Raw genomic sequence first — 109,221 nt, 5'->3', positions numbered from 1 at the left:
TCGAGGGCGCCTACCGGCTGTTGCCCGAGGTCGAGCTTTCAGCCGCGCAGCGTGTGGTGGAAAGCAAGTTCTACGGACCGCTGCTGCTTGCCAAGCACGGAGCGCCGATGCTGCCGCCGAGCGGCTCGCTCACCTTCGTCTCGGGCATTGCCGCCTACCGGCCGGCGGCGCGCGGCGCGGTGGTCGCTGCGGTCAACGCGGCGCTGGAAGGGCTGGTGCGGGCTTTGGCCGTCGAACTGGCGCCGATCCGCGTCAACGCCGTCTCGCCGGGCTGGGTCGACACGCCGATCTGGGAATTCGTCGCCGGCGACAGGAAGGCCGAGACCCTGGCCGCCATGGCCGAGCGGTTGCCCGCGAGGCGCGTCGGAAAGCCGGAGGACATCGCCGATGCAATCCGCTTCCTGATCGGCAATCGCTTTACGACGGGAGAGACACTGCATGTCGAGGGCGGGCACCGGCTGGTGTGACGGGCGCGAAGCCCTTCCCCATCGCCGTAAGCAGTACCTTCAGCGCCGGTGGCTGGACGCGCCGACGACGCCAAGTCATCACGATGTCGGCCGAGCGGACCGGACCGGGCCAGGTAAGCTCGGCGACCTCGCCGCGCTCAATCGCGGCGGCGACCGCCAGCCGCGGCACCAGGCCAAAGCCGGCGCCTGCAGCCACCAACCCGGCAATGACGTCGATGCTGCCGACTTCGGCCGCCAACCTCGGCTCGCCCAGGCCCGTTTCGGCAAAGGCCCTGTCGACCATGGCGCGGTAGACGCAACCGGTCTCGGTGGCGACGAAATGCCTTTCGGCCAGCGCCGCCAGATTGATGTCCGCCCGGTTGTCGCCGAGCGGCGCGATCAGCGCCAACGGCTCGGCCCCTACGGCGCGCCTCGCAAAGCGCTGATCCGGCTTACCGGCGTCTTCAGGCTCAGGGGATCGCTCGAAGCAGAAGGCGACGTCTATCTCGCCGTCGCCCAGCCGGCGCAGCAACTCGCCGCTGCCGGCGATCCGGAGCTTGATATCGATGCCGGCGTTTGCGGCGCGGAAACCGGCGAGCCACGGAGCCAGCCTTGCCGAGGCGATCGTCTCCAGCGCGCCGATCGACAGGCTGCCGGCCGTCCGAGTTTTGATGGCATCGATGGCGGCGCGCGCGTCGTCGGCGAGCGCCAGCAAATCCTCTGCATAGGGTTTCAGCGTCTCGCCCGCCAGCGTCAGGGTGAGTCCCTGGCGCGAACGGATGAAGAGGCTGGCGCCAAGTTCGGTTTCCAGCGCCTGGATCTGGTCGCTGACGCTTGACTGGGCGAGATTGACCTCCTGCGCCGCGCGCGTGACGTTGCGGGCGCGCGCGACCGCGAGAAAAGTCTTCAGCAGCCTGGGGTGCATCCGGCGGACGGCGCTACTGCAGTTGCGGCTTCTTCAGGAAGGAATTGCGGTCGGCGGATTTGACGCGCAGCCAAGTCTCGCGGCCGTCACGCACGACGCGCAGCGGGATTTCCGAGCCGGCCGGATTCTGCCAGAGCTTTCTGTAGAAATCCGCCAGACCGTCGACCTCGCCGTCTCGCACGTCGGAGATGATGTCGCCCTGACGCAGGCCCGCCTGGGCGGCCGGACCGCCTTCCGCCACGCTCATCACCACCACCATGCCGTTCGACTCGGCCGAGAACGCACCGAGCCACGGGCGCGGCGCCTTCGCCGCCTGGCCGCGCTTGATGAGATCGTCGAGGATCGGCGTCAAAAGGTCGATGGGCACAACCATATTGATGTCGGCGATCTCCCCGGCGCGGCTCATCTGCAGGCGCAGCGAGCCGACGCCGAGCAGCTTGCCGTCGCGGTCGAACAGCGCCGCTCCGCCCCAGGACGGGTGCGCGGGCGCGGTGAAGATCGCCTCGTCGATCAGATATTCCCAGTAGCCGGCGAATTCCTGCTTGGTGACGATGTGGGCGTCGACCTGCTGGCCGATGCCGTCGGCGAGCGTCACGGCATCGCCGATATTGGCCTTCCTGGCACTGCCGAACTGGACCGCCGGCAGACCGAGCGGCGCCAGCGCCTGGACAAGGCCGAAGCCGGTCTCCTGGTCATAAGCCAGCGCGTGCGCCGCGACCACGCGGCCGTCCTGGTCGGTCAGCCACACTTCCTCGGCCTCGGTGATGAGATAGCCGATGGTGAGCACAAGGCCGTTGTCGCGGATCACCACGCCGCTGCCCTCGCGGCGCGTGCCCAGCGCATTGGCGGTGAAAGCGTCGTCCGGCACCATGGCGCGCACGGCAACGACGGAGCGCGAAATTTTCCCGATGGTCATCGATCCATCCTGCATTGCGGGTCTTCGTCTATTAAGTATGGCCGGAGGCGCGCGGCGCAAGGGCCTTCGTCGTTCTCCCCGTGGGAGAAGGGAAGCCCTGCATGCTGGCACAAGCGCTAGTTCAACGAAGATTGAACTTTTTTCTTTGACGCGCGCGCAACCGCACCTAAGTCTATCGCCATCAGCAGACGTCGCAGTTCTCCGAACCTACAGGGCCTCCGCACATGGACGAATATATCCCGCCGAAAGTCTGGACCTGGAACAAGCCGAATGGCGGCGAGTTCGCTTCGATCAACCGGCCGATCGCGGGCCCGACGCATGAGAAGGAGCTGCCGATCGGCAAGCATCCGCTGCAGCTCTATTCGCTGGCCACGCCCAACGGCCAGAAGGTGACGATCATGCTGGAGGAGCTTCTGGCGCTCGGCCACAAGGGCGCGGAATACGATGCCTGGCTGATCAAGATCGGCGATGGCGACCAGTTCGGCAGCGGCTTCGTCGAGGTCAACCCGAACTCGAAGATCCCGGCGCTGATGGACCACAGCGAGCCGAAGCCGGTGCGCGTGTTCGAGTCAGGCTCGATCCTCACCTATCTCGCCGAAAAATTCGGCGAGTTCCTGCCGACCGAGCGCGCGGCGCGCGCGGAAACCTTTTCGTGGCTGTTCTGGCAAATGGGCTCCGCACCCTATCTGGGCGGTGGCTTCGGCCATTTCTACGCCTATGCGCCGCAGAAGATCGAATACGCGATCGACCGCTTCGCCATGGAGACCAAGCGGCAGATGGACGTGCTCGACCGCAGGCTGGCGGAGAGCGAATACCTCGCGGGCCCCGACTACACCATCGCCGACATTGCGGTTTGGCCCTGGTATGGCGGGCTCGCCAAGGGCCGCAGCTACAACAACGCCGCCGAGTTCCTGTCCGTGCACGAATACAAGAACGTGCAGCGCTGGGCCGACGCGATCGACGCGCGGCCGGCGGTGAAGCGCGGGCGCATGGTCAACCGCATGTCCGGCGATCCCGCCTTCCAGTTGCGCGAGCGCCACGACGCCAGCGACTTCGAGACGAAGACGCAGGACAAGCTGCAGGCGGCGGAGTGAGGCGTGAAGCCGCGGATCTCTCCCCACAAGGGGAGATCCGCTGTCACTGGCGCCCTGCTACCTTCCGTAAGTATACGTCACCGTCGCCTGGCCGAGCGCGGAGCTCTTCGCCGCCACCGAGACCATCTCCGGCAACGGGTTGGCTGGTATGCGAAGCGTCTTGTCTCCCAGCGCGTAGAGCGTGAAGACATAGTGATGGTCGCCGCTGCCGGGCGGCGGGCACGGGCCGAAATAGCCGGCTCGGCCGACGTCGCCTTTGCCCAGCACCGCGCCCTTGGGCATGCGCTTGCCACCTTGCGCGCCGGCGCCCTCGCGCAGTCCCTTGGCGCTCGCCGGGATGTTCCAGGCCAGCCAATGCCAAAACCCTTTGCCGCCGTTTGCATCGGTGTCGAACATGGTCAGCGCGTAGCTTTTCGTTCCGGCCGGCGGATCCTTCCAGGCAAGCGCGATCGAGACGCTCTTGCCGCCGCAGCCGGCCTTGTCGCCGAGATATTTCGCATCCCATTTGCCGTCGGAGACCGACGGGCTGGAGATCTCGAACGCCTGCGCCTGGGTGGCTAAGGCGATGAGGACAAGCATGGTGAAGCAGACGCGCAAGGTCATTTGATCCTCCCTGGACAACACAGCGTAGCGCAAAAGCGGCCCGAAAAAGGGCAAGCCGGGGCGACCGCCTGCCTGGACAGCGAAAAAGCCCCGCCGGTGGAGGCCGTCGGGGCTCTTTCGTTCGGCCATTGGAGGTGGGACCCCACGGCCGGGTCGATCCAGGGGGTGTTGGATCGGCCGCGACACTAGCCGAGAAATCGGCCGCGCGGACAATCACGCCTGCGCACTACCAATCACGCCTGCGCGAGACGGCGGTGATTGAAGCTTATCCCCGCAGCAGCTTTGCCAGTCTCGGCACGCCTTCATTCACAGCGCGGTCGTCGGCAAGGGTGAAGGACATGCGCAGCGTGTTGCGGCCGGTGCCGTCGGCGTAGAAGGCGTTGCCCGGCACGAAGGCGACGCGCGCCTCCTTGACCGAGCGCGCCAGCAGTTCGGTGGCGTCGGTGCCTTCCGGCAGCGTCAGCCAGACGAACATGCCGCCGTCCGGGCGGCTCCAGGAAATGCCGTCCGGCATGTTGGCATCGAGCGCGCCGAGCAGCGCGTCGCGTCGTTTGCGGTAAGCGCCGATCAGCTTGTCGACCTGGGCGTCGAAAATCGTCTCGGCGACGCGGTGCATGACCATCTGGTTGATCGAGGGGCTGTGCAGGTCGGAGGCCTGCTTCATCAGCACCAGCTTTTCCACCACATGGCGCGGCGCGCACACCCAGCCGACGCGCATGCCCGGCGACAGGATCTTCGAGAAGGAACCGCAATAGAGCGTGCGCGCATGATCGATGCCGCCGGAGCGGGCGCAGTCGAGCGCCAGGATCGGCGGCACGCCTTCCCCGTCATAGCGCAACGCGCGATAGGCGGCGTCCTCGATGACGGCGATGTCGAGCTCGCCGGCAAGGTCGAGCACCGCCTCGCGCTGCTTGACGTCCAGCGTGTTGCCGGTCGGGTTGGCGAAATCCGGCACCAGATAGGCGAATTTCACCTTGCCGCCATTTGCGGCGGCGGCAGCGCGATAGGCTTCCGGCGTCATGTTGCCGCCGGCGGTGTTCAGCCGGTCGTAGCGCGGCTCGTAGGCATTGAAGGCCTGCAACGCGCCGAGATAGGTCGGCCAGGTGACCAGGGCCGTGTCGCCGGGTGACAGGAACAGCTTGCCAAGATAGTCGAGCGCCTGCTGCGAGCCGGAGGTGATGAAGATGTTGCCCTCGTCACATTGAACGCCGAGCTTGGCCATATAGGCGGCTAGCCATTTGCGCAGCGGCAGGAAGCCTTCGCTGACCTGGTATTGCAGCGCGGCGCCCGCCTCGGCGCCACCGAGCACGGCCTGATAGGCATCGCCGATCGCTTCGGCGGGAAACAGCGACGGGTCCGGGATGCCGCCGGCGAAGGAGATGATGTCCGGCTGGTCGAGCAGCTTCAGCAGCTCGCGGATTTCCGAAGCCTTCATGCGCGAAGAGCGCGAGGCCAGAAGGTTCAACAGGGTCAAGGCGCACCTCCCGCAGTGCTTATTTAGGTCAGCTTCATTGACCTATTATCAGGCCGCGCCTTTCGCGTGAATACACAAAACGGTCATGGCGCATCGTCGAGGCGACATTTGGCCCACAGATTTTCGCGAATACTAATCAAAGGTCGGCCATCGGCTTTCGGCAGATGCCGGATTGTCGTTATATTAGAAATGGCGCATATTACAGCAGGCCGGAGCCTCGCACCGGTTGAACCGCCCGTTCGCCAGGACTGCCCGAGCGGTCCACAGACAGACCAGTCATATGCCAGGAGAGAACAGGCACGTCCGTGCTGCCCGCATCATTGGGCGGCCGAGGCAGTGATATTAGGAGGAGAGTCCCATGAAGGTTACCATATTGGCGACTTATGAGCCCCACGCCGCCAAAGGGCTGATGCAAGGATCGAACCGTGAGGTTGCGATCGCAGCGCTGTTTGAAAGCGTGGGCGGCAAGGTGAACAGCCTGATGTTCACGCGCGGCCTCTATGACGTCATCGTCAACGGCGAAGTGCCGGACCAGATCGCCGGGATGGGGATGACGCTCGCGGTGCGGGCAAGCGGTTCGGTAAGCGATCTCGTCGTCCTCGAAGAACTCGACATGAAGGCTGTGATCGCGGCTGCCAACAAGGCAGCCGGCGCCTACAAGCCGGCCGGCTGATATCTCATCGAACGGAGGAAGCCATGACCGCCTACAACGTAGTCCGCTTTCGCACCAAGCCAGGTAAGGAGAACGCCTTCGTCGAAGCGCATGAAAAGGTCTCGCTGAACGCCAAGGGCTTTCGCAAGGGCGCCCTTATCAAGACCGGCGAGCGCACATTCTGCATGGTCGGCGAATGGAACGACATGGACAGCCTCGCCGCGGCGCGCCCGATGATGATCGGCATCCTCGATACGTTCCGCGATATGCTCGAAGACCTGGGCGGCGATCTCGGCGTGACGGATCCGGTGTCCGGCACGGTCGTTGCGGAAATATAGGCTGAAGCCGGCGCCGTCCGGCGCCGTCGGCACCAAGCGCTGCGAGAAGGCGGCCGCGCTGGCGTGGCGCCCTTGCGTCCGGCTCAAAACGGCAACCGAATCTCGTCGTCCTGAGCGGATTGCGGCCAGCCGATATCCTTGCGGATCTCCGGCGGCAGCTCGTTCAGTTCGCGCGTCGTGCGGCGGCGCTTGCTGGCCTGCGCGAAGGCAGCGCGGATCCGGTTAAGACTTTTGAACATCAACGGCTCCCATAAATCAGCGGCGCAAAACCTGCGCCGCCCATTCACCCGGCGCCGCTTTTGCGATGCGTCTGTAACCAGTCGATTGCGCGCGAACGGTGAAATGCTTCACGAAACCGAGGCCGCTTGAAACATATGCATGCAAATTAATTTAGGGATCGGGCGTACGCCCTGCGCGCCAGTCGCAGGCCTGTGTGGCCTGCAACGTCAGACGCTTGGGCTTATTGCCCGATGTGCCGATTGATGTCCCGCCGAGAGGGCGGCGCGCTCTACTCCGGGGCCTGCGAATCCCCGGAAATGACCCCTCGCGGCGGTCTGCGCCGAAAGCCGGCCTTTGCGGACGAGCGTCGGCTTTGCGTATTCTTTCTTCATGGCAATGTCCCCAGCCGCGCGGAAACCTGCGGCATCGGACATGACTGTCAGCGACGGCCGGCCGCCAACACCTTCCCGCCCCGCGCCACTTCCCTGCCCGCGCGATAGACCGTGCGATCCTTCGGCACCGCCACCACCGCTTCCGGCACATGCTCGGCCTTCAGCGCGACGAAATCCGCTTTGGCGCCGACGGCGATGCCGTAGCCTTCGAGCCCCAGCGCCCTGGCGCCGGCATGGCTGACCACGTCATAGGCCGCTTCCAGTTCCCAATCCTCGTAGAAGCCCGAGCGGTAGCCGATCATGTTGGCGCGGTTGAGCATGTCGCCATCGCCATAGGGCCACCAGGAATCGCGGATGTTGTCGGAGCCGGCAAAAACGGTGACCCCCGCCCTGCGCAGCGCCGCCACCGGCGGGAATGGATGATCGCCGGGCGCGTTGGTCATGATGGCGACGCCGGCGGCGGCGATCCGCTCGGCCGCGCCGGCCAGCGCCTCGGCGGAAATGTCGCCCAGCCCGTAAGCGTGGCTGACGACGACCTTTCCCTGCATGCCCGATGCCGTGGTCCGGGCGGCGATCTCCTCGATCTCGAACAGTCCGAGCGTGCCGCGGTCATGCAGGTGGATGTCGATACCGGCGCCGCGCTTTTCGGCAAGGCCGAACACCACATCGAGATGGCCCTTCACATCGCGGTCGAAGCTTGCCGGGTCGAGCCCCCCGATCAGGTCGCAGCCGAGCTTGAGCGCCTCGTCGAGCAGGTCCGCGGTGCCTGGCGAGGACAGGATGCCGCTCTGCGGGAAAGCGACGAGCTGGATGTCGATCAGGTCTCGGTATTTCTCCCTCACGGCGAGGATAGTCTCCACATGCTTCAGCCCGACCGCGGCGTCGACCATGACATGGCTGCGCATGACGAGGCTGCCATTGCCGACGCAGAGCTGGAGCTGGTGTCTCGCCCGCTCCGCCATGGGCGCCGCCTGCTCGAGGTTGCGCATCTGGAAGGCAACCCGCTCGCGCACGTCGAAGCCGTTGGCGCAGGGAATGTGCGGGCGCCAGACATCGCCGTAGAAGGAGGTGTCGAGATGGATGTGGCCCTCGACGAAAGCCGGCAGGACGAGCTGGCCGGCGAGGTCGATAGCGCCGGACGGCGGCGTGACCGTATTGGCTGCCGGCGCTATGGCAATGAAGCGTCCGTCGGCCACGGTGAGGTCAGCGACCGTGCCGTCGGCGAGTTTGGCGTTGAGAAAATGAGTCTGGTTCACGATGCAATCCCTTGAAAAGGAAAGCGTCAGTCGTCGCCGCTCGGGCGGACGGGGTCAATGCGGCAAGGGATAGAAACTGTTTCACCCTTGCTTTCTCCTCCGTGTGCAGGAAGGCAAATGCTGCCGCCGCCATATACCGTTTTCGCGGAAGTTTCAGCGGGCGGCAAATGTGCCATGGTGGAGCCTGCGGTATGAGGCCGCCGTGGTCGACGCGGACGCCCAAGCACATCCCCAACAATGCGCCCCCAACGGCCGCGTCGACCATGCACGGAAACGGCAACGGCGACCTTGCCCTGGGTCGCCGTTTTTTTCTCAGTCGGGTTTTCGATCAGCTTTGGGTGCCGGCGTATTCGGCGACCAGCAGCTCGTATTCCTCGAAGGACGGCAGCGCTTCGTAGCTGTGCACGGCCGATGTCGCCGCCCAGGGCAGTTTCTCGGCCGTCCAGGTCTCGATGAAGGGGGCGAACCAGGCGTGCTCGTCGAGCATGGTCGGGCGCAGGTTGACGAACCAGTCGATCCCTTCCGGCCGCGTGAACATCCAGGTCATGCAGTAGCCGCAGAAATAATGTTTCGACGGCCCGTGCAGACCGCCGACCACCGGCTCGCCCTTGGTTACCTCGAAACCTTCCGACGGGATCGCCGCGCTCAGCGAATAGGCGCTGGACGACATCGACTGGCAACCGGTGCAGTGGCAGGCCATGGTGAGCAACGGCCTTGCCGAGATCCTCAGGCGCACGCGACCGCAGCGGCAGCCTCCTTCGGCAGGCAGGGAAAGACTTGGCAAGATGGGCTCCTTGAGTCGGGGTACTTCCCTCCCCCGGTGAGAAGATGGCCCGGCGCGCATCGCCGAGACGGATAGGGGAAAGGAGAAGGCATGCTCAGCCTTCGGTCAACTCCGCCGTCGTCATCATCCGAACCCCCTGCTCCTCGAAGGCCTCATTGTGGCGGGCAATGATGTCGGGCGCCTTTTCCTCGTCGCTGTCCAGCGTCGAATGCGCGTCGGAAACCACGGTCACGCCAAGCCCTTCGGCAAAAGCGCCCTTCACGGTGGCGGCGACGCAGAAATCGGTCTGGGCGCCGATGAGCACGACGTCTTTCGCGCCCTGCCCCGCCACCCATTCGGCGAGTTCTGGGTTGGAAAAGGCATTGCCAACACTCTTGCCGAAGGTCGGTTCGTCGGCGGCTTGATCGAGCAGCGGCCATACAGGCCAGCCGGAAGCGCCCGGCGCCAGCGGATCGCCTTCCGGCCCGTCATGGCGGATAAACGCCACCTTGCGGCCGGAGCGACGCGCCCAGTCGATCAGCCTGCGGGCGCGCTCGGCGATGGTGTCGGCGTCATGGATCGGCGGATCGAAACGGCCATCGAACATGCCTGTCTGCAGGTCGATGACAATGAGCGGCGCGGCGGCGGAGGGGGCTGCGTCTGGCATTGGCGCGAAGATAGCGTGGGTGGGGGGCGGGTCAAGGACGAGGCAGGAACCAGCTGGCGGCAACTTGCGCCAACAAGTATGCAATTTTCAATTGCATTTATAAATCACTACAACTAACGTGTCCGTGTTCGTCTCCATGCAGCAGAAGTTTTGGGATTCGTGGCTCGCCTCCCTGCCCCGATCACAAGACCGGAGATAACGAACTCGACGGACGGTGCAGCCAGATGGGGGCGCCTGGCTTTTACGACACCAGCGGCATCGGGCCCTTCAGCGCCTCCGCCAGCGCATCGCGAAAGACCGCGATCGGTCGCGCCAGCCTGCCGGCCGGCGGGCGGTGGAGCAACCAGCAGCGGACTTGCGGCTTGAAGCCGGGGCAGTCGACCACCTCGACAGCATCGCGCCATTGGCTGCCCGACAATGCGCCGGGCGTGACGACGCCGATGCCGTGGCCCCGCGCCACGAGCGACATCCTGAGATCCGCGCCCTGCGCCTCGACGCCGACATGGAAAGGCAGCCGCGCCACCTCGAAGCGGTGGCGGATGAACGCGCGGAAACCGCAGCCGGTTTCGTTGAGCACCCAGGGGTAGCGCGCGAGATCGTTGAGCTCGGCCGGCTTCGGCACGCCGAGGCTTGGCGAAGCCACCAGCAGCACCGCCTGCACGCCGAGATCGTCGCCGACGAGTTCCGGCGGCGGCGCGACGCCCTCGGCCAGACAGACGGCGACGGCGTCGATCTCGCTGTGCAGCACCTGCTCCACCAGGCGCGGCGACAGGCTGGAGGTGATCTTCAGCGTCAATTGCGGGAAGGCCGCGCGAAGACTGTCGAGCGGCTCGGACAGCGCGCTGGTCGACAGATAAGGCATGATGCCGAGGCGGAACTCGCCCCTCACCTCGCCGGCCGGCGAGACGCCCGCCTTCAGATCCTCCAGCGAGCGCAGCACGCGGCGGCCATGCTCATAGGCCTCGCGGCCCGAGGCGGTGGGCTTGAGCGGCTTCGACTGGCGGTCGAGCAAAGGCGTCGCCAGCCGCTCCTCGAGATTCTGCACCCGGCGCGTCACGCCGGGCTGGGTCAGGTTGAGCCTGGCCGAAGCGCCGACGATCGAGCCGGTTTCGACGACGGCGACGAAGGCCTCAAGGTCATGGATATTCATGCGCATCTCGCATAATCATTATCAGATCATTTCAATTGTAGCATTATGATCGTTCCGAATAAAGTCCTCACGAAATATGCAGACAGCGAGGACTTTGTTGATGCACGGCACACACAACGCGCCATTGGCGGAACGGCCAAGCGAGGCCGTCAGCACCATCACCCGCTCGCAGACGCTGCTGTTCGCCGCTTCGGTCGGCATCATCGTCACCAATCTGTTCGCGCCGCAGACGCTGGTCGGGCTGATCGGGCCCTCGCTCGGCGCCGCGGCGTCGGAAAGCGGCCTGGTCTCGATGGCCACGCTGTTGGGTTACGCCGCCGGGCTGTTCTTCCTGGTGCCGTTGTCCGATCTCATCGAGAATCGCGTGCTGGTCCTGCGCATGCTGTGCGCGGCCGCGCTTTCGGCGGCGGTCGCTTCATTCGCGCCGTCGGCCGCCTCGCTGCTTGCCGTGCTGTTCGCGCTTGGCGCGGCCTGTTCCTGCATCCAGGTGCTGGTGCCGGTCGCGGCCTCGATGGCGCCTCCGGGTCAGGACGGGCGCGTCATCGGCGACGTGATGAGCGGGTTGATGATCGGCATCCTGTTGTCGCGCCCGATCGCCAGCCTGGTCGCCGACACCTTCGGCTGGCGCGCCTTCTACGGCATCAGCGCCGCGGCGCTGGCGCTGCTCGCCGTCCTGCTCGGCTTGACGCTGCCGAGGCGGAAGCCGCTGGCGCATGCGAGCTATGCGGGGCTCATCGCTTCGCTGATCGGACTTCTGGGAGAAGAACCAGTGCTGCGCCGCCGCGCCTTTACCGCCAGCCTGGTGATGGCGGCTTTCAGCGTGTTCTGGACGGCGGTGGCGCTTCGCCTCTCCGCTCCACCCTTCAATCTCGGCCAGAAGGGCATTGCCCTGTTCGCGCTGGTTGGCGCCGGGGGCGCCGCTGTGACGCCGATCTTCGGCCGCGCCGGCGACCGGGGCTTTACGCGCTCCGCCACGATTCTGTGCCATCTCGTGCTGATCGCGGCGCTCGGCCTCGCCGCGTGGGCCGGCGCTGGGGCCGGCGCGACCAAGGCCGGCGGCGCGTGGCTGCCGCTCATCCTCATCGGCGTCAGCGCCGTGCTGCTCGATATCGGCGTCACCGGCGACCAGACGCTGGGCCGCCGCGCGGTCAACCTCCTGCAGCCCAAGGCGCGGGGCCGCATCAACGGACTGTTCGTCGGCATTTTCTTCATCGGCGGCGCGATCGGCTCGCTGCTGGCCGGCCTCGCCTGGGCCTGGGGCGGCTGGAACGCGGTGTGCGCGGCGGGCGCTGTGTTCGGGGTGGCGGCGCTGATGGTGGATTGGGTGGAGTAGCGCCTCTCCTTCTCCCCTTGTGTGCTACCCGATTCCGCCCGTCACAACATAGGCTCCGCCGACTGTCCCGTCCGGCAACCTCACAACGGCCGTGACGATCGAGCCGTAGGATCCACGCCAGACGCTATGGAAGCCTTGATGGGTCGCGGCCTGCACCACGATCCGACCGGTGTAGCGTTTACCGCCGGCCTGCATGATCACCGGCTCGCCGTTGACGTGAATTTTCACGGCGTTCGGCTCCGCCCTGCCCGCCTCGATCTCCAGCGCGATCGTGATCTCGTCCATGTCACCGCCGTGGACCGTTTCGGCAGTCAGCTTCAGGGCGAGCGGCGCATCGCCGGCACCACTCCTCACACCGCTGTCCGCCGCAAACACATCGTCCGCCAGCGGCGGCGTGCGCGGCGGGGCGGTGCGGCGCTGGGTGGCGCGCTCATAGTCGCCGGCAAACCTCAGCAACGCTGTGTCGTCATATGCCTTGCCGGCGAAGGTGAGGCCAACCGGCATGCCGATATCGGCCATGATGCCCATCGGCACTGTCACGGTCGGGATGCCGAGATGGCGCCAGACGAGATTACCGTTGGCGACCCACGTCCCGTTACGCCAGGCAAGCCGGGCGGAAGCCTCGTTGACGTCGGCATCGGCCGGGCCGACATCGGCGACCGCCGGCAGCACCACGGCATCGAGCTTGTTGGCATCGAGCCAGTCCTCGAAGTCGGCACGGCGCGTTGCCTCCAGGCCCTTCAGGCCTTCCTCGATGGTTGGAATATCTTCCAATCGCGCCACACCCCGCTTCGCGCGCTCGACATAGTGCGCCAGATCGAAATCGGCTTCGCCGTAACGGTCGCGCAGCGCGCCCGGCGGCTGGGGGAAGATCTTTGCGCCATTGACCGAAGCAAGATCGAGGATGGCCGGATCGGCATTGGCGCGCAGGAAATCGTCCCACGACCAGACGGACAGATCCCAGATCTCGCGCTCGGCGAATTCCGGCGGCACGAGACCACGGTCGACCATTGAGCGCGCGCCCGGACGATCGCGCTCGTAATTGGAGACGACGGGGAAATCGACCTCGACCACTTCCGCGCCGAGCGCTTCCAGGTCGCCCGCCGCCTGCCGCCAGAGCTCCAGTACCGAAGCGCGCGTTTCGATCGGCCTGTCGGCGCCCTCATCCTTGCCGATATACATTCTGGGTACGCCGACCCGCTTGCCCTTGAGCGCGCCTTGCAGAGGAAGCGCGGTGTATCTCGCCGGCCTGAGCGCCGAGGCTTTCGGGATATCCACCCAGGGCTGCATGCGCCAGAAATCGCCGCGCGTCTCATTATCGTCGGCGACGATCACATCGAGCAGTTCCAGCATGTCGGGGACGCTTCGGGTATGCGGCACCACCACATCCATGGTCGGCACCAGGGGCCAGTTGCCGCGCACCGAAATGACGCCGCGCGAGGGCGTGTAGGCGACGAGCGCGTTGTTGGAGGCTGGCGCGCGCCCGGACGACCAGGTTTCCTCCCCGAGCCCGAAGGCGGCGAAGGATGCAGCGGTCGCGGTGCCCGAGCCATTGGACGAACCGGAAGCGAAGGCGGCGGTGAGGAAATCCTTGTTGTATGGGCTTTCGGCGCGGCCATAGACGCCGCGCTGCATGCCGCCATTGGCCATCGGCGGCATATTGGTGAGGCCGATCAGCACCGCGCCCGCGGCGCGCAGCCTGGCAATGGTGAAAGCATCCTCGTTTGCCGTGAGATGCTCGAAGGCCGGCGAGCCGGCGGCAACCGTCAGTCCCTTGGCCTTGTAGCTGTCCTTGGCGGTGTAGGGGATGCCGTCGAGCGGCCCGAGCGTCCTGCCCTCGCGGCGACGCTGATCGGACGCTTCCGCGTCCTCGAACATGTCCGGGTTGAGGATGGGGACTGCGTTGAGCGCGATGCCATGACGGTCGTAACGGGCGATGCGCCTGAGATAGGCGGCGACCAGCTCGACGCTGGTGACGGTGCCGTCCTCCAGCGCGCGGCGCAGGTCGGCGATCGAGGCTTCGACGATATCGAGGCTGGGCATGATGGCGGGCGAATTCCTTTGCGACGACTACGTTCCGTCACACCCATCTGCCTTGCCGGGCATCTCCCGCGCAAGGGGAGATCGGATGGCGCAGCCGCTTCGCCAATCGCCGCGCCCCTAAACTCCCAGCACGCCCTTCACCCTCTCCCGAGTATAAGGCAGATCGTAAATCCGCTTCCCCGTGGCGTTCCGGAACGCGTTGGCGATGGCGCCGGCGGTTGGGCCTTGGGCCGCTTCGGCGACGCCGAGATAGGGCGCGCCCGGATCGTCGATGACCTGCACCTCGACGCTGTCGGGCACCGCGCTGAAACGCAGAATCGGATAGGTCGACCAGTCCGGACTCAAGATGCGCGTCCGATCGAAATGCACGGCCTCGTAAAGCGTCCAGCTCAACGACTGCAATATGCCGCCTTCGGTCTGGTTGACGATCGAATCCGGGGCGACGGCCTCGCCGCAATCGACCGCCGCGACGACGCGCGACACCTTGATCGCGCCGCTGTCGCTGTCGACGTCGGCCTCCAGCGCGATGGCCAGATAAGCGGCGTGGTTCTTGTATTTGGCGAAGGCGAAGCCACTGCCCCGGCCCGCCGGCAAGGGATCCTTCGACCAGCCGAATTTTTGCGCCGCGACCTCGATCACCTTTCTGGCGCGCGGGTCTTTCAGGTGGCGCAGTCGGTATTCGACCGAATCGGCGTTCGCCGCCAGCGCCAGTTCGTCCATGAAGCTTTCGATGGAGAAGACGTTGCAATAGGCGCCGAGGCTACGAAGCGCGGAAACGCGCACCGGCATGTCGGCGACGAAATGCCAGTTCACGCGCTGGTTGGGCACGTCGTAAAGCGGGATAGCGTTTCGGTCGCCATTGCCAAGGGGAGTGATCTCCATCTTGGCGGGATCCGGCGCGAAATGCCGCGCCATCAGCCGGCCGGCTATCAGCGACCCGGCGGAGCCCGGCCGCGTACCGTGGCTGTTGCTCCACAGATCGTAGTGCCAGTTCACGATGTTGCCGTTCTGGTCGAGCGTCGCCTCCGCCCTGGTCAGCATGGCGGGTCCGTAGGGTTCCCACAGATGCTCCTGGTCGCGCATCCACTGCACGCGCACCGGCTTGCCCGGCACTTTCTGCGCGATCAGCGCAGCGTCGGCCGCCGCGTCGTCGGCGCCGTTATGGCCATAGCAGCCCGAGCCTTCCGTGTGGATGCAGCGCACCTTTTCTTCCGGCACGCCGAGCATCTGGGCGATCGCCTTGCGGTCGGGATAGACGCCTTGCGTGTGCGTCCACACCGTCGTCAGGCCATTGTCGAGCATGGCCACCGCGCTCGACGGGCCAATCGAGCCATGCATCTGGTAGGCGCGGGTGAATTGCGCGTTGAGCGTCCTGGCGCCCGGCGCGTCGTCGGCGCCGACCGAGGTCACCGTGCCGACCTCCGATACGGATTTTTCGAGAAAGGCCGGCAGGTCATGTTGGTCGGGAAGCGCCGGCTGCTCCTGCCATTTGGCGACGCTGGCCATGGCGCGCATGGCCTTCACCGCTTGGAATTCCTGCTCGGCGACCACGGCGAGGAAATCGCCGTCGCGCACCACCGCGATGACGCCAGGCATCGCCTTGACGGCTGCATCGGCGAAGTCGGTGAGCTTGGCGCCGTAGCTCGGCGGACGCACGACGCGGGCATGCACCATGCCCGGCGGCCGCATGTCCTGCACATAGGCATTGCCGCCGGTGACCTTGGCCGGGATGTCCACCCGCGCGAAAGGCTTGCCGATGGCGTGGTAGGCGGCGGGCGGCTTGAGCTTGGTGTCGGCCGCCGCGTCGATATGCAGGAAGTCGGCCGAGACCAGTTCGCCATAGCTGGCCTTGGCGCCGTTCGGGCCGACGATCGCGCCCGCCCGCGCCTTTAGCGCCTCGACCGGCGCACCGAGCTTTTCGCTGGCCTTGGCGATCAGGATCTGCCGCACCTGAGCCGAGGCATAGCGGATGGCGGTGCCTGAGTTCTGGATCGTCTGGCTCCCGGCGGTGTAGCCTTCATTCGGCGTCAGCGCGGTGTCGGCGGTGATCAGCCTGATCGCCGCAGGCTCGACCTCGAGCTCCTCGGCCGCGATCTGGCGCAGCGACGTCTTGGTGCCCTGCCCAAGCTCGGCTTTGCCGGTGAAGACGGTGATCGAACCGTCGGCGTCGATGCGTATCCAGGCGTCGAGCGAGGGCGTATCGGCCAGGCTGCCGGGCAGTTTCGGCTTCGCCGCCGGGGCGCCAGGCACGGTCGGTACCTCGCCCTCCTGCGCCTCGGCCGGGATGGCGAAGGACACGACCAGCGCGCCGGCTCCCGCCAGGAAGCCGCGGCGGGTGACGTCGGGAGGCAGGTTCTGTGCGTTCATCATCCCCTCCCTGTGGCGGCGGCCGGCGCCATGGCGTCGGCGGACTTGCCTTGCATCAGGTCGCGGGCGCGGGCCACGGCGCGCAGGATGCGCATATGCGTGCCGCAGCGGCAGAGATTGGGCTCCAGCGCCTGCCTGATGTCGGCGTCGGCGGCATCGGGTTTTGCCTCGAGCAGCGCCTGCGCCCGCATCATCATGCCGGCGATGCAATAGCCGCATTGCGCCGCCTGTTGTTCGACGAAAGCTTTCTGCATCGGTCCGGGGTCGTCGATGGTGCCAAGACCCTCGACCGTCTTGATCGCGCGTCCCTCGACCAACATGGCCGGCGTCAGGCAGGAAAAGACCGCCTTGCCATCGACCATCACCGTGCAGGCGCCGCACTGGCCGAGGCCGCAGCCGAACTTCGCGCCGTTGAGCTTCAGATCGTTGCGCAGCACATAGAGCAGCGGCGTCGCCGGATCGACATCGATGTCGTGCGAGGCGCCGTTGACGTTGAGTTTAACCATCAGTCGTTGGCTCCTACATTGTCCGGGCCGCGCTCGATGCCGTCCGAAGGCCGGACGCTGACCTGGTATTTGCCGCTCCTTGTGTCGGCGGTCTTCGCCTTCGCATCCGCCCATGCCGGTTTCCGGGCATAGGCCTCGCGCAGATAGCCGAGCAGATCCGCCACCTGATCGTCGGTCAGCGTCGCGGCGAAGCCGGGCATGATCGGGCTCTCCCGGCCGCTGGCCGCCGGCAGACCGAACAGCACGACGTTGATCGCGTTCTGCGGATCGGCCGCAGCAATCGTGCTGGAGAGATGGAAATCGATACCACCGAAAGGCTGCGGGCGGCTGCCGTCATGGCATGTGGCGCAGGCCGCCTGGTAGATCGCGCCGCCGCGGCTTGTCGGGCTGCCGGTGGTGGCGCTGGCCGGTATCGGCGTGCCGCCCTGGTCGAACGAAAGCTTCTTGCGGATGTCCTCGGCTGCCGCCGCACGCTCGGGCGTCGGCTCGCCCATCCGCGAACTCAGGTAAGTGGCGATGGCGCTGATGTCGGAATCGGGAAGCCGGCCGAGATTGCCGGTGACCTCCGCCATCGGCCCGTTGGCCACGCCGTGATCGACATGCCAGCCCTGGCGCAGATAGGCAAAGAGGCTGTCATGCGTCCACGGGATGGGCGCGGAGGACGATGCATCGAGCGCGAAGGCCTCCCAGCCCTCCGCTTCGCCGCCTGCCAGATGCGCGCCTTTCCGCTCGGCGCCGAGCGCGTTGCGCGGCGTGTGGCAGGCGCCGCAATGGCCAAGCCCTTCGACGAGATAGGCGCCGCGGTTCCATTCGGCGCTCTGCGCGGCATCCTCGCGATAGGCGCCCTTGTCGAAGAACAGCAGCTTCCAGCCCGCCAGCACGAAGCGCAGGTTGAGCGGGAACGGCAAGTCGTTGGCCGGTCGCCGGTTCTCAACCGGCCGGCGTGTCATCAGATAGGCGTAGAGTGCCTTGTTGTCCTCGTCAGACACCAGCGTGAAATGGTCGAACGGGAAGGCCGGATAAAGGTGATCGCCGTCGCGCTCGACGCCTTCCCGCATCGCCCGACTGAAGGCGGCTTCCGACCAGCGGCCGATGCCGGTCTTGGGGTCGGGCGTGATGTTGGTGGAATAGATGGTACCGAATGGCGTCGGCACCGCCAGCCCGCCTGCGAAGGACTTTCCGCCGGGCTTGGTATGGCAAGCCGTGCAGTTGCCGACCGAAGCGAGCACTGCCCCCTTCTCGATCAGCGCCTGGTCGAAGGAGGCGCGCTGCGGCGGTTCGATCGGGTCGATCGCCGGCTTCCAGGCATAGGCGGCAAAGCCCGCCAGGCAGACGACAATGAGGATGAGAACGCCGATCCAGAAGCGTTTCAAGGAAGGGCTCCTTGCGCAGGACACGGCAGCAGTCCGGGACATCCGGCCATGCCGTTATCGGCATGAACTAGGCTCGATGAGCGGTGCGTCAATGACAGCCGATGCCGCCCACAAAGGGGATCACGCGCTCAGCTGCCTCCACAAATCGCCTGCGCTATTCCGGCGCCCCGGCAAACAGCACCGTGCCGTCGCCTCCCGCCGCCGGCCAGTCTCGGATGGTGCGGTCGATGCCACCGGTCAACAGCGTGCCGTTGGCGGCAAACGCCACCGAATATATTGGCCCGGTGCCGGGGTCGAACTCGGCGATTTCGGCGCCGGTGTCCATGTTCCAGATCCGCGCCGTGCCGTCGAGCGATACCGAGCCCAGCCTCTTGCCGTCGGCCGACAAGGCCAGCGCATAGACGGTGCCGGAATGGCCGTCGAAGCGCCGGACCTCCTTGAAGGTGTCGAGGTCCCAGAGTTTTATCGTGTAGTCGCCGCTGCCGGTGACGGCGTGGTGGCCGTCGGCAAGAAAGACCGCGCCATAGGCGCCGCGGTCGTGGCCGTGCCAGCTGCGCAGCTGCTTGCCCGCAACGATATCCCAAAGCTTCAGCTCGCCGTCGATGCTGCCGGTGAGCGCCCTGGTGCCGTCGGGCGAGATGGCGACGGAGCTCACCGACCAGTCGTGGCCCGGCAGCACGTGCAGCACCTCGCCTTTCTCCAGGTCCCAGACGACGACGGAGCCGGTGTCGTGACCGCTGACGGCGCGCTTGCCGTCGGAGCTGATCTTCAGCTGCCTGACGCCGCCGTTCGCCCCGGACGAGAAGACGTGCAGCACCGTGCCGTCGGAGAGCTGGCGCAGCACGATCTCGCCGTCGTCGCCGGCGGTGAGCGCGGTCTTGCCGTCGGGCATGAAGAGCGCGCTGCGCGCCATGTCCTTCTGCCGGCCGAGATCGCGGATCAGGCGCTTGCCGTCGACGTCCCACAGCTTGATCATGCGGTCGGTGCTGGCGCTCATGATCTCGTGGCCGTCGGCCGACACCGCCAGCCAGACCACGGCGTCGCGGTGGCCTTCCAGCGCGGTCGGTTGGGCCGGAGGCGCCGGTGGGGGCGGTGCTACGGTTTCAGCCGGCGTGCCGGGCGCAAGTGCTGTCAGTTCGGTCGACTGTGCAGGTTGGACAGGCGGCGGCGTGGACGCGGCCGGCGGCATCGGCTGGGCGGGAGCCGTGGCCGGCTCGGGCAGCGCGGGCGTCGCAGCCTCTTCCTGTGCCGGGGCGGCCGTGGCTGGCTCGACACTCACTTCCGGCGTGATTGGTCTTGCACTCGTCTCCCGCTCGGGCTTCGACTCGGATGGCCGAGGCGCCGGCTGCGCCGGCGCGGTGACAGTTTCCTTCGCCGGCTCGCTGTTCGCCCTCGGCGCTCGCCATGGCCCGAACTGGTCGGCGACGATGACGATCAGGGCCAAAAGCGGCAAGGCAAATGCTGCGCGGCGCAGTCGCGGATGGCCCGCCGGCGCGATCTCGGCGTCGCGGCCAAACAACGGGGCGGCCGGATCGTGCTTGGCAGCGCCCGGCAGCAGGCCGGCGAGGAAAAGCAGCCCGGCAAGAACCGACAGCACGCCCGCCAACCCGAAGACCTCCAGGCGCGCCGGTGCCAGCGGTTTGCCGCCCAGCGCTGGATAGAGCTTGGCGAAACAGACGACGCCGACGACCAGCATCGCCAGCGCCAGCAACCTGTCGGTCGATCGCTTCATCGGTCTTCCCCGCCCTTTGCCGCCGCTGCCTCCGTAACAACGTGGAGGCGGCAAGCGGCCTGGGCATCATAGCCGAGCCTGCGGCCCAGGCTAAGCGGAAGACATCACATAGCTCCGCCGGTTATATTGGCAGCGGCTGGCCGATCTGTGAGCGGAAAGCCACACTCCCAAAGAATAGATCGGCCTGATAGCCGGCTTGATTGACAGGAAGGAACCTCATGCCATCATCCGAGCGGGATTTTCAGGAGCGCTTGGCATGAAGAAGACCTATGAGAAGCCTTCCCTGGTAAAAAGAGATCGGCTTTCGTCCGTTACTGCGCAGGTGGCGCCCTCCACGACTCCGCCACCCGTACCCTGACCGATTGTGGGCACCGGGACAGCTTTCGAGAGTCTCTAGCAGGCCAGCTAATGCGAACCGGCTGGGGTGAATGAGCAGCCCAACCTGAGATGTCGTTGCGGCGCGGCCGTTGCTGAGGAAGAGCTGGGCCGGGCCGTCCGCGTGACATCGCCCATTCACCTCCCCTTGCCGGAGAGGGTCAGGAGTTTATTTCCACCCAGACCGGCGCGTGATCGCTGGGGTTTTCCCCTCCCCGCACCTCGCGGTCGATGCCGGCCGCTTCCAGCTTTCGCGCGAGCTTCTTCGACAGCAATATGTGGTCGAGCCGCAACCCCGCATCGCGCGGCCAGCGGTTCCGGCGATAGTCCCAGAAAGTGTAGAGCCGCTCCTCCTTGGGAAAGACCTTGCGTAGTGCGTCCGTCCAGCCCTGGTCGATCAACGCCGCGAAGGCGGCGCGGCTTTCGGGCTGCACCAGCGCGTTGTCGTCATAGGAGCGCGTCTGGTAGATGTCGCGCGGCTCGGGCACGACGTTGAAATCGCCGGCGAGCACCACCGGCAGACCGGTGTCGAGGAGTTCGGCCGCATGTGCCGCGAAGCGCGCGTGCCAGGCGAGCTTGTAGTCGAACTTCGGCCCCGGTTGCGGGTTGCCGTTCGGCGCATAGAGGCAGCCGATGATGACGCCGTCGACCGCCGCCTCGATGTAGCGGGCCTGGCGGTCGGCGTCGTCACCGGGCAGCGCCTCGCGCGTCAGGACGGGTTCGGCGCCGCGCGCCAGGATCGCGACGCCGTTCCAGGTCGGCTCGCCCTTCCACACCGCGCCATAGCCGGCATTGGCGAGCTTCGTCAGCGGGAACTGGGTGTCGCGAGATTTCAGCTCCTGCAGGCAGACGACGTCCGGTTTTGCGCGCGCCAGCCAGGCGAGCAGGTTATCCAGCCGGCTATTGATGTTGTTGATGTTGAAGGTGGCGAGTTTCATTTGCGGATGCCGCCGCTTCGCGCTTCGTCATCCTCGGGCTTGACTCGAGGATCCATGCCGTGACCGTCGCCGCGGAACACGGCGGGGCAGAATTCTAAACCATTGCGACGCCTTAGCGTTACGGCAATCCTAGGGTCTGCGCGCGTCGCTTCGCTCCTTGCTCCGCCCTAGGATGACGACCGAGATGGACGTTCTATCCACGCCCTCACCGTCTCCGCCACGGTCTTCAGATGGTCGCCCGTCGAAAATCCCGAGATTGCCTTGCGCGGCTTCAAATCGTGGTCGCCGTCCTCCAGCCAGATCACCTCTATTGCCGAAGAAAGGCCGTAGGTCGCAACTTCTTCCTTGGTGCCGAACTCGTCGCGGGTGCCTTGAAAAATCAGCGTCGGCGCCTTCAGGTCAAGGAGATGCTTTGTCCGCAACTGCTCCGGCTTGCCCGGTGGATGGAACGGGTAGCCGAGGCAGACCAGCCCGGCGATCTCACCCTTGGCGAACATCTCGTCGGCGATCATCGAGGCGACGCGACCGCCCATCGACTTGCCGCCGATGATGAGCTTGCCGGTCACGCCCCTGGCGCGCAGATCGGCGATCGCCTTGACGTATTCCGGGTTGACCGTCTCGGCGCGCGGCGGCGGCTTGCGGTGGCCGTAGCGACGCGCGGCCATGTAGTGAAACTCGAAGCGCGCGACCTGGAAGCCGGCGGTGCTGAGCGCCTTGGCGGTGGCGGTCATCGAGGGCGAGTCCATCGACGCGCCGGCGCCGTGCGCGAGCAGGATGGTAACGGGGGCGGTGTCGAAGCCATCGAAGAGGAAGTGGGTCGTCATAGGACCGTTCTCGGCGCGGCGGCGAAACTGCTGATCTCCCCCCTTGTGGGGGAGATGGCCGGCAGGCCAGAGGGGGGCGCGAAGGAATGCCGACTTCTGCCTTTGTAAGATGACAATTCTAGAGGTCGTGGCAGCGAGCCGGTTAGAGGCCGGCGGGACAGCGCCCCCCTCTGTCCTGCCGGACATCTCCCCCACAAGGGGGGAGATTGGCTGTCGCGAAGGCCTTCGCCAACCATCTTCACCCCGCCGTGCGCGCCATATGCAAATCCACGAACTGGATGCCCTTCTGCGCCAGCCTTGCCCATTCGGACTCCGCGTCCAACTCCAGATAGCGCACCCACAGCCGGCGGGCTTCCATCAGATCGCCCGCATCGAATTCCAGCCGAGCCAGATTGAACACCGGGTCGGCATAGGCCTTGTCGAGCGCGATCGCCTTCTGCAGATGGCGCCTTGCAGACGCCACCTTGCCCTCGTCGCTCATCAGTCCGGCGAGGTTGAACCAGGCTTCGACGAAGCCAGGATCGAGCTTTATCGCGCGGGCATAGTCATGCGCGGCTTCGGCAATCCGGCCGGCGCTGCGCAGGCAATTGGCGCGGTTGAAGGCGGCAATCGCATCCTTGGGATCGATCGCCAGGCAGCGCTGGTAGCGCGCCGCCGCATCGTCGTGACGCCCCTCCTCTTCCGCGATCTCCGCTTCGGCGAAGAGCTCCTCCAGCGTGTCGTCTTCCGGCGAGCCGAGATCGAACAGCAATTGGCCATCGAGCTCGCTCGTACCATCGTCGAGATAGATCGCGTCCGGGCGGCCATGCTGCGAGCCGAGATTGAGCGATTTTGCCGTGAGCGAGGCGACCGGGCCGGAGCGATGCACCGAGCGCGCGATCGCGCCCCAGCTGGCACCGCTGGCGATCAGCCCGGCATATTTGCGGGCCAGGATCAGGTCTCGGAAGGAGTAAGGTTCGCCGTCATGCTCGAAGGCGTCGAACAGCGACAGCAGGTCGAGATCGTCGCCGGCAAGCCGCGACTGATCGACGAGCGATTGCCTGGAGAGCGACGAGGCATCGGGCGCCTTCATCAGTCCAAGCAGGCGCAGGAAGCCGTTCTCGCTGATGAGTTGGCGGCCTGCTTCGCGCTCCGCCTTCACACGGCGCTCGATCTCGGCATCGCCGGATTTCGCCGCCTTGGCGAGAAGCGCGCGGCCGAACACGATGTGTGTGGTGCGGCGCGTGACGCCGCGCCTCAGCTCCGCATGGCGGCGCCCAACCTCGCGCGCGGCGAGCCGCAATGGAAAGGCGGCCAGCGCGCCGACGACGCCGAAGACGGCGCCGGGAACGATCACTGGCCCAGCATTTCCCGTCACTTCTTGCTCTTGCCGACGGCCTTCAACAGGTTCGCCTTCAGCGGGTTCTCAGGCGCGCCGCCCGCGGCCGCCTTCTTGGACGGCTTCGCCGGCGCTTCCTCGGCCTTGCTCTTCGACTTGGCCGGGGGTTTCGCCTGCTGCGACAGGCTCGCCTTCAGCGCATCCATAAGGTTGATGACGTTGCCGCGCTCGGGCGCGGCCGCGATGATCGGCTTGTGGCCCTTCAGCTTCTCGCGGATCATCGCCATCAGCGCCACCTCATAGCGATCCTCATAGTTCTTCGGATCGAAGTGGGTTTCCTTCTGCTTTATCAACGCCTGGGCCAGCTCGAGCATTTCCGGATCCGGCTTGCCGGCCGGAATGTTGCCGAAATATTCAGCCGTGCCGCGCACTTCATTGGGGTTTCTCAAGGTGCAGACGAACATGCCGTTCTCGCGCGGGCCGATCGTCACCACGCGCTCGCGGCTGGAGAGCACCAGGCGGGCGATCGCCAGCTTGCCGGACTTGCGCATCGCCTCGCGCAGCACGACGAAGGTCTCCTCCGCCATGGCGCCGTCGGGCGCCAGATAATAGGGCGCGTCCTGGTAGATGACGTCGACCTCGGCCTCGTCGACGAAGGCCTCGATGTTCATCGTGTGGTTGGATTCGATCCTGACCGCGTCAAGGTCGGCATCATCGATGATGATGTACTGCTTGTCCTCGTACTCGTAACCGCGCACGAGGTCCGAACGCTCGACAAGCCCAAGCTCGGGATCGACCGGTTTCATGTTGATGCGGTTGTGCGTCTTCTTGTGCAGCTGATTGAACGAAATGCGCTCGCTCGCGCTGGTGGCCGGGTAAAGCCGGACCGGACAGCTGACGAGGCTGAGCTTGAGGTAACCTTTCCAACTTGCCCTGGGCGCCATGATGAACTCCTACGCGGCCATGCACTGACACTATGTTGGAGCATGGTCTTCCATGCCCTTCGCAGCGCTTCGTCCGGAGGACGATCGAGGCTGCGGAAATCCTACACCGACCCCTAATGGTACAACCGAATTCCTGACGAAGTGTTTTTCAGGCGGGGGTTTGCGCGGAGGATAATTCAAATTGTAGGCAGCGTCGATGGAGATAGCGCGGCCCTTTCGTCGCCCCGCGAAAGCGGGGGCGAGGAACTAGCGCTCGAACACTGGCAGATCCCTAGCCGCCTCGTCGATCTCCGCCCAGGGATCGCCCGACGTTTCCAGCAATCCCGGCAGCGAGGCGTAGTTCAGGTCCTGCGGGGCGTCGATCGTCTCCAGATCCGCCCAACTCACCGGGGTCGAAGCCGGCAGATTGGTGCGGGCGCGAAGCGAATAGGGGGCGGCGGAGGTGTGGCCGCGCGCGTTGCGGTGGAAGTCGATGAAGATGCGCTTCTTGCGGTTCTCCTTACCCATCGTGGTGGTGAAGGTGTCCGGCGCGCTTGCCGCCAGCAAAGTGGAAATCGCGCTCGAAGCCTGGTGCAGTTTCTTCCAGTTCTGCTTGCGCGTCACCGGCACGGTGATGTGGATGCCCTTGCCGCCCGAGGTCTTGGCGAACGGCACCAGTCCGAGACTCTCCAGCCCGCCTTTGATGTGGACGGCGGCCTCCACCACCTCGCGCCAGGAAATTCCCTCGCCCGGGTCGAGGTCGAAGACGATCTGGTCCGGCTTGTCGAGTTTTGTCCGGTGCGTGCCCCAGGTGTGGAATTCGACGACCCCGAATTGCGCCAGCGCCAGATAGCCCTTGGCGTCCTCGACCGAGAGATAGGTTTTTGTCTCGCCCTCCGAATTGGTGCTTTCGAACACCGCCACCGAAGGCGGCATGCCGGTGAAGGCGTGGCGCTGGAAGAAGCAGTCCTGCGGCTTGCCGGTCGGGCAGCGCACCAGCGACACCGGGCGACCGATGATGTGCGGCAGCATGAAATCGCCGACCAGCGCGTAGTAGACCGCGATGTCGAGCTTGGTCGGCCCGGTCTTGCCGAACAGCCGGCGCTCCGGATTGGTCACCCAAATGGTGGCGAGATCGGATTCGGCGATCAGCCGCTTGCGCTTGACCGCCACCGGCGTGGTCAACCCGCCGACGTCACGCAACCCGCGAAAGACGCCGTGGCGAATCGCGTTGTCGCCGGTGCGGTTCGAATAGCGGACGCGGGCCGACAGCAGCGGCTTCACCCAATGCATCTCGCGCATGATCTCGCGCGGCACGCCTTCGGGCGGGCTGGCGCCGGCGGTCAGCCGCTCCAGCCGGGCGAGCAGATCTCGCGCCATCTCGCTGTCGAAGCCGGTGCCGACCTTGCCGCGATAGTGCAGCTCGCCATTTTCGAACTCAGCCATGCCGAGGGCGGCAAGCCCCTCGGCCCGGTCGGACACGGTGTAGCCGGCGATGACGAAATCATCCGTCTTTTGCGCCTTCGTCTTGGTCCAGCTCTTGGTGCGGCCGCTCTGGTAGATGGCGTCGGCGCGCTTGGAGACGACGCCTTCCAGCCCAAGGTCCGACGCCTGATCGTAAAGACCCTGCCCGTCACCCTCGACATGGTCGCTGTACTGGATGGCGGAATTGGCGGGCTGGCCGGCTAGCAACTCGGCAAGCAGAGCCTTGCGCTTCTTGAGCGGCGCTTTGCGCAGGTCCCACCCGTCGAGATGGAGCAGGTCGAAGGCGTAGAAATGCAGCTTCGAGCCGGCGCCTTCGGCCAGCGCGTCCTGCAGCAGCGCGAAACGCGAGATGCCCTTGTCGTCGAGAACCATGATCTCGCCGTCGATGATCGCCTGACCGACCGGCAGCCGCGAAAAGGCCTGCGGGAGATCGCCATAGCGTTTCGTCCAGTCGATGCCGCCACGGGTGATCAGCCGCACCTCGCCGTCCACCACATGCGCCATGGTGCGGTAGCCATCGAACTTTATCTCGTGCAGCCAGAGCTCCGGCGTTTTCCGCGAGGGGTGTTCGCCGCCCGGCGGCTCCGTCACCTGGGTGGCCAGTTGCGGCTCGATGCGTGCAGGCGGATCGCCTTTTACCGCGCCGGGGAGCGCGCCGGGCTTCAGCGAACCACGCTTTGGCGGCAGGCGTTCCGTCCTCTTCGGCAGCGCCACCAATTCCTCGATGCGGCGACCGGACTTCACGCTCTCCGGCCGTGCCTCGAGGATGTCGAGCTTGGTGTCGGAAGCGAGATCGCGCTCCTTGAACAAGAGCCAGTTCTTCTTGTGCTCGTCCTCGCCGGGCTTGGGCTTCAGCCGGGTCAGCATCCAGCCGCCATTGAGCTTTTGCCCGGCCAGCCGGAACTTGAAGGCGCCGGTTCTGAGGCTTTTCTCGACGTCCTCCATCGGCGCCCAGGTGCCGGTGTCCCAGACGATCATCGGCCCGCCGCCATATTCGCCTTCGGGGATGACGCCCTCGAAGTCGATGTATTCGATCGGATGGTCCTCGGTCTCGACCGCAAGCCGCTTGTCGGCCGGGTTGAGCGACGGCCCACGCGGCACGGCCCAGCTCTTCAGCACGCCGCCGATTTCGAGGCGGAGATCATAGTGGTCGGCGGTGGCGTGGTGCTTGTGCACGACGAAGCGGTTGGAGGCGTCGGCGGCGGTGCCCCCTGCAGGCTCGGGGGTGCGGGAGAATTCGCGCTTGGCGCGGTAGGGTTTGAGGCTGGCGGGCGGCATCGGTTAGGTGCCAACGCGCAGACAGGGCAATGGCAAACGCCTTGCTCCTTCGCGCCCCCCTCTGTCCTGCCGGACAGTCCGGCAGGACAGAGGGGGGCGCTGTCCCGCCAGCCTTGCCGTTGTCATGCTTAGTCGCTCAATCGTCAATCGCCGGCGTCAATTCCAGCTCGGCGGGCGTCAGCCCCTGCTTGAGCTGGCTCAGCCGAAACTCGTCGACCCAGTAGGCTTCGCCGTCGACCAGCACGCGGGCGCTGTAGGAGCCGCCGGAAAAGCGCTGCGCGGTGACATAGACCTTATGGCGGTCGAGAGCGGATTTCACCGCGGCACGGCGGGACTTTTCTCTGGCGACGGGACTGGCCATGGCTTCACTCGAACACGATGCCGCAGAAGATGCGGCTGCCCGTAAGCATGGCGGAGAGCGGAATGTGAGTCAATTTATCGACCAAAGCCGCTCAGCCACCCGAGCGCAGCCGCCGCCAGCGCTGCATGATTTCCTGCGCGAGTTTGAACAGGCGCGGGTTGTCACGCACGAGGGCGACGCCCCGGCCACGGTATTTGATGGCCTCGCTCGCCGCCATGCCCTTCAGCGTGATGCCGTAGCAAAGCTCGGACAGAACCGACTTCACCGCGCCCATATGTTCCTTGTAGCTCTGGTTGCCGACCGACAGGTCGAAATAGTCGAAGCCGGCGCCTCGCCCCCATCTGATCAGTTCGCCCATGATGCAAAGCCCGGGCGAAACATTGGGAACCGCGGCCTGGTCGATCGCGATCAGCAGCGCGTGCAAGGTGCCGAGATGGACCGCCAGATACTGGACCGCGACCATCACGTCGCCGGCGCGCAGGCCGAAGATCCGCACGGAGCCGTCCGTCAGGCCGCGTTGCGCAGCCTTGCGATAGAAATCGACGACCGGTGGCTGCGCCATCAGATCGAACCGGCCGAGCTCGCGAAACCGGCGGAGCCGCATGTCGACCAGCTTGCCGAAGATGGAGTCGACAAGGGCCGGCGTGTCAGCTTCCACCAACGCCAAGCCGCCATTGCGATCGAGCCGGCGCAGGTCCTTGTTGAGCGCCTTGACGAAGGACGGGCGGCAAATGCGCTTGACGACGGTTTCGGCGTCGCCGTCCATGGCGATGCCGTAATGCGAGTGGATGGAGTCGCGCGCGGGCGACAGCAGCGCCAGCGGATTGGCGACGCCGCCGACCTCTTTCGGGATGCCGGCGATGTGGATGCGGTCGGCCGGCGGCAGCACGGACAGCACCGCCGCCCACGCCGCCTCGGCGGATTGCCTGGTCCAGGGTGTCGCGTCGACGAGCAAGGGCGCAGCATAGTCGCACACGCCGCAGCTCAGCCATTCGATCACCCAATGGTGGAAGGCGCGGCGCCGCATCAGCGGCACGAGCATCCTCGGCTCGCCCGTGCCCGCATCCCTTACCTCGACGATCGCAAGGTCGGCTTTTTGCGGCAGCAGCCCTTCGACGATCCCCTCGGCCCAGGCGAAATGCTGGTGGCCGGTGCACACGCCCGTCGCCTCGAGACGCAGCCAGAGCGGCTTGACCGTTTCGAGGCTGGTGTGCAGCTCGGCCGCGTAAGCGGTGGCGGCGCCGGCGGCAGGCGGCGCGGCCTCGCCGTCGACCAAGCCCGTCGTCATCGCGGCCATCGGCATTGCCTGGCTTGCCACGTCATTCTCCTATCGTCTCTGCACGGCGAGCGTCGCCGCGCGGCGCCAGGCGCCGACCATCGTGGGGCGCTGCTCGCTCGGGTGCTTGAGGTTCCATATGCGATTGGCCGCGAAATACCATGAGGCCACGAGCACGAAGATCTCGGACACCGCGGCGCCTGCCAGCGACCATGTCGACGGCGCGATGGCCAACAGGAGCCCGATCGTCGCGAGCCCGACGATCGCGCCGGCCATGGTGATGAAGGCGACGATGCGGAAATCGCCGACGATCTCGAGAACCACGCGCGGCATCACATAGGCCATGATCGGCACGAAGTTGGCGATGGCGAAAATTCCGATCAGTCCGACCGAGGCATGCTGCAGCGTCTGGGATTTGATCATCGGCAAGACGACCAGGACGCCGCAGCCATAGGCCAGGCTGCCAACACCCATGACGAGCGCCCAGATCTTGGCCTGCGTCCATACGCGGTCGAACTCCTTATTGCGCACCAGCTTTGCAAGTTCCGGCTGTGTCATGTTCGAGAAGGCAAGGCTGGAAATGCGCAGCGGCGCAAACAGCACCAGCACCGCCGCAAGCGGCGCGTAAGCGGCAGGCCCGGCGATGCCTGCGACCAGAAGCGCCAGGGATTGCCCCTGGATGTTGGTGGTGGTGGCGCTGAACCCCGACCAGCAGAGCTGCGGCCAGAGCTTTGCATAGCGCCGCCAGGTCGGCGCACGGAAGGAGATGCGCAGCCTGCGGCGCGCCAGTCTCACCAGCACGGCGATGCCGACGATATTGGCCGCGGCAAGCGCATAAAAAGTGGCCTGGAGCGTATCCGTGAAGAACCAGATCGCCGCCCCTGCGAGGGCGATGCCGGCAATCGTGAACACGGCGTCGCTGATGGAGACGACGAGCTGCATGCGACGCGCGAAGAATGCCGTGCGCATATGGCTGCGTAGCGACCAGGCGCAGACGAAGCAGGCGGCGCCGATGCCGCTCGGCTCGCCGAGGAGGCGCATCAGCAATCCCGTGCCCAGCCCCATCAGCAGCGCAACCACCAGCGCCGCCGATCCGAAGGTCACGTCATGGGCGTCGACGCCGGCTCTGTTGGTGCTCTTGCTCATCCATATGGTGGCCGGAACGGCTGTGAGCGAGCGGATGTAGGACAGGCCGACGCCGCCCATCACCATGGCGAGGGCGAAGAGGCCGTAGCCTTGGGCCGACAGAAGATGCAGCAGCGCGATGTTGAGAGCGAAATGGAAGCCGCTCTGCATCGCCTCGCCGCCGATCATCAGCATGAGGCGCCGCACCAGATGGGCCGGGAAGGTGAACTTCACGGGCTCGTCTCCGCCTCGCGGGCAATGTGCGCCCGCCCCTGCCGCGGCGTTGCCGCCTTCAGCTTGTCGGCCACGATCGCCACGATCGCGGCGGCGGCGATATGTTCGCTGAACACCGCCTCGTAACGCGCCCGGCCGGCGGCGGCGTAGCCGCGCCAGAGCTCCGGCCGTTGGATGATCTCGCTGAGCTTGCTGGAAAGCGCCTTGGCGTCGCCGGGCGGCACATGCCAGCCGGTCTCGCCGTCTGCCACCACCTCAACCAGCCCGCCGGTCGCCGACACCAGCGGCGGCCGGCCCCAGCCCATCGCCTCGATGGCGACGCGACCAAGCGACTCCGGGCGGCGCGACGGCACCGCCACGATATCCGCCCAGCGGTAGTGGTCGGCCGGGTCGGAGACGAAAGGCAGCACCTCGACATGCCCGGTCAGGCCCATGCGCCCGACCAGTTCCGCCAATGCCTGCTCGCGCTCAGCGCTTTCGAAGGCGCCGCCCACCAGGCGGACCTCGACACGGTCGCGCAATTCCGCCGGGAGCGAGGCAACCGCTTCGAGCAGCACTTCCTGCCCCTTGATGCGGTTGACGCGGCCAAGCAGCAGGACTTTGAGCGGCCGGTTGCCGTCATAGGTCATCGGCAGGGCGGCGGCCGGCCCGGCGACGCCGTTGTAGACGACATGCGTGCGCCGTCCCTTGGCATCGACGGCCGGCGGGTCCCCGAAGGTGGCGCGCGTGGCCCGCGAGTTGAAGATGAGGTCGGCCTTGCTCCAGCGCATCAAGGCGACGAGCACCTTGCGCAGGATGCCCTCGGGAATCTCGTGGATGTGCAGCAGCGCCTTGCGCGGCAAGAGACGCGCGGCCAGCGCATAGTCGGCGATGATCGACGTATTGATATAGGTCAGGTCGCTCCCGCGCATGCGCCGCCAGGCGCGCCAGAGCGCCGCCGGCAACCGCGCCATTTCGACGGTGGCGAGCCTGAGCATCGCCTGGCGCCTGAGCACCCATAGCGGCTCGAACACGATGCGGCTGGCATGCGGCCTGAGGATATCGACGATCGGCCCCTCACGCGGCAGCACGACCTCGATATCGGCGGCCGGAAACGCCGCGCGCAACGCGGCCACGCTCTCCGCGAAGCTGCGATCCGAACCATAGAGCTCATAGCCCTGATGAACGCAGGCAATGCGCATCACTCTCTTTCCACCTTGCACCCCGAGCCCGCTCAGCACCGGACCCTTCAAGCGCGGAAGAACTTCATGCCAAATCCGCACGCCGCTCTACCCAGCGGTGGCCACTGCAAGCCCTGGAGCAAGGATCATGCCGGGTTCCTGAACGCCCTGCTGCGACCTCGGAACCCGGCCGTGCCCCGTATCGGTACAGATACGTCGCGAAAGTTGACCGATAATGAAGCAAGCCATGCCGTCTGAAGAGAAATTTTACACCTTCATGCGAGTATTCACCCTGGGGGTACCCCTGGCACGGAAGTTGCTGGGCGGTCATTGACATAACGCAACCATGACCGGATCCCGGGGAATCCTTTATTTTGAAACCGGAACGACCTTCCAACCCGATCGAAAAGCCTTCGATCCTGATCCTGGGGACACGTGGCATTCCGGCTTCTCACGGCGGCTTCGAGACCTTCGCCGAGCGCCTGGCGCTCTTCCTGGCCGGGCGCGGCTGGAAGGTCGGCGTCTACTGCCAGAAGGAGGTCGAGCGCGTCGGCCAAAGGGTGACGAGCGATACCTGGCGCGGCATCGAACTCATCACCATCGAGGTCGCCTCCAAGGGTCCGCGCGCGACGCTGGAATTCGACTGGCAATGCGTGCTCGACTGCGCCCGTCGGCCGGGCGTCTGCCTGGTGCTCGGCTATAACGGCGCGATCTTCCTGACCTGGCTCAGGCTCATGCGGCGCAAGATCATCACCAACATGGACGGCATCGAGTGGCGGCGGCCGAAATGGGGTCCCGCGGCACGCAGCTGGTTCTGGCTCAACGAATGGATCGGCGCCTGGCTCTCGCACCGGCTTGTCGCCGATCACCCGGCGATCGCCGATCACCTGGCGACAAGGCGGCCGCGCAGCGCCATTGCGACGATCGCCTATGGCGCGGATCCGGTGACCTCGGCGCCGGAGGAACCCATTCGCGCGCTCGGGCTCGAGCCCGGCAAATATCTGGTCTCGATCGCGCGGATCGAACCCGACAACAACATCCTGCCGATCATCGAAGCTTTCCGCCGCCGCGATCGCGGCGACATGAAGCTGGTGGTGCTCGGCACGCTCAACGACGAGATCCCCTATCACCGAGCGGTGCGCGAAGCGGCAGGCTCGGTGGTGATGATGCCGGGCGCGATCTATGACCAGGCGGTGGTGAAGGCGTTGCGCTACCATGCGCGCGCCTATATGCACGGCCACACTGTGGGCGGCACCAATCCCTCGCTGGTCGAGGCGCTGGCCGCCGGCAACATGGTGATCGCGCATGACAACCGCTACAACCGCTGGGTCGCCGGCGAGGCGGCGATCTATTTCAGCGACACCGAGAGCCTGAGTGAAAGGATCGACGAAGCGCTGGCCGACGATACGCTGGTGGCGCGCTGCAGCAAGGCGGCGCGGACCCGCGCCCGCGAAGCTTTCCGCTGGGAAGACGTTCTCAGCGCCTATGAGAAGGAAGCGCTGCGGCAGCTCGGCGTTGCCACCCCCGCGCCGGCGAAAGCCGACCGCGCCAAACACGCATGACCGGCTGGTCGCGGCGCCGCATCCTCGGGGCGGCGCTGGCCGCGGCGACGACGCCGCTGGCGACGGCGATTCCGCCGCTTGGATCCCCGGCGCAAGCCGCAGCCGGCGAGTGGCGTTTCAGGCGGGGCGTCAACACCTGGCCGTGGTTCGCGCTGACGCGCGAATATCCAGCACCACGCACCGACTATGATTGGCCGCCCTTCCAGTCTCAGCGGCCGGTGCCGACGCCGGCCGACCTCGCCCGGCTGCGCGCCAGCGGGCTCGATTTCATTCGCCTGCCTGTCGACCCGGGTCCGTTCCTCGCCGCCGATGCGGGCCAGCGCGCCGAGCTGATGGACATGCTCGACGCCGCGGTCGATGCGGCCCTTGGCGCCGACCTCGGCGTCATCGTCAACGTGCAGGCCAATGGCGCCACGCATTACTGGAATCCCGAGCGCATGTATTCCAGCACTGCGGCGCCGGAATTCGAATCCTATCGGACGCTGGTCAGCGAAATCGCCGAGAGCCTGCAGAGCAAGACGTCCGGCATGGTGGCGCTGGAGCCTGTCAACGAGCCGCCGCAGGACTGTTCCTCCGGGGCATGGCCGGCCGTGCAAGCCTCGTTGCTGACGGACGCCAGGGTTTTGGGGCCGAGCGTGCCGCTTGTCGTCACCGGCGGCTGCGGCTCGATGGTGCGCGGCTTGACAGCGCTCGATCCTGCGCCGCTGGCGGATTTCGAGCCGATCCTGTTCACCTTCCACTTCTATGAGCCCTATCTTTTCAGCCATCAGGGTGCGCCATGGATGCGCGAGCCGGTCTACCGGGCACTGAACAACGTGCCGTGGCCGGCCTCGGCCGGCTCGCTGAAGCAGACTCTAGCCTCGGTCAGGGCAAGGATGGCCGAGGACACAGAGAGGTCCGAGGAGGCCAAACGCGCAGCCTATGAAGAGACCGAGCGCGTGCTGAAAGTCTATTTCGACGCACAGCCCGACCGCCGCTTCATCGACGGCTATCTCAAGCAGGTGAGCGACTGGGCGGACACCCATGGCATCGCGCACGAGCGCATCATCATGGGCGAATTCGGCGCGCTGCGCACCGATTCCCGCTACACCGCCGCGCCCAATCCCGACCGCGCCCGCTACATCGCCGATGTCCGCCAAGGCGCCGAGGCAGCCGGCTTTCCCTGGGCGTTCTGGGACCTGTTCGACGGCATGGGCATGATGGACGACACAACCCGCGCGCTCGACCCGGCCATGATCGAGGCGCTCGGGCTGAGGATGCCGCCAACTTGATTTGTTGAATCACCAAACCGCTTCAATGGTTTGGTTTTATGAGAGAACGGGCCGAAGCGGGTTTGGTTTTCCAGGCATTCTGTTTTCGGCCCTCGCCGGGCGATAGAGCGCCAGCGCGATCACCACGAATTTGGTCATCAGCGTCGTCTTGGAGGCAATGCTTTCGGAGGTGTTGAGCAGGATGAGCCAGCCCAGCATCGGCAGCCAGATGCCCGGATGGCAGCGGCGCGCGACCTCGTGCATGAACAGCGCGAAGCCGAAGAAGATCAGGAGCGTGAAGAAGGCGCCCTGGTAAAGCGTCAGGCGCAGGATCGGATTCTCGATGCCCTGCTCCAGGCCGCTGATGCGGCGCATGCTGTCGAGCAGGTCGACATCAGGCCCGACGATCAGGTCGCGCAGCTCCAGATGCCTGAAGAGATCGAACATCTCGACGCGGGCATTGGCGCTGCCGCTGTCGGAGACGAAACGTTCGAGCAGCGCATCGAAGAAGCCGTAATAGCCGGCGAGCGCGATCGCCAGCGGCAGCAGCGCGGCGAGCATGATCACCAGCGCGGCGCCCAGAAGGTTGACGCGCCCGGTCCTGAGCTGCGCCAGGCCCTGGATGAGCAGATAGACGCCACCGAGCAGGATCGTCAGCACCATGCCCGAGCGGCCGCCGAAGGCGACCAGGGCGCAGAACTGCAGGCCGACAAGCGCCAGCCTGAGCGCCGCCGACAGGGAACGCGAGCCCGAGAGCAGCGACAGCACATAAATCGACGTGACCGTGGCATTGGAGAGCGGATGGCCCTGCAGCGCGGTGGAGCGCAGATCGTTGACGAACACCGCGCCGTCGAACCTGTAGGGGAACACGAGATGCTTGGTGCCGAACTCGAACAGCGCCAGCAGGGCATTCACTGTCATGACGGCATGGATGACAAGCCGCAGCCAGGCAAAGGTCTTCTCGTCATCCTCGCTGAGCAGCAGCACGAGCAGCGCGGGCGCGACGAAAGTATCGATCATGCCGGCCATGCCGGGACGCTGCCTGAGGATGACCACGAAGAGAAGCACCGTCGAGATCACGGCCATCAGCATCGTTGCCGGCCGCTTGTTGGTGACATGGACAGCATAGCCGATCGGATTGCCGAAGGTGCAAGAGCGCCAGACGAAGACCAGCACGAAGAGATAGGTGGACGGATGGATCTTGCTCAGCGGGCTGCCCTGCAAGCCGTCGTAGTTGTAGCCGGCCAGCCACAGCATGCCGCCGGAGATGGAAAACAGAAGCAGCACCGCCACGATGATGCCGAGACGGGTCAGCGTGTCGACCGGGACAGTGCGCGGGCCCGCCATGCCATAGCCCGGAGCCGGGACAGGCCGGGCAGGCCCCGCCATGATCGAGGCCATGTCAGGCCGCCTCGTCGACCAGCATGGCGCCGGTCGGCAGCCGCCCCATGACAGAGACCGCTTCGGAAGTAGAGGCGACGTCGCGCATCGGCGTTGCGTTCAGCCTGGCCACGAGCAGTATCTCGTCGGCCATGGCGACCAGCGGCAGGACATTGAGATCGTCCGCCAGCGCGCCGCCGTCGACGACGACGAGCTCGAAACTGCGGTTGGCCTCGGCCAGCATGCGGTGGGCGAAATAGAGCGCCTGGGCTTCCTGGAACACCGCGGTCGGCCGGCCCCTGCCGACCAGCGCCACCGAAGAGCCGGGCGCGTAGCGGCTGACCGCCTCGAGCGGATACTCGCCACGCAGCACGTCGAGCACGCCGGGCTGAGGGTCCTTCTGGCCCTTGCCGGCATTGATGTCGATAAACAGCACGCGACGCCCCCTGGCCGCCGCGGCGTTGGCGAGCTGCCACGCAACCCTCGACCGCTGCGCCTTGTCCTCGGGCGGCGACGCCACCAGGATCGAGGGCACCAGCGGCCAGTCGGGCGGGCGCCTGGTGGCGGCGGCGATGCGCTGCAGCGCGAGCCCGGCCACGGCATCGGTCTTCTGGGCGGAGCCCGAGCGGCGGCGCCCCCTGCCCGGCAACACGCCCAGCACCGGCGCCTCGATGGCCGACTGCATCTGGTTGGCGGACAGCACGGTCGGCGACAGATATTCGGCGATCAGCGCCATGCCGACGCCCAGCGCCAGCCCGCCGAAGATGGCGCCGAAGATAAGCAGCCCCTTCGGCGGCCAGCTCTTCTTCAGCGCCGGCATGGCCTGCGAGATAATGCGGGCGTTGGTGCTGTTGACACTGGTCTGCTCGCGCGTTTCCTGGGCGCGCTGCAGATAATTGGCATAGACGGTGCGCACGGCATCGAGGTCACGCTGCAGCTCGCGCAGCCTGACCGATGCCTGGTCGGTGTCCAGCGACTTGCCCTTCAGCGACGCGACCTTGGCCTCCAGTTCCTTCTGGTTGGCCAGGGCGCGCTGGTAATCCGTCTCGGCGGCGGCGACGAGGCGGCCGAGCTCGCGGGAAATCAGCTTGCGCAGGTCGCTCAGCTGCTGCTGCGCGGAAATCATCGAGGGGTGGCGCGGCCCGAGCGCGGTGCCGAACTGCGAGATCTGATCGACGAGCGTCGCCTCCTGCGCCCTGAGGCTGGCGATCACCGGCGAGCGCATCGCCTCCGACGTCGCGTCCGGCGCGCTGCCCTGACGGCGCAGCTGGTCGACCTGCGCCTTGAGCTGCGCGGTGCGCGTCTGGGCGGCGGTCAATTGCGTGTTGAGGTCGGTCAGTTCCTGGTCGCTCACCAGGTTGCCGGCCGCCATCACCATGTTGTGCTCGGCCTTGTATCTCTCGACCGCGTTGGCGGCCTGCTCGACGCGCTTGCGCTGGTCCTCCAGCCGGGCGCTGATCGCCTCGGAGGCGTCGGCGGCGGCCTTCGAGCGGGCTTCCGCCTGGTCGTCGAGATAGGCCTGCGCGATGGCGTTGGCGAGTTCAGCCGCCAGATCGGCGCTCTTGGCGGTGATGATGATGTTGAGGACCAGCACCTTGTCGTCGCGCTTCACCGCCAGGCGGCGGCGCAGCGCGTCGAGCGTCTCAGCCGTCCTGTCGCCGTCGCCGGAGCCGAACAACATGCCGAGCCAGCCGCCGAGCCCGCCCTGCCCGTTGAAGTCCGGGTTCTCGGTCAGATTGGTCGCCTTGATGGCGCGCAGCAGGACGCCGTTCGACTGAGCCACGCTCACCTGGCTTTCGACCTGGGTGATGCCGCCATCGGGAGAAATGCGGCTCGGATTGACGTCGTTGGTGACGACCTGGAGGTCCTGCGGATCGATGATGATCTGCGCCGTCGAGGAGTAGAGCGCCGGCGTCAGGAGGCTGTAGACAAGCGTCAATGCGGTGAGCAGCGCGGTGACGGCGAGGATCAGGAAACGGCGCCGCAACAGGATACGACCGAGATCGCCAAGCTCGACCGTGGCGTGCGCAGGCGCGTGCACATAATAGGCCTGCGCCGGCGCAATCGCCTCCGGAGCGTTCTGCTGAGGCACCATGAGCAGGGATGGTTGCAAAGGTCGCTCCGACAACGCTCCATCGGCCGGCAAGGATGAGAATGCGGCGTTGGCCTAGCTATTCCCGGCAACGATTAAAACACTGTTAATTATGTTCATAAATTGATGCCGCGCTGGCACGAAGTTTGCACTTACACAGTAGAATTTAAGTGCAGCCTAGATTGGAGACATCGTGCGCATGCGGCGGAAGCTTGACCTGGCCAGCAGGGCCGCCGGCACCGGATATGGGGCGTACGGGGATCGGCCATGCGCCTGACCCTGCGCCTCAACGGCGATTGCGTGCGCGCTTTCCATGTGGCGCTAGCCGAACGGCTGTCGCGGCTGCCCGGCGTGGAGTTTGCCGTAGATGCCCGTCCGGCGCCCGGCGGTGTGCCGCGCAGCGCCGAAGCGCTGTTCCAGCTTGAGACGCTCATCCATCGCCTGCCCACCAATGGGACGGCAAAGCGTGTGCCGCTTTCGACACTGGCCAGCCATGCGAGGCCATCGGCGCCCGCCGATCTCACGATCGATCTCGTCGGCGATATCGAGCCGCAGGGCCGACGGGTCTGGCGCCTTGCCTATGACGGCATTTGCGGCGAAGAGGCCCTGCTGGCGCTGATCCTCGCCGGCCGCACGCCGCTCGTCCGTCTGGAACAGAACGGCGCGACGGTCTCCGAGGGACGGCTCGGCACCGAATATCACGGCATTGCGCTGGCCTCCTTTCAGGACATGCTGGCGCGCACCGCCGGCCTGATCGTCGCGGCGGTCAACGGCGCCGCGCGCTCGTCGCTTCCGGTGTTGCCCGAACCGTCGTCGGAGGCGCCGGCCCCCGCCATGCCGTCGGCCACGAAGCTCGGCGTGCGGGCGGCCAAGGCGATGGCGCGCCGCATCGTCCAGCAGATCTACCACCTGTGCTACAACGCCCCGCATTGGCGAGTCGGCTGGCGTGAGACCGGCGGCAAGGACCTGTACGAGCTGCGCGCCCATCCGCGATCCGGCTGGCGCGATCTGCCGGACGACGGCAGCCGCTTCTACGCCGACCCGTTCCCGGTGCTCCATCGCGGCCAGGTGACGTTGTTCGTCGAGGATTACATCCACCGCACCGGCAAGGCGATCCTGTCGGCGGTGGCTTTCGGACCTAACGGACCGGCGGGCACCCCAAAGCCGGTGCTGGAACTGCCCTATCACCTCTCCTACCCCTTCGTGTTCGAGCGTGACGGCCAGATGTGGATGGTGCCGGAAAGCTCCGCCAACCGGACCGTCGACCTCTACCGCGCCACCGCCTTCCCGGGCGGCTGGGTCAAGGAAGCGACGCTTCTGTCGGACATCGTCGCCAGCGACGCAACCCTCACCGAGCATGGCGGGCGCTGGTGGATGTTCGCGACTGTGCGCGACGGCGGCGGCGCCTTCTCGGATCAGCTGCATCTGTGGTCGGCGCCGGATTTCCGCGGACCCTGGGCGCCGCATCCGAAGAACCCGTTGCTGATCGACGTCGCCTCGGCGCGGCCGGCGGGCCACATGGTCAACCGCGGCGGCCAACTTTTGCGCCCGGTACAGGACTGCCGCAGGAGCTACGGCGCCGCGCTTGGCATCGCGCGTGTAACACAGCTTGACGAGAGCGGCTTCGAGCAGGTCGTCGAAACGATCCTCAACCCAGGCGCCAGCTGGGCCGGCCGCAAGCTGCACACGCTCAATGGGGCGGGCGGACTGGAATTTGTCGATGGTTCGGCAATGGCGCCGCGCTGGAAACGCACGCAGAGGCAGGACCCCATGCCCGCGAGCGGTGGAGAAAAGACATGAGCATCGCAGAGGATCGCGAAACGCCTGCCGTACCGGCCGGCCGGACAGAAGTCGAGGTGGCGATCGTCGGCGCGGGACTCGCCGGAACCGTTCTGGCGACAACGCTCGCCAAGGCGGGTCGCAAGGTAGCGCTGGTCGACCCGCATCGCATCCATCACGACGAATTCCGCGCCGAGAAAACCCGCGCGGAGCAGATGGCGCTGTTCGAGAAGCTCGGGCTCGGCCCGGTTTTCAGGTCGCTCGTCACGCCGATGACCGATCTCCATGTCTTCCGCTTCGGCCAGCTGTTCGAGCGCAAGCAGACCTGGGAATACGCCTTTTCCTACGCGCCGCTGGTCAACGGCCTGCGCGCGGCGTTGCCGCCGCAAGTGCCGCTGACGGTAGGCAAGGTCGCCGAAGTCTCGACCGGACCGGACCGGCAGCGCCTGGTGCTCACCGACGGCTCCGTCATCGAAGCCAGGCTCTTGGTGGTGGCCACCGGTTACAGCGAGGCGGTACGGCGCGCTATCGGCGTCGAGCGCATCGAGGAATCGAAGGCGCATTCGCTGTCGATGGGGTTCGATTTCGCGCTCTCGCCGCAGGAATTCGGCCTGCAGTCCCTAACCTTCTACGCAAGGCGGGTCGCCGATCGCATTGCCTTCCTTACCATTTTCCGGATCGGCGAGCGGATTCGCGCCAACATGTTCGTCTACCGGACCGTCGCCGATCCGTGGGTGCGGGCGTTCCGCGAAAACCCGCAAAAGATCCTGCTCGAACTGATGCCGGAGATTGCCGCGCGGTGCGGCAACTTCGCGATCGCCAGCGAGGTGGAAGTGAGGCAGGTCAGCCTGACGACGACGCAGGGACACCGCCGCGACGGCGTCGTCTTCATCGGCGATGCGTTCGCCACGACCTGCCCGGCACAAGGCGACGGCATTCACCGGGTGCTCACCGATGTCGATCGCCTCACGGCACACATCCCCGCCTGGTTCGCAACGCCCGGCATGGCAGCCGACAAGATCGGCGCGTTCTACGACGATCCGGTCAAGATCGCCGCCGACGAAAAAGCCCTGCGCGCCAGCATATATGCCAGGCGGATCACCACCGAAACCGGACTGGAATGGCGGCTGCGCCGCCTGCGCAACAACACCGCGCGGCGGCTGATGATCTTCGCCCGCCGGTTCCGGGAGGCGGGAAGGCCGAGCGACGCCGCGCCTGGGTTAACAGGAGCTGCTTTCGACCGCACAGACAAGGCAGGTCAGGAATTGACCGCCGGGCCGCGCCTGGGACCATAATCGTGAGTGAGCTTACGAATCCGTAAGTCGCGGCCCCCGGCAAAGCTGATCTAGTTTCACGATTGAGCAGTGTCTCCTGCTCGGCGGGACAGCACTCCCGTCGCATCAATGGCCCGCTGCCGCCTCGATTGGTTCGGCAGCGGGCTGTCGCCAGGCGGCCAGCACAAAGCGCATTAACCTAATTTTTCGTTGCTACCTGGCTCGCGCCTGAGTTGCTTGAGATTGTTTGTACCACCTAAGATATATTCACGGCATGAGCTGTGGAGCGCAAACATGAACATCCTGCAGGATCACGAAACACCTTCCGTCAAGGCTGGTTCGGTCCAAGCCGAGGTGGCGATCGTCGGCGCCGGGCTGGCGGGCACGAGCTTGGCCGCGGTGCTGGGCAATGCCGGCCGAAAGGTGGCGCTGATCGACCCCCATCTGGTCCATCACGACGAGTTCCGCGCCGAGAAGATCGGCATGAAGCAAATGCAGGCGTTCGAGAAGCTTGGGCTCGGGCCTGCTATCAGGCCTTTGGTCACGCCGGTGACCGGCACCCATGTCTTCCGCCTCGGCCAATTTTTCGAGCGCGAACGGAAATGGGAGTTCGGTTTCTCCTACGGCGCGCTGGTCAATGGGATGCGGCATGCCTTGCCGGCGGAAGTTCCGCTGACTGTGGGCAAGGTTGCCGAGGTCTCGACCGGGCCGGACCAGCAGCGCCTGGTTCTCGCTGACGGAACCGTCATCGAATCCCGCCTTCTGGTAGTGGCCACCGGCAACGGCGAGGCTGTGCGACGTGCCATCGGCCTGGAGCGTATCGAGGAATCGAAGGCGCACTCGATGTCGATCGGGTTCGACCTGGCGATCACGCCACGGGAATGCGCCTATCCGGCGATCATCTGCTATCCTCGGCGGCCGGCCGACCGGATCGCCTATCTCAGCGTCTTCCCGATCCGCAACCGTATGCGGGCAAACCTGTTCCTCTACCGTACCGTGGCGGAGGATTGGACGCGAGCGTTCCGCGAAAATCCGCAAGCCGTGCTTTGCGAGGTGATGCCCGAGGTGGCCGCGCAATGCGGAAATTTCGCCGTTGCCAGTCCCATCGAGATAAGACAGGTCAGCCTGACGACGACCAGGGCGCATCGCCGCGCCGGGGTCGTCGCCATCGGCGATGCGTTCTGGACGACATGCCCGACGCCCGGTGTCGGCATCAACCGCGCGATGACGGATGTCGACCGGCTCGCTTCGACCTATATTCCCGCCTGGCTGGAAACGCCCGGCATGGACGTGGACAAGATCTGCGCCTTCTACGACGATGCCGTGAAGGTAACCACCGACCAAGCCGGCATGCGCTCCAGCATCTACGCCAAGCGGATCACCACGGAGACCGGGCTCGAATGGCGGCTGCGCCGCCTGCGCAACAACACGGCGCGTCAGTTGATGATCCTTGGCCGCAAGATAAGCCGCGAAGAGCTGCCGGCGCCGAGCGCGGCGTAAGGCGGAGATCCCAAGCGCAGACAGGTTGGCCGGGAAAGCACCCTCTCCGCCTTGCCGGGCTTTCGTCGTTCGAAAGCAGTTGGCTTCCCGTTCGCTTTGCAAACCGCTCCTCAACCCCGCGAGATTGGCTGTACCATCGCTTCGCCCTATCTTCAGACTCCAACGAGGACGAAGACCATGACCCGCATCCGGGCGATGACGAGGAGCGACCTGGTCGAGGTGTCGCGGCTGCTCGGCCAATCCTGGCGGCGGACTTATGCGCCGATCATGGGCGACGAGACCGTGGCCAGGCTCTCCGACGAAAGGCATGCGCCGGAAAAGCTCGCGGCCGAGCTCGACGACGAGGACAAGATGTCCTTCGTCGCCGAGCGTGCCGACGGCTCGATCGCCGGCTACGCCATGGCGGCGATGGACGCTGAGGGCGACGTGACGCTGGAGCGGCTCCACATCGAACCGCAGACGTTCGGCAGCGGCCTCGCGGTCGACCTTCTGCATGCGGTGCTTGCCGCGCATGCCGGCGTCCCGAGCATCGCGCTGGAAGTGGTCGAGGGCAACGAGCGCGCAATCGCCTTCTACCGCAAGCACGGCTTCGAGGTGGTCGAACGCCGGGAGGCGGCACACGGCGTTGGCGGCCACGCCTCGCTGATCATGCGCCGCATGCTGTCGATGGCTTAGATCAAGCAGCCGCCCGCATGCGCAGCGCCTGCATTACGCTGTCCTCGAAAACGCCCGGCGCCCTGCCCGCCTCGGCCAGTTGGGCCGCATCCCAGCTTCGGCTCAGACTGCCATCGGCCATCAGCACCGCGCGATTGCAAAGCGCCGGCACCGCCTCCACCACATGGGTCGAGACGATCGCGGCATGACGGCCGCTGACGCAGAGCGCGGCGATGACCCGCTTCACCTCCCAGGCGGTAACCGGGTCGAGGCCGTTCAACGTCTCGTCGAAGATCAGAAGCGGAGGCCGGCCGAGAAGCGCCGCGACGATCGCGACCTTGGCACGCGTGCCGAGCGAATGTTCGGCGATCGGGCGATCCATCCAGCGATCGAGCTCGAGCCGCTCTAGAAGGTCGGCGCCCGGCAGATCGTTTGGCGCGCCGCCGCGGATCGAGGCGACGAGTTCGATATACTGGCGCCCCGAAAGCGTCGCCGGCAGTTCGTGCGGCTCGATGGCGAGGCCGAAGCCGGCCTTGGCACGTTCCGGCGCGGCGGCCAGGTCGACGCCGCCGATCGTCACGCTCCCGCCGAGCAACGGGATCTGGCCGGTGATCGCCCTGATCAGCGTAGACTTGCCCGAGCCATTGGCGCCGAGCAGGCCGAGTATATCGCCCCGGCGGAGCGAGAGATCGATGCCGCACACCACGGCGCGCCCGCGATAGCCGGCGCTGAGCCCGTTGACGGCGAGGACTTCAGCCATTGCGATACCTCTGTCGGGTTCGGTGCCACAGGAAGAACACCAGCGCAGCCAGGCCGACCAGCACGGTGCGGCCATATTCGAGCGTCTCGTAGCTGGCATAGGCGAGCGCGCCGGCGAAGCTCAGCATGGCGACGAAGGGCGCATTGAGGAAATAGGCGCCGAACACCGCATAGGCGCCGTTCAGCACCAGCAGCCAAAGGCCGCTCGCGACCGGCACGGCCCATGCCGACGGCTCGGCCGCGAGCGCCGCGCCCGCCGGCAGCAGGAAGAAGGCGAGCGACAATTGCAACGGCAGCCGCACCAGCCGCAGCCACACGCGGCTGAAGCCGATGGGCGCCGTGCGCAGCACCGGCGAGCCGAGCGGCTGGCAGCGCAGGCTGAGCATGAAGACGAGAATGCCACCCGCAAGGCCCGCGACCGCAGCCGGCCCGGCCGTGCGGCCGGCAAGGCTTGCCCATGCGCCAAGGATCGCCGCGACCGCGAGCAGCAGGCCGGCCGCGGCGAGCTTCCATGACGGCCGCAAAAGGCCGCCCGGCAGTTTCCAGGCCCAGCTCGAAAGCCAGCGCGGGCGCGCCCGGTCGAGGCGGCGTAGCCAGGGCCTTCCAGCCGGCGCCGCTTCACTTGCAGCCTCATCGATGAGAAGGTATGGCCGACGCAGCCGCCAAAGGGCGGCCGTGCCGAAGCCCAAGGCAAACAGAATAGCCGACCCCAGGCTCCAGGCCGCCGGCAACGGCTTTCCAATGACGGCGCAGGCGAAGGCGACCGACGTGGCGATCGTCAGCGTGAGTGGAAGACCAAGCGCGAAGGCTCCCGCCGCCGCCATGCGACGACGCTTCGCGGCAGCGAGCGGCAGCGCCTTGAGGAAGGGAGCAAAGGCGCGGGCGAGGCAAAGCCCCGACGTCGCATTGCCGGCCAGGCATCCCAGCGCGGCGAAAGTGATTGGCAGCCCGAGCACCCATAGAAGCTGGTCGTCCCGCAGTTTCGGTGCCGCGGCATGCAGAGCAATGACGATATCGGCGATCGCATAGGCCAGCAGCCCACCGCCGCCGAGCCCGATCCAGGCCAGATCGCGGCGTCGCGTGGCGCGCAGCCCGGCGACGAGCTCGCGCCAAAGCAATATCAGGACAAGCCTGTCGTGCCGCATTGGTCCCTTCACCACTGTGGATCGCCAGGCAAGGATGGCGACGATTGCGCCGTCAATAGGGCCAGCGCTGGACGCTTTGTCTCCCGGCCCTATAATTTAGCCGGATTGAGAATTTGGTCGGAGAGAATTGATGAGCCTCGGCAAACACAAACTCGGCAGCCAGGGGCTCGAAGTCTCGGCCATCGGCCTCGGCTGCATGGGCATGAGCCAGGCCTACGGCCCGGCCGACGAGGCGGAGTCGATCGCGACGCTGCACCGGGCGATCGAGCTCGGCTGCACCTTTCTCGACACGGCCGAGGTCTACGGGCCGTTCGTCAACGAGGAACTGCTTGGACGCGCGCTGCAAGGCCGGCGCGACCAGGTGACGATCGCGACGAAATTCGGCTTCCGCATCGTCGATGGCAAGCAGTCCGGCACTGACAGCCGGCCGGACCATATACGGGAGGTGGTGGAAGCTTCTCTGAAGCGGCTCGCCACCGACCGCATCGATCTGCTTTACCAGCACCGCGTCGACCCCGCTGTGCCGATGGAGGATGTCGCGGGCGCGGTCGGCGAACTGGTGACGCAGGGCAAGGTGCGCTTCTTCGGCCTGTCGGAGGCGGGCATTGCCAACATCCGCCGCGCGCATGCGGTGCATCCCGTCACAGCTCTGCAGAGCGAATATTCGCTCTGGGAGCGCAATCTCGAGCCCGAGATCATCCCGGCGCTGAAGGAGCTCGGCATCGGCCTGGTGCCGTTTGCGCCGCTCGGCCGCGGCTTCCTAACCGGCGACGTCAAGCGCGCGGAGGACTATCCCGAGGGCGATTTCCGGCGCGGCGACCCGCGCTACCAGGGCGAGAATTTCGACCTGAATGTCGCGGCAGCGGCCGCGGTGCGCGACATCGCCAACGCCAAGGGCGTCAAGCCCGGCCAGATCGCGCTCGCTTGGCTGCTCGCGAAGGGCCTGGATTTCGGCATTGACATCGTCCCGATCCCCGGCACCAAGCGGCGAACCTATCTGGAGGAGAACGTCGCGGCGGCCGACATCACGCTCGACGCCACCGAGATGCTGGGGCTCGATATGGCGCTGACGCCCGACAAGGTGTCCGGGCCAAGGTATAACGAACGGACGATGTCGCTGGTGGACCGGTAGGCGTTATCCAGCCCAGCCTACTTCTTCTTGCAATCCGCCATCGCCTCCATCGCTTTCCTGGCCTCCCCCTCGCTGGCGTATTTCTTCTTGCCGAGGTCGACGACAAGCGTGCCGTCGGGCTTCTTCGGCACGATCTCGCACTGCTTCGAGACCGCATCCCGGGCGACCCAGTATTGCTCGGCCGCCAGAGCAGGCGGGCTGACGCTGCCAGTGGCGAGGATTGCGACGGCGATGGTGCGAACCATTGCGGATCTCCATGGTTGGACCGCGAAGCAGGGCGGCGCCGATGAGGCGACCCCGACACGCTGCCTTTGGAGAACGCCTTGTCCCACGGCTGTGTTCCGGTGGCTCAGGCGTGCGAATGCGGATCGATGCTGTAAGGATGCACCGGATAATCCGGGCCGATCGCCTCGCTGACGCGCGCCATCCAGGCACCGACCGCCGGATAGTCGGCAAGCTCAAAACCGCAATCTTCTGCGCGGTGGGCGTAGGCATAAACAGCGATGTCGGCGATGGTGAGCGCGTCGCCGACCAGGAAAGGCGTGTCAACCAAGCTGCGCTCCAGCGCGCCAAGCGCGCGCGCGCCCGCTTCGCGCTTGCCGGCAACCAGCGCCTGGTTGCGCTCCAGGCGGCCGGTCAGCGTCCAGAAACGCAATGAGCCGATGACCGGCTCGACATAATACTGCTCGAAGAACAGCCACTGCATAACCTTGGCGCGGGCAAGCCGGTCTGCCGGCAGATAGGACGTGCCTTCCGCAACGAGCACGAGAATCGCGTTGGATTCGGCGATCGCCTGGCCATTCTCCACGGCGAGCACCGGAACGGCGCCCGCTGGGTTGAGCTTGAGGAAGGCTTCAGTTCGGCTCTCGCCTTCGAAGATCGAGACGATGCGGGTTTCGTAGGCGACGCCGAGCAGGCCGAGCAGGACGCGAACCTTCCAGGCATTTTGCGAGGGGAGATAGTCGTAGAGCGTGAGCATGGAGTGGTCCTCGGTGTGGTGGGATGGCTTCGCATGGGGTGGCGGGATGCGCCACCCGATTCAAGCATTCGCGGCCCAACGGCGAAATTCGGGGCGAGGCCCCCCTGGCATGCCGGCCATCTCGCCCGCAAGGCGAAGATCGGCATCGACGCTTTGCCCTCACCGCGCCGCAATATCCTTCGCCACTGCCTGCGCCTCGATGCCGATTTCGCGCAGCAGTCCGGTGACGGGGTTATAGAACCCGACGAGATAGACGCCGAGTTCCGTCGCGCGGGCGGTCACGCCGCTTTTGCCCGGGCTAAGCTCCGCCGGCAGGAAGGCGTCATAGCCGGGGCGGTAGCCGGTGGCGAAAATCGCCGCGTCGAATTTCTTCTCGACGCCATTGGCGAATTCCGCGCCATCCTCGGTGAAGCGCGCAATGTCCGGCGCGATGCCGATCCGACCCTGCTTGATCGCCGCCACCGTGCCGACATCGATCACCGGGATGCGGCCGGCATCGATCCCTTGCAGGATGCCCTGCTTCGGCCGCACGATGCCGTACTTCTCCAAGCGGCCCAGCGCCAGGTCGAGGATCTTGGGAAACATCCAGTCGTTCAGCGCCCGCGGCATCGGCCGGCTGGCGATGCCCACCATCTGGATTGGCACGCCGAACAGCTGGCGCGGCACGATATGGACGCCCTTGCGCACCGAGATGGTGGGGTGAGCGCCGCTTTCGGCCAGATCGAGCGCGATCTCCGCGCCCGTGTTGCCCATGCCGATAACCAGCACGTTCTTGCCGACATAGGGTGCGGCTTCCGTGTAGGCGGCGCTATGCAGCACTTTGCCCTTGAAAGCTTCGATGCCGGGGAAGCGTGGTGTGATGGGCTCGGCATTGTTGCCCGTGGCGACGACCACCTTGCGGGCATTGAAAGGGCCGGCATCGCTCTCGACCACGAGCTTTCCGCCCTCACGGCGGATGGATTTCACGGTGACGCCGAAGCGCGGCCTGAGCCCGAAACGCTTGGCATAGGCGTCGAGATAATCGACCACTTTTTCGCGCGGCACATAGCGCGGGTGGCTCTTCGGGAACGGCACGAAAGGCAGCGACGAGAAGGACTTCACCGTGTGCAGGTGCAGCCGCCGGTAGTGCCGGCGCCAGGAGGGCGCAACCTCGTCGGCCTTTTCAAGGATGATGAAATCCTGCCCCGCCTGTTTGAGGCAGGCGGCGACTGCGAGCCCGGCAGGCCCGGCGCCGACGATGACGACATTGGTGTCCAAAGACCTCTCCTCCCGCCCAAGCGGCAAAAGCTATGACGGGAGGTGGCCGGGCGACAAGTAGGGAGAAGCACCTAGAGGACGTCGCTGCCCCTACTCCATCGCACCGGGCGTCTCGGGCTCGTCCTCGGGCGGTTCGAGGATCTCGATAAGCTTCGCCACGCGGGTGCCGGGCATGGCGTGGCCTTCATTGACCAGCGCCTCGTCGGCGCCGATCCAGGCGAAGGCCTCGCGCAGTTCCTCGAGGCTGGCGCCGGTGAGCGCGATGTCGGCAATGACGGCCTCGTCGACCGGTCCAAGCACGGAAATGATCTCGTTGCGGGTCATCTTGTCCTCCCCCATAGGTCGGGATGATTGCCCAAGGAAACGACCGGCGGGTGGAGCAGGTTCCGATAAACCGCTTGCCGGCTTCTTCCGAACGAGGCCCAATGCTATGGCTCGCCCATGAAGCCAGCCCTCCTCCTTGCCGCCCTGCTCCTGTCCACGCCGGCCCGCGCAGACTGGAAGCCAGTCGAAAAAATCGACACCTATGCCGTCTCGGGCCAGACGGCAGAGCAGCTCTATCTCTCGATCGGGGAGAAAGGCCCGCTGATCGGCACGGCCGGCAACGCGCGGCGCGTCATCGCGCATACTTTCTTCAAGCTGACATGGCAGCGCGATTACCAGCCGCAAGGCAATGCCTGCGTGCTGAAGACGGCGCGACCGAAGCTCATCATCACCTATACGCTGCCCAAGCCGGCGGGGAAACTCGCGCCCGCCTTGCAGGCGCGCTGGGACATATTCGCCGCCGGGCTGATCGCGCATGAGAAGGTGCACGGCGCCGGCATCGTCGACATGGTGGACAAGATCGTCGCCTTCAGCACCGGACTTACCGCCGAGAACGATCCGGGCTGCAAGAAGGTCAGGGCCGAGCTGACGGCCTATCTCGACCAGCTCTCCAAGGCCCAGCGCCAGGGCAGCCGCGACTTCGACACGAAAGAGTTCGGGCAAGACGGCAACATGCTGAAGCTGATCGCGGCGTTCCTGGGCGCTCCGCCTAGAAACTGATCTCCACCGCGGCGGCGCTTCGCTTGGCCTCGCCGTGGAACACCGCCTCGATGTTGTTGCCGTCGGGGTCGAGCAGGAAGCAGGCGTAATAGCCCGGGTGGTAGCGGCGTTCGCCCGGCGCGCCATTGTCCTTGCCGCCGGCGGCGAGCCCCGCCTGGTAGAAGGCATCAACCATGGCGCGATCCCTAGCCTGGAAGGCGAGATGATGGCGGCCTGTGAGCACGCCGAGCGCCGCGCGGCTGTCGGCGCTGGAGACGAACAATTCGTCGGCCCAGAAATAATCCCGCGCCTCGCCGCCGATCGGGATGCCCAGCACTTCGAACAGGGCGCCATAGAAACGCCGGCTGGCCGCAAGGTCGCGCACCACGAGCTGGATGTGGTCGATGAGCCGGCCGCGATAGAGTTCCATGAGAGCGTTCTCCTCGTTGCAGCGGTTCAATCTAGAAGGGCCCACAGTCCGGTCAACGTGGGTGCGGAATGCTGCTGACAATTTGAAGGCCGGCGAGTCAGCGCGCCCAAGCAGGCGGCGGTCGCTGGCCCAAAAAAATCCGGATAAAAAATGCAACCGGATTTGTAGGATCGGCTGCCGCCCCGGCGTCCTTAGGACGCAAGCGGAGCGGTGGACTGGAAAAACCGTGCCGCATCAAACAGGATGCCTTACGGCATGGAGCAGAACCATGAACCATTCCTATCGTTGGGTCATCGTCGCGGCCGGCGCGCTGATGACCTGTGTGGCGCTCGGCGCCATGTTTTCGCTGGCGATCTTCCTGGAGCCGATGTCGCTCGACACCAACTGGTCGCGCACCGGCATTTCCAGCGCCATGACTTTGAACTTCCTGGTCATGGGCCTCGGCGGTTTCGCCTGGGGAGCGATCTATGACCGGGTCGGCGCCAGGCCCGTGGTGCTTGCCGGTGCCGTGCTGCTTGGCCTGTCTCTGGTGGTGGCGAGCCGGGCCACCTCGCTCATCGTCTTCCAATTGAGCTACGGCGTCATCGTCGGATTGGCGGCCAGCGCCTTCTTCGCGCCGATGATCGCGCTCACCACCGCCTGGTTCGACACCAACCGAAGCCTCGCCGTCTCGCTGGTCTCGGCCGGCATGGGCGTGGCCCCGATGACGATCTCGCCTTTCGCGCGCTGGCTGATCACCGCCTATGACTGGCGCACCGCCATGTTCGATATCGGCGTGATGGCCTGGGTGCTGCTGCTGCCCGCCGTCTTCCTGGTGCGCCAGCCGCCGGCGGCGGTGGCGGCGAGCGACGGTGCGCCGGCGCCCGTCACCGACGATCCCGGCATGAGCGTCGGCCAGGCGCTGTGCTCGCCGCAATTCATCGTGCTGGGCTTGACCTTCTTCGCCTGCTGCGCGGCGCATTCGGGCCCGATCTTCCACATGGTGAGCTATGCCATGTCCTGCGGCGTGGCGCCGATGGCGGCTGTGTCGATCTACAGCGTCGAGGGGCTGGCCGGGCTCGGCGGGCGCGTGCTCTACGGCGTGCTCGGCGACCGTCTGGGCGTCAAGCCGGTGCTGGTGGCCGGGCTCGCTATTCAGGGACTGGTGATCGCCGCTTACCTCACTGTCGGCCAGCTCGAGCAGTTCTATCTTCTGGCCGTCATCTTCGGCGCCACCTATGGCGGCGTCATGCCGCTCTACGCCGTGCTGGCGCGCGAATATTTCGGCCTGCGCATCATCGGCACCGTGCTTGGCGCGGCCACGATGCTCTCAAGCCTCGGCATGTCGCTTGGGCCGCTCGCCGGCGGCATGATCTACGACGCCACTGCCAGCTACTATTGGCTGTTCATCGGCTCGGCACTGATCGGGCTGGGCGCGGCCGGCATCGCCATTGCCTTCCCGCCGCAGCCAAGCCGGCAGAAGCTGCAGATGGCGTAAGGAGCCTCGTTCCTCGCCTCCGCCAGGCGGGGGCGAGGAACTTGCGGGAGATCGGACGCTCAGCCGGTCCCCGTGCCCGTGCGAACCGCCTCGCGGTCGCTCTCGTCGCGTTTCACCCGCTCGTCGGAAATCAGCACCACCGGGCATGGGCTGCGTCGCAGGACGCCCGTCGTCGTCTCGCCGAAGATCAGCTCCTCGCCCTGGCGCCGTGCCACGCCCATGACGATCAGCACCACGTTGCGGCTGGCCTGGCGGGCAATGGCATCGGCGGCGGCGGCCCTCGAGCGGATCGCGGTCTCGATCTCGACGCCATAGCGGTCGGCGAGCGCAACGATATCCTTCAGCACCGCCTCCCTGCGGCGATGCGAGACGGTGTCGCGCGGCTCCTCGCGGCCGGCACGGGCGACATAGAGCATCTTGACCGGCGCGCCGGTGACGGCGGCGATGGCCAGGGCGAGCTCGGCGCCGCGGCGGGCAACCGCCGTGCCGTTGACCGGCACCAGTATCTTGCCTGAATCCGGGCCGAGCCGTGGGATCTGGCGACCTGCCGTCGCCGGCTTCAGGACAAGACAAAGCGGACCGTCGAAGGAGCCCGTCACCTCGTTCAGCCGATGCGAGAAAGCGCCCTTGGAGGTGACCGCGCGGCCGAGGCCGACGAGCAGCATGCCGTAGCCCTTGCGCGCCTCCTTGGCGACAGCCTCGGCCGAAAGCACTTCATGCTGGCGGCGGGTGACCGGCGCTTCGCGCACCGGCGTCTCGTCGGATTTCTTGGCCGCCTCGCGGCTGTCCTCCGCACCTTTCTCCATCTCTTCCAGATGCAGGCCTTCCGTCGGCTCGGCATCGATCTCGCCGCTGGAATGCAGCACCGTCGTCGGCTTGCCGGCGCCGATGACGCCGGCGAGATAGGCCGCGAAGCGGCCGACCACGCCCTCGTCGACCACCACCAGCAGCCGCTCCAGATTGGCGACGAAGCCGCGCTGGTCGATCTCCTCACGCTCCAGCCGCTTCTTCTCGGCCTCGCCGATCGGCAGCCGGCCCAGTGCCCAGCGCAATGTCGGCGGCATGGCCAAAGTGGTGATGACCGCCATGGTGACGATCATGGTGAAGAGGTTATGCGACAGCACGCCCATCGACAGGCCGATCGAGGCGACGATCACTTCCGTCGAGCCACGCGCATTCATGCCGCAGCCCACCGCAATGCCCTCGGCGCGGCTCATGCCGGCGACCTCGGCGCCGATGAAGGCGCCGCCGAACTTGCCGATCGAGGCGATCACCACCAGCGCAACCGTGAGCAATGCAAGCTGCGGATCGGCCAGCACGGTAAGGTCGGCCGACAGGCCGGCGACGCCGAAGAACACCGGCATGAACAGGGCCGTGATGATGCCACGCAATTGCCCTTCGATATGGCGCGACAGGATCGGCGACTCGCCCACCAATATGCCGGCGACGAAGGCGCCGAGCACGGTGTGGACGCCGATCAGATCGGTGATTAAGGCCATCACACCCATGATGGCGAGGATGACGGTGACCACCGCGTATTCGGAGCGGAAGGTGTCGTTGGTCCAACGGATGGCGTCGAAGACGATGCGGCGTCCGAGCGTGAAGGAAAACGCCATGAAGAGGGCGACGCCGGCGATGGTGAAGGCCAGGTTGCCGATCTCGATCCGTCCCTTGGTAGCGATGCCGATGGTGATGGCGATGATCACCCAGCCGATGGTGTCCTCGATTATGGCCGAGGAGACGATGACCTGGCCGAGGTCGCGGCGCATGAAGTTCATGTCGCGAACCACCATGGCGACGATCTTGACCGAGGAGATGGAAAGCGCGGTGCCGAGGAACAGCCCGGCGACGATGCGCTCGCTGCCCGCGGCAAGCAGCGTGTCGGGCATGAACTGCGCGGCTATGAAGCCGAGCGCGAAGGGCACGGCCACGCCCGCGGCCGAGATGGAAAAGCAGGCGCGGCCGACAGGGCGCACGAGCCGCAAATCCGTCTCCATGCCGGTGAGTAACAGCAGCATCAGGACGCCAAGCTGAGCGATGGCGTTGATCATCGATTTCTGCGACGGGTCGCCGGCGAAGATCAGCCGCTCGGCCGCCGGCCAAACCCAGCCGAGCAGCGAAGGCCCGAGCAGGATGCCGCCGATCAACTGCCCCATCACCGCCGGCTGGCCGAGCGTCTCCAGCACTTCGCCGATGCCGCGGCCGACGACCAGGAGCAGGATCAGCTCGGCGACGAAAATTCCCTCCGAAGACATGCCGGTCTTCTCGGCGGCGAAGGCGATGGCGGGTATCAAGGTGAGCGCCGCGGCACCAACCGCAATCCAGACCGACAGCGACCGACGCCGATTGAGCATTTTGGACAATTTATGCACCCCTCATTCCTCGCACCGGCACAACGGTTTGGCCAGAGGATCGGTTGCACGGGGGTATGCCAGCCGTTTGCGCGCCCCTCTCCGTCGCTTCGCGGCACTCCCCGCCATTGGCGGGGGCCAGGAAAGCTCCCTACAATTCTAATCAAATGCCACCGCCGATCTTTGCTTCCCGGTAAAGCGACTCGACGATGTTGGCCGCCAAGGCGGGGCAATAAGGAGAAGCTAATGAAAAGCGACTTTGCCGCCGCCCACCTCCACCTCGACCGGGCATGCCACTATCTGCGTGGCGACGATGAAACGAGCCGCGCGGCGCTTGCAGCGCTCGACCTTGTGATCGAGGCCGTGGCGGCCGCCCAGCATGCCAGGCCGATGGCTGACGTGCTGCCCTTTCCGCGGCGCGCGAATGGCGGTCTCCCCCCGCTTGCATCCTGACTTATCCGCCTGAAAAGGCGGGAACATTCCGGCTGGCCGCACGTTGTAGAAATCGGGGTGTGGCCGGTCGATATCAAGGCGAGGACGGCCGGCCATGACGGTGGGAGGCGCATGGCAGAATGTCCCAGACAAAGGCCGCAAACTCCACTGGTGCGGCGGTGGCAAAGTCGCCAGAAGCGGCTGCGCCGGCAAGATCCACAGAGAAGGCAGCACCGCCGCGGGCGTCCGACACGCTGGCGCTGAAGCTCAGCTCTTCCGAATTCACCACGACGCTGTCGCATTTCCATCGTGCCGAGATCGCCCGCATGGCCGGCTGGCGCGACCGGCTCGACCGCACCAGCAACTGGGCGATCACCGTGGTGGCGGCGATGCTGTCGGTATCGCTGTCGACACCGAGCGCGCATCATGGCGTGCTTTTGTTCGCCATGTTGCTGATCACGCTATTGTTGTGGATCGAAGCGCGGCGCTACCGTTTTTTTGACGTCTACCGCGCCCGCGTGCGGCAGTTCGAGCGCTACTACTTTGCCCAGATCTTTTCGCCGCAGCCGGACTATGCCTCCAATTGGCTCGCCATTCTCGGCGAGGGCCTGCGCTCGCCGCGCTTCCTGATCACGCAGCGCGCGGCGCTGATCCGCCGTCTGCGCCGCAACTACATCTTCATGTACACGATCCTGCTGCTTGCCTGGATCCTCAAGATCACTACGCCAAGCTTGTCGCGCGAAGGCTCGCCCATCGGCTTCGGGGCATCGCTCATCGACACCTTCAGGGTGGCGACGCTTGGGCCTATCCCGGGCGTCGTCGTCGTGTGCGGCGTGGCCGCCTGCTATCTCGCGCTGCTTGCCGCCGCTTTCCTGATCCGCGCCGATGACGGGGAGCTGTCTTTCGGCGACGTGCATGTGTGAGGGACAACGTAAGCCCCTCGGCCATGCCTGATGCAGCGCGCCGCGGGATCACAATCCCGGCGGCCTGACAAAGCCTTCGGTCAGCCGCGTCAGCGCCTTGGCGGTGGCGAGCAACTTCATGTCCGAATGCCGGCGGCCAACGAGCTGGATGCCGATCGGCAAGCCTTCGCGATCGAGGCCGACCGGCATGACGACGGCCGGGTGACCCGACAGATTGAAGCGGCAGGCGTGGCTGAGCGCGCTCCAATAGGGCGTCTCGACACCGTCAACCGGAATCGGCATTCCCATCTCCCGGTGGCGGAAGGCGGTGCACATCATCGCCGGACAGACGAGCACGTCCCAGTCGCCGAAGAAACGCTCCCAAGCGTAGATGAATTCGTCGCGCTGGTTGAGCGCCTCCAGATAGACAGACAGTGTGGGAGAGTTCTCCGGCGGTGACTGGAAGGCTTGCGAGTACCAGGTGATGAAATCGGAAAACAGCGCCCGCTCGGCGGTGAAATCATGTGACGGCAGGGCTTGGCCGAGCCTTGCACCGCCAATGTCGATCGCAGCGGCAAAACCGGCAATCGTGTCGGCAATATCGCGAGCGGTCGGCACGCCGGGGAATTCCGGCGCGAAGGCTACGCGCAGCCGGTCGAGCGGCGGCTCCGGCTCCTCGTCCGTCTTCACCGGCGGCACTTCGGTGTCGAGGCCGTCTGGACCAGCGATGACGCGGTGGGCAAGGATGAGATCGTCGACGTCGCGTGCCAGCGGCCCGATGTCGAACAGCAATCGAAAGCTGCGCGGCATGTCGGGTGGATCGGCATAGCTGCCGGTGATGGGCACCGAAGATTGCGTCGGCTTGAAGCCATAAATGCCGCACAGATGCGCCGGCACTCGGACCGAGCCGCCGGCGTCACTGCCGATCTCTAGCGGCGTAAGTCCCGCGGCGATCGCCGCCGCCGCGCCGCCGCTGGAGCCGCCCGGTGTGCGCGTGACATCCCAGGGATTTTTGGTGCGGCCGAAGATCGAATTGACGGTCTGTAGGTCGCGCAGCCGCGACGGCACATTGGTCTTGCCGATGATGATAGCGCCGGCCTTGCGCAGCCTGGCCGCGACTGTGCTGTCGGCGGTCGGAACATAATCCGCCCAAGCTGTCATGCCGACCGTGGTGCGCATGCCGGCCGTGGCGTGACCATCCTTCAGAGTGACCGGCACACCGTGAAGCGGCCCGATGGCGTCGCCCCGCGCGATCGCCTCATCGGCTGCCCTAGCGCCGCCGCGCGCGGCCGTTTCGTCGAGGGTGACGATGGCGTTGAGGACTGGGTTGACGGCGGCGATCCGCTCCAACTGGGCCGCCATCACCTCGGTCGCGCTGACGCGGCGCTCACGGATCGCCGCCGCCAGTTGGGTGGCGGTGAAAAAGGTGGTGTCGGCGGCAAGAGTGGCGGTCATCTGCGGTTCCTCCCTGGTCAGGGGAGTAAGGCAGTAGGGCAGTAAGGCAATAGGGATCGGTCGTCAGCGGATTTTCCCTACTGCCTTACTCCCTTACTGCCCTACTGCCCGCCCATCTCCTTCTTGAAGGTCTCGAAATCGACCTGCATGCCGTTGAAGATGGTGCTCCAGTGGCGCGTCAGCGCCGCCATGGCGACGGCCTCCTGGATCTCCTCGTCGGTGGCGCCGGCGTGCTTGGCGTTCTCGGTGTCCGACCAGATGCAGTAGCTGCACGGAATTTGGGCGGCGACCGCCAGCGAGATCAGCGACTTCTCCTTCGGCGTCAGCGCCGTCTTGTCGCTGAGCTCGATGGCCTTGACCTCGGCCCAAGCGCCGGGCAGACCGGCCTTCGGGAACTGTTTGACGAAGCTCGGCACGCCGCCCATCGTCGACTGGATATCCTTGAGGGCGGCGTCGTAATCGTCGGCGCGAGCGAGAAGCGGGGTGGCGAGCATGGCGAGCGAGCCGAGAACAACGGCGCGGCTCAATCTAACTGTGAAAAAAGCAAACATCGGGATTCCTCCTTGCTTTGGTTGACGCGCCGGGAACCGGCCGCGTGACCCAAAAAGGATGATGTGGCGGATCGAAAAGTTCGCCGGGCGTGCGAACTTCACGAAGATGTCATTCCTCGAGGCGCGGCGGCCGTTCGGAGGTGTGGACGCGCATGAGGCGCACCTGGCGCTCGCCATGGACCAGGACGATGGCGAAGCTCGGCGGACAATGGAACGGGTTCTCCGGCGGATTGACGAAGTCGCCCTCGATCACGGTGACATTGGCGCTGGCCAGCGCCCGCACCGGCTCGTGGCGAACGCCGGCACTGACATCCTCGTCGATGGCCTCGCCGAAAAGGTGACGCCCAATGCCACGCGGCCCGTCGGCGAAGGCGATGTCGAGATCTTCGGCATAACGGGCAAGCACCCGCTCCTTGCCGCCGTGCTGCAGCGAGCGGTATTCCTCGGTGTAGAAGGCCAGCCGCTCGGCCACCAGCCTGTGGTGCTCCCTGTCGGGCAGGCCGGCCGATGCAAGCAGCAGTTCCGAAAGCCTGATCTTGGCGTCGGACAGCCGGCTGCGCACAGTGCCAACCGGCACGCCCAAGATGGCGGCAATCTGCTCATAGCCTGGCGAACTGCCGAAATAGCGCAACATCACCGTGGCGCGTTGCATTTCCGGCAGATGCGCCAGCGCCGCCCAAACCCAGTCGCGCAGGTCGCGACTTTCGATACGACTCTCGATGCGCTCCTCGTCGGCGAGCTCGCGGAAGGCACGTCCGGTTTCGGCCGGCCCGGCGCAGGGGCGACGGCGGCGCAGCGTCATCAGGCAATGGTTCCTGAGTATCGAATGCAGCCAGCCGCCGACGGCGGCGGGATCGCGCAGGCCGTCCAGTCGGGCGAGCGCGGTCAGGAAGGTATCGTGGACCGCATCCTCGGCATCGCCGGTGTAGCCCAGCATGGACAAGGCGATGGCATGGAGTTGCGGGCGATAGCGCTCGAACAAAACGCCGAAACCATGTGCCTCGCCAAAGCGCGCAGCCATCACCAGAGCCGCATCAGGTTGGCCCCGGGAGGAATTAGAACCAGCTTGTCCCATAGCCTGATCCCCTGCCCTGATCGCATCACAAAGAACAGGATGCCGTGATGGATCGGAAAGTTCGGATTCCTTCGTCCATCGACTCGAACTCTTCTAATTCAACGACAGAACCGTGCGGAACTCCTGGGTCGTGTTGCGGCTCGGATAGGGGGCGTCCGGCACGGGGACGCCGAGATGGGCGCAGAGCGGCGCCCAGCCGTCGCCGAGCTTGTGGACAAGCAGACGCTCGGCAGGCACGGCTTCCAGCACCGCTTCGACATTGGCCTGGTAGACGGCGATCGCATGGCCGCGATCCTGCGGCCGTCCGCCAAAGACCTGCTTGGAGACCAGCGCGATGCCCAGCGATTCCTGATCCGTGCTGCCGGCGATGACGGGCAGGATCGTCTTTTCGAAACTCTCCCACCAGATCTCGGGCGAGCGCCAGGTGAGGATGACGCGCGCTTGGGGATAGACGCCGATCAGTTCGCGCCAGTAATGCGCCGAACGCCAGTCGACGCAGGATTTGTATCCCGCGAAGAGCTGGGCCCAGTCGGGCGCGCCGCCTTTGGCCAGCGCCCGCCAAAGCCGCTTCTGCTCCGCATGCGCCATGACCTCCGACATATGGTGGCAAGGACCGAAGCCGAGCATGGTCAGCGCCTCACGCATCGAATCCGTGCCGGTCCGGCCGAAGCCGGTTCCAATCACCATCAGCGACATTGCTTACCCCTGCTCCGCTTCTCCCCACCTTCAAGCGGTTGCGGTCAACCTCCCTGGACCACGAGCCGGAGGCGGTTGCCCTCCGGATCCGCGGTCGAGATAACGCGACCATCCCTTTTCGCTTCTATGTCAGCCGCTTCGAGCCTGTGCTCCACGGCGGCGAGCTCCTGTGCCGAGCCAAGCTCGATGGTGAAATGGTCGAGGCCGGCCGCACCCGGCGGTGGCTCGCGCAGCTCGTCGCGCGCCCAGACGTTGAAGGCGATCATATGCGCGCGGCGCTCGGTGCCGCAGTCGAACATGCCGAAGCTCCGGGACTGGATATGCGGCCTGAAGCCAAGCACGCCGAGATAGAATTTCATCAGCATCTCGGGCGCGCGGGCGCGCAAATGGATGTGGCCGATGAAGGCGTCCCGCGCCATCTTGGGCTCGACATGGCCGGAATTGCCGAGGTCGCGCAGCAGACCCGACACGTCCAGCGGCTCCAGTCCGGAATGCGCGCTGCCGTCGACCGCGATCAGCGACACGCGGCCGTCGGGCGAGACTTCGCGGCGTAGCAAGCGTTCAGGCGTGTCGAAGCATATCTCGATGCCGTTGCCGGACGGGTCGGAGACGTAGAGCGATTCCGAAACAAGGTGATCCTGAGCGCTGTATCGCAACCCCGATGCTTTGAGGCGGGCGGCTGCATGCGCCAGATCGCGACGGCTGGTGACGTGGATGGCGACATGGAAGAGATCGCGCGACTTCTGCGGTAAGGCGATCTCGGCCCCGTCATGGAGCACGATCAGCGTCCGCCCGCTGGCGCCAAGCTCCGCCAAGGCGGCGTTTTCGCCAAGCAGCGCCAACCCAAGGGCGTCGCGCCAGACATTCAGGGATGCCGGCACGTCGGTAACCCTGAGATGGACCGGCCCGAGACGGGTCAGTGGAGACAGCAATCCTTCATCCATCGTCGTCTGTCCGATTGCGGCCTATGGCATATTAGCTGTTAACGAAACGACTGTCGCGCTCCAAGTTCGGGTTGACCCCTTCCCGGCGGGCGGCGACTATTGCGACGGCCGGTTTTCTGGAAGTGGTTCAGCAGGAGGAGATCGCATGGACGAGACCGAACAGTGGCGCAACATGGCGAGCGCGCCGCGGGACGGCAGCCGCATCCTGGTGACAGTGCGCTCCTCTGAGCAGGGACCGGCCGAAGTCGACATGGCCTACTGGTCGCGCGCCGACCAGTTCGGCGAGGAAGGTTGGCGGGCGTCGGACTCCTCGCCCGGCCGCATCGTCGAATATGCCGAGCCGGAGCTCAGATGCTGGATGCCGCTGCCGAGCGCCGGGCGCGGTTCGATGCCAAGCCCCTGGGAAGGCGACGACGTGCCACTGGTGGATGGGGAAGGGATCTAGCGGCGCGGCCCTTGGCGATTGGCGAAAGCCGCGGCGACTGCCAATCTCCCACCTCGCAGGGGAGATTGGCAGCTTCGGCGCCGGCTCCTTTGTCAGGGCGCTAGAACAAAAACGCCGCCGTCGCCGGGTCCGGTCCGGTGCGGCCGTCGGGCGAATCCAGGCCACGGATGGTCTGCATGTCGCCCGCGTCGAGCTCGAAGCCGAAGACATCGAAATTGCCGGCGATGCGCTCCTGGTGGATCGATTTCGGGATGACGATCAGCCCTTCCTGCAAATGCCAGCGGATGATCACCTGCGCCACCGACTTGCCGTGCTTCTTCGCCAGCGTCTCCAGCGTCGGATCGGAAAGCAGCCGGCCGCTGCCCAGCGGGCTCCAGCTCTCGATATGGATGCTGTGCTTCTTGTGGAACTCGCGCTTGTCGCGCTGCTGAAAGCGCGGGTGCAGTTCGATCTGATTGACGACGGGTGTGACACCCGTCTCGCCGATGATGCGCTCCAGATGGTCCTGGTTGAAGTTGGAGACGCCGACCGACTTGATGCGCCCGGCCTGCTTTAGCTCGACCAGCGTCTTCCAGGCCTCGACATATTTGTTTTGGCTGGGCACTGGCCAGTGGATGAGGAAAAGATCGATCTGGTCGATGCCGAGTTTTTGCATCGTTTCGTCGAAGGCGCGCAATGCCGCGTCGCGCTGATGCGCGCCGTTGCGCAGCTTGGAGGTGATGAAGAGCTCGCTCCTCGGCACACCCGCCGCGCGGATTGCCTCGCCGACGCCCTCCTCGTTGCGGTATCCCTCGGCGGTGTCGATGAGGCGATAGCCGGCCTCGATCCCCCAGCGCACGACTTTTGCGGTGATGTCCGGATCGACCTGCCAAACGCCTAGACCGATCTGCGGGATGGTCGAGCCGTCGTTGAGTTTGAGCTGTTCGGGCATGGGAGGTTCCTTTTGGGAGGGAGGATGGTGCCGACTATGTAGGCCGGGGGGTGGGGAATGCCAGTCGTGGAAATGTTGGCGGGACAGCCCCCTCTGGCCTGCCGGCCATCTCCCCCGCAAGGAGGGTGATTGGCAGCTTCAACACCTCAACCTCTCGCCCCGAACCGCAACCCATCCATCAGCAGCTTCACCAGCCGTCCTGAGCGCTCGCGCCAGTCGGGCGTGTTCGGTGCCGAGTAGATGCCCCCCAGCGCATGCATCACGTCGGAGGCGTCGACGTCGGCGCGGATTTTTCCCGCGGCGGCGGCGGCCTGGACGAGGCTTCGCATGGCGCCGGAGACGCGCCCCGATGTGTCGGAGAACAGCGTCGAATTGGTGGTGAGCAACAAGCGCAGGCTGGTGGCCAGCCCGCGCTTGGTGGCGATGTAGTCGACGAAGCGCTGCATCCAGAGCTCCAGCGCCACATCGGCCGGGTGCTCGTTGGCGAGTTCCTCGGCCGCATGGCAGAGCCCTTCCACCTCGCGGCGGTAGACCACCTCGACCAGATGCTCGCGCGTCGGGAAATGGCGGTAGAGCGTGCCGATGCCGACCCCTGCCCGCCTGGCGATCTCCTCGAGCGAGGCATCGACGCCGTCGCTCGCGAACATTTGCGCCGCCACCTCGACCAGCCTGTCGCGGTTGCGCCGCGCATCGGCGCGCAACGGCTTTTGCGCGGGCGCGTCACGCGGCGCTTCGGCGGCCATTTCCTGCTCGGGCACTTTTTTCTCCACCAACGCAATATGGGGGGTTGAACCAAGGCTGGCCAGACCCCAGTTAGATAAACGGAGGCACCTCCGTTTTAGTGGAGTGCTTTTATCATATAACCAGGGGAAGCGGTATGTCACGTAGAGAAGGACGAAAAGCTCTCCCTGGCCGCTGGAGTGGGGCGCCGGAACTGCTGATCTCCCCCCTTGTGGGGGAGATGGCCGGCAGGCCAGAGGGGGGCGCTGTCCCGCCAGCATCTCAGTCGATGACCGGCGCTCCCTCCCGGCAGATTTCTCTCCGCGAGCATAAATCGCAAACGCCTTGTTCCTTCGCGCCCCCCTCTGCCCTACCGGGCATCTCCCCCACAAGGGGGAGATTAGCAGCTTCCACGCCTTGCCCCTACCCTGCCAAGCCCCATTTCCATCCGCCTAGCGTCCAGCAATCGGAGCCCGACGCCATGACCAGCCAAATTCAGACCATCATTGATCCTCCCGAAGACGGCCATTTCAGGAATGGCCTCGCCACCAACGGCTCAACCCCCAGCCCCACAACGCTCTCCCTCCACCTCACCATCAACGGCCGCGACCATGCGCTCGATGTCGAGCCGCGCGTGACGCTGCTCGACGCTTTGCGCGAGCGGCTGCACCTCACCGGCACCAAGAAAGGCTGCGACCAGGGCCAGTGCGGTGCCTGCACAGTGCATGTCGACGGCGAGCGCGTGCTGGCCTGCCTGACGCTGGCCGCGCAGGTCGAGGGCCGCTCGATCACGACCATCGAGGGGCTCGCCGACGAGGACGGCACGCTCAACGCCGTGCAGGCGGCTTTCCTCGATCAGGACGCCTTCCAGTGCGGTTATTGCACGCCAGGGCAGATCATGTCGGCGGTGGCCTGCATCCGCGAGGGGCATGCCGGCTCCGACGAGGAAATCCGCGAATACATGGCCGGCAATCTCTGCCGCTGCGGCGCGTATCCGAACATCGTCGCCGCCGTCCGCCAGGCCGCACAGGAGCTGCGCCCATGAGAGATTTTTCCTACCTTCGCGCCGATAGCGTCGAGGCAGCACGCAACGCCGCCGCCCTTCCCGGCGCCATGCTGCTCGCCGGCGGCACGACGCTCATCGATCTCGCAAAATGCGGCGTCGCGGAACCCGCCACCGTCATTGACATCAGCCATATCGAAGGGCTCAACGCCATCGATGTCACCGCCGACCGCGCTTTGATCGGCGCGCTGGCGAAGATGAGCCATGTCGCCGACCATACCGAAGTGAAGAGCTTTTTTCCGGCGGTATCGGAAGCACTTTGGCAGGCCGCTTCGGCGCAACTGCGCAACATGGCGACCATCGGCGGCAACCTGATGCAGCGCACGCGCTGCCCCTATTTCCGCGACCCCGCCAATTTTCCGGCCTGCAACAAACGCGCGCCGGGCAGCGGCTGCTCGGCGATCGGCGGCGTGACGCGCGGCCATGCGGTGCTCGGCGTGAGTGAGGCGTGTATCGCCACCTATCCGGGGGATCTCGCCGTGGCGCTCGTCGCCTTCGACGCCGAGGTCGATCTCGGCGAGCGCAAGCTCAAGGTCGAGGACTTCTTCCTGGCCCCTGGAGCTACCGCCGAGCAGGAGCACGACATCCGCCCAGGCGAGGTGATTACGTCAATCGAGATTCCCGGTTCGGCGGCGGCCCGGCGCTCAACCTACATCAAGGTACGCGATCGCCAGTCCTATGAATTCGCGGCCGCAAGCGCTGCGGTCGGGCTGGAGCTCGAAGGCGACGGCCGCACCATCCGCGACATCCGCGTCGCACTCGGCGGCGTCGCCACCAAGCCGTGGCGAGCGCGCGCCGTCGAGGACGCGCTGAAGGGCAAAGCGCTCGACGAAGCGACGATCCGCGAGGCGAGCGAGCTCGCCATGGAGGGCGCCGTCGACCATGGCGCCAACCACTACAAGATCGCCTTGGCGCCGCGCGTGATCGCGCGCGCCATCCTCAAATTGGGAGAGACGGCATGACCGTTCATGACATGAAACACGCAGCGTCGGACAGCGCCCGCCTCGAAGCGGTCGGCGGACGCCTGTCGCGCGTCGACGGCCCGGCCAAGATCACCGGCGCGGCGCATTACGCCTTCGAGCAGCGGCTCGACGGGCTGACGCATGCGGTGCTGGTCGGCGCGACCATCGCCGCGGGCAAGGTGACGGCAATCGACGCGCGCGCGGCCGAAACCGCGCCCGGCGTGCTAGCCGTGCTGACGCCCGACACGATCATAGAACTGAAGGGCGCGTCCGACTGGCTGGGCAACCCGCCGTCGCAGCCGACCTATAACCCTCTTGCCCGCGAGATCACCTTCTCCGGCCAGCATGTCGCGGCGGTGGTGGCCGAGACCTTCGAGCAGGCGGTGGCGGCGGCAGCGCTCGTCAAGGTCTGGTATGACGAGATGCCGGCCATCGTCGACCTCAGCGACGGCAAGGCCGGCGACGGCATCCCGATCGATGCCATGACCAAGGAATGGGGCGACGCTCAAGCCGCCTTCGCCGCGGCGCCGGTGCGCATCTGTGTGGCCTACAACACGCCGCGCGAGTTCCAGGCGGCGATGGAGCCGCACGGGCTGATCGCCCGCTGGGAAGGCGACGAGCTGACCGTCTGGGAGCCAAGCCAATGGCTGGACGGCATGGCGCGCACCTATGCCGAATGGTTCGACATTCCGTTCGAGAATGTGCGGCTGGTCTCGCCCTATATCGGCGGCGGCTTCGGCTCCAAGGCGCTGGCGCTGGCGCACAGCGCTGTGGCGGCGGCCGCGGCCAGGATGCTGGGACGGCCGGTGAAGCTGGTGCTCAACCGGCCGCAGAATTTTACGTCTTACGGCGGCCGCGCCGCAACGCGTCAGACCGTTGCGATCGGCGCCGACAGGGATGGCAAGATCCAGTCGATCGTCCATCGCGGCGTCAACGAGACGGCCGTCGACGGCATGTGGGTCGAGCCGCTCGGCTCCGTCACCTCGATCATGTACGCCACGCCCAATTTCTCCTCGAAGCAGAATGTGGTGCGGGTCAACACGGTGGTGCCGGGGGCAAAACGCGCGCCGGGCGAGAACCCGAGCGCCTTCGGCATCGAATGCGCCATTGACGAGCTCGCTTATGAGCTTGGGCTGGATCCGCTGGAGATACGGCTGATCAACTATGCCGAACAGGATCCGTATGCGAAGAAAGCGTGGTCGACGCGCCAGTTGCGCGAAGCCTTTGCCGCCGGTGCGGAAGCCTTCGGCTGGGCCAGACGTTCGCCCCAGCCGCGATCGATGCGCGAAGGCCGCCAGCTCATCGGCTGGGGCGTGGCGGCCGGCACCTATCCGGTGCGGCGCGCCCATGGCGAGGCGGTGGTGAAGATCATGGCCAACGGCTCGGTCGAGGTCGAAAGCTCCTCCATCGACATGGGCCAGGGCACCTACACGATCCTGGCGCAGACCGCCGCCGAGAAGCTCGGCGTGCCGGTGGAGAATGTCTCGGTGAAGCTTGGCGACTCGCATTTCGCCCGCGCCGGCGTCACCGGCGGCTCGCGGCTGGCCGGCGTCATGACCGGGGCCGTCTACACGGCGGCGGGCCAAGCCCTGGACGAGCTGATCGGGTTGGCGCTCTCCGATCCGCGCTCGCCCTTCCATGGGACGCAGGCGAACACGCTGCAAGTGCGGAACGGCCGCATCGCATCGCCACGCGGCGAAGGACCAGAGCTGTCGATCGCCGAGCTCATGAGCGCCCTCGGCCGCGACCGGATCGAGGCCAAGGGCGACACACTGCCGGCCAGCACGACGCCGGAGGAGCGCTACGCAAATTACACGACGATCGCCAAGTCGATCCCACACACCGAGGGCGACTATTCGCGCCATTCCTGGTGCGCGCATTTCGTCGAGGTCAGGGTCGACGAGGATTTCGGCACTGTGCGGGTGTCGCGCGTGGTGTCGGCGCTTGATTCCGGCAGACTCTACAACCCCAAGCTGGCGGAGAGCCAGTGGAAGGGCGGCATCATCATGGGCATCGGCCAGGCGCTGCTCGAAGAAGGCATCGTCGACCGCCGCCGCGGCCGCATCGTCAACGGCAATTTCGCCGACTACATGCTGCCGACCAATGCCGACATCCCGGATATCCAGGCGATCTCGGTCGGCATCCCCGACCCGCACTCCTCCGCCCTCGGCGGCAAAGGCGTCGGCGAGCTCGGCATCGTCGGAGTGGCGCCGGCGATCGCCAACGCGGTGTTCCACGCGACGGGGAAGCGGGTAAGGGATTTGCCGATCACGCTGGAGAAGTTGATCTGAGGGTGGCGCCGCCGAAGCGCGTGATCTTCCTTCCCGTGGAAAGATCGGCAGTTCCTGGGACGGAGCCCGGAACCCGTCCTGCATCGCCTGCGTTTGCCGTCGAGCACTCCAAGAATGGAGATCAACGATGGCAAGCGCAGCCGACCGCGATCCGCGGCACCATACGCAGAAAATGCAGAAAGCATTCCAGGAGATTCAAAACCACCTCCGGGAAGACATCACAAAGGTCGATGAACCCCAGCTGAAGGCAATGTTCGAAACGTCGGCGGAAGTCCTGGGCGGGCTGATCAAGGCATTCAGGGACTATGAGCAGAAAAATGAGGCAGCCTGGCGGTAGGCCGGCCAGAGCAATTCCAGGAAAGCTGCGAGCGGCTTTCCGTAAAACAAAAAGGTAGTGCGTTTTGCCGTTTCCATGAAACGGTGAAACGCTAGACTGCTCACACGGTCACGAAAAAAGGCAAGACGATGTCCACGACTGTAAATGTCCGATACATGGTCAACGACGTCGACGAGGCCCTGGCCTGGTACACGAAACACCTGGGGTTCACGCAGCTTTCCAACCATGCGCCGGCCTTCGCGGATGTCACGAGGGGAGCGCTTCGGCTGCTCCTCAGCGGTCCGACCAGCTCAGCGGGCAGGCCGATGCCCGATGGCGAGCGGCCTGGCCCAGGGGGTTGGAACCGCATCCACCTGATCGTCGAGGATCTCGCGGCGGAGGTTGCCCGGCTGCGTGACGCGGGCCTCAGCTTCCGCAATGAAATCGTGAAGGGGCCGGGCGGTTCCCAGATCCTGCTTGTCGATCCGTCCGGCAATCTGGTGGAGCTGTTTCAGCCCGCCCAGTGAGGATGCCTATCGCTGCAAGACAGCGGAGCAGCGTCTCTCGATCCACGCGACGTGGCAGGCCTGATCGTGCCAAGACAAGTTCATTGCTGTTCTGGACAAGAATTCTTGAAATATCACCGAACCGGCCGGCGGGTCGAATCGGCGCGCCCCCCCGATCGCAGCGATCGGAATGGAGCCAACGGTAAAGCAGCCGATCTCAAGGAGAGATCAGCCGCTCATTTTCTTCGCAATCTACAGCGCAAGCTCTCCCTACCAATCCAAACCGAACACCAGCTTGCCGAAATGCAGGCCGCCGGCGGCCATGTGGGTGTAGGCTTCGGTCGCCTCGTTTTGTGAAAACATCTTGTCGACGACCGGCTCGATCCGGGCGGCGCCGATGGCGCGGGCGGCGTCGCGCAGGTCTGAAACCGATCCGGTGTTGTTGCCCACAACCTTCAGCGCCTTGATGATGATCGGCAGCAGGTTGACAGTCGTCTCGGCGCCGGTAACGAAGCCGATGGTGAACAGCGTGCCGCCGGGCGCGGTGGCGTTGACGGCGCGCGCGAAGGTGGCGGCGCCGCCTGTCTCGACGACGAGGTCAGCACCGAGGCCATCGGTCAATTCCAGCACCTTGCCGTCCCAGTCCGGCGTCGAGCGGTAGTTGATCAGGTGATCAGCGCCGAGCGCCTTGGCACGCTCCAGCTTCTCGTCCGAAGACGAGGTGATGATCACGGTGGCGCCGGCCGCCTTGGCGAGTTGCAGCGTGAAGATCGAGACGCCGCCGGTGCCGAGGAGCACGACGACGGAGCCCGGTCCGACATCGGCGGCGCGGATCGCGTTCCAGGCGGTGGTGCCGGCAATGGGTAGCGTCGAGGCCGCCTCGAAGGAGAGATGCGCCGGCACCGGCACGATGGAATTGGCCGGCAGGGCGACATATTCGGCGAGCGATCCGGGCAGCGAGATGCCGCGCATCTGCCTCATCTCGTAGGGCCGCGGCCGGCCGCCGATCCAGCGCGGCTTGGCATGCGCGACGACGCGGTCGCCAACGGCAAACGTGGTCACGCCCTCGCCGAGCGCGACGATCTCGCCGGCGCCGTCGGCGACAGGTATGAGCGGGAAAACCGGTCCCGGATAGTTGCCGCTCGCTACGGCGACGTCGACGAAATTGAGGCTCGCCGCGCGCTGGCGGATCAGCACCTCGCCGCGCTGCGGTTCCGGCGTGGCGACCTTGGCGGCGCGGAAGGCGTCGAGCCTGGGCTGGCTGAGTTCGATGGCTTTCATGAGTTCTCTCCACGGGGGGTCGATTGATGGGTTGAGTGAACCTATCCGCTGCGTTATGCCTCGATAATTGTCAGCTTTCGCATTTGAATATTGCAAATGATGCAGCAATCAGTTGAACCCTCCGCCTTGGCCGAAATGGCCGCCTTCGCGGCCGTCGCCGAGGCGCGCTCCTTCACCCGGGCAGCGGCGCGCGTCGGGCGCGACGCGACCATCCTGTCGCGACGGCTGCAATCGCTGGAAGAGCGGCTGGGGGTGCGGCTGCTGCACCGCACAACGCGCAACGTGTCCCTGACAGAGGCGGGCGCGGAATTCCTTGTGCGCGTGCGCGCCATCCTGGCTTCTGTCGACGAGGCCGAAGCCGCCGCCTCCGCCCATGCCGGCGGTCGGCCGCGCGGGCTGCTCAGGCTGGCGCTGCCCGGCACGTTCGGGCGCATGTGGATAGCTCCGTTCCTGCCGCAGTTTCTTGCCACATTCCCGGAAGTGCGCATCGAGGCCGAATTCTCCAACCGTTTCGCCGATCTCGTCGCCGAGAATTTCGACGTCGCCGTGCGGCTGGGCAGCCTCGAGGATTCGCGTTTGGTGGCGCGCAAGGTGGCGACGCGGCGCCGGCTTCTCTGCGCCGCCCCTTCCTACCTCGCCCGAAGGGGCCGGCCGGAAACGCCGCAGGCGCTGCTCGAGCATTCCTGCCTCGGCTTCACCGGCTTCCAGACCTTTCCGGCCTGGGAGATGACCGACCGCGAGGGACGGCGCGTGCGCGTCGAGGTTTCGGGACCGCTGGTCAGCGACGACGCCGAGGTGCTGGTCGAGGCCGCCGTGCAGGGCCTCGGCCTGATGATGAGCACGGACTGGCTGGTCGGCCGCGAGCTCGCCGACGGCCGGCTCGTGCCGATCCTGGAGGACTGGACCCTGGCCGACGAGGGCGCGGTTTATATCGTCATGCCCTCGGCCAAGGGTCAGGCCGCCAAGATCCGCGCGTTCGCCGACTGGATCAGCAAGCGCTTCGCGCCGGAGCCGCCGTGGCGGCTGTGACTTGCCGATCGAGCTGCTTGAGGTGAGCCTCACGCGCTCGCACGCCTTTGCCAATTTCGTTATGATCGAGCTACCACTGCGGGGGAGCGATCATGAAAGGCGTATCTGCAACATTCATCCTGGCACTGCTCACCACCCTCCCCGCCCATGCCGCCTCCTGCCAATGGTCCGCCAAGATGGAGGAGGACGAGGGCGGCAGCGTGATGACGGCTTCGGTCTGCGGCGGGCCGAAGGGCGATGCGCATCTGATGCTGGCCTGCTTCGACAAGCCGATGCTGAGCTACGACCTCGGCCCAGCGGGCGGGCAGCTCGAACCCGGCATCAGCGATTCCTTTACCTTCAAGGCCGGCGACAAGAGCCTGACGAAAAAGCTCGAGCTCGAGGCGATGTACAACTACTTCACCACCGAGTTCTCCGGTCCATCCGACCCGCTGCTGGCGTTGTTGCGTGGGAAGGGCGACGTGACGGTGTCGGCCGCGAAATATGGCGAGGCGAGCTTTCCGCTGAAAGGCTCCGGCGCTGCGATCGGCAAAGTGCTGGCCGAGTGCGGCAAAGATTCGGGTAGCGGGGCGGATTGAGACGGAGCGCCGGCTCACCCCTTGCAAGGAGATCACGCGCGCCCATTGGCGAACTCCGCCGTCGCGTACCATATGATTCCCTGCCGGCGATGATTGTCCTCGCGACAAGCGTGATCGATCCCAAATATGCCGGCCAGGCGGTCCAGCCCGGACCGCCGGCGCTCCTCGCGAGGCCCGCTGCGGCATCGCGCGACCCACCAGAGGCCGCGACAAGGAGCTATTCCGATGAATCCGATCACCCTTTTCCTCACCGCCGTCTTCGCCCTCGTCGGCGCCGGCATCGGCGCGCTGGCCGGACCATGGGCTGGCGCTCCCTTCTTTGTCATCGCGGCGCTGATCGCCGCCTCGCTGAAGATGGCCAACACCTGGCAACGCTTCGTGGTCTTACGCGCAGGCAACCTGCTTGGCGTGCGCGGCCCCGGCCTGTTCATGATCGTCCCGGTCCTCGACAATGTCGTGGCCGTCATCGACCAGCGCATCCAGACCACGGCCTTCAACGCCGAGGAGGCGCTGACCAGGGATACGGTGCCCGTCAATGTCGATGCGGTCATCTTCTGGCATGTGCATGACGCGCGCCAGGCGGCGCTGGAAATCACCAACTACCGCGAGGCGATCGACCGCGTGGCGCAGACCTCGCTGCGCGAGATGATCGGCTCCTCGATGCTGTCCTCGCTGCTGTCCGACCGCAGGGCGGCGGATGAGCATCTGCGCGACGTCATCGGCGCCAAGACGGCGCAATGGGGCATCACGGTGATGTCGGTCGAGATCCGCGATGTCGCCATCCCCGTCGCGCTGCAGGACGCCATGTCGCGCCAGGCGCAGGCCGAGCGCGAGAAGGAAGCGCGTGTCATCCTCGGTTCGGCGGAAGCGGAAATCGCAGCCAAATTTGTCGAGGCGGCCACCACCTATGCCGACCATCCGGCCGCACTTCAGCTGCGCGCGATGAACATCATTTACGAGACGACCAAGGAAAGGGGCGCCACCATCCTGATCCCGACAGGACTGGTGGACAGCCTCAATCCGGCAGCGGCGCTGGTCCAGGCGGGCGTGCTCAAAAACGCGGCGTAAAGAGAGACTACCGGTGTCTCCCCTTCAGCATGAAAAATCCGGTCCAGCCTGAGCGTCATTGCCCACCTGCAGGACCGGATTTTCTACGCTAGACGATATCTCAATAGTCGGAGCCGCCCTCGACGACGACCGGACGATGATGATGCCGGTGAATGGAACTGGTGACGACGACCGTGTCGTCACGGCGGTGATGGCGGTGACGCCAGGCGCGCTCGCCATTGTCGTAGAAGGCGACGGTGCCGTGATGGCGATGATGCAGGCGGTGGCCCTCGTCATTGATGACGACTGCCGGCCGGTGGTGATAGTAATGCCTGTGATGTGTCCTGACGACGACATCGGCCTCGGCCGCCGAAGCGACGGCGGGTGCGGCGACGCAGAGCGCCAGGGCAGCAAGAAGCACTGTTTTCATTGCTCTAATCCTAATTCCTGAAATCATCCCTTCGCCGGGGTAAACCGCTAGTTGCCGCTTTGGTTCCGGGCTGACATGCGCCCGATGCAGCACGAATGCGGGCCGAGCCAGAGCGGCTGGCAACCGGGCTCAGCCGCCCCGCTGGCGCCGAAGCGCGACATACCTCAGGTAGGTTATTGCCGCGGCGTCGCAGGCGCGGCGCCCGCCGCCGTTTGCCTCGATCATCGTCTTGGCCAGCCGCGGCGGCAGGCCGTATTTGCTGGCGAAGAAGGCCGGCTCGTATGGCTGGTCTTCGGCATCATCTGTCGGTCTATCGAGGTTCATGAGCGCTCCCTGTCGACGGCGCGCGAAAATTGGCGCGCTTGCCAATGCGAAGCCCTGGCTTTGGTTGCCGCGCTCGGTCCTCTTCGCACGCCGGCCCGACCTCAGTCCGGTGGGTTTTCAGACCGTCGCCCGATCGGTGGAACGAAGGGGGTTCGGCGCTCGTTTGCCGGCATCGAATCCGCAGCATCACGGCTGCCAACTGGAGCAAAGGACATGAATGACGACCGCAACAGCGTTCTGGAGGCGCGCTGGCTTCTCGCCGTGCCGGTATCGATGCTGCTCACGGTGCTGATAGCCGGGCTATTGCTTGGGTAGGCGGGGATGAACCGTCTTCTTTTTCGCGCCGCCGATTTCCTGTCACGCCCGCCCGGCTTCTACACCATGGTCGTCGCGATGGTGGCCTGCACGCTCCTGGTGCCGTTCGGCCTGACCAATGTCGTGACTTATGCCTTGTCGGTGGCGGCCATCATCATCACCGGCGTTGTCCTCATCCAAGGCTACCGGGACACCGCGGCCATCCACGCCAAGCTCGACGAGATCGTCATCGCGCTTCGCCAAACGCGCAACGACGTGATCGGGCTTGAGCATGCGGAGCCGCATGAGATCAAGTCCAAACTGACGGAGCTGGAAATGGAGGCCGAGCGCCTTGCGGCAGGCAACAGCCTGGGCGACGCGATAAGTGAAGCCGGAGCCGCGGTGGGTGGGGGTTCGTTGGGGTAGCCGAGGCTCCGGCTGAAGGCGGAATGGGCACCGCCGCAAGGCAAAGATAGACCTCACCAGCGACGGCGAAATTACGCGATCGCGGAAGCATTAAATTTCGAAAGCCATCCCGATGCATCGCAATCACCCGGATCGATGGAACAAACGCCCGGCGTCGCCGTTTGCGGGGATGGTTATGTTCGCACCCCTCGACATGCACGGCGAGAAGCGCGCCGATCTGCACCGGGCCGCAAGGCTGTCGCTGCTTCATGACCGCGTGGTGAAGCGCCTCGACAAGGTCGACCATTCCGCCGATCTCGTCGAGATGGCCGCAGCCGCTTTCGTCGAAGCCACACATCGGCCGGCCATCTTCGTTGCGTCATTCCGGCCAGGCGGGAAACCTGAAACGGCGGCTGGTTGGACGCTCGGGCTGTAAGCTGCAAATGGCGGGTGAACTGCTCAATGAGGCCGCGCGTTGCGTTCCCTGACCAGATCGCGTGTCCTCAACTCTGCATAGACCGCCTCGCGATCCCCGCGGTATCGTCCGAGCAATCTCATTGCCTCGTCGCGTTCCAGACGCCCGAGCTTCATCATGAAGCGAAGTTCACGTTCCGGAATGAGAGGCATTTCCCGCCGCCGCCACCATGTTTCATGCATCGCTTCGACCTCCCGCTACGCCAACTCGACAGTCCGGCGGAACCGCTACCGTCCGCCTGTGAAGACGATATAGACCATCCATGCATTGGCCTGAGTGACACTGCCCACACTTCTCAGCTTCGGCACTTGCATTTGTTAGGAAGTCTCCTTTTCTCCAACAGCCCCCGTCGGTATCCTGTGCCAGCGGCGCACCGCCGGGTGCCAGAGATCAGGCGCTGCGGCGCGCGCTCCAATTCCCCAGCAATGCAATCGCTATTGCAGCCGCCACCAGCCCCGCCGCGATAGCAAAGGTCATTTCCGCCCCGTGCGCGGCGGCTCCCGGCGGCGCGCTTGCGACATCCTTCGCTCCCACGGCGAAAGCGAACACCGCCCCCATCACCGCCGTGCCGCTGACGAGACCGAGATTGCGCGAGAGGCTCAGCATGCCCGACACCAGGCCGCGCTCGTTCTGGTCGACATCGGCCATGACGGCCGTGTTGTTGGCCGCCTGGAAGAGCTGGTAGCCGGGCGTGAGCAGGATGATCGCCGCCACGTAGCCCGCAACGCCGAAGAGACCTGGCAACGCGGCGAGCGCGGCGCAGCCGGCGGCCATCAGCGCCAGCCCCGCAACCACCATCGCGGCCGCGCCAAAGCGGTCGACGACGCGCCCGGCAATGACGCCGCAGAAAGCCGAGATGACTGGGCCGATCGACAGCACGGCGCCGGTCGCCGCTTCGCCGAGGCCCAGCGCCCGCGACAGGAAGAACGGGCCGACGACCAACGTCGCCATCATCACCGTCGAGACCAGCGCGTTCATGGCGAGGCTGGGCGCCAGCACCGGGTCGCGCAACAGCGCGGGCTTGATCAGGGGCGACGCCACTTTGGCCTCGACACTAACGAACAGCCCCGCACCGACCAAGGCTATGCCGAGCAGCGCCACGTTCAGGCCGCCGAAATGACCGCGCCCCATGGTCATGGACAGCGCGTAAGCGGCAAGCGTGGCGGCGAGCAGCAGTGTGCCAAGCGTATCGAAGCGGTTGCTTGCGGTTGCCGCCCGACGGACGATCCGCGCAGGGTCGCCGGCGGGCATCGCCGCTGGAAGGAAGCGCCAAGCGGCAAGCAGCGCGACGGTGCCGAGTCCGGCGTTGACGAGGAAGATCGAGCGCCAGCCGAGAGCAGCGATCAGCACGCCGCCGAGCGAGGGCCCGAGCGCCGTGCCGATCGCCGACATGGTGCCGAGCAGTCCCATGGCGCTGCCGGTGCGCTGCTTCGGCACCGTCTCGCCGACGAAGGCGATCGTCAGCGCCATCATCACCGCCGCGCCCAGGCCTTGCGCGGCGCGGGCGGCGATCAGCACAGCCAGCGACGGGGCGAGCGCCGCGGCAAAGGAGGCGGCGCTGAACAGCGCAAGGCCGACAATCAGCAGCGGCCGGCGGCCGACGAGATCGCCGACGCGACCGACGCTGACGATCAGCGCGGTGATGGTGAGCAGATAAGCGAGCACCACCCATTGCACCGCCGCAAAGGACGCGGCGAAGGCCATGCTCAGTGTCGGCAGCGCGACATTGGCGATGCTGGTGGCGAGCGAGGAGACGAGCATGGCAAGCGACAGGCTGGCCAGCGCCCACGCTGTCGAATGGCTTCTGGGCGCACCGCGTGTTTCAGCAATGTCGGCCATGATCTCTTCTCCGTCGATTTGAACTTGCCGGGAAGATAAGCGTGGGAGTGACATGGCGGAACGCGCAGCATTTGCACTTGAGCAGTGCATCGGACGCCATATCTCCTTGACGGATCCGTGCTATGGTCGCGCCATGTCGCGGCCCGATCTCAACCTGCTCGTCACTCTGGATGTGCTGCTTGCCGAAGGCAGCGTTGCCCGAGCCGCGCGGCGCCTGAAGCTCAGCCCCTCGGCGATGAGCCGAGCCCTGGCGAGGCTGCGTGCCGCGACCGGCGACCCGCTTCTGGTGCGCGCCGGGCGCGGCCTGGTGCCGACGCCGCGCGCGGTCGAGCTCGGCACGCAAGTCGGCCGGCTGGTGAAGGAGGCGGAAACGATGCTGCGACCCGCCGAGCGGCTCGACCTTACGCGGCTCACCCGCAGTTTCACGCTCCGCAACAGCGACGGTTTCGTGGAGAATTTCGGTCCGGCGCTGCTGGCCCGGGTGGCTGAGGAAGCGCCGAGCGTGCAACTGCGTTTCGTGCCCAAGCCCGACAAGGACAGCGGCCCGATGCGCGAGGGCGCGGTCGATCTGGAGACGGGCGTGGTCGGCGGCTCGACTGGGCCGGAGGTGCGCACGCAGGCGCTGTTCCGCGACCGCTTCGTCGGCGTCGTGCGCGCCGGGCATCAGTTATGCGAGGGCCGCGTTACCGCCGCCCGCTTCGCCGCCGGTCGGCATATATTGATATCGCGTCGCGGCTTGGGCCGCGGCCCGGTAGACGACGCGCTGGACCTGACTGGTCTGACGCGGACAGTCGTCACCGTCGTCGGCGGCTTTGCCGAAGCGTTGGCCCTGGCGCGCGGATCCGACCTCATCGCCACAGTGCCGGAGCGCTATACCGGAACATTGCGTGAGGGCCTGTTCACCTTCGCGCTGCCGGTGAAACTCGCCGCGCTGACAATCTCGCTTCTGTGGCATCCAAGGCTCGACGCCGATCCGGCGCATCGCTGGCTGCGGGGGCTGGTCAAAGAGGTGTGTCGCCTTTCCCCTCCCCAATCTCAGGGGGGCGAGAAGCCCATGCCCTGATACGCCGCCGCGACACCATTGATCCAACCACGCGTTGCAGGCGATCTCGATATAACATTAGCAGATACTAATGTATTTTGGCCTACGCGGTAAAACCGTGTCTCACGCGGAACCCGCGGCATGGTCAGCGCGTTGCCGGGCGCCTGTGAAACAGCCGGAGGCTCTCTTTGGGCGAATTCAGGAAGTTCGCCTGCCCCCGGTGCCTGGGCGCCGGCAAGGTGTTCGAATGCGAGAGGCAGGCAGCCTCGAACGGCACATGCTGCCCCTCCGGCGCATTGCGCGACAATTGCCCGGGTCAACGGGTTTCCTGCCAGGCCTGCAACGGAACGGGCCTGCGCGGCTACAGCGCGCCCGCTATTAAACAGGACTAACTCAGGCTTCCTCGATCGGAAGATGGCAGGACCTGGGCGCCTTGCCCTTTATTTGACACCTCTAATATATATAGTCGCTCGCGCAGGAAGCGAACGGCGGACGCCCTGGAGACGCGCATGAAAACCTATCGCGTCGAAGAAATGGACGGCGAGGCCGTTGTGGCGGTCCATTCAGCGGAAGCCAAGACACCTTTCGAGGCGGCTGAGAAAGCGCTTGGCCGGAAAGTCACCTTGCGCGGCGGCGCCGACAGGTGGGTCCGTGTCGTCGACCTCACCGAGCGGCCGCGGCCAGTGAGGCTCAGGCCCGCGATCTTCGAATTCAAGGCGATCGGACAAAGAGAATAGACCGACCGCTTTTGCTCAGTGGTGCTTGACGCGCGTCGCTCTGAACGGATTCAGTCGATGCGTTAGGCGCCGGCGCCGCCCATCAGCGCCGCGACCAAGGTCGCCAGGAAGACAAGCAGCCCCAATGCGACCCGATCCAGCCATGACCGCCGTCTGGCAAGAACGTCGAACAACCGATTGGCCATCGCAACTTCCCCCATTCGCTGGCGGCACTCTATCACGTCTTTCATGAGCGGATCATGAAACGGCTCACAGATGCCCTCCAATGCCGCTCTCTTCGGGGAACCCGTCGCCGCCGGCACCGATGCTGCACTGCCGAATTGCACCCAAAAAAAGTCGGGGTCGAAAAGGCGTGCCCGCCGGCGAAAAATCAGCCTATTCAAGCGGATAAGCATATATGTGCGGCGCGGCCTGTCGGATATCGGAAAAGCCCGGAATTCCGCCATTTCGCGGATCTCCGCCTTGGTTCCGACATGGCCGCAAAGCGTGCTTCAAGCACAAGAAGGCGGCTAAAAGGACGCTCCCGGGCCGCGCGCCGGCGGCGTTGACAGGACCCCGCGCCAATGGCACTCCGCAACCACTGGTCACGCCATGACCGTTGCTGTTGGGGACGGACGGGGTTTCAGCAGCTTGGCGGCGGCGCCGGACGGGCGGGCACCTGCGCAGTGTACCGCCCGCTCCTGGCCGGCAAGGCTCCCAGCTTAAGCACAACTTGCCTTGAACCAGTCGAGCCTAGACGTGCGTTCTGAACAATCTCAGAACGTGAAGCCGGAGGCCGGCGTGGCTGCGGTCGTCGCCGAAAGCTTGTCACGTCTGGCTAGCGTCGGTTTGCAATATGGCTTCTTCATCGGCTGCCTCGACCCGGTCGACGATGAGACCGGGACAGCAACTATGCCCCGCATCCGCCGCGTCAAGCGGAGCCAAATCTGGCCCCCGCCAACTGCCGCCGAACAACCGGGCGAGCCGATGAGCGCACCAGCCGGTTTATGTAAGCCGATGTTAAGGCTTGATGTTTGAAGTGAGGGCGCCAGCGACGACGCTCGACAGCTTGTCGCGTTTCGACAGCACCGGCTTCTCGTAAGTCTTCTTCACGGATAATCCCTTAGCCCAATTTCACGCCCGCAACACGGGGCGCGAACGGGTTCCCGTCAAAGAACATTTGCGTGATCGACGCGCGCTGAGGGGTCGACTGCAACCGAAAGCGTACGGGCTGGAGCTGGCCGGCAACATCCGATGCCGTTCTCCGACAGCTTGCGACAGTTCCCCGGTTAGCCAGCCTGCCGCAGCCAGTGGCGGTCGAACACGTCAAGGATGGCGCGGAACTCGGCCGGCGGGATCTGGCCGATGTCGCCCACGCCGTCGGCTCCCAGGAACCGGCCGACCAGCCCGTCGACAGCCTCCGGATGCTCGATAGCTATGCCGAGCGCCGCAAGGTCGGCGGCGATCGATCCCTGCGCAAGCAGATATCCTCCCCATGCGGCGGCACCGGGCACCGGATCGCGCAGGCGCACCATGAGGATCCTGGTAAATGAGGGCTGCGCCTCCGGGCCGATGATGGCTGTACCGCACATATAGCCGCCGAGCACGCTGCCCGGTTGTGACTGGGGGAACAGGCTGAAGAAGAACTGGGCATCGCCGCCGACCTCCCTGACATGGATGTACAAGCCGCGCTTCGCGGGCGTCACGGGGCCACCCAGGACGAGCTGGCCGGTTGGCAAGGCCTCGCGGTAATGGGCGGTGAGACCGTGCACACCCGGCCCCCCTTCGATCGACAGGCTGCCCTTGATAAGCTGACCGCGATAGTAGGGCGACCAGGCGCGCGAATAGCAGGCATAGCTTCCGATCAGCGCGATGCTCTGGGCGCGGTCGTCATGCGCGGAGGCTGCCTCGAACTGTTGCGCGGCGAGCCGTTCGAGCGCGCCGCGGTCCATGCCGTGACGGGCGCAGACGGCGGCGGTGAAGCTCGGCAGATCGCTTTCGGCGATCCACGCGCCGGGCTGCTCCAGTTGCAGCAGCTTTGCCCAATCCTCATAGACGCTGAGCTCGCGCGGATGAGCCCGCCCCTGCAGCCATTTGTCGGCGCGGCCGAGATCGAATGCCGTTCTGGGATTGACGGCGCGGAACGCCGCCGCAAGATCCTTGCGGGTCACCGCACCCAGCACGGCCGAAGTCAGCCTCAATTTTTGCGCGATATGCTGCGCCATGCCACAAGCCCCTGAACGTCGTTCGCCGCCAGCCCATTTCGGCATCTGGCGGGGATAGACGAATTGACCACGATCTCATTCAGCACGCCGGCAAACAGTCTGCATTGCCCGCCAGGCTTATTTCCACTCCCTAATGTCGCAGGAAATCCAAAGAATTCCACCGAGTTCCACGCGCGTCGTCTTTGCGGCCTGGCGACCGGCGCTAGGGTCGCTTCGGGATGAATGCATTCGGGACGAATACAGGGGAGCTGTCATGAAACTCGTTCTATCCGCGCTTGTCATGGCGCTTGCGCTGTCGCAAGCCGCCGAGGCCAAAACAAAGATCCCGCTGACCGAGACAAAGACCGGCCACGAGAAAAACCGGCCGCCGCTCGACCAGACGGCCACCGGCGGCATCGTGCCCCCGGAGGGGCTGACGTCGAAGGACACCGACCCGGGCCAAGCCTATCCGCAGCCGCTGGACCTTCATTTTTAGAGCAATTGCGGAAACCACGCTCGGCGGTTTTGGTCCGCAACCGCATAAGACAAAAGGTAGCCACCGCGGCGGACCCATAGCCGGTTCACCATCCGGGATCGGCGGAAACGACCCGCGGCCGGAGGGCCGTGCCGATGGCTACCGGCCAGCCCGAGGGCTGGGGGCTTGGCGCCGCCGGCGGGGGCGGCGCCTTCCCGCGCGGATCGCAAGGCCACGGTCCGCGCGGGCAAGGCTTCCGGCAGTCACACCCGTTCGTGACGAATGGCGGGCGAATCGAGATCGAGGGTGAGATGATGATTGGAGGCGCTTCATCTCCCCTTATGTTGCACTGCGTTAGATTTGTTGCATTGCGATATTAGAGCATAGGGACGAGGCTTTGCCGCAGGCGGGATGCGACCGAACGTTGCGAGGTTCGTATTCGTGTCAGCATCGGCGCAGGATTTCCGACCCGACATAGAAGGGCTACGGGCGCTGGCCGTGGCGGGCGTGGTCGCGTTCCATTTCGGCCTGACCGCGCTGCCCGGCGGCTTTGCCGGGGTCGACATCTTCTTCGCCATCTCGGGCTACCTGATCACCCGCCATCTCGTCGCCGAGATCTCCGACACCGGCCGACTCGATCTGTTGCGTTTCTATGCCCGGCGCGCGCGGCGACTGTTGCCGGCGGCGCTTTTCGTCATCGCCGCGACGCTTGCCGCGGGCGCGGTCATCCTGTCGCCGGAGGAGCAGGCGCTCTATTCCAAGGGCGCGATGTTCGCTTCGGCCTATATGATCAATCTGTGGCTGATCCGCTGGTCGTTCGACTATTTCGCCAACGACGCCACATCGAACCCGTTCATCCATTACTGGTCGCTGTCCGTCGAGGAGCAATTCTATCTGGCCTGGCCGGCGCTCTTGATGCTGGCCGCCTGGATGAAACCCGGCAAGCGCGCCATCATCGTTGCCATCGGCGTCGTCGGCCTCGTCTCCTTTATCCTCTGCGCCTGGCTGACGAGCGTCTCGCAGCCCTGGGCCTTCTACTTCTCGCCGCTGCGCGCGTGGGAATTTGCCGCCGGCGGCCTCGCATCGATGGTGCCGGCGCGGCTTTTGCAGGAGCGTCCGCTGCTGGGGCGGGCGTTGAGCCTGGCCGGCCTGGCGATGATCGGGGCCGCTTATCTCACCTTCAGCGAGGACGCTCCCTTCCCCGGCTTTCTGGCGCTTCTGCCTGTCGCCGGCACGGTCCTTCTGCTCAAGGCGGGAGCGGCCGGCGCCAGGGACGGCTATTCACCCAATTACGAGCCGAATTGGGTCAATGCCGCCCTGGCGCTGCCGCCTTTGCAATGGACCGGCAAGCTCTCCTATTCGATCTATCTCTGGCATTGGCCGGTCATCGTCTATGCCGGCATGCTGGCGCCGGAACTGACGCCCGCCGGGCGGCTCTCTTGCCTTGCGCTGACGCTGGCGCTGTCCGCCCTCAGCTACTACGCCATCGAAAACCCGATCCGTCGCAACGGCTGGCTGATGGCCAATGCGGCGCGGGCGCTGGTGCCGGCCCTCCTCCTGACCGGCACCGGCGTCGCAGCCGCCTATGGCAATGCTAGACTCGCCGTGCATGACCTCGATGCGGAACAGCGCACCATCGCCGCGAGCGCCGCCGAACCGTCCACAGCCCGAGCCAAAGCCGGCTGCGTACAGGACTACCAGAGCGTGACGCCGACGCCTTGCGTGTTCGGCGACGGACAGCGCGTCATCGCTCTCTTCGGCGATTCCCACGCCGACCACTGGTCGACACCGCTGATCGAGGCGGGCCGCAAAAACGGCTATCGGGTGGTGACCTGGCTGAAGAATTCCTGCCGTGCCTCGCGCATCAGCGTCTGGTCGTCCGAGCTCAAGCGCGCCTATTCGGAATGCGACCGCTGGCGCGAGCAGGCGATCAAGGAGATCATTGGGGCAAGGCCGGCGCTGGTGGTCATCTCGGAGATGGCGCTGACCAGCGGACGCAAGATGGCTGGCCGCGCAGGCGACACGGACAGCCAGGACGCCGACTGGCGTGCGGGCCTTCGCTCGACTCTCACCAGCCTGAGCTGGGCCGGCCTCAAGGTCGCCTTCATCCGCGACGTGCCGTTCAACAACGCCAATGTCGGTACCTGCGTGGCGCGGGCGCTGTGGCGGAACGAAACGCCCTTGCGCTGCGATCAGACGCGGGCCTATGCCGCCAACGACCGAATGGCCGCGGTCGAGCGCGACATCGTCGACAGCATCCCCAACGCTTCGTATGTCGACCTCACCGATCGCTTCTGCAGCGCCACCACCTGCCACGCCATCATCGACGGCAAGCTCGCCTTCCGCGACCAGCACCACATGGCGACACCGTTTGCCGAATCGCTGGAGCCGGAGGTGGAGAAAAGAGTGATTTCGAAGGTGGGGCGGTGAAGCTGCCAATCTCCCTCGTGGCCTCCTTGGGGAGATCAGCAGCTTCAGTGTCCTCACCCCACCACGACCACAAAATGCTTGATCACCGGCTCGAGGATCTTCCAGGTCCCCTTGAAATCAGCCTCGACGACGAAGGCATCGCCGGGACCGACCTCGACAGGCTCGCCGCCATCGGGGGTGATGATGATGCGGCCGGCGATCATATGGACGAATTCATAGTCGGTGTAGGTGGCGTGGTAGGTGCCGACGGACGCGCGCCAGGTGCCCGACATGATCTTGCCGTCGTCGCTGGTGTGCTGGACCGCCGTCTGCATGGTGGGCGAGCCCTCGACCGCGATCCAGCCCGGCAGATCACCGCCATCGGCATGCTCGACGGGGCCGAATTTGAAAATGGTTGGTCTGGTCATCGAAGGCTCCTGGTTTCGCCGGGATTGGCAGGCGATGGCATAGCCGATGACAACACGCGTTGCACGCGGCGATGCGACAACAGTAAACGAGGTGGCGACGGGTTTAATGCGGCGACGGGCTGCAGCACATTGGCAACACTTAACAGACATTCGACAGCGCCTGCGGGATCGAGCATCGCTGTCCCGTTTCGGGACTGGCATCCGCCCTGCTAAGAAGAGATTGCCGGTGTCCTCCCGCCGGTCCTGATCGGGGGATCAGGTTTAAATCTCGCCGGGCCTGTGGGCTTTGGGCATCAGGGTCAGGCCCGGCGAGTTTTCTTTCCCACATGCCGACTGGCAGGCGCCCCGCCCTTACTCCGCGGCTTGCAACCGCTTCCTGCGCGCCGGCTGCCTGCGCCGGTGGCCGGCCTTGAGCATGATTGCCGTCTTTCTGGAAAGCGCTCCGGCCACCGCGTCGACCATACCGAAGGCCACGAAGTCGGCGTTAAGGGTGGTGGCCAGTTCTGCTGCGGTCTCGGTATCACCATTGCCGACTTCCGACCAGAACACGATGCCCACCCGAAGTTTCGGCTTGATGCGCTTCAGCCGACGGACCATGAAGCGCGCGTGGCGGGTGGATTGACGATTGAGGAAGCCGATCACGACGGCATCGATGGTTTCGAGGTCGAGGCGGCGGATCGCCAACGGTTGGAGTTCCGTGAAGCTCGTCTTAGACGCCGAAGCGCCCTGCACCTCCAGCACCTGCGCCAGCATCGCGGCGGCGGCATCGTCGAGCTCGCCTCGCCCGCCGGCGCAGAGAACGGCGATGCCCGAACCGTCGGGCAGATCGATCTCCTCCTCCGCGCCCTCCTCGGCAGACTTGGCCTCGCCAGAGCTTTTCTCGCCGGTCTTCTCGTCGGCTGCTTTCTCGTCGGCAGCGGCCGCCTGCTCGCTCTCGTCCTCCTCCTCGGCCTCCTGCTGGGCGCTGTCGTCGAGATTGGCGACCAGCGTCATGGCGCTGTCGGCGACCTGCCGGCGCTGCTCATCATCCATGACGCCGCGCTCCCGGTCCTGCTCGCCGAGCAGCAGCGCCGGGATGGCTACCTTGCCGTAGAATTCGAACAAGTACTTGTCCTCCAGCATCTCCTCGGCATGATCGGTCGCCTCGTCCGGATCGCCGGCCAGCAGCCGCTGATAGAGCCTGGCATGCGGCTCCAGCACTGGCTCGTTGCCGAACAGCACGTCGAGGAACTCGAACTGCGGCACATGCCGGCCGAGCACCACAAGGCAGACGGTGAGCGGCGTCGATAGCACCAGGCCGATCGGCCCCCACAGCCAGGTCCAGAAGATCGCCGCCACGATGATGGCCAAGGGCGATAGCCCGGTGTGCGAGCCATAAAGCCAGGGCTCTATGACATTGCCGGTGATGAGCTCCACGACGATGAAAAGCGCGGCGGTCCACAAAAGCAGCGACCAGCCCGGCGCCACCGCCAAGGCAAGGAACAACGGCAGCAGCGCACCGATGATCGGACCGATATAGGGGACAAAGCGCAGCGCCAGCGCCAACAGGCCCCACAGCAAAGCGTTGGGAATGCCCAGCACCCAAAGCCCCACCGTGATGGGCACGGCATAGATGGTGTTCACCACCAATTGCATCAGAAGATACTGACCGACGCGCTTGCCGGCATCCTGGAGCGCCTGTGTGGTGCGGTGGAGATCGCCATAGCCGACCAGCCTGATGAAGCGATCGCGCAGATCCTCCCGTTCCATCAGCATGAAGATGACGACGATGACGACGAGGCCGGCCGAGCCCAGCGGGCTGATCAGTGGCTCAATCAGGTTCTGCAGCACCTCGAGCGGTTTTTGGTGCGAGACGACCTCGACGGGGATCGGCTCGCGCTTCGGCGTTTGCGCGGCAGAGGGCAGCTGCGGCTCCTGGCGGTCAATTTCCTGGCCGACACGTTCGATGACGCCGCTGAGGCGCGAGATGATGCCGCCGCCGAGGCCGTTCTCTTTCAGCGCGCGGACCTTGGTCAGGATGTTGATCTGGTAGATAGGAATATTCTGCGCGAGGTCGCTCACCTGGGTGGCGACGACGAAGGAGAACAGCGAAAGTGCGGCGAAGGCGCCGGCGACGCTGGCAATGACCGCGGCAAGACGGGGAATGCCGACGCGCTTCAGCCATGAAACGACCGGGGCGATGGCAAAGGTCAGGAGCACCGCGACAGCGATCGGCAGGAACACCTCGCGCCCGAAGTAAAGCGCGGCGACCGTGATGACAACGCTCGCCACTGTCGGCAGAGCCGTGCGCGGATGGCCCCGGGAAGCTGCAAGCAGGTTCGCCAGCGCCGGCTCCGACGCAGCTGCTCCGTTACGACGATTGGCTGCCACTTCGAGCTCCGGCTTGTCCCACGATGGTCGGATGATCGGCAATATTTCGCCGGCGTGCAACGCGCGAGAATGTCCAACAGTTGCACATTTTCTAACAATTGACGCGAAGACCTGATGTCATGGGGTAGCTGCCATCCGTCTCCGGGGACGGCTTAACCGAAGCGTTGTCGGGAACACCCGGCGCGCGAAGCCGTTTATTCTCTCGAAGGGGCGTCCAACATAGGAGGCAGCGATGAGAAAGCTTCTGCTTGCTTCGATGATCGCCATCGCCTCGGCGTTCGCGATCGCGCCGGCCAGCGCGGCCAGCGTGCAACTCGGTATCGGCGTGGGCCCGGGCTATGACGACGGCTATTACAACGATTATGGCGGATACTACCCGCACCGCTATTATCGCCACGTCTACAATGACGATTACGACAATGGCGGCTACGTGGTGCGCTATCATCACCGCCATCGTTGCCACACGGAACTGATAACTCACTGGCGCCACCACCATCGCGTGGTGGAGGAAGTGCGCGTGTGCGGTAACGGCTACGGCGGCTACTAATCGTCCGCTTGGATGGCGCGGAACGGCTTTCGCCCGCTCCGCGCTGTCGTCCCGGCATGAGCGCGGACGAAGCGCTCACGAAGCCTTCAAATATTGCTGATTGTGCGTGGCGGCGCAATTTTTCGGTGTGCCGCACGTTATCATGGGCGAACCTTCAGGAGGTCTCCATGAAAAAGTTCCTGTTTGCCTCGATGTTCGCCGTGGCCTCGACAGCAGCCATCATCACGCCGGCGGATGCGGGCAATGTATTCCTCGGCGGCAGCTATTTCGACTACGGCCCGTTCGGCGATTTTTACGACAGCTACGGCTCCGCTCCGGTCTACGGCTCCTATTGGGGCGGCTCCTATCTGGACGACGGGCCCGGCTACGGCCCAGCCTACGGCAATGATAGCAGCAGCTATGTCGCCCCGCCGAGTGTCGTGCACGCCCGCCGCCATTGCCGGATCGAAATCTTGAGAACCCGCAGCCATGACCACAGATTCATGCGGCAGGTGCGCGTGTGCGGCTAGCCGCATCCGTCGCGGGGGCAGGCAGAATTCCGGCGATTTTCGCGCTGGGCTTTGGCCGTTAAGCAGCTTTTCGGCTCGTCAAGCGTTATCCGTGCGAACCTTCAGGAGGAGGTTGCCATGAAAAAGCTTCTACTTGCCTCCGCAATCGCCGTCGCGTCGGCAGTGGCCACGGTCGCGCCGGCAGATGCACAAGGATTTTTCGGCCTCGGCATCGGTCCGTTTGGCGGGTATCCGTTCTACGGTGGCCCGTTCTACGGTGGCCCGTTCTACGGAGGCGGCCCGTTCGACGATTACGGCGGCCGCTATTACGGCCCGCGTTACTATGATGACTATTATCCCGGCTACGTGGTCCGCTATCCGCATTACCGGTACCATCGGTATTACAGACATTACTACGTCTATCCGCACCGGTACCACCACAGGCATCATCACGGGTATTATTACCGATATTAACGGGTGATGCGACTGGCGGACTGGGCGATCTCCTCTTCGTGGGGAGATCGCTTTCGCCTTGCAAATTCCCACCAAAGTGCCATCTAACTCTCCGGCATCCACGGAGACATCCTTGACGCAGCGAAGCGGCAGCGCCGACCTGCCGCTGCATGGCGGGCGGGTCCCGAAATGGCTGGGCGAGCGCATGACGAAGCTCGGCGCGGTGCTGTGCGAAGCGATCATCCACCATTACGGCCGCGACGAGCTTCTGCGGCGGCTTGCGCATCCCTTCTGGTTCCAGTCCTTTGGCGCCGTAATGGGCATGGACTGGCATTCCTCCGGCATCACCACTTCCGTCATCGGTGCGCTGAAGCGCGGGCTGAACCCAATGGCCAGCGAGCTCGGCATCCATGTCTGCGGCGGGCGCGGCGCGCATTCGCGCAAGACGCCGGGCGAGCTGCTGGCGATCGGCGACCGCGTCGGCCTGGACGGCGAGGCTCTCGCCACCGCCAGCCGGCTGGTGGCCAAGGTGGACAGCGCCGCCGTGCAGGACGGCTACGACCTCTACCTGCACGGCTTCATCGTCGCCGATGACGGGCGCTGGGTGGTGGTGCAGCAGGGCATGAACGGCGACGCCCGCCAGGCGCGCCGCTATCACTGGCTGTCGGGGGGGCTCAAAAGCTTCGTCGATCAGCCGCATGCGGCGATCGAGGGCGAGACGCAAGGCGAGATCGTCAACCTCACCGACCGTCGCGCCGAAAAGGCGCGTGGAAGCCAGATTGAGTTGCTCAAGACAATGAGCCCGGAAAAGATCCTGAGCGAGCTTGCCGTGCTGGAGCCGCAGCCTGAGCCGGAGCCCGCCGCGCAGCCGTTCTTACCCAACCTCGTCATGCCGGCGCATCACGACGTGCGCGAGAGCGACATCGTCATGCGCCGCCTGCACGGCAATATCGCGTCCGCGATCGAAAGCGGGCCGAAGGATTTCCCCGAACTGCTCCTGGTCCCCGGCGTCGGCCCGCGCACGGTGCGTGCTCTAGCCATGGTCTCGGAAGTGGTGCACGGCGCGCCCTACCGCTTCTCCGACCCGGCCCGCTTCTCGCTAGCCCATGGCGGCAAGGACCGCCACCCCTTCCCCGTGCCGCTGAAAGTCTATGACGAGACAATCTCGGTGCTGAAATCGGCGGTGGGGAAGGCGAAGCTCGGACGGAACGAGGAACTGGAGGCGCTGAGGCGGCTGGACGGGGAGTCACGCCGGATGGAGAGGTATGTCACGGGGCCGAGCCTGAAGGAGATCGTCGCCGGCGAGATGGACCAGTCGCATCTGCTGGGGGGCAGGAGCGTGTTTGGGTGGGAGGGGAAGCCTCAGAGAAACGAAGCAGACGAGCGAGACGGCGCAAAGGGATTTCGTTGATCAATGCTGAGATTGGGAGAGCGATACGGCCGCCTCCTTGCTTCCAGCTTCCGCGGCCAGTTTCAGCCACTTCGAACTTTCGCCGGCATCGGCCCTCACCCCGTCCGCACCGGCGGCATAGGCCTTTGCCACCATAAGCTGGTAAGGCGCTGCGGGATCGGCGCCCTCCTCGGCAACCAGCGGGCCCGCCGAGCCAAGGCGACGGAACCAGTAAATCGCGTCAGTATCATTCTTGCGAACTCCGCCCCATCCGTAGGCGTAGATTGACCCCACGAGCATCTGGGCAGTTCTATCCCCGAGTTGCGCCAGCGGTTTCAGGCTCTCCAATGCAGCGGTGCCGTCTTCCCGCTTCAGCGCTTGCACGCCGCTATCCATCCGACTATTTCGCAGCAGCAGCAAGCCCGCGCCGATTGCCGCCACTACGACCAGGCTTATCAGGAGCCGAGCAATCAGCCTGGTCATGGACCTTCATCTCCTCCTCTCGAGCAGCCGCATGCTGGCTTCAGGTTCCACATAGTGAATCAGCCCCGCCTTTTCGGACAGGACCATGATCCCGCGTTCCAGATAGCCGAAGGCTTCCTTGGGATACTCCTCGGAATATTCGTCGGTATCCATGGAGCAGACCACGACGCCTTCATTTCCTTCCCAGACGAAGATTTGGTCGCCGAGTCGAGCAAGGATTCCATCGGGGTAATTCATTGAATTCCTCAGGAATGGCCGTTAGCTTGACAGGTGGGTGATCATGGCCGCGAATAACCTTCAGGCAGAGACAGAACCTTGAGAAGCAACCAAGGAACATATCTGGCGGTGTATTGACGTCGACGGGCACTTTGGACTCATGCCCCGATAGATCAAGCATAACCCATCCGACGACACCAGCGCCCATAATATTCTGTTGCTTCTATTCTAAATGAATCCCTGCTTGTGCAGGTCGTCTATAGCCATCGCAGCGCTTAACAGCGAGGGCACTCCTCACCCCACCTTCCTCCCCATCATCCCATAGTGCACCGCCAGCAAATCGAGCCCGACCTTCAGCAGCTTCACCACCACATCCCTCCCCTCGGCGCTGCGTTCCGCGATGGCCTTCACCGACTGGCCTTCGAGGCAGGTTTTGCGCACCACCTCCGCCACCTCCCAATGCGCGAGCGCGGCTGCGGCGTGGGCGTGGGCGCGGCCGGCTGAGAGGACGCGGTCGGGGACGCCGCCGCCCACGCGGCTGGCGTCAACGCGCTCGCTCCAGGATTGCGGCTGCAGGCCGTGGCGGGCGGCGCGCTCGAAATCGTCGCGAAAGCGCTGGCCGGCCTCGCGCTGCTGGCGCGTCAGCGAGGTGATGCCGGTGAGCGGATCGACATTGCGCAGGCGCACGACGCCACCGGTGGAAGTGTAGCCGCCATTCGACACTTCGTAGACGCGTCGCGCCTCGGCCGTGCCGGGGGTCAGCCGCTGGCGACCGAAGCGGTCCTCCTTCAGCGCAAAATCATGGCCGATTTCGCGGCGGATGCGCACCTGCTCTGCCTCGCCCTTGGGGAGCTTTGGCGGCTGCGGTTTCTTGGCGGATTTCCGGGGCATGGTGCGGTCCTTAGGGTTGGGGAGACGTGTCAGAACTGGGTTCCTCGCCCGGCCAAAAACGGTGTCCGCGAAGCGGACGGAGCGGGGGCCTTCGCAGGGCGCTCCCCTCTCCGTCTCGGGCTTCGCCGAGCCCTCTCCCACTTCATGAGGCGAGGAACCTTGATCTTGCCGAGACGCCTCTCACCCCCCTCTCCCACGCTGGCCGTGGAACCTTGCATGGTGATGCGCACAGTAGGAGCGGGTGGCCGACGTCGGAAGGCCGCAGCAGAGCATGTTCGGTCCCGGGCGCACGCCGACGGGATCGGCTTCGGCATCCTCGCGCAACGCCAGATCAAGCGGCGCGCGGCAGCGGCCGAACAGGCAGTCGAGGAAGCGCATCGCCGCCACATGCGGCTGGCGGCCGGGGTTTTTCGCCGGAGGCGGCGCCGGGAGTTTGTAAAGATGCGCTTCGGATTTTTGGTGGGCGCTTGGGGCGAGCCAGGCGGGCGGAAGCGTGCGGGCGGTTTTGCGGGTTTTGGGCTTTTTGGCCTTGAGGAGGGCGCCGGCGGTGACATCGCCCGGCTCAAAGGGAACGCCATGGACCGCGGCGCCAGCGGGCCGGCCTCTGCCCTCCCGGGCATCTCCCCCGCAAGAAGGGAGATTGGCAGCCTCCGTGCTGGCGCCTTCCACCAATTCGACATATCTGGAAAGCGCCGCCGGCTCCGAAAGCGTCATCCCTCCAGCTATCGCGCTGCCCCGCCGGCCAGGACGATCGTGCCGCGCGTGCTTCCTCGGTCTGCCGCCGGCGCGGCCGCCTTTGGGATTGGCGAAGCCAATGGCGCTTAAGCCGGCATTGCGGTGGACGATGCCGATGATGGCGCTGCGCGAGACCGGAGCGCCGCGCAGCGCGCTGAAGCGGCCGGCGATGCGCGAAGCCGAAAGCCCCTCTTTCAGCAAGGCGGCGATCTCGCCGATTTCCTTTTCGGTGTAGGCAGCGGCCATGTCTCATTCCATTGATTGCGAAGCGCCGGGTTTCAGGCCAAGCGCCAGGGTTCGGCCGTCAGGCCGTTTGATGGTCAGGTCGGCGAAGGCGTTGAAGGTCAGTCGCCGCCTGGAGCGCTCAAGCGAAGGAGCGCGGCCTCGGCGGCGGTGCGGGTGAGCCCGGACACCGCACGGCCGGTCACCCTGTCGAACAGGATGACGGTGCCGTCCTCGGTGCGGATGCAGCTTGTGCCCGGATTGGGGGCCGGAGCCGGGGGAGGAGCGGCTCCGGCCTTTCCGGTGAACCGGGGTGCGGGCGGTTCGACCGGACCCGGGGCAAATGCCCCGGAACGCGCCCGGACCGGGGAGGAGGATGGTCCGGGCGATTGGAATTCGACAGGCGATTCGAACAGGGAAGACCGTTCGAATTGCAAAGACAGGGGCGCGTCGTTCATGCCGCCTCCCCTTGCTCGGCGGCTAAGGCGCCGATGCTCCGCCGGGAATCGACAAGCCCCGGGAGGCTCATGGGCGCCGGAATCACGGGCAGTGCGGAAATGCTTGCGGGATGCTCATTCATGCGCTAAGCGTACGTTATGTACGAAATACGCGCAAGCGAAATCGTACACTTTGGACGATTATTTTCAGGCATTTTGTACGATGATGGATTCCCGGCACAGATTGCAGCAGGCGCGCGCCCAGGCCGGCTATGCCTCGCCCAGCGATGCGGCCCGCGCCTTGCGCGACATCAACAAGAACACGCTGATCAGCCACGAGAACGGCAACAGGCCATTGTCGCGGAAAGCTGCCGAGAAATACGGCCGGCTGTTCGGCGTCGACCCCGGCTGGCTCTTGTTCAATGCCGACGGCGCGGAGGCGGCGCCGGTCAGCCTCGTCTCCTCGCCCGTCACCGTCGACGTGCCGATCGTGTCCTGGATCAGCGCCGGCGAGCTCGGCAGCCAGGACAGCGTCGTCAACCTCTCCGACTATCCGACCATCCCCGCCGCCGACCTCGAGGAAGGCGAATGGATCGCGCTCCGCGTCGACGGTCCGTCGATGAACAAGATCTCCCCGCCGGATTCGATCATCTTCGTCAATTTGCGCGACAAGCGGCTGGTGACTAATGGCTGCTACGTGATCGCCGACGAAACCGGACGCGCCACCTACAAGCGCTATCGCCCGAACGACAACCCGCCATTCCAGCCGGCCTCCTATCTCGACATTCCACCGCCGGAGCTGGAGGGGGCGATCACCATCATCGGGCGGGTAAAGCGGTCGATGATCGATATGTGAGCCAGCCTCCCTCCATGAGGAAACCTGCGCGGCACCGCAATTTGTGCCTGCAACCGCCATCGTTCAAATTGTACGAATCGTGCTTGATTGCTTTTCGTACATAAAGTACGATACTCCCTTCTTTTGAGGGGACTTGCTTGGACACCGCAAACCATGCCGCTTTCGCCGACCTCTCCCGCCCCTTGCTGTCGCCACTGCCGCTCGCCGAGCGCGAGCGTCTCGCCGGCGCCTGGCGCATGGCTAGCCAGGACATCGCCGACGACATCCGCTTCATCCGGCAATATCTGAAAGTGATCGCCGAGAAGGACGAGCGGCTTTCGACCGGCACGCTGGTGCATGGCCGCGCCTATGTCGAAGCTTGCGCGGCCTGGCTGCCGGAGACGGTGGCGCGGTATTCGCGCAATCTGAGGCTGATCAGCGAATGTGAAAGCGCGATGATCGCGGCGGGGGTAAGGTTTGCCCGATCGAGCGAGGCCTGGTGACCAGCCAATCGCACCGCTACAACCCTTCAGGCCACCCACCGAAAAATGCATCGTTTCACACAATTGCCAATTGGTGGACGCGCAAGAACGGCCGGTGGTTAATTCCTCTCGGGCGAAGGAGGGTAAAGCCGCACACCAGGGAGGAATTCGTTTTGATGGACCAGCACATCGACATCGGCGCACAGCCCGACGATCAACCCTACGAAGTCACCTCATTCGCCCGGAAGCACGGCCTGACCATCCCCGTCGCGGACGCGGTCCTTTTCGCCAAGGGTCCGTCGCCATCGCGGGCCGCCTGCGACACGGCCGCGCTGGCTTTCCTGTGCGCAGTCGCGCGATACGCCGGAAAGCAAGGGAGGCGATAGCCTCCCTACCAGCTGAACCGCAGCCCCGCGCTGCCGATACAGGTCGCCGCAAATCGACTGTCAGGAATGGAAGGGCGCGACACAACCGCCCTTCACCTTCCGCGGATCGAATGAGGCTTCGCGGCGGCGCGGCCGCCGGAGATCAGGCCTTGGCCTTCGGTTTGGGCGCCTTTGCCTTGACGGGAGCCTTGGCTTTGGCCTTCTCGACCTTGGCGGAGGCCTTCGTCGGACCCTTCGCCTTCGTCTTGCCCGCCGCATCGATCTCGGCGGTCGCCCGGTCCCAGTGCTCGAGATGCGCGCCTTCAGGCCGGCCGGCCTGCTCCCAAATCTCGTGCGCCCGCTGGCGAATGCGTTCGTGCCTGTCGTCCGTCACTGTCGCCTCCTGATGTTGGGACGGTTCCCCGGCGCGAATATTAGCCGAATTTTCGCGCGGCGTCTTCGCTATCACACATGGAGGCGAGCGAGTTTGAAGGCAATTTCGCTCAGCGTCCGTCGACGACCACCGCGACACCCAGATGCGCTGCCTTCTTTGTAATCAGTCCGGCCAAATCCGCGTCAGAGCGGTCGGTTCCCGTGCGTTGGCGCAGCAGGGAAATGGCCTCCCGCATCGACAGCAGGCCGGTCCTATGCTCGGCCAGCAGCTTGTCGACTTGGCGTGCGATGTCAGGCGATTCGACGTGTGGATGATGCATGGCAACGACTCCTTCCGCTTCGTTGCCTCCCAAACCGCTACCCATTCTATGCGGTAAGCCCGGATGCGAGAAGAGCCCGATCCTTCAGTGCGAGGATCGGGCTCTTGAGGGTCAGGTATTACTGGATCACCTGAACAACGCGGCGCGTGCCGGGATCGATCAGCACCGTGTGGTCGTTGACGACCGCATACCGGTACTTCACGTCCGGAACCTCCTGCAGTTCGACCGTGTCCGGCACGGTCGAGCCGACGCCGAGCTCAAGACCAAGCACGTTGACCGAGGCGATCGGGTGCTTGTGGACATACTCCTTGACCACGGTCTGCTGCTCGGGGTGACGATCACCTCGTCCGCGGCCGCTATGCCGATACCGGCCATCAGTGCCACGCCGGCGACAGCTGGAATGAGGGTGGTTTTCATCGTTTCTCTCCTGTTGCGTTAGCGAACTCCACCCTGCCTCCGCGAGAGCGGAAACACCGGCAGGTCGAACGTTGGAGCTCCCGGGGCAAACGCCCTCGGCAAGGTGTTGTTCCGTCAGCGGCGACTAATTGATTTGGCGGAACCTTTGCATCGGCCGAGCATTGGAAGGCATTGAAACTTCCCAATACTTTGAAATCCATAGGGCGGCGGTGCATGCAAAAAGGTTCCATCAGAAGCGACATCGAACTTCGAACCCCGGTGGCGATCGCCGTCGGCGCCGGTTTCAAGCGCCAGATCACTTCGCTGACGGCGATGCAGAATTTTCTCAAGGAGTGGCCGCCGGCAGAGCGCGACGAGAGCTATGTGATGGCCTTGCGCGCCTGCGAGGCGGCGCGGGGCGGAGAGATCGATCTCGACAAAGCGCGGCAGGCATTCCTCATCTTTGCGAAGAAGGCGGGGATCGAGTGGACCGGCGCCGATCCGGTCGTGATGCTACGCGAAGCAAAGATCCGGCGCAGCCGGGCGCGCGAAAGCCGGGCGCAGAACCGACACGTGCCTGGATAGACCTTCGCCAGACGAGGCGGGCCAAGACGTTCTTGAGACCATCGAATGAGTGAAACGTCGTCGGTTGTGTGACACCACAAACCATACGCCTGCGGACCGCCGCCTCGCCGGGTGGCGGTCGCGCGCCCCTGAGTTGGATTTCGGTGCTGATGGCCGCTGTCAGGTCGGCGTCGATTCGCCCGGCGCCTCGGTGACGAAGGACGCGGCGATTAGATCATCCGCCTCAATGCGTAGGGAGCCCTCGCCACCTCCCATAATGGCCGCGACTTTCTGAAAGGCCTTCATCTCATGCTCGGTAATCCGGGCGTCCCGCATCCTGGCTTTGAGATCGGCGACGCGCATCCCGAGGGAACGGGATGTTCCGACTTCTCGTTTCGACATGTTCGTCAAACTCCTCCTCGACCCGCCCATATCCGTTCGCCACCGCCCGAATCCTCACGCTGCCATTGATTTGTGTTGTCTATGAGACAGCGTGGACCCAGAGCCGCTAACTCAGGCGCAACGGGAAGGTTCCGTTAGCACATGGTAACAAAATAATAATCGGTTAATGGCCCGCCGCCAGAACCGGCGACGAGCCATCCGATTCGGCGCGTTATCGATTAATCGAGCACCTTGACGATCTTGCGTGTACCGGGATCGACGATAACCGTCTGGTTGTCGACGACAACATACCGGTATTTCACATTGGGAACCTCGTGCAGTTCGACCGTGTCGGGAAGCGTGCTGCCGACGCTGAGCTTGACGCCGGGGACCTCGACCGAAGCCAGTGGCTGCTTATGCACGTATTCCTTGATAACCGTTTCCTGCTCCGGCGCGATGACGACATCCTGCGCGGCAGCCGCGCCAATGCCGGCAAGAAGCAGCAAGCCGGCGGCGGCGGAGGTGAAGTGCATTTTCATTGTTCGTCTCTCCTATGTGGATTGGACCAAATCGCCTTGATGCTGCGCCTGCGATTTTCCACAGCGGGTCGGCAGTGTCGTAACGTCAATCGACCAGCGTTGTTCCTGCAAAATTTTGGGTCGGCACCGGCAAAGTTACTCTCGCCGAGTTCCGCGAAATGGTCCTCTCCGCCGTCGCAACAATTTCGGAACAATGCTTTTCGGGCGGGGTTTTCTCAGCGAAGGGACCGAACTTTCCGAGGAGAAATCCAATGAAACACCTGCTTATCACGAGCATGATCGCGCTCGGCGTCGGTTGCGGCGCCGCGATGGCGCAAACCGAATCCGCACAGCCGAGCGGCGGCGACAACAATTGCGCGGCCGGCACGGCCGATTGCCAGAAGGGCGGCAAGGCCGGCGGGCAGGCGCAGGGCGAGATGAAATCGAAAACCGAGATGAACGCCCAGGGCAAGGCCGGCGCCAACACCGAAGAGCAGGCCCAGGGCAAGGCCAAGATGAAGACCGACGAGCAGGCCCAGGGTCAGACCGGCACCGGTACCGATCAAAACGCCCAGGACAATACACAGCTGAAGAAGAAACAGGCACAGGGCAAGACCGGCACCACGGAGCAGAACGCTCAGGGCAACACCAAGATGCAGACTGAGCAGAACGCCCAGGGCAAGACCGGCACGACCGAGCAGAATGCCCAGAACAAGACCAAGACCCAGACCGATCAGCAGGCGCAGGGTAAGACTGGCACCACTGAGCAGAATGCTCAGGGCGGCAATACCAAGATGCAGACCCAGCAGAACGCGCAGGGCAAGACCGGCACAACCACCGAGCAGAATGCTCAGGGCAATACCAAGATGCAGACCGAGCAGAATGCCCAGGGCAACACCAATGTCGAGACAGACCAGAACAAGACGGCCTCGATCAACAACGTGACGGTGGAGCAGAAGACACAGATCACGCAGGTCATTCATGAGACCCATGTCGAGCCGGTTCGCGACGTCAGCTTCGACGTCTCGGTCGGCGTCGAGGTGCCGCGCCACAAGGTGCGTCTGCATCGTCTGCCGGCCCGTATCGTCAAGATCGTTCCGGCCTATGAGAACTATGAGTATTTCGTGTTGGCCGATGGACGCATCGTCATCGTCGACCCGGACACCTACAAGATCGTAGTGGTCCTGAGCTGATCCGGCCAGCTTAGCTGACAAGGGCCCGCCTAGCTGGCGGGCCTTTCTTACGTGGGGAGACACCCGAACACGCCGGCATCCGCTTGTACATGCGCATCAGATGCAGCCGCCTGGGAACGATCGACGCAATTCCCGGTTGTTTCAACGGAGGTCCTGCATCTGTCGTCCTATCCAGGGTCGGACGAAAGGGCGACGGGCCAGCCGGTAGGTCGTTCAAGCTTGCGGTCCACCTGGAAAAGGTGCATGGGTCGAGATGGGTAGAGACATGGGCGAGATCGCCGATGGCCGAACGTGGTCGCGGCGCTCGATTGGGCAAATGTATTTTCCGCAGTTTCTTGTGGGAATGGTGGCAACGCTTCTGGTCATCCTCGGCTGGACCTTCATGTCCACGGGATCCGTCTGGATGGCGATCGGTTGGACATTCCTGGCGGCCGTGGTTCTGCAGGCCGGCTATTTCGTGGCCGTGCTCTGGCTCGTGCATGGCGAAACCCGCGTGACCGACGAAGGCAAGACGGATGCAAGCTCGGCGCCTGTGAAGATTCCCGGCCCGTTCGAACGCGACGGCATCGTTCACGCCCTCATCTTGCGGCTGTTCCCGAAATTGCTTCCCTGATCGCTTTGCGTGGCATTTCGCGGACGAGCCGCGAAACCATCGGCTTCCTTTTTTGGAAAGGTGGCCGCGGTGCAATGGCCCGACATGGTGCATTCCTCTGCTCGAAAATGCAGCAGCCAAGCTACGCCTCGGCGTTCGGGCGCAATCAAATTTCGCATCTGTGCCGGCGGGCCGCCTTCAACGGGTTACCACGGGCGCAACCAACCCCGGCTCTTCCTTGATCGGGGTTGGAGCCCGCCCGCCTGAATCCGTGCCCGGTTCCCCAGCTAGCCTAGCGCGCGGTAGCTGGTGAGGCCGAGCGAACCGTCTCCGGCGACGAGAAGACGACGAAGCCAAAGACCAGCACTGCAGCGGCAACGATCAGCGAGCCTATCGCCACGACCGGCTCGATCTCCGGATGGCCTGCCGCCAGCATCCAGTAGAGCGCAGGCAGCATGATGACGAGGCCGACCGTGTAGAGGCCGTAATGGATCATGGCGATGCGGCGTTCCGCCTTGGCTGGGTTGAGCGCATAATAGCCGCCGAAGATGGCGCTGGTGACCCAGCCAAGAAGGTTGATGTGAGCATGCGCCGGGAAGGCGCCGTGATCACCCGAAATCGCCATCTGCAGCCCGGCGGCGATGCCCAGGATGAGAAAGACGATGGCCGTCTTGAAGAAAAGCTCCGAAACCCGTGGCATTTTGCTGTCCTCCCAATGCCTCTGTAAAACCCGACTCTGCCAAGTCTACATCTTGCAAGCCATATTAGCCATGGCGCACCTAAGTCGGTGCCGCTTTCGGGCGAAAGCCGCGAGGTAGGCGAGCGGAGTTCCGCCAAAAAATGGCTCGCCCCTTTCGAGGCGAGCCAAAAGGGAGCCGGGCTTGAGATCGGCTCCCATCCAGGTTGCCACCTGAATTTCAAACATAGCTAACGTAGCAGAATGCCGGATTTATTCCACCGGCCGCAGCGGTTCGGGCCGGCCCGGCGGCGCCTTGCAAGCGCGCGGCATTTGGGCAATGCTTGGATCGGGGGTGGTTTCCGTAATTTCGGAAGCACGATTACATGTTCATCGATTACTACGAACTTCTGGAAATAAGCCCGAACGCCAATTCTGAGACCATCGAGCGGATCTTCCGCTACTTTGCCATGCGCTACCATCCCGACAATCGGGAAACCGGCAATGAATCGCGTTTCAGCGAAATCGTGGAAGCCCACAATACGCTTCGTGATCCAGTCAAACGGGCACAGTACGACATTCTTTATCGCGAGCATCTTGGCCTTCGTCACGAACTCACGGAAGGAGCGCGCGACGGTGGCGGCATGGAAAGGGACAGCGTCATCCAAGCCAATCTACTGTCGCTTCTCTATGTGAGGCGCCGGCGGGACGTCAACAATCCGGGCATCGGCGACGAAGAGCTCGAGCGCTTGTCGGGCTGCCCTCGCGAGCACCTGGAATTCCATCTGTGGTACCTCAAGGCGAAGGGCTTCATCGGCAGAACCGAGAACGGAACGTTCGCCATCACCGTCGAAGGCATCGATCATGCCGGGGCCAAGCACAATACGGGTCGTACCGACGCCACCCGCCTTCTCGATCACGCCGATTAGAGCATTTCACCGTTTCACAGAAAGCGGTGAAATGCTCTATCTCCTTGTTTTTACGCAATTCCGGACGGAAAACCGCTCAGCACTTTTCCTGGAATTGCTCTGGGCCGATCATCAAAAGCCCGCCTACTGGTGCCTGAACCAGTGGCGGGCTCGATGAAGGGACAGCTACATCCCCGAGGAATCGACTGTCGTCTTCTCAGCTCCCCATCTCTGGGCTCGGCTCGCCGGGGGGCGGCGGAGTCTAAGCCATGCACCATGGCGGGCAAGAACAGGGAGCGCAGGGGTACACTGGCGTTATGCTTCACCGAACACAAGGTGACTGAGGTCCGACGCGCCAACGCATTGGGCCGGCGCCGACCCGTCTAGGGCTAGGGTGTCCCGTCAAGGTTTGAGGCAATCGCGTCGGCTGGCGGCCCGACTATCAAAAGTTGTTGCCGGCCTGTCATGCTACCGATAAGTATGTCGGAATACGATATTTTTTGCGGGCGACTTCAGGGACACCCGAACATCCGCCCGCCAGGCCGGCATATTCATCGTCCAAGAAAGCACCGGCCATTCGTCAAAACAGGTGGCAACCTGTTGCGGGAACCGACACCCAACAATGCGGCTCCCGCTTGGCTCGCCTCAGGCTGAGGCGAGCCACTTTTCTTTCGGCGTCCCAAAAGTGCGGCCGCATACAAAAAGCCGCCGGGCGAGGCCCGGCGGCGTCTTCGTTCACCCTCTGGGCGGTTCGGCCGGCCTTATGGGGTCGTTGTCGTCGATGTGGTCGTCGTCGCCGTGGCGGCGGCAGCGGCGTCGATCTTGCCCCCCAGCGTATCCTTCGCCCAGGCTGTGACGTCGGCGTCGACCGGTTTGTTGGCCATGTCGGCGAGAGCCGTATCCAGGGAGGCGTCAGTGGGAGGCGGCGTATTTTGTGCCGTGGTCTCAGCAGCGGCGAGCGCATCCTGTGCCTCGGTCAGCGCGGTTTGCGCATCAGCGAGCTGCTGAGCAGTGGGGACCTGGTCGGGCGGGGTCGTGGAATCGTTCGCAAGGGCGTTCAGCGCGTCGAGCTTGGCCTGAGCGTCATCCACTGCCTTCTGAGCAGCATCAACCGCGGCCTGCGCGTTCTGGGCCGCCGCGGCCTGCGTCACGTAAGCCTGAATGCCGGCGAACTTCTTGCTCTTGGAATTCATGTAGGCGTTGATGTTGCGCTTCAGCGAGTTCAGCCGGCCGAGCTTGGCATGGATGTTCTTTTCCTTGGGCGTAGCGGCCGTGGTGGTGTCATCGGTCGTTGTCGTCGCGGTGTCGGTCGAGCTGTCGTCCGACGCGCTGTCGGTGCCCTTGTTGTGGCCGGGCGCCGAGGCCGACTTACCGTGCGAGGCACCGCTGTTGCCCTTACCGCCGGCATTGCCGCCGCCGTTTCCGTTGCCGCCATTGCCGTTGCCGCCACCGTGGCTGCCGCCATTGCCGTGGCCGCCGCCATTACCGCCACCGGCGGCTAGCGCGGGGGCCGCGGCGAGCGCGAGAATGGCAAGGGATGCCAGGAGTGTCTTTCGCAATGTCATTATGCTTCTCCGCAGATGAATCGTCGCATACATGGCCCAACCGCTAGGCAGCCTCTTATGAGAATTTCCTAATGGCGTCGGATAAACTTTAAGCAATTACGGTCGCGAAATGAGAGCATGGCGGCGGCCCACCGGGAATTCCCACAAAAAACACCTTTAACCTATTGAAAACAAACGGAAATACAAAGGGCCGAGAGCCCTTGGGCCGTTTGGAACAATGAGGGCCCTCGTCCCGCCGGACCATGGTCCAACGACGTTTCCCGACCCGCGCATGTCGAGAGCGGCCATGTCCAGTCGCGCAGGAATCCAGTCGGTTCGTCGCGGCTGGACCGGTCCGGGGCCGATCCTCTAGCCGCTGACCAGCGGCACGGTCACCGAGGTGGTGTAGCTGATCGGAAAATTGCTGAAATAGGGGAAGCTGATGACGAAGGCATAGCTGGCGTTGACATGGGCCATGGTGAAGCCGCCGCTGGGCGGATCGGTGGTGATGGTGACGTTCACATTCTGCAGGCCCAGCGCCTGCAATTTCTGCGTCGCGACCGCCTGGATGTCGGCCTGCGTCAGCGTGTTGTTGAGCTGCAGGGAGCGCGCGGAGGCTTCGAGCGCATAGCGCACACTGGATATGCTGTTCATCGACCAGCCAAAGGCGAAGATGCCGAACAGGAGCATGATGAGAAAAGGCGCGACCAGCGCGAATTCGAGACCGGCGCCGCCGGATTCATCGCTGACAAATGCCCGGGGTCTTTGCCTAGCGGACACGAACCACCTGCAGATGCCCAATGACGGTATTGTCCGGATAGGGACCGAAAGTAAAGGGCGGGATCCAGGTGCCGGATGCCTGGATCTGGACGAACACCGAGGGCACTTTTGGCCCGCTGCAGATGGTGGTCGACGTGACCACGGTCGTTCCGCACCGATAGATGCGGCTGACCGTGACCGCGGCGTCGGCCGGCTTATGCTCCCAGCTCGCCAGCGCGGCGGCCTGGGTGGCGCTATCGTCGGCGCCGCCCGCCATAACGAGGTTTGCCGCGGTCTTAACCCCCGCCCGCATGGCGAGCGAGCTTGAGACATAAGACCAGCCGTCCACAACACCCAGAAGAGCCGCGCACAGCACCGGCATCACCAGCGCGAGCTCAACCGCGGCGATGCCGGCGCAGTCCCTGCCGAAACGGATTGCGGGAAGCCTCATGGCCGCTACTCGACGACCGCGACCGACTGGGCGGCCGGAATGTCCTTCATCCCCAGGCTCGAGCAGTCCTGGTTGATAGTCGAATTGCCCGACCACTGGATGGTATCCGCAACCACCTGGGTGCAGCCGTTCTTACCCGAGAAATTGCCGAGGTAGTTGACCTGCTGCCTGGGGAAATAGATGGCGCCGGTCAGAAGCGAGCTCGCGGTGCCATTGAAGGTGCTCTGTGCAGCCGTTCCAGTCCTGTCGCCATAGAACAGCACGCCGGAATAGGTGCCCGAGGTCGGCGCGCTCAGCGTCACGGTGGCGTTGCCGTTGATGCTGACGGTCGAGCTGCCGGACATGAAGATGGTGACGCCGCTGCCGGAGATGTTGGCATTGGCGTTTATCTTCAGGTTGCCCTGCACGACATAGACGCCGGGATCGAGCGTGACATTGCCGCTCAAGTTCATGCCGCTGCAATAAGTGCCCGGCTTCAGCGCCGATTTGTTGTCGTTCTGGCAAGGATTGGTAGCGGCGGGCGCAGGGAGACTGGCAAAGGGGTCGGCGGCCGGCAGAGCCTGGGTGATCGGGGCCTTGCAGACCATCGTCGGCGGATTGTTCAGCACCACGCCGCCGACGGTGATCAAACAGTCGGTCTGCACCGCCGCCGAGCCCTGGATCTTGATGGCGTCGGACGCGCTCGAATTTGCCATGTCAACGCAGCCGATTTTCTTCGCGGTGGTGTTGCCGGAGAAAAGCAGCGCCTGCGAGGCCGTGAGGCTGAGAGCTATGTCGCAGGCCTTGGAAGCGTCAGTGATCAGCGCCACCGCCCTCGCCCGCTCGGGCACCTTTGTCTGCGTGAAAATGGAGGTGAACATCCGGTCGAGATTCTGGTTGAGGATTACCTCGACCGCCTTCTTGGCCGTGTTCGGTCCTGATGCCGGCGGCGTGTTGACGACGATCGTGCCTGCGCCCAGGCCGTTCGAGGCAGCCGATGACGTGGCGGCGGCGGCGATGGCATCGGTGTTGGATCCGGCGATCTTCTCCAGCGCGCCGGCATAGGCGGCGGCGTCAGCGATCGCCTGCAGCTTCAGGCTCGAATAGTACCAGTACGAGGTCTCGACGCCGAGCCCCGCGCCGCCGACGACGACCGGCAGGGTGAGCGCGAAGATGGTGGCGACATTGCCGCCCTTGCCTTCGCCAAAGCGTCGAAAAAAATGTCGAGAAAAAACATGTCTGAAAAAACGACCCGAAAAGGCCATGGCCGACCGCGCCCAAGCTATCCCAGCCGTCACGTCATCATTGCGATGTGAACGAATGCCTAATTATTTCGCTCGATTTGCGCCGATGGGACTCCAGCGTTCCACTGTCCCCACCTTACGCCGCACAGACTAAGACCTAAGGCCTAAGACATATCGGACTTAAGGCATAAGCATCTGTAAAAGCTAATGCTTTAGCACTTTCTGCATTTTAACTTTTTTGCAAATCGCTCGTTGAGACCGCGCGCATATCAAATACCGCATATCGGCGAGGATGGGCTCCATGTGGGGACGTTTTTTGGCATCGAGGCGCGGCAACTTCGCGATCGCGGCCGCGGTCGCCATGGTGCCGCTCATGCTTGGCGTGGCGGCGTCCGTCGACCTGATAGGCACGAGCGACGACGCCGCGCAGTTGCAGAACTCACTGGACGCGGCCGGCCTGGCGATCGGTACGAAATACCAGGCGAGCATGTCGGCAAGCGACGTGCAGCAACTCGGCCAGACCTTCTTCGCGGCCAATATGAGCGCAGCCGACGCGCAGGAGCTATCGGGCAGCCTCGGCGCGTTCCAGGCAAGCGCAAGCGGCGATCCGGGCGCCTATTTCATTTCGCTGTCGTCGAGCATCAGCCGACCGGCGTTCATCAGCGGCATGCCGGCTTGGCAGGCGACGCGCAGCGCTTCGGTCAAGCTCAAGCCCGGTGCGCAAGCCTGCGTGCTCGCGCTCGATCAGCACGCCGACGGCGCGGTCAGCCTGCAAGGCTCGACTGACGTGGCGATGAACGGCTGCGTGATCGCGGCCAATTCGGACGCCCCCGACGCCGTCAACCGCGGAGGCTCGGCGATCGTCAGCGCCGGCTGCGTCTCGACGGTCGGCCGCACGCAAGGGCTGACGCCGCCCAACGCCACGCTTTCCTGCGGCGCGCCGCACGAGAACCAGTATGCTTCGTTCGATCCGCTGGCCGATGTCGTTCCGCCTGCCTACACGCTCTGCCTGCCGGTTCCCAACGGCAAAACGGTGACGCTCTCGCCGGGCACCTATTGCGACAAGACCTTGTCGGGAAAGATCACCCTCAATCCGGGCACCTACATCATGCGCAACGTCACCATAAAGCCCGGTGGCAACGGCAGCCTGAGCGGCCAAGGCGTGACAATCTTCCTGATGGAGAACTCGCAGCTTACCATCAACGCCAACGAGCAGGTGAACCTCTCGCCGCCGACGAGCGGTCCTTACGCCGGCATCACCATCTTCCAAGCGCATGGCAACACTCAGCCCCTGCTGCTCAACGGCGGATCCGGCTCGGTGGTGAGCGGCTTCATCTACGCTCCGGACGCCGCCATCACCTACACCGGAAATTCGGATGTGAACGCCCAGGGCAGTTGCCTGCGGCTGGTCGGCGATACGGTCGCGATGATAGGGAACTCAGCCGTAAAGTCCGATTGCACGGCCGAACTCGGGGGCCGAGCGGCGTATGCGGGCCGGATGATCACCCTAGCGAAATGAGCACCAATCTCCCGGCTGGAGGAGTTTACGCCAAGCCCATAATATCCGCGCCCGCCTGCTCGTCGAAGAGCACTGCGCAGCCGCGCTCGAGCGCGACCTGCGTCAAGGCGTTGGTCGCGTCCTCATCCGACGAGACGAAATCGCCAGTCAACACGCGCAATTCCTCGACCGCCTTCGACATCGGCACGACACGCCCGGCCAAACGGTCGCTCGCGCATGCGTCGATGACGCAGAGAAGATCGATGAGTTCGAAATTGTCCATGGCGGCCTCCGCCAGCGCCATCCCTTCGCTCATTCAACGGCATGAGCCGCGGGCTGGTTCCGCCGCCTGCCTTCATCGGGCGGCCTGACGGGCGCGAGCTTGAGATCGAAGCGGGCCGGCAGACACGGCTCGACACAGGCCCTACGCACCGATCCTGTCGCGACCGTGTCGATCGGAAGAAGGATCACCATCTGGGCCTGGCGTTGCGGCCAGAGCGGCCTGCCGAAGAGGAGGAAGACGCCGCCGACCAGGCCGGCAAAAAGCAGCGTGGCAAACAGGTTCGCGATGATCTTGCCGGGTTGCATGCCAGCAGCTCCAAGAGCGCTTCCAGAGGGAAAGGAGTGCCCACCAAATCGCAGGAATGGTGGGCACTCCGTGGTCAACCGCCGATGAAGGGACTTTGTCCGGCGGCTTGCTACCCAATGAAATTAATGTCCTCTTGTTTCTCACAAATCGACGTCTCAGGCCTCTGCGTTGGGCAGGTAAGACTTCAGTCTGAAGATGGCCCCAGACGGTTGATACGCACTCGGCGTCGATCAAGACCCGATGGCTTCATGGTTGGCGATGGCGGATGCAACCGCATGCGCTGGCAGAGGTTGCCGCTACTCCACTCCCGGCCCGCGAGTTCTCGAGAACCGCGGGCCATCCTTGAAGCGCTGGCCGATATTCAGTCCTCGAGGTCCATCGGCTGATGGCCGGCCTGCTGGTGCCATAGCACCTGACGATAATCCGTCAGTTCGACGACCTGTGCGCAGACCGGACAGACATAGCTGTCGCAGCATTGGCGAAGCGCCGGCGAACCGCGACGGCCGGCAATGACCGGCGGGCGCGGATGGTCTTCCACGACTTGATCAAGCATCGGTTTCCTCCTGGTGGCTGTTGATTATCCCGCCCAAAAGTCTGTCCCCTCGCCCGCCTATGTGCCGCGGCGCGGCGCTCGGCCGGCACTGGAACAGGTGCGCATCATGCTGATGGGGGATTGCGAGAAGCCGCGACGGTGTTGCCTTGATCCTTGCCGAGGGTCGCATCGAATTCTCCCTGTCGGGCGAGAACGGATTGGTCCCTCAACCACCGCGGTGCCAGCGCGAAAACAGAAAAGCACCCGGCGACCAGGTCTGCAATAACTTTCGATAGAAGCGCCAAATCTTCGGTCGGGGACGCTCCGATTACATTAGCGATTCCTCATAATAAGGCGTATGAATGAGACAGCGGTCGCCGACGATCGCAACGTCAGGCGCCGCTTCACACATGGGAGGACTGCCATGGCCGAAGTCGCAATGAACGTGACAAAGCTCGAATCCAAATCGCACAACAATCCCGACGAGGTCCGCGCGCCCGCCAAGACGCGTGTCGAGATCGTACGGCTGCCGGGCTATACGCTCGGGCGGATGAACATGCAGCCGGGCTGGAAGTGGTCGGAATGCGTGAAACCGGTGGTCAAGACCGACAGCTGCCAGGTCTCGCATGTCGGCTATGTCGTGTCCGGATCGATCACGGTGCGGATGACCGACGGCACGCAAAAGACCTTCGAGGCCGGCTCTTCCTATACCATTCCGCCAGGCCATGACGCCTGGGTCGAAGGCAACCAACCGTTTCAATGCATCGAGGTGCTGAGCGCCGAACAATACGCCAAGCCGGCATAGCACAAGCGATCGCCTCCTCGGGGCATGTAGCCGAAGGCGGCAGAGAGGGCGCGTGGAGCGCAACGACTTGCGAGCGTGAAGAACGATCGTCGCCACTCTATGCAGGCGCCCTCTCCGTGGCCCATGGCGAACATCCCTCTAGAGCATGATCCCGAAGTGGGAACCGGTTTTCGGAGAAAGATCATGCTCCAACAAAGAGTTGGATCGTGAGAGCGATTCAACGAAACGCCATCACGATCCAGGGGCAGAATTGCCCGCACAATCCGCCTCTATCTGCGGCTGTACCGTCAGGTTGTGCAAACTCGCATGTTGAAGCGTGGAGACTTGACATGGAACCGCTTTTGTTCTCTTTATGTTCTGTCAATTCCCCTTACAAAAGATGCAGCTAATGCTGCAATGCCACACAAATGACCATGGGATCGCGCGATGCTCGTCACGGACGCCGCCGCGGCCGCCACCATCCTGCATGCCGACCTCGACGCCTTCTACGCCTCGGTCGAGCAGTTGCTCGACCCGACGCTGCGCGGCAAGCCGATCGCCGTCGGCGGCGGCGTGGTGCTGGCGGCGTCCTACGAGGCGAAAGTCTTCGGCGTGCGCGGCGGCATGCCTGGCCGTAAGGCGCGCGAGCTCTGCCCGCAGCTCATCTTCGTGGGCGGGCGCTTCAGCGAATACCAGCGGCTGGGCGACGCAGCGATCAAGGTGCTCGACGATTTTACTCCGCTCGTCGAGCGCATCTCGATCGACGAGGCCTTCGCCGACGTCGCAGGCTGCACGCATCTGTTCGGATCGCCGCAAGAGATCGCGCGAAAAATCCGCGAGCGGGTGAAGTCCGAGCTCGGCCTGCCGATCTCGATCGGCGTAGCGCGGACGAAACACCTCGCCAAGATCGCCTCGCAGGTGGCGAAGCCCGACGGGCTGGTTGTGGTCGAGCCCGGCAGCGAGCTTTCCTTCCTGCACGATTTGCCCGTCACGCTGATGTGGGGCGTCGGCCCGGCGACCAAGGCGAGGCTCGCCGAGATCGGCGTCGAGACGATCGGGCAATTGGCACGCACACATAGCGGCGCGCTGGAGCGGCTGATCGGCCATGCCGCCGGCCGGAAGCTTGCCGCTCTCGCCTGGAACCGAGACCCGCGCAAGCTCGAGACGCAGCGGCGCGCGCATTCGGCCGGCGCACAGTCGGCGCTGGGCCGCAGGCCCGCGCTGCCGCGTGTCTTCGTGCCGACGCTGCTCCATCTGGCCGACCGCGTGGCGAGCCGGTTGCGCGCCAAGGACCGGCCCGGGCGCACGGTCACGGTGCGCGTGCGCTTCGCCGACATGCGCGCGGTCACCCGCTCCGTCACGCTGGAGCAGCCGATCCAGGCCACCACCATGCTCGCCGAGATCGCCGAGGAGCTGGTGCGCGGCGTGCTCGCCGCCCATCCGGGCGAACGGGATATCTCGCTGCTGGCGATCTCCGTCTCGCATCTGGAAGAAGGAGCCGAGCTGCAGCTCGAACTGCCGCTCGGCCTGGCGGACGAGAGGCTGAAGCCCGGCAGCCGCAAGGGCCTCGCCCGCTTCGGCGCCGACCGCGCCATCGACAAGATCCGCCAGCGCTTCGGCAAGGAGGCGGTCGGCTACGGCACGGTGCAGCTGGAAGGCACGCGCTCGGTGCCGGATGGATTCAGGGAACTGGCGGAGAAGGAGCTGTAGAGGGAGGGGGCTCACTCCGTCTCCACGACCGTCCAATCCAGCCGCATCGTCGCGCTCATCGCTTGCCCATCGTCAAGCACCGTCAGCCCCTCGCCATGATGCGCGTCGACCGGGTGCGAGACCGGCTCGAAGCAGAAGAAGCCGGCATCGGACGACGGCGAATAGAGGATGTAGACGCCAAGTTCGGGCGAGGCGGTAAGCGTGACCTTGATCCCATCCTTTTGCTGCATGATCGAGGCGCGGCGGTTCCAGCCGTCGAAGGCGTTGTTCACCCAGTCCAGCGGCAACGGGATGGGGCGATCGAAATCCCAAGCCGGATGCTCGCTCACCGGCACAACGCCGACAGGCAGATGGCGGTCGTCCTCCAGCCAGACACGTTTCGCCCCGGCCTCCAGCAGGGTCGTGTCGCCGCGCGGGAACCAGGGATGGAAACCGAGGCCGTAAGGCAGGCGCATGCCGGCGCGGTTCTCGACGGTGAGATGCGCCTCCAGCGCGCCGTCCTGCAGCGCGTAGGCGACGGAGGCCCTGTAGCGGTAAGGACCGATCGCGCCGTCATCCAGGGCGAGCTCGGCCTCAGTGTCGGTCATGTGAACAAGCCGCCACGGCTTCTGGAAACCGTCGCCATGGATCGGAAAGGCCTCTTCCGGGACGTTCGGCTCGACGGTATGGAAGCGGCCTTCGAACTCGAAGCCGCCGGCGGAGATACGGTTCGACCACGGCACCAGGAGCTGGCAGCCGGAGGTGCCGGTGCCCTCCCCTGCCCTCAACAGCGCGACCGGCGCGCTGCCGATCACCAGCGCGTCATAGCGGGCGATCGCTGCGCCTTTGTCGGGCGCCAGGACCAGCCTCGCCTGCCCGTCGTTCAGCTCGACCGTGCCCGCCATCACCAGCCGCCATCGACGGCGATGTTCTGGCCGCTGATCATGTCGGAGGCAGGCGAGACGAGGAACAGCACGAGATCGGCGACGTTGTCCGGCTCGATGCGTTTCTTGAGGCTCTGGTTCGCGAGGATCCAGTCATTGTACTCCTTCAGCCGCTCGCCAAAGACGCGCTCCTCCGCCTCCGAGACCACCGCGCCCGGCGATACGGCGTTCACCCTGATGCCGTGCGGTCCGAGCTCGCGCGCCAGCGATTTGGTTAGGCCGAGCATGGCGCCTTTCGATGCGACATAGGGCACATAGCCGTCCCAGCGGCCGTTCAGCGTGATCGAGCAGAAATTGACGATCTTGCCATAACCCTTGGCCTTCATGCCCGGGGCGCAGGCCCGCGCCAACGCGAAGGCGGCCGAGGAGTTGACGCGGATCTGGTCCTCATACTCGGCGAGCGAGAAGTCCTCGAACGGTCGGTTGATGATCAGCGCGGCGTTGTTGATCAGGATGTCGATGCCATCTTCCTTCGCCGCCAGCGCGGCAACCGCGGCCTCCGCCTCGGCCAACCGGTTGAGATCGCAGCCGACGAAGGCGATATCGCCCGAAGCCTGGCCGGCCAGCCCGGCGACGATCTCCGCCGCGTTCGCTGCAGCGGGGCGGTCGAGCAGCAGCACGCGCGCTCCGGCCCGCGCCAGCGCCACAGCCTGGGCCCGGCCGAGCGAGCCTAGGCCACCCGTCAGCAGAACCTTGCGACCAGCGAGCGCCTTCATCGGCTCCTCCTCACAAGACAGAATGGACTTCGTCGATCGAGGTGTCCGCGACGCGCTTGTCCAGCACCACCTCGCCGCGCGCCATCGCCACGACGCGATCGCAGCAGTCGAAGACATGATGCATGTTGTGGCTGATGAAGACGCCGGTCACCCCCTGCTCCTTCAAGCCGCGGACGAAGCCGATGACCTTGTTGGTCTCCTTGACCGAGAGATGGTTGGTCGGCTCGTCGAGGATCATCACCTTGGACTTGAAATGCATGGCGCGCGCGATGGCGACACCCTGGCGCTGGCCGCCGGACAGCTCGCCGACGAGCGCGTCGGGAGAGCGCAGATGCAGGTCGACATTGGCGATCGCTCGGATGCTCTCCTCAGCCATCTTCTTCTGGTCGAGGATGCCGACGCCGAAAATCGAGAACCGCGTCGGCTCACGGCCGATGAACAGGTTCCGGGCAATCGACATGGTGGGTACCATTGAGTTGTACTGGTAGATGGTCTCGATGCCGAGATCCATGGCGTCGCGCGGCGTGGCGATGCTGACCGCCCTGCCTTCGACCTTGATCTCGCCCTGATCGGCGCGGTGGACGCCCGACAGGATGTTGATCAAGGTCGACTTGCCGGCGCCGTTGTCACCGACCAGGCCGAGCGCCTCGCCTCGCTTGAAATCGAGCGTCACGCCCTTCAGCGCATGCACGCCGGAATACCATTTGTGCAGATCGCGCACCGAGATGATCGCGTCGCTCATCGCTTCAGCCCTCCATCTTGATGGCCTTGGCGCGCTTGCG

At 65.1% G+C, this 109,221-nt stretch carries 115 protein-coding genes and 1 pseudogene (2 of these 116 running past the window's edge); 46 read left to right on the top strand and 70 right to left on the bottom strand.

The genetic code is table 11. The features are described from left to right. Positions 1-467, top strand: partial view of an SDR family oxidoreductase gene (locus tag MJ8_RS13285; protein WP_412177101.1) — the 3' portion only. Its footprint begins 256 nt before the window's first position; the window shows 467 of its 723 coding nt (coding positions 257-723); its start codon lies off the left edge, out of view; it ends in the stop codon at positions 465-467. Here the strand turns inward: MJ8_RS13285 and MJ8_RS13280 are convergent. Both MJ8_RS13280 and MJ8_RS13275 read right to left on the bottom strand, forming a co-directional pair. After that, entirely contained in the window at positions 418-1,371 is a 954-nt protein-coding gene (locus MJ8_RS13280; protein WP_201414787.1) for a LysR family transcriptional regulator, read from the bottom strand. The two genes, MJ8_RS13285 and MJ8_RS13280, sit on opposite strands and share 50 nt — an antisense overlap. 13 nt (positions 1,372-1,384) lie before the next feature. Further along, complete coding sequence (locus MJ8_RS13275) at positions 1,385-2,287, bottom strand: S1C family serine protease (protein WP_201414786.1); 903 nt, start codon at positions 2,285-2,287, stop codon at positions 1,385-1,387. Positions 2,288-2,511: 224 nt separating this feature from the next. Here MJ8_RS13275 and yghU point away from each other — a divergent pair, with 224 nt between their 5' ends. Further along, on the top strand, positions 2,512-3,381 hold the full coding sequence (yghU, locus tag MJ8_RS13270) for a glutathione-dependent disulfide-bond oxidoreductase (RefSeq protein ID WP_201414785.1): 870 nt from the start codon (positions 2,512-2,514) through the stop codon (positions 3,379-3,381). A gap of 57 nt (positions 3,382-3,438) precedes the next feature. On the opposite strand, the gene MJ8_RS13265 is transcribed toward yghU, so the two are convergent. Together MJ8_RS13265 and MJ8_RS13260 are read right to left on the bottom strand one after the other, a co-directional pair. After that, a complete protein-coding gene (locus tag MJ8_RS13265; RefSeq protein ID WP_201414784.1) occupies positions 3,439-3,984 on the bottom strand; it encodes a YbhB/YbcL family Raf kinase inhibitor-like protein in 546 nt (181 codons plus the stop codon). Between the two features lie 265 nt (positions 3,985-4,249). Then, on the bottom strand, positions 4,250-5,419 hold the full coding sequence (locus MJ8_RS13260; RefSeq protein ID WP_201415417.1) for a PLP-dependent aminotransferase family protein: 1,170 nt from the start codon (positions 5,417-5,419) through the stop codon (positions 4,250-4,252). Positions 5,420-5,816: 397 nt separating this feature from the next. Between MJ8_RS13260 and MJ8_RS13255 the strand changes: the two genes are divergently transcribed. Both MJ8_RS13255 and MJ8_RS13250 read left to right on the top strand, forming a co-directional pair. After that, positions 5,817-6,131, top strand: coding sequence for a GYD domain-containing protein (locus MJ8_RS13255; RefSeq protein ID WP_201414783.1), 315 nt, complete (start codon positions 5,817-5,819; stop codon positions 6,129-6,131). Positions 6,132-6,154: 23 nt separating this feature from the next. After that, positions 6,155-6,448 carry a putative quinol monooxygenase gene (locus MJ8_RS13250; protein WP_201414782.1) on the top strand — a complete coding sequence of 98 codons (294 nt, stop codon included), beginning with the start codon at positions 6,155-6,157 and terminating at the stop codon, positions 6,446-6,448. 83 nt (positions 6,449-6,531) lie between these two features. Here MJ8_RS13250 and MJ8_RS13245 read toward each other — a convergent pair whose 3' ends face one another. The 5 genes from MJ8_RS13245 to MJ8_RS13225 all read right to left on the bottom strand — a co-directional run bounded on the left by MJ8_RS13245 (position 6,532) and on the right by MJ8_RS13225 (position 10,895). Next, positions 6,532-6,687, bottom strand: a complete 156-nt coding sequence (locus MJ8_RS13245; RefSeq protein WP_201414781.1) for a DUF1127 domain-containing protein — start codon at positions 6,685-6,687, stop codon at positions 6,532-6,534. Between the two features lie 419 nt (positions 6,688-7,106). Next, positions 7,107-8,315, bottom strand: coding sequence for an amidohydrolase family protein (locus tag MJ8_RS13240; RefSeq protein ID WP_201414780.1), 1,209 nt, complete (start codon positions 8,313-8,315; stop codon positions 7,107-7,109). Between the two features lie 328 nt (positions 8,316-8,643). Continuing rightward, entirely contained in the window at positions 8,644-9,099 is a 456-nt protein-coding gene (locus MJ8_RS13235; protein WP_201414779.1) for a GFA family protein, read from the bottom strand. 94 nt (positions 9,100-9,193) lie between these two features. Continuing rightward, positions 9,194-9,745 (bottom strand): cysteine hydrolase family protein, encoded by a 552-nt coding sequence (locus MJ8_RS13230; protein WP_140753301.1) that lies wholly within the window; start codon positions 9,743-9,745, stop codon positions 9,194-9,196. Positions 9,746-9,986: 241 nt separating this feature from the next. Continuing rightward, complete coding sequence (locus MJ8_RS13225) at positions 9,987-10,895, bottom strand: LysR family transcriptional regulator (protein ID WP_201414778.1); 909 nt, start codon at positions 10,893-10,895, stop codon at positions 9,987-9,989. A gap of 100 nt (positions 10,896-10,995) precedes the next feature. On the opposite strand from MJ8_RS13225, the gene MJ8_RS13220 reads away from it, so the two are divergent. Further along, on the top strand, positions 10,996-12,228 hold the full coding sequence (locus MJ8_RS13220; RefSeq protein ID WP_201414777.1) for an MFS transporter: 1,233 nt from the start codon (positions 10,996-10,998) through the stop codon (positions 12,226-12,228). Positions 12,229-12,252: 24 nt separating this feature from the next. Here MJ8_RS13220 and MJ8_RS13215 read toward each other — a convergent pair whose 3' ends face one another. From MJ8_RS13215 to MJ8_RS13150, 14 genes are all read right to left on the bottom strand, one after another. Further along, positions 12,253-14,271: an amidase gene (locus tag MJ8_RS13215; RefSeq protein WP_201414776.1), complete on the bottom strand. Its 2,019-nt coding sequence runs from the start codon at positions 14,269-14,271 to the stop codon at positions 12,253-12,255. 117 nt (positions 14,272-14,388) lie between these two features. After that, positions 14,389-16,638, bottom strand: coding sequence for a xanthine dehydrogenase family protein molybdopterin-binding subunit (locus MJ8_RS13210; RefSeq protein WP_201414775.1), 2,250 nt, complete (start codon positions 16,636-16,638; stop codon positions 14,389-14,391). Beyond that, a complete protein-coding gene (locus MJ8_RS13205) occupies positions 16,638-17,144 on the bottom strand; it encodes a (2Fe-2S)-binding protein (RefSeq protein WP_201414774.1) in 507 nt (168 codons plus the stop codon). The genes MJ8_RS13210 and MJ8_RS13205 overlap by 1 nt, the downstream gene beginning before the upstream one ends. Further along, positions 17,144-18,517: a c-type cytochrome gene (locus MJ8_RS13200; protein WP_225248244.1), complete on the bottom strand. Its 1,374-nt coding sequence runs from the start codon at positions 18,515-18,517 to the stop codon at positions 17,144-17,146. Before MJ8_RS13200 ends, MJ8_RS13205 begins: the two co-directional genes overlap by 1 nt. A 154-nt stretch (positions 18,518-18,671) precedes the next feature. Further along, positions 18,672-20,249, bottom strand: a complete 1,578-nt coding sequence (locus MJ8_RS13195; protein ID WP_201414772.1) for a WD40 repeat domain-containing protein — start codon at positions 20,247-20,249, stop codon at positions 18,672-18,674. A gap of 536 nt (positions 20,250-20,785) precedes the next feature. Next, entirely contained in the window at positions 20,786-21,562 is a 777-nt protein-coding gene (gene xth, locus MJ8_RS13190) for an exodeoxyribonuclease III (protein WP_201414771.1), read from the bottom strand. Positions 21,563-21,729: 167 nt separating this feature from the next. Then, positions 21,730-22,386 carry an alpha/beta fold hydrolase gene (locus MJ8_RS13185; RefSeq protein WP_201414770.1) on the bottom strand — a complete coding sequence of 219 codons (657 nt, stop codon included), beginning with the start codon at positions 22,384-22,386 and terminating at the stop codon, positions 21,730-21,732. A 238-nt stretch (positions 22,387-22,624) separates the two neighbouring features. Further along, complete coding sequence (locus tag MJ8_RS13180; RefSeq protein WP_412177116.1) at positions 22,625-23,722, bottom strand: tetratricopeptide repeat protein; 1,098 nt, start codon at positions 23,720-23,722, stop codon at positions 22,625-22,627. A 17-nt stretch (positions 23,723-23,739) separates the two neighbouring features. Continuing rightward, a complete protein-coding gene (locus MJ8_RS13175) occupies positions 23,740-24,648 on the bottom strand; it encodes a Ku protein (protein WP_201414768.1) in 909 nt (302 codons plus the stop codon). A 246-nt stretch (positions 24,649-24,894) separates the two neighbouring features. Next, positions 24,895-27,390 carry a DNA ligase D gene (gene ligD, locus MJ8_RS13170; RefSeq protein ID WP_201414767.1) on the bottom strand — a complete coding sequence of 832 codons (2,496 nt, stop codon included), beginning with the start codon at positions 27,388-27,390 and terminating at the stop codon, positions 24,895-24,897. A 136-nt stretch (positions 27,391-27,526) separates the two neighbouring features. Further along, complete coding sequence (locus MJ8_RS13165; protein WP_201414766.1) at positions 27,527-27,751, bottom strand: hypothetical protein; 225 nt, start codon at positions 27,749-27,751, stop codon at positions 27,527-27,529. A 91-nt stretch (positions 27,752-27,842) separates the two neighbouring features. Next, complete coding sequence (locus tag MJ8_RS13160) at positions 27,843-29,069, bottom strand: GNAT family N-acetyltransferase (RefSeq protein WP_225248243.1); 1,227 nt, start codon at positions 29,067-29,069, stop codon at positions 27,843-27,845. Positions 29,070-29,078: 9 nt separating this feature from the next. After that, positions 29,079-30,386 (bottom strand): hypothetical protein, encoded by a 1,308-nt coding sequence (locus tag MJ8_RS13155; protein WP_225248242.1) that lies wholly within the window; start codon positions 30,384-30,386, stop codon positions 29,079-29,081. Beyond that, positions 30,383-31,567: a glycosyltransferase family 4 protein gene (locus MJ8_RS13150; RefSeq protein ID WP_201414765.1), complete on the bottom strand. Its 1,185-nt coding sequence runs from the start codon at positions 31,565-31,567 to the stop codon at positions 30,383-30,385. The genes MJ8_RS13155 and MJ8_RS13150 overlap by 4 nt, the downstream gene beginning before the upstream one ends. Before the next feature lie 353 nt (positions 31,568-31,920). Between MJ8_RS13150 and MJ8_RS13145 the strand changes: the two genes are divergently transcribed. Both MJ8_RS13145 and MJ8_RS13140 read left to right on the top strand, forming a co-directional pair. Beyond that, positions 31,921-33,108: a DUF1972 domain-containing protein gene (locus MJ8_RS13145; protein ID WP_225248241.1), complete on the top strand. Its 1,188-nt coding sequence runs from the start codon at positions 31,921-31,923 to the stop codon at positions 33,106-33,108. Next, positions 33,105-34,379: a glycoside hydrolase family 5 protein gene (locus tag MJ8_RS13140; RefSeq protein WP_201414764.1), complete on the top strand. Its 1,275-nt coding sequence runs from the start codon at positions 33,105-33,107 to the stop codon at positions 34,377-34,379. The genes MJ8_RS13145 and MJ8_RS13140 overlap by 4 nt, the downstream gene beginning before the upstream one ends. Positions 34,380-34,415: 36 nt before the next feature. Here MJ8_RS13140 and MJ8_RS13135 read toward each other — a convergent pair whose 3' ends face one another. Both MJ8_RS13135 and MJ8_RS13130 read right to left on the bottom strand, forming a co-directional pair. Then, positions 34,416-35,759, bottom strand: coding sequence for a VpsF family polysaccharide biosynthesis protein (locus MJ8_RS13135; protein WP_201414763.1), 1,344 nt, complete (start codon positions 35,757-35,759; stop codon positions 34,416-34,418). A gap of 1 nt (position 35,760) precedes the next feature. After that, on the bottom strand, positions 35,761-37,851 hold the full coding sequence (locus MJ8_RS13130) for a GumC family protein (RefSeq protein ID WP_201414762.1): 2,091 nt from the start codon (positions 37,849-37,851) through the stop codon (positions 35,761-35,763). Positions 37,852-38,097: 246 nt separating this feature from the next. On the opposite strand from MJ8_RS13130, the gene MJ8_RS13125 reads away from it, so the two are divergent. From MJ8_RS13125 to MJ8_RS13110, 4 genes are all read left to right on the top strand, one after another. Next, a complete protein-coding gene (locus MJ8_RS13125) occupies positions 38,098-39,630 on the top strand; it encodes a formyl transferase (protein ID WP_201414761.1) in 1,533 nt (510 codons plus the stop codon). Next, the gene (locus MJ8_RS13120) at positions 39,627-40,904 is read left to right on the top strand and encodes an FAD-dependent oxidoreductase (protein ID WP_201414760.1); all 1,278 of its coding nucleotides are present in this window, start codon (positions 39,627-39,629) and stop codon (positions 40,902-40,904) included. Before MJ8_RS13125 ends, MJ8_RS13120 begins: the two co-directional genes overlap by 4 nt. Before the next feature lie 273 nt (positions 40,905-41,177). Beyond that, positions 41,178-42,383 carry an FAD-dependent oxidoreductase gene (locus MJ8_RS13115; RefSeq protein WP_201414759.1) on the top strand — a complete coding sequence of 402 codons (1,206 nt, stop codon included), beginning with the start codon at positions 41,178-41,180 and terminating at the stop codon, positions 42,381-42,383. 177 nt (positions 42,384-42,560) lie between these two features. After that, positions 42,561-43,058, top strand: a complete 498-nt coding sequence (locus tag MJ8_RS13110; protein WP_201414758.1) for a GNAT family N-acetyltransferase — start codon at positions 42,561-42,563, stop codon at positions 43,056-43,058. Between the two features lies 1 nt (position 43,059). On the opposite strand, the gene MJ8_RS13105 is transcribed toward MJ8_RS13110, so the two are convergent. Both MJ8_RS13105 and MJ8_RS13100 read right to left on the bottom strand, forming a co-directional pair. Further along, positions 43,060-43,797 carry an ABC transporter ATP-binding protein gene (locus tag MJ8_RS13105; RefSeq protein ID WP_201414757.1) on the bottom strand — a complete coding sequence of 246 codons (738 nt, stop codon included), beginning with the start codon at positions 43,795-43,797 and terminating at the stop codon, positions 43,060-43,062. After that, positions 43,790-44,941, bottom strand: a complete 1,152-nt coding sequence (locus MJ8_RS13100; protein ID WP_201414756.1) for a hypothetical protein — start codon at positions 44,939-44,941, stop codon at positions 43,790-43,792. Before MJ8_RS13100 ends, MJ8_RS13105 begins: the two co-directional genes overlap by 8 nt. 130 nt (positions 44,942-45,071) lie before the next feature. Between MJ8_RS13100 and MJ8_RS13095 the strand changes: the two genes are divergently transcribed. Further along, positions 45,072-46,073 (top strand): aldo/keto reductase, encoded by a 1,002-nt coding sequence (locus MJ8_RS13095; protein ID WP_201414755.1) that lies wholly within the window; start codon positions 45,072-45,074, stop codon positions 46,071-46,073. A 17-nt stretch (positions 46,074-46,090) separates the two neighbouring features. On the opposite strand, the gene MJ8_RS13090 is transcribed toward MJ8_RS13095, so the two are convergent. The 4 genes from MJ8_RS13090 to MJ8_RS13075 form a co-directional block, all read right to left on the bottom strand. Next, the gene (locus MJ8_RS13090; RefSeq protein ID WP_201414754.1) at positions 46,091-46,318 is read right to left on the bottom strand and encodes a hypothetical protein; all 228 of its coding nucleotides are present in this window, start codon (positions 46,316-46,318) and stop codon (positions 46,091-46,093) included. 104 nt (positions 46,319-46,422) lie between these two features. After that, on the bottom strand, positions 46,423-47,052 hold the full coding sequence (locus MJ8_RS13085; protein WP_201414753.1) for a glutathione S-transferase family protein: 630 nt from the start codon (positions 47,050-47,052) through the stop codon (positions 46,423-46,425). Positions 47,053-47,211: 159 nt separating this feature from the next. Beyond that, positions 47,212-48,309, bottom strand: coding sequence for a flavin-containing monooxygenase (locus tag MJ8_RS13080; protein ID WP_201414752.1), 1,098 nt, complete (start codon positions 48,307-48,309; stop codon positions 47,212-47,214). A gap of 90 nt (positions 48,310-48,399) precedes the next feature. Then, a complete protein-coding gene (locus tag MJ8_RS13075) occupies positions 48,400-48,633 on the bottom strand; it encodes a hypothetical protein (protein ID WP_201414751.1) in 234 nt (77 codons plus the stop codon). A 117-nt stretch (positions 48,634-48,750) separates the two neighbouring features. On the opposite strand from MJ8_RS13075, the gene MJ8_RS13070 reads away from it, so the two are divergent. After that, positions 48,751-49,353 (top strand): DUF922 domain-containing Zn-dependent protease, encoded by a 603-nt coding sequence (locus MJ8_RS13070; protein ID WP_201414750.1) that lies wholly within the window; start codon positions 48,751-48,753, stop codon positions 49,351-49,353. On the opposite strand, the gene MJ8_RS13065 is transcribed toward MJ8_RS13070, so the two are convergent. Next, on the bottom strand, positions 49,343-49,762 hold the full coding sequence (locus tag MJ8_RS13065; protein ID WP_201414749.1) for a VOC family protein: 420 nt from the start codon (positions 49,760-49,762) through the stop codon (positions 49,343-49,345). The genes MJ8_RS13070 and MJ8_RS13065 overlap by 11 nt on opposite strands. Positions 49,763-50,030: 268 nt before the next feature. Between MJ8_RS13065 and MJ8_RS13060 the strand changes: the two genes are divergently transcribed. Continuing rightward, positions 50,031-51,239, top strand: a complete 1,209-nt coding sequence (locus MJ8_RS13060; protein WP_201414748.1) for an MFS transporter — start codon at positions 50,031-50,033, stop codon at positions 51,237-51,239. Positions 51,240-51,298: 59 nt separating this feature from the next. Here the strand turns inward: MJ8_RS13060 and MJ8_RS13055 are convergent, their stop codons facing one another. Beyond that, complete coding sequence (locus MJ8_RS13055; RefSeq protein ID WP_201414747.1) at positions 51,299-53,593, bottom strand: cation:proton antiporter; 2,295 nt, start codon at positions 53,591-53,593, stop codon at positions 51,299-51,301. 243 nt (positions 53,594-53,836) lie between these two features. Here MJ8_RS13055 and MJ8_RS13050 point away from each other — a divergent pair, with 243 nt between their 5' ends. Then, positions 53,837-54,043, top strand: a complete 207-nt coding sequence (locus MJ8_RS13050; protein ID WP_201414746.1) for a hypothetical protein — start codon at positions 53,837-53,839, stop codon at positions 54,041-54,043. Positions 54,044-54,162: 119 nt separating this feature from the next. Further along, positions 54,163-54,945: a DUF2270 domain-containing protein gene (locus MJ8_RS13045; protein WP_201414745.1), complete on the top strand. Its 783-nt coding sequence runs from the start codon at positions 54,163-54,165 to the stop codon at positions 54,943-54,945. Between the two features lie 48 nt (positions 54,946-54,993). On the opposite strand, the gene MJ8_RS13040 is transcribed toward MJ8_RS13045, so the two are convergent. From MJ8_RS13040 to MJ8_RS13020, 5 genes are all read right to left on the bottom strand, one after another. Beyond that, on the bottom strand, positions 54,994-56,379 hold the full coding sequence (locus MJ8_RS13040; RefSeq protein WP_201414744.1) for an amidase: 1,386 nt from the start codon (positions 56,377-56,379) through the stop codon (positions 54,994-54,996). Positions 56,380-56,480: 101 nt separating this feature from the next. Continuing rightward, complete coding sequence (locus MJ8_RS13035) at positions 56,481-56,873, bottom strand: carboxymuconolactone decarboxylase family protein (RefSeq protein ID WP_225248306.1); 393 nt, start codon at positions 56,871-56,873, stop codon at positions 56,481-56,483. Positions 56,874-57,039: 166 nt separating this feature from the next. Further along, complete coding sequence (locus tag MJ8_RS13030; RefSeq protein WP_201414743.1) at positions 57,040-57,951, bottom strand: RNA polymerase sigma factor; 912 nt, start codon at positions 57,949-57,951, stop codon at positions 57,040-57,042. Positions 57,952-58,098: 147 nt separating this feature from the next. Then, entirely contained in the window at positions 58,099-58,701 is a 603-nt protein-coding gene (locus MJ8_RS13025) for a sulfotransferase family protein (protein WP_201414742.1), read from the bottom strand. 44 nt (positions 58,702-58,745) lie between these two features. Beyond that, complete coding sequence (locus MJ8_RS13020; protein ID WP_201414741.1) at positions 58,746-59,645, bottom strand: VOC family protein; 900 nt, start codon at positions 59,643-59,645, stop codon at positions 58,746-58,748. 145 nt (positions 59,646-59,790) lie between these two features. On the opposite strand from MJ8_RS13020, the gene MJ8_RS13015 reads away from it, so the two are divergent. Continuing rightward, a complete protein-coding gene (locus MJ8_RS13015) occupies positions 59,791-60,090 on the top strand; it encodes a hypothetical protein (protein WP_201414740.1) in 300 nt (99 codons plus the stop codon). Between the two features lie 100 nt (positions 60,091-60,190). Here the strand turns inward: MJ8_RS13015 and MJ8_RS13010 are convergent, their stop codons facing one another. Together MJ8_RS13010 and MJ8_RS13005 are read right to left on the bottom strand one after the other, a co-directional pair. Then, on the bottom strand, positions 60,191-61,021 hold the full coding sequence (locus MJ8_RS13010) for an aldo/keto reductase (protein ID WP_201414739.1): 831 nt from the start codon (positions 61,019-61,021) through the stop codon (positions 60,191-60,193). A gap of 146 nt (positions 61,022-61,167) precedes the next feature. Further along, the gene (locus MJ8_RS13005; protein ID WP_201415412.1) at positions 61,168-61,764 is read right to left on the bottom strand and encodes a TetR/AcrR family transcriptional regulator; all 597 of its coding nucleotides are present in this window, start codon (positions 61,762-61,764) and stop codon (positions 61,168-61,170) included. Positions 61,765-62,222: 458 nt separating this feature from the next. Here MJ8_RS13005 and MJ8_RS13000 point away from each other — a divergent pair, with 458 nt between their 5' ends. From MJ8_RS13000 to MJ8_RS12980, 5 genes are all read left to right on the top strand, one after another. Further along, positions 62,223-62,786 carry a (2Fe-2S)-binding protein gene (locus MJ8_RS13000; protein ID WP_201414738.1) on the top strand — a complete coding sequence of 188 codons (564 nt, stop codon included), beginning with the start codon at positions 62,223-62,225 and terminating at the stop codon, positions 62,784-62,786. Further along, entirely contained in the window at positions 62,783-63,766 is a 984-nt protein-coding gene (locus MJ8_RS12995; RefSeq protein ID WP_201414737.1) for an FAD binding domain-containing protein, read from the top strand. Before MJ8_RS13000 ends, MJ8_RS12995 begins: the two co-directional genes overlap by 4 nt. Beyond that, positions 63,763-66,057 (top strand): xanthine dehydrogenase family protein molybdopterin-binding subunit, encoded by a 2,295-nt coding sequence (locus MJ8_RS12990; RefSeq protein WP_201414736.1) that lies wholly within the window; start codon positions 63,763-63,765, stop codon positions 66,055-66,057. Before MJ8_RS12995 ends, MJ8_RS12990 begins: the two co-directional genes overlap by 4 nt. A 127-nt stretch (positions 66,058-66,184) precedes the next feature. Beyond that, positions 66,185-66,394: a hypothetical protein gene (locus tag MJ8_RS12985; RefSeq protein WP_201414735.1), complete on the top strand. Its 210-nt coding sequence runs from the start codon at positions 66,185-66,187 to the stop codon at positions 66,392-66,394. A gap of 128 nt (positions 66,395-66,522) precedes the next feature. Beyond that, the gene (locus MJ8_RS12980) at positions 66,523-66,900 is read left to right on the top strand and encodes a VOC family protein (RefSeq protein ID WP_201414734.1); all 378 of its coding nucleotides are present in this window, start codon (positions 66,523-66,525) and stop codon (positions 66,898-66,900) included. Between the two features lie 249 nt (positions 66,901-67,149). Here the strand turns inward: MJ8_RS12980 and MJ8_RS12975 are convergent, their stop codons facing one another. Continuing rightward, positions 67,150-68,160 (bottom strand): zinc-dependent alcohol dehydrogenase family protein, encoded by a 1,011-nt coding sequence (locus tag MJ8_RS12975; RefSeq protein ID WP_201414733.1) that lies wholly within the window; start codon positions 68,158-68,160, stop codon positions 67,150-67,152. A gap of 99 nt (positions 68,161-68,259) precedes the next feature. On the opposite strand from MJ8_RS12975, the gene MJ8_RS12970 reads away from it, so the two are divergent. From MJ8_RS12970 to MJ8_RS12960, 3 genes are all read left to right on the top strand, one after another. Further along, complete coding sequence (locus MJ8_RS12970; RefSeq protein WP_201415411.1) at positions 68,260-69,189, top strand: LysR family transcriptional regulator; 930 nt, start codon at positions 68,260-68,262, stop codon at positions 69,187-69,189. Positions 69,190-69,281: 92 nt separating this feature from the next. Further along, positions 69,282-69,767: a hypothetical protein gene (locus MJ8_RS12965; protein WP_225248240.1), complete on the top strand. Its 486-nt coding sequence runs from the start codon at positions 69,282-69,284 to the stop codon at positions 69,765-69,767. Positions 69,768-69,992: 225 nt separating this feature from the next. Further along, a complete protein-coding gene (locus MJ8_RS12960; RefSeq protein ID WP_201414732.1) occupies positions 69,993-70,835 on the top strand; it encodes a slipin family protein in 843 nt (280 codons plus the stop codon). Positions 70,836-70,935: 100 nt separating this feature from the next. Here MJ8_RS12960 and MJ8_RS12955 read toward each other — a convergent pair whose 3' ends face one another. Together MJ8_RS12955 and MJ8_RS12950 are read right to left on the bottom strand one after the other, a co-directional pair. Next, positions 70,936-71,244 carry a hypothetical protein gene (locus MJ8_RS12955; protein ID WP_201414731.1) on the bottom strand — a complete coding sequence of 103 codons (309 nt, stop codon included), beginning with the start codon at positions 71,242-71,244 and terminating at the stop codon, positions 70,936-70,938. Positions 71,245-71,373: 129 nt separating this feature from the next. After that, on the bottom strand, positions 71,374-71,568 hold the full coding sequence (locus tag MJ8_RS12950; protein ID WP_201414730.1) for a hypothetical protein: 195 nt from the start codon (positions 71,566-71,568) through the stop codon (positions 71,374-71,376). 321 nt (positions 71,569-71,889) lie between these two features. Here MJ8_RS12950 and MJ8_RS12945 point away from each other — a divergent pair, with 321 nt between their 5' ends. Both MJ8_RS12945 and MJ8_RS12940 read left to right on the top strand, forming a co-directional pair. Then, on the top strand, positions 71,890-72,288 hold the full coding sequence (locus MJ8_RS12945; RefSeq protein ID WP_201414729.1) for a low affinity iron permease family protein: 399 nt from the start codon (positions 71,890-71,892) through the stop codon (positions 72,286-72,288). 175 nt (positions 72,289-72,463) lie between these two features. Next, positions 72,464-72,703, top strand: coding sequence for a hypothetical protein (locus MJ8_RS12940; protein WP_201414728.1), 240 nt, complete (start codon positions 72,464-72,466; stop codon positions 72,701-72,703). A 429-nt stretch (positions 72,704-73,132) separates the two neighbouring features. Here the strand turns inward: MJ8_RS12940 and MJ8_RS12935 are convergent, their stop codons facing one another. After that, positions 73,133-74,581 carry an MFS transporter gene (locus MJ8_RS12935; RefSeq protein ID WP_201414727.1) on the bottom strand — a complete coding sequence of 483 codons (1,449 nt, stop codon included), beginning with the start codon at positions 74,579-74,581 and terminating at the stop codon, positions 73,133-73,135. Between the two features lie 133 nt (positions 74,582-74,714). Between MJ8_RS12935 and MJ8_RS12930 the strand changes: the two genes are divergently transcribed. Further along, positions 74,715-75,644 (top strand): LysR family transcriptional regulator, encoded by a 930-nt coding sequence (locus MJ8_RS12930; RefSeq protein ID WP_201414726.1) that lies wholly within the window; start codon positions 74,715-74,717, stop codon positions 75,642-75,644. A gap of 488 nt (positions 75,645-76,132) precedes the next feature. Next, positions 76,133-76,360 (top strand): hypothetical protein, encoded by a 228-nt coding sequence (locus MJ8_RS12925; protein WP_201414725.1) that lies wholly within the window; start codon positions 76,133-76,135, stop codon positions 76,358-76,360. Positions 76,361-76,422: 62 nt separating this feature from the next. On the opposite strand, the gene MJ8_RS12920 is transcribed toward MJ8_RS12925, so the two are convergent. Next, on the bottom strand, positions 76,423-76,806 hold the full coding sequence (locus MJ8_RS12920) for a hypothetical protein (protein WP_201414724.1): 384 nt from the start codon (positions 76,804-76,806) through the stop codon (positions 76,423-76,425). 271 nt (positions 76,807-77,077) lie between these two features. Between MJ8_RS12920 and MJ8_RS12915 the strand changes: the two genes are divergently transcribed. Further along, a complete protein-coding gene (locus tag MJ8_RS12915) occupies positions 77,078-77,377 on the top strand; it encodes a hypothetical protein (protein ID WP_201414723.1) in 300 nt (99 codons plus the stop codon). 251 nt (positions 77,378-77,628) lie between these two features. Here the strand turns inward: MJ8_RS12915 and MJ8_RS12910 are convergent, their stop codons facing one another. After that, a complete protein-coding gene (locus MJ8_RS12910; protein ID WP_201414722.1) occupies positions 77,629-78,564 on the bottom strand; it encodes a hypothetical protein in 936 nt (311 codons plus the stop codon). Positions 78,565-78,817: 253 nt separating this feature from the next. Between MJ8_RS12910 and MJ8_RS12905 the strand changes: the two genes are divergently transcribed. Both MJ8_RS12905 and MJ8_RS12900 read left to right on the top strand, forming a co-directional pair. After that, the gene (locus MJ8_RS12905) at positions 78,818-79,039 is read left to right on the top strand and encodes a hypothetical protein (RefSeq protein WP_201414721.1); all 222 of its coding nucleotides are present in this window, start codon (positions 78,818-78,820) and stop codon (positions 79,037-79,039) included. A 390-nt stretch (positions 79,040-79,429) separates the two neighbouring features. Beyond that, complete coding sequence (locus MJ8_RS12900) at positions 79,430-81,448, top strand: acyltransferase family protein (RefSeq protein WP_201414720.1); 2,019 nt, start codon at positions 79,430-79,432, stop codon at positions 81,446-81,448. Positions 81,449-81,501: 53 nt separating this feature from the next. Here MJ8_RS12900 and MJ8_RS12895 read toward each other — a convergent pair whose 3' ends face one another. Beyond that, positions 81,502-81,855 (bottom strand): cupin domain-containing protein, encoded by a 354-nt coding sequence (locus MJ8_RS12895; protein WP_201414719.1) that lies wholly within the window; start codon positions 81,853-81,855, stop codon positions 81,502-81,504. A 351-nt stretch (positions 81,856-82,206) separates the two neighbouring features. Continuing rightward, positions 82,207-84,225, bottom strand: a complete 2,019-nt coding sequence (locus MJ8_RS12890) for an AI-2E family transporter (RefSeq protein WP_201414718.1) — start codon at positions 84,223-84,225, stop codon at positions 82,207-82,209. A 232-nt stretch (positions 84,226-84,457) separates the two neighbouring features. Between MJ8_RS12890 and MJ8_RS12885 the strand changes: the two genes are divergently transcribed. The 4 genes from MJ8_RS12885 to MJ8_RS12870 all read left to right on the top strand — a co-directional run bounded on the left by MJ8_RS12885 (position 84,458) and on the right by MJ8_RS12870 (position 87,124). After that, positions 84,458-84,772: a hypothetical protein gene (locus MJ8_RS12885; protein WP_201414717.1), complete on the top strand. Its 315-nt coding sequence runs from the start codon at positions 84,458-84,460 to the stop codon at positions 84,770-84,772. 167 nt (positions 84,773-84,939) lie between these two features. Continuing rightward, positions 84,940-85,281 carry a hypothetical protein gene (locus MJ8_RS12880; RefSeq protein WP_201414716.1) on the top strand — a complete coding sequence of 114 codons (342 nt, stop codon included), beginning with the start codon at positions 84,940-84,942 and terminating at the stop codon, positions 85,279-85,281. A gap of 117 nt (positions 85,282-85,398) precedes the next feature. Continuing rightward, entirely contained in the window at positions 85,399-85,734 is a 336-nt protein-coding gene (locus MJ8_RS12875) for a hypothetical protein (protein WP_201414715.1), read from the top strand. Between the two features lie 112 nt (positions 85,735-85,846). After that, positions 85,847-87,124 (top strand): DUF763 domain-containing protein, encoded by a 1,278-nt coding sequence (locus tag MJ8_RS12870; protein ID WP_201414714.1) that lies wholly within the window; start codon positions 85,847-85,849, stop codon positions 87,122-87,124. Here MJ8_RS12870 and MJ8_RS12865 read toward each other — a convergent pair whose 3' ends face one another. The 5 genes from MJ8_RS12865 to MJ8_RS12845 all read right to left on the bottom strand — a co-directional run bounded on the left by MJ8_RS12865 (position 87,125) and on the right by MJ8_RS12845 (position 90,108). After that, complete coding sequence (locus MJ8_RS12865) at positions 87,125-87,586, bottom strand: SEL1-like repeat protein (protein WP_201414713.1); 462 nt, start codon at positions 87,584-87,586, stop codon at positions 87,125-87,127. A 6-nt stretch (positions 87,587-87,592) separates the two neighbouring features. After that, positions 87,593-87,823: a hypothetical protein gene (locus MJ8_RS12860; protein WP_201414712.1), complete on the bottom strand. Its 231-nt coding sequence runs from the start codon at positions 87,821-87,823 to the stop codon at positions 87,593-87,595. 273 nt (positions 87,824-88,096) lie between these two features. Further along, on the bottom strand, positions 88,097-88,693 hold the full coding sequence (locus MJ8_RS12855; RefSeq protein WP_201414711.1) for a DUF6456 domain-containing protein: 597 nt from the start codon (positions 88,691-88,693) through the stop codon (positions 88,097-88,099). A gap of 180 nt (positions 88,694-88,873) precedes the next feature. Continuing rightward, a complete protein-coding gene (locus MJ8_RS12850) occupies positions 88,874-89,674 on the bottom strand; it encodes a GcrA cell cycle regulator (protein ID WP_201414710.1) in 801 nt (266 codons plus the stop codon). A gap of 98 nt (positions 89,675-89,772) precedes the next feature. Beyond that, the gene (locus MJ8_RS12845; protein WP_201414709.1) at positions 89,773-90,108 is read right to left on the bottom strand and encodes a hypothetical protein; all 336 of its coding nucleotides are present in this window, start codon (positions 90,106-90,108) and stop codon (positions 89,773-89,775) included. Between the two features lie 202 nt (positions 90,109-90,310). Here MJ8_RS12845 and MJ8_RS12840 point away from each other — a divergent pair, with 202 nt between their 5' ends. From MJ8_RS12840 to MJ8_RS12830, 3 genes are all read left to right on the top strand, one after another. After that, positions 90,311-90,943, top strand: coding sequence for a helix-turn-helix transcriptional regulator (locus MJ8_RS12840; RefSeq protein ID WP_201414708.1), 633 nt, complete (start codon positions 90,311-90,313; stop codon positions 90,941-90,943). Positions 90,944-91,080: 137 nt separating this feature from the next. Continuing rightward, positions 91,081-91,425, top strand: a complete 345-nt coding sequence (locus MJ8_RS12835) for a hypothetical protein (RefSeq protein ID WP_201414707.1) — start codon at positions 91,081-91,083, stop codon at positions 91,423-91,425. 155 nt (positions 91,426-91,580) lie between these two features. Beyond that, a complete protein-coding gene (locus MJ8_RS12830) occupies positions 91,581-91,790 on the top strand; it encodes a hypothetical protein (RefSeq protein ID WP_201414706.1) in 210 nt (69 codons plus the stop codon). Between the two features lie 142 nt (positions 91,791-91,932). Here the strand turns inward: MJ8_RS12830 and MJ8_RS12825 are convergent, their stop codons facing one another. The 3 genes and pseudogenes from MJ8_RS12825 to MJ8_RS12815 form a co-directional block, all read right to left on the bottom strand. Continuing rightward, positions 91,933-92,163 (bottom strand): DUF2934 domain-containing protein, encoded by a 231-nt coding sequence (locus MJ8_RS12825; RefSeq protein WP_201414705.1) that lies wholly within the window; start codon positions 92,161-92,163, stop codon positions 91,933-91,935. 109 nt (positions 92,164-92,272) lie between these two features. Beyond that, positions 92,273-92,482, bottom strand: a complete 210-nt coding sequence (locus tag MJ8_RS12820) for a hypothetical protein (RefSeq protein ID WP_201414704.1) — start codon at positions 92,480-92,482, stop codon at positions 92,273-92,275. A gap of 118 nt (positions 92,483-92,600) precedes the next feature. After that, a pseudogene (locus MJ8_RS12815) lies at positions 92,601-92,899 on the bottom strand (DUF1236 domain-containing protein). A 171-nt stretch (positions 92,900-93,070) separates the two neighbouring features. Here MJ8_RS12815 and MJ8_RS12810 point away from each other — a divergent pair. Beyond that, complete coding sequence (locus MJ8_RS12810; protein WP_225248239.1) at positions 93,071-93,463, top strand: DUF982 domain-containing protein; 393 nt, start codon at positions 93,071-93,073, stop codon at positions 93,461-93,463. A gap of 159 nt (positions 93,464-93,622) precedes the next feature. Here MJ8_RS12810 and MJ8_RS12805 read toward each other — a convergent pair whose 3' ends face one another. Both MJ8_RS12805 and MJ8_RS12800 read right to left on the bottom strand, forming a co-directional pair. Beyond that, entirely contained in the window at positions 93,623-93,844 is a 222-nt protein-coding gene (locus tag MJ8_RS12805) for a hypothetical protein (RefSeq protein ID WP_201414703.1), read from the bottom strand. A gap of 218 nt (positions 93,845-94,062) precedes the next feature. Beyond that, positions 94,063-94,362 carry a DUF1236 domain-containing protein gene (locus MJ8_RS12800; protein ID WP_201414702.1) on the bottom strand — a complete coding sequence of 100 codons (300 nt, stop codon included), beginning with the start codon at positions 94,360-94,362 and terminating at the stop codon, positions 94,063-94,065. A gap of 251 nt (positions 94,363-94,613) precedes the next feature. On the opposite strand from MJ8_RS12800, the gene MJ8_RS12795 reads away from it, so the two are divergent. Next, the gene (locus MJ8_RS12795) at positions 94,614-95,534 is read left to right on the top strand and encodes a DUF1236 domain-containing protein (RefSeq protein WP_201414701.1); all 921 of its coding nucleotides are present in this window, start codon (positions 94,614-94,616) and stop codon (positions 95,532-95,534) included. A 265-nt stretch (positions 95,535-95,799) separates the two neighbouring features. Next, a complete protein-coding gene (locus tag MJ8_RS12790; protein ID WP_225248238.1) occupies positions 95,800-96,147 on the top strand; it encodes an exopolysaccharide production repressor protein in 348 nt (115 codons plus the stop codon). Between the two features lie 271 nt (positions 96,148-96,418). Here MJ8_RS12790 and MJ8_RS12785 read toward each other — a convergent pair whose 3' ends face one another. Then, a complete protein-coding gene (locus MJ8_RS12785) occupies positions 96,419-96,826 on the bottom strand; it encodes a hypothetical protein (RefSeq protein WP_201414700.1) in 408 nt (135 codons plus the stop codon). Positions 96,827-97,188: 362 nt separating this feature from the next. Here MJ8_RS12785 and MJ8_RS12780 point away from each other — a divergent pair, with 362 nt between their 5' ends. Next, on the top strand, positions 97,189-97,731 hold the full coding sequence (locus MJ8_RS12780; protein ID WP_201414699.1) for a DnaJ domain-containing protein: 543 nt from the start codon (positions 97,189-97,191) through the stop codon (positions 97,729-97,731). 740 nt (positions 97,732-98,471) lie between these two features. Here the strand turns inward: MJ8_RS12780 and MJ8_RS12775 are convergent. From MJ8_RS12775 to MJ8_RS12760, 4 genes are all read right to left on the bottom strand, one after another. Then, positions 98,472-99,275, bottom strand: a complete 804-nt coding sequence (locus tag MJ8_RS12775) for a hypothetical protein (RefSeq protein WP_201414698.1) — start codon at positions 99,273-99,275, stop codon at positions 98,472-98,474. Between the two features lie 348 nt (positions 99,276-99,623). Next, complete coding sequence (locus MJ8_RS12770) at positions 99,624-100,034, bottom strand: TadE/TadG family type IV pilus assembly protein (protein ID WP_201414697.1); 411 nt, start codon at positions 100,032-100,034, stop codon at positions 99,624-99,626. Then, positions 100,024-100,464, bottom strand: a complete 441-nt coding sequence (locus MJ8_RS12765; RefSeq protein ID WP_201414696.1) for a TadE/TadG family type IV pilus assembly protein — start codon at positions 100,462-100,464, stop codon at positions 100,024-100,026. The genes MJ8_RS12770 and MJ8_RS12765 overlap by 11 nt, the downstream gene beginning before the upstream one ends. A 5-nt stretch (positions 100,465-100,469) precedes the next feature. Beyond that, positions 100,470-101,708: a pilus assembly protein TadG-related protein gene (locus MJ8_RS12760; RefSeq protein WP_201414695.1), complete on the bottom strand. Its 1,239-nt coding sequence runs from the start codon at positions 101,706-101,708 to the stop codon at positions 100,470-100,472. A 280-nt stretch (positions 101,709-101,988) separates the two neighbouring features. Between MJ8_RS12760 and MJ8_RS12755 the strand changes: the two genes are divergently transcribed. Further along, positions 101,989-103,206, top strand: a complete 1,218-nt coding sequence (locus tag MJ8_RS12755; protein ID WP_318528211.1) for a TadE/TadG family type IV pilus assembly protein — start codon at positions 101,989-101,991, stop codon at positions 103,204-103,206. A 25-nt stretch (positions 103,207-103,231) separates the two neighbouring features. On the opposite strand, the gene MJ8_RS12750 is transcribed toward MJ8_RS12755, so the two are convergent. The 3 genes from MJ8_RS12750 to MJ8_RS12740 form a co-directional block, all read right to left on the bottom strand. Then, a complete protein-coding gene (locus MJ8_RS12750) occupies positions 103,232-103,468 on the bottom strand; it encodes a hypothetical protein (protein ID WP_201414693.1) in 237 nt (78 codons plus the stop codon). Between the two features lie 29 nt (positions 103,469-103,497). After that, positions 103,498-103,773: a polymerase gene (locus tag MJ8_RS12745; RefSeq protein ID WP_201414692.1), complete on the bottom strand. Its 276-nt coding sequence runs from the start codon at positions 103,771-103,773 to the stop codon at positions 103,498-103,500. Between the two features lie 362 nt (positions 103,774-104,135). Then, complete coding sequence (locus MJ8_RS12740; protein WP_201414691.1) at positions 104,136-104,327, bottom strand: hypothetical protein; 192 nt, start codon at positions 104,325-104,327, stop codon at positions 104,136-104,138. A 403-nt stretch (positions 104,328-104,730) separates the two neighbouring features. Between MJ8_RS12740 and MJ8_RS12735 the strand changes: the two genes are divergently transcribed. Both MJ8_RS12735 and dinB read left to right on the top strand, forming a co-directional pair. After that, on the top strand, positions 104,731-105,111 hold the full coding sequence (locus tag MJ8_RS12735) for a cupin domain-containing protein (RefSeq protein WP_201414690.1): 381 nt from the start codon (positions 104,731-104,733) through the stop codon (positions 105,109-105,111). Positions 105,112-105,537: 426 nt separating this feature from the next. Continuing rightward, positions 105,538-106,800: a DNA polymerase IV gene (gene dinB / locus MJ8_RS12730; RefSeq protein WP_201414689.1), complete on the top strand. Its 1,263-nt coding sequence runs from the start codon at positions 105,538-105,540 to the stop codon at positions 106,798-106,800. An 11-nt stretch (positions 106,801-106,811) separates the two neighbouring features. On the opposite strand, the gene MJ8_RS12725 is transcribed toward dinB, so the two are convergent. The 4 genes in view from MJ8_RS12725 to MJ8_RS12710 are tightly spaced (at most 10 nt apart) and all read right to left on the bottom strand, a layout consistent with a single transcriptional unit that may run on beyond the window. Beyond that, positions 106,812-107,684 carry an aldose 1-epimerase gene (locus tag MJ8_RS12725; protein ID WP_201414688.1) on the bottom strand — a complete coding sequence of 291 codons (873 nt, stop codon included), beginning with the start codon at positions 107,682-107,684 and terminating at the stop codon, positions 106,812-106,814. Next, positions 107,684-108,439 carry an SDR family oxidoreductase gene (locus MJ8_RS12720; RefSeq protein ID WP_201414687.1) on the bottom strand — a complete coding sequence of 252 codons (756 nt, stop codon included), beginning with the start codon at positions 108,437-108,439 and terminating at the stop codon, positions 107,684-107,686. Before MJ8_RS12720 ends, MJ8_RS12725 begins: the two co-directional genes overlap by 1 nt. 10 nt (positions 108,440-108,449) lie before the next feature. Next, complete coding sequence (locus MJ8_RS12715; protein ID WP_201414686.1) at positions 108,450-109,181, bottom strand: ATP-binding cassette domain-containing protein; 732 nt, start codon at positions 109,179-109,181, stop codon at positions 108,450-108,452. A 4-nt stretch (positions 109,182-109,185) separates the two neighbouring features. Beyond that, positions 109,186-109,221: the final stretch of an ABC transporter permease gene (locus tag MJ8_RS12710; RefSeq protein WP_201414685.1), read on the bottom strand. The gene runs 942 nt beyond the window's last position; only the last 36 of its 978 coding nucleotides appear in the window; its start codon lies off the right edge, out of view — the gene reads right to left on this strand; its stop codon occupies positions 109,186-109,188.

This window comes from Mesorhizobium sp. J8, assembly GCF_016591715.1.
Classification (GTDB): domain Bacteria; phylum Pseudomonadota; class Alphaproteobacteria; order Rhizobiales; family Rhizobiaceae; genus Mesorhizobium.
The sequence above is the reverse complement of the archived record's forward strand: the minus strand, read 5'-3'. Positions and strand labels throughout refer to the sequence as shown.

Bases quoted from the DNA above. Each gene is read 5' to 3' on its own strand.
- MJ8_RS13120 (WP_201414760.1), top strand. From the start codon at position 39,627: ATGAGCATCGCAGAGGATCGCGAAACGCCTGCCGTACCGGCCGGCCGG.
- MJ8_RS12735 (WP_201414690.1), top strand. From the start codon at position 104,731: ATGGCCGAAGTCGCAATGAACGTGACAAAGCTCGAATCCAAATCGCAC.
- MJ8_RS12845 (WP_201414709.1), bottom strand. From the start codon at position 90,108: ATGAACGACGCGCCCCTGTCTTTGCAATTCGAACGGTCTTCCCTGTTC.
- MJ8_RS12760 (WP_201414695.1), bottom strand. From the start codon at position 101,708: ATGGCCTTTTCGGGTCGTTTTTTCAGACATGTTTTTTCTCGACATTTT.
- MJ8_RS12780 (WP_201414699.1), top strand. From the start codon at position 97,189: ATGTTCATCGATTACTACGAACTTCTGGAAATAAGCCCGAACGCCAAT.
- MJ8_RS13125 (WP_201414761.1), top strand. From the start codon at position 38,098: ATGCGCCTGACCCTGCGCCTCAACGGCGATTGCGTGCGCGCTTTCCAT.
- MJ8_RS12830 (WP_201414706.1), top strand. From the start codon at position 91,581: ATGGACCAGCACATCGACATCGGCGCACAGCCCGACGATCAACCCTAC.
- MJ8_RS12955 (WP_201414731.1), bottom strand. From the start codon at position 71,244: ATGAAAACAGTGCTTCTTGCTGCCCTGGCGCTCTGCGTCGCCGCACCC.
- MJ8_RS13095 (WP_201414755.1), top strand. From the start codon at position 45,072: ATGAGCCTCGGCAAACACAAACTCGGCAGCCAGGGGCTCGAAGTCTCG.
- MJ8_RS12725 (WP_201414688.1), bottom strand. From the start codon at position 107,684: ATGGCGGGCACGGTCGAGCTGAACGACGGGCAGGCGAGGCTGGTCCTG.
- MJ8_RS12975 (WP_201414733.1), bottom strand. From the start codon at position 68,160: ATGAAAGCCATCGAACTCAGCCAGCCCAGGCTCGACGCCTTCCGCGCC.
- MJ8_RS12795 (WP_201414701.1), top strand. From the start codon at position 94,614: ATGAAACACCTGCTTATCACGAGCATGATCGCGCTCGGCGTCGGTTGC.
- MJ8_RS13020 (WP_201414741.1), bottom strand. From the start codon at position 59,645: ATGGATGAAGGATTGCTGTCTCCACTGACCCGTCTCGGGCCGGTCCAT.
- MJ8_RS13225 (WP_201414778.1), bottom strand. From the start codon at position 10,895: ATGAATATCCATGACCTTGAGGCCTTCGTCGCCGTCGTCGAAACCGGC.
- yghU (WP_201414785.1), top strand. From the start codon at position 2,512: ATGGACGAATATATCCCGCCGAAAGTCTGGACCTGGAACAAGCCGAAT.
- MJ8_RS13050 (WP_201414746.1), top strand. From the start codon at position 53,837: ATGAAAAGCGACTTTGCCGCCGCCCACCTCCACCTCGACCGGGCATGC.
- MJ8_RS13040 (WP_201414744.1), bottom strand. From the start codon at position 56,379: ATGACCGCCACTCTTGCCGCCGACACCACCTTTTTCACCGCCACCCAA.
- MJ8_RS12940 (WP_201414728.1), top strand. From the start codon at position 72,464: ATGTTCGCACCCCTCGACATGCACGGCGAGAAGCGCGCCGATCTGCAC.
- MJ8_RS12885 (WP_201414717.1), top strand. From the start codon at position 84,458: ATGAGAAAGCTTCTGCTTGCTTCGATGATCGCCATCGCCTCGGCGTTC.
- MJ8_RS13035 (WP_225248306.1), bottom strand. From the start codon at position 56,873: ATGCTCGCCACCCCGCTTCTCGCTCGCGCCGACGATTACGACGCCGCC.
- MJ8_RS13045 (WP_201414745.1), top strand. From the start codon at position 54,163: ATGTCCCAGACAAAGGCCGCAAACTCCACTGGTGCGGCGGTGGCAAAG.
- MJ8_RS12720 (WP_201414687.1), bottom strand. From the start codon at position 108,439: ATGAAGGCGCTCGCTGGTCGCAAGGTTCTGCTGACGGGTGGCCTAGGC.
- MJ8_RS13000 (WP_201414738.1), top strand. From the start codon at position 62,223: ATGACCAGCCAAATTCAGACCATCATTGATCCTCCCGAAGACGGCCAT.
- MJ8_RS12840 (WP_201414708.1), top strand. From the start codon at position 90,311: ATGATGGATTCCCGGCACAGATTGCAGCAGGCGCGCGCCCAGGCCGGC.
- MJ8_RS13135 (WP_201414763.1), bottom strand. From the start codon at position 35,759: ATGGCCTCGATCATGGCGGGGCCTGCCCGGCCTGTCCCGGCTCCGGGC.
- MJ8_RS13015 (WP_201414740.1), top strand. From the start codon at position 59,791: ATGGACGAGACCGAACAGTGGCGCAACATGGCGAGCGCGCCGCGGGAC.
- MJ8_RS13025 (WP_201414742.1), bottom strand. From the start codon at position 58,701: ATGTCGCTGATGGTGATTGGAACCGGCTTCGGCCGGACCGGCACGGAT.
- MJ8_RS13110 (WP_201414758.1), top strand. From the start codon at position 42,561: ATGACCCGCATCCGGGCGATGACGAGGAGCGACCTGGTCGAGGTGTCG.
- MJ8_RS13075 (WP_201414751.1), bottom strand. From the start codon at position 48,633: ATGACCCGCAACGAGATCATTTCCGTGCTTGGACCGGTCGACGAGGCC.
- MJ8_RS12750 (WP_201414693.1), bottom strand. From the start codon at position 103,468: ATGGACAATTTCGAACTCATCGATCTTCTCTGCGTCATCGACGCATGC.
- MJ8_RS12790 (WP_225248238.1), top strand. From the start codon at position 95,800: ATGGGCGAGATCGCCGATGGCCGAACGTGGTCGCGGCGCTCGATTGGG.
- MJ8_RS13060 (WP_201414748.1), top strand. From the start codon at position 50,031: ATGAACCATTCCTATCGTTGGGTCATCGTCGCGGCCGGCGCGCTGATG.
- MJ8_RS13275 (WP_201414786.1), bottom strand. From the start codon at position 2,287: ATGACCATCGGGAAAATTTCGCGCTCCGTCGTTGCCGTGCGCGCCATG.
- MJ8_RS12850 (WP_201414710.1), bottom strand. From the start codon at position 89,674: ATGGCCGCTGCCTACACCGAAAAGGAAATCGGCGAGATCGCCGCCTTG.
- MJ8_RS13085 (WP_201414753.1), bottom strand. From the start codon at position 47,052: ATGCTCACGCTCTACGACTATCTCCCCTCGCAAAATGCCTGGAAGGTT.
- MJ8_RS13220 (WP_201414777.1), top strand. From the start codon at position 10,996: ATGCACGGCACACACAACGCGCCATTGGCGGAACGGCCAAGCGAGGCC.
- MJ8_RS13175 (WP_201414768.1), bottom strand. From the start codon at position 24,648: ATGGCGCCCAGGGCAAGTTGGAAAGGTTACCTCAAGCTCAGCCTCGTC.
- MJ8_RS12745 (WP_201414692.1), bottom strand. From the start codon at position 103,773: ATGCAACCCGGCAAGATCATCGCGAACCTGTTTGCCACGCTGCTTTTT.
- MJ8_RS13140 (WP_201414764.1), top strand. From the start codon at position 33,105: ATGACCGGCTGGTCGCGGCGCCGCATCCTCGGGGCGGCGCTGGCCGCG.
- MJ8_RS13005 (WP_201415412.1), bottom strand. From the start codon at position 61,764: ATGGCCGCCGAAGCGCCGCGTGACGCGCCCGCGCAAAAGCCGTTGCGC.
- MJ8_RS12865 (WP_201414713.1), bottom strand. From the start codon at position 87,586: ATGACCAGGCTGATTGCTCGGCTCCTGATAAGCCTGGTCGTAGTGGCG.
- MJ8_RS12970 (WP_201415411.1), top strand. From the start codon at position 68,260: ATGCAGCAATCAGTTGAACCCTCCGCCTTGGCCGAAATGGCCGCCTTC.
- MJ8_RS12930 (WP_201414726.1), top strand. From the start codon at position 74,715: ATGTCGCGGCCCGATCTCAACCTGCTCGTCACTCTGGATGTGCTGCTT.
- MJ8_RS12765 (WP_201414696.1), bottom strand. From the start codon at position 100,464: ATGAGGCTTCCCGCAATCCGTTTCGGCAGGGACTGCGCCGGCATCGCC.
- MJ8_RS12995 (WP_201414737.1), top strand. From the start codon at position 62,783: ATGAGAGATTTTTCCTACCTTCGCGCCGATAGCGTCGAGGCAGCACGC.
- MJ8_RS12715 (WP_201414686.1), bottom strand. From the start codon at position 109,181: ATGAGCGACGCGATCATCTCGGTGCGCGATCTGCACAAATGGTATTCC.
- MJ8_RS13070 (WP_201414750.1), top strand. From the start codon at position 48,751: ATGAAGCCAGCCCTCCTCCTTGCCGCCCTGCTCCTGTCCACGCCGGCC.
- MJ8_RS13165 (WP_201414766.1), bottom strand. From the start codon at position 27,751: ATGGCCAGTCCCGTCGCCAGAGAAAAGTCCCGCCGTGCCGCGGTGAAA.
- MJ8_RS12740 (WP_201414691.1), bottom strand. From the start codon at position 104,327: ATGCTTGATCAAGTCGTGGAAGACCATCCGCGCCCGCCGGTCATTGCC.
- MJ8_RS12990 (WP_201414736.1), top strand. From the start codon at position 63,763: ATGACCGTTCATGACATGAAACACGCAGCGTCGGACAGCGCCCGCCTC.
- MJ8_RS12880 (WP_201414716.1), top strand. From the start codon at position 84,940: ATGAAAAAGTTCCTGTTTGCCTCGATGTTCGCCGTGGCCTCGACAGCA.
- MJ8_RS12755 (WP_318528211.1), top strand. From the start codon at position 101,989: ATGTGGGGACGTTTTTTGGCATCGAGGCGCGGCAACTTCGCGATCGCG.
- MJ8_RS12900 (WP_201414720.1), top strand. From the start codon at position 79,430: ATGCGACCGAACGTTGCGAGGTTCGTATTCGTGTCAGCATCGGCGCAG.
- MJ8_RS12775 (WP_201414698.1), bottom strand. From the start codon at position 99,275: ATGACATTGCGAAAGACACTCCTGGCATCCCTTGCCATTCTCGCGCTC.
- MJ8_RS12905 (WP_201414721.1), top strand. From the start codon at position 78,818: ATGAAACTCGTTCTATCCGCGCTTGTCATGGCGCTTGCGCTGTCGCAA.
- MJ8_RS12910 (WP_201414722.1), bottom strand. From the start codon at position 78,564: ATGGCGCAGCATATCGCGCAAAAATTGAGGCTGACTTCGGCCGTGCTG.
- MJ8_RS13185 (WP_201414770.1), bottom strand. From the start codon at position 22,386: ATGACGACCCACTTCCTCTTCGATGGCTTCGACACCGCCCCCGTTACC.
- MJ8_RS12805 (WP_201414703.1), bottom strand. From the start codon at position 93,844: ATGTCGAAACGAGAAGTCGGAACATCCCGTTCCCTCGGGATGCGCGTC.
- MJ8_RS13205 (WP_201414774.1), bottom strand. From the start codon at position 17,144: ATGGTTAAACTCAACGTCAACGGCGCCTCGCACGACATCGATGTCGAT.
- MJ8_RS13250 (WP_201414782.1), top strand. From the start codon at position 6,155: ATGACCGCCTACAACGTAGTCCGCTTTCGCACCAAGCCAGGTAAGGAG.
- MJ8_RS13215 (WP_201414776.1), bottom strand. From the start codon at position 14,271: ATGCCCAGCCTCGATATCGTCGAAGCCTCGATCGCCGACCTGCGCCGC.
- MJ8_RS12855 (WP_201414711.1), bottom strand. From the start codon at position 88,693: ATGCCCCGGAAATCCGCCAAGAAACCGCAGCCGCCAAAGCTCCCCAAG.
- MJ8_RS13210 (WP_201414775.1), bottom strand. From the start codon at position 16,638: ATGAACGCACAGAACCTGCCTCCCGACGTCACCCGCCGCGGCTTCCTG.
- MJ8_RS12860 (WP_201414712.1), bottom strand. From the start codon at position 87,823: ATGAATTACCCCGATGGAATCCTTGCTCGACTCGGCGACCAAATCTTC.
- dinB (WP_201414689.1), top strand. From the start codon at position 105,538: ATGCTCGTCACGGACGCCGCCGCGGCCGCCACCATCCTGCATGCCGAC.
- MJ8_RS12925 (WP_201414725.1), top strand. From the start codon at position 76,133: ATGAAAACCTATCGCGTCGAAGAAATGGACGGCGAGGCCGTTGTGGCG.
- MJ8_RS13195 (WP_201414772.1), bottom strand. From the start codon at position 20,249: ATGAAGCGATCGACCGACAGGTTGCTGGCGCTGGCGATGCTGGTCGTC.
- MJ8_RS12960 (WP_201414732.1), top strand. From the start codon at position 69,993: ATGAATCCGATCACCCTTTTCCTCACCGCCGTCTTCGCCCTCGTCGGC.
- MJ8_RS13090 (WP_201414754.1), bottom strand. From the start codon at position 46,318: ATGGTTCGCACCATCGCCGTCGCAATCCTCGCCACTGGCAGCGTCAGC.
- MJ8_RS12935 (WP_201414727.1), bottom strand. From the start codon at position 74,581: ATGGCCGACATTGCTGAAACACGCGGTGCGCCCAGAAGCCATTCGACA.
- MJ8_RS13265 (WP_201414784.1), bottom strand. From the start codon at position 3,984: ATGACCTTGCGCGTCTGCTTCACCATGCTTGTCCTCATCGCCTTAGCC.
- MJ8_RS13245 (WP_201414781.1), bottom strand. From the start codon at position 6,687: ATGTTCAAAAGTCTTAACCGGATCCGCGCTGCCTTCGCGCAGGCCAGC.
- MJ8_RS13230 (WP_140753301.1), bottom strand. From the start codon at position 9,745: ATGCCAGACGCAGCCCCCTCCGCCGCCGCGCCGCTCATTGTCATCGAC.
- MJ8_RS13100 (WP_201414756.1), bottom strand. From the start codon at position 44,941: ATGCGGCACGACAGGCTTGTCCTGATATTGCTTTGGCGCGAGCTCGTC.
- MJ8_RS13280 (WP_201414787.1), bottom strand. From the start codon at position 1,371: ATGCACCCCAGGCTGCTGAAGACTTTTCTCGCGGTCGCGCGCGCCCGC.
- MJ8_RS12920 (WP_201414724.1), bottom strand. From the start codon at position 76,806: ATGGCGGAATTCCGGGCTTTTCCGATATCCGACAGGCCGCGCCGCACA.
- xth (WP_201414771.1), bottom strand. From the start codon at position 21,562: ATGAAACTCGCCACCTTCAACATCAACAACATCAATAGCCGGCTGGAT.
- MJ8_RS12950 (WP_201414730.1), bottom strand. From the start codon at position 71,568: ATGAACCTCGATAGACCGACAGATGATGCCGAAGACCAGCCATACGAG.
- MJ8_RS13260 (WP_201415417.1), bottom strand. From the start codon at position 5,419: ATGAAGGCTTCGGAAATCCGCGAGCTGCTGAAGCTGCTCGACCAGCCG.
- MJ8_RS13010 (WP_201414739.1), bottom strand. From the start codon at position 61,021: ATGCCCGAACAGCTCAAACTCAACGACGGCTCGACCATCCCGCAGATC.
- MJ8_RS13150 (WP_201414765.1), bottom strand. From the start codon at position 31,567: ATGCGCATTGCCTGCGTTCATCAGGGCTATGAGCTCTATGGTTCGGAT.
- MJ8_RS13255 (WP_201414783.1), top strand. From the start codon at position 5,817: ATGAAGGTTACCATATTGGCGACTTATGAGCCCCACGCCGCCAAAGGG.
- MJ8_RS12980 (WP_201414734.1), top strand. From the start codon at position 66,523: ATGTCCACGACTGTAAATGTCCGATACATGGTCAACGACGTCGACGAG.
- MJ8_RS12875 (WP_201414715.1), top strand. From the start codon at position 85,399: ATGAAAAAGCTTCTACTTGCCTCCGCAATCGCCGTCGCGTCGGCAGTG.
- MJ8_RS12945 (WP_201414729.1), top strand. From the start codon at position 71,890: ATGAACCGTCTTCTTTTTCGCGCCGCCGATTTCCTGTCACGCCCGCCC.
- ligD (WP_201414767.1), bottom strand. From the start codon at position 27,390: ATGCCGCCCGCCAGCCTCAAACCCTACCGCGCCAAGCGCGAATTCTCC.
- MJ8_RS13065 (WP_201414749.1), bottom strand. From the start codon at position 49,762: ATGGAACTCTATCGCGGCCGGCTCATCGACCACATCCAGCTCGTGGTG.
- MJ8_RS13105 (WP_201414757.1), bottom strand. From the start codon at position 43,797: ATGGCTGAAGTCCTCGCCGTCAACGGGCTCAGCGCCGGCTATCGCGGG.
- MJ8_RS12965 (WP_225248240.1), top strand. From the start codon at position 69,282: ATGAAAGGCGTATCTGCAACATTCATCCTGGCACTGCTCACCACCCTC.
- MJ8_RS13055 (WP_201414747.1), bottom strand. From the start codon at position 53,593: ATGCTCAATCGGCGTCGGTCGCTGTCGGTCTGGATTGCGGTTGGTGCC.
- MJ8_RS12895 (WP_201414719.1), bottom strand. From the start codon at position 81,855: ATGACCAGACCAACCATTTTCAAATTCGGCCCCGTCGAGCATGCCGAT.
- MJ8_RS12985 (WP_201414735.1), top strand. From the start codon at position 66,185: ATGGCAAGCGCAGCCGACCGCGATCCGCGGCACCATACGCAGAAAATG.
- MJ8_RS12785 (WP_201414700.1), bottom strand. From the start codon at position 96,826: ATGCCACGGGTTTCGGAGCTTTTCTTCAAGACGGCCATCGTCTTTCTC.
- MJ8_RS13030 (WP_201414743.1), bottom strand. From the start codon at position 57,951: ATGGCTGCGCGCTTTGGCGAGGCACATGGTTTCGGCGTTTTGTTCGAG.
- MJ8_RS12800 (WP_201414702.1), bottom strand. From the start codon at position 94,362: ATGAAAATGCACTTCACCTCCGCCGCCGCCGGCTTGCTGCTTCTTGCC.
- MJ8_RS13115 (WP_201414759.1), top strand. From the start codon at position 41,178: ATGAACATCCTGCAGGATCACGAAACACCTTCCGTCAAGGCTGGTTCG.
- MJ8_RS12820 (WP_201414704.1), bottom strand. From the start codon at position 92,482: ATGCATCATCCACACGTCGAATCGCCTGACATCGCACGCCAAGTCGAC.